Source organism: Halobacillus sp. Cin3, assembly GCF_947311855.1.
Taxonomy (GTDB): Bacteria; Bacillota; Bacilli; order Bacillales; family Halobacillaceae; genus Halobacillus; species Halobacillus kuroshimensis.
Genome location: NZ_CAMZMV010000006.1, coordinates 1 through 113394 on the forward strand (window position 1 = coordinate 1; position 113394 = coordinate 113394).

The 113394-nt window shown below is 48.4% G+C and carries 120 protein-coding genes, 12 tRNA genes, 1 rRNA gene, 1 pseudogene and 2 riboswitches (1 of these 136 only partly in view); of the genes and pseudogenes, 46 read left to right on the plus strand and 88 right to left on the minus strand.

Annotated features, from left to right (window positions below):
• From QMA39_RS16595 to QMA39_RS16660, 14 genes are all read right to left on the minus strand, one after another.
• A 16S ribosomal RNA gene (locus tag QMA39_RS16595) occupies positions 1 to 58 on the minus strand; the annotation flags it as partial.
• A 114-nt stretch (positions 59 to 172) separates the two neighbouring features.
• Positions 173 to 249: transfer RNA gene (locus QMA39_RS16600), tRNA-Ile, on the minus strand.
• Positions 250 to 266: 17 nt separating this feature from the next.
• Positions 267 to 340 (minus strand) — tRNA-Gly (locus QMA39_RS16605).
• 23 nt (positions 341 to 363) lie between these two features.
• Positions 364 to 440 (minus strand) — tRNA-Pro (locus QMA39_RS16610).
• A gap of 6 nt (positions 441 to 446) precedes the next feature.
• A tRNA-Arg gene (locus tag QMA39_RS16615) sits at positions 447 to 523 on the minus strand.
• Positions 524 to 611: 88 nt separating this feature from the next.
• Positions 612 to 699 (minus strand) — tRNA-Leu (locus QMA39_RS16620).
• Between the two features lie 39 nt (positions 700 to 738).
• Positions 739 to 820, minus strand: a tRNA-Leu gene (locus tag QMA39_RS16625).
• A 7-nt stretch (positions 821 to 827) separates the two neighbouring features.
• Positions 828 to 903: transfer RNA gene (locus QMA39_RS16630), tRNA-Lys, on the minus strand.
• A gap of 107 nt (positions 904 to 1010) precedes the next feature.
• Positions 1011 to 1085, minus strand: a tRNA-Gln gene (locus QMA39_RS16635).
• A 7-nt stretch (positions 1086 to 1092) separates the two neighbouring features.
• A tRNA-Asp gene (locus QMA39_RS16640) sits at positions 1093 to 1169 on the minus strand.
• 20 nt (positions 1170 to 1189) lie between these two features.
• A tRNA-Glu gene (locus QMA39_RS16645) sits at positions 1190 to 1261 on the minus strand.
• Between the two features lie 10 nt (positions 1262 to 1271).
• Positions 1272 to 1362 (minus strand) — tRNA-Ser (locus QMA39_RS16650).
• A 4-nt stretch (positions 1363 to 1366) separates the two neighbouring features.
• Positions 1367 to 1441: transfer RNA gene (locus tag QMA39_RS16655), tRNA-Asn, on the minus strand.
• Positions 1442 to 1615: 174 nt separating this feature from the next.
• The gene (locus QMA39_RS16660; RefSeq protein ID WP_244877783.1) at positions 1616 to 2068 is read right to left on the minus strand and encodes a SprT family protein; all 453 of its coding nucleotides are present in this window, start codon (positions 2066 to 2068) and stop codon (positions 1616 to 1618) included.
• Between the two features lie 74 nt (positions 2069 to 2142).
• Between QMA39_RS16660 and cmpA the strand changes: the two genes are divergently transcribed.
• Positions 2143 to 2253, plus strand: coding sequence for a cortex morphogenetic protein CmpA (cmpA, locus tag QMA39_RS16665; protein WP_156896544.1), 111 nt, complete (start codon positions 2143 to 2145; stop codon positions 2251 to 2253).
• 34 nt (positions 2254 to 2287) lie between these two features.
• On the opposite strand, the gene QMA39_RS16670 is transcribed toward cmpA, so the two are convergent.
• From QMA39_RS16670 to acpS, 15 genes are all read right to left on the minus strand, one after another.
• A complete protein-coding gene (locus QMA39_RS16670) occupies positions 2288 to 4408 on the minus strand; it encodes a Tex family protein (RefSeq protein ID WP_051254796.1) in 2121 nt (706 codons plus the stop codon).
• Between the two features lie 180 nt (positions 4409 to 4588).
• The gene (locus tag QMA39_RS16675) at positions 4589 to 5164 is read right to left on the minus strand and encodes a SpoIIE family protein phosphatase (protein ID WP_244877784.1); all 576 of its coding nucleotides are present in this window, start codon (positions 5162 to 5164) and stop codon (positions 4589 to 4591) included.
• Between the two features lie 20 nt (positions 5165 to 5184).
• A complete protein-coding gene (sigB, locus tag QMA39_RS16680) occupies positions 5185 to 5964 on the minus strand; it encodes an RNA polymerase sigma factor SigB (RefSeq protein WP_027956778.1) in 780 nt (259 codons plus the stop codon).
• On the minus strand, positions 5936 to 6412 hold the full coding sequence (gene rsbW / locus QMA39_RS16685) for an anti-sigma B factor RsbW (protein ID WP_027956779.1): 477 nt from the start codon (positions 6410 to 6412) through the stop codon (positions 5936 to 5938). The genes sigB and rsbW overlap by 29 nt, the downstream gene beginning before the upstream one ends.
• A gap of 2 nt (positions 6413 to 6414) precedes the next feature.
• The gene (locus QMA39_RS16690) at positions 6415 to 6741 is read right to left on the minus strand and encodes an STAS domain-containing protein (protein WP_027956780.1); all 327 of its coding nucleotides are present in this window, start codon (positions 6739 to 6741) and stop codon (positions 6415 to 6417) included.
• 62 nt (positions 6742 to 6803) lie between these two features.
• Positions 6804 to 7814, minus strand: coding sequence for a PP2C family protein-serine/threonine phosphatase (locus QMA39_RS16695; protein WP_027956781.1), 1011 nt, complete (start codon positions 7812 to 7814; stop codon positions 6804 to 6806).
• A 14-nt stretch (positions 7815 to 7828) separates the two neighbouring features.
• Positions 7829 to 8230, minus strand: coding sequence for an anti-sigma regulatory factor (locus QMA39_RS16700; RefSeq protein ID WP_027956782.1), 402 nt, complete (start codon positions 8228 to 8230; stop codon positions 7829 to 7831).
• 2 nt (positions 8231 to 8232) lie between these two features.
• Complete coding sequence (locus QMA39_RS16705) at positions 8233 to 8589, minus strand: STAS domain-containing protein (protein WP_281659366.1); 357 nt, start codon at positions 8587 to 8589, stop codon at positions 8233 to 8235.
• Between the two features lie 5 nt (positions 8590 to 8594).
• Positions 8595 to 9464, minus strand: coding sequence for an RsbT co-antagonist protein RsbRA (locus tag QMA39_RS16710; RefSeq protein ID WP_027956784.1), 870 nt, complete (start codon positions 9462 to 9464; stop codon positions 8595 to 8597).
• A 226-nt stretch (positions 9465 to 9690) separates the two neighbouring features.
• Positions 9691 to 10041, minus strand: a complete 351-nt coding sequence (locus QMA39_RS16715; protein WP_027956785.1) for a type II toxin-antitoxin system PemK/MazF family toxin — start codon at positions 10039 to 10041, stop codon at positions 9691 to 9693.
• Positions 10042 to 10046: 5 nt separating this feature from the next.
• The gene (locus tag QMA39_RS16720) at positions 10047 to 10328 is read right to left on the minus strand and encodes a hypothetical protein (RefSeq protein ID WP_027956786.1); all 282 of its coding nucleotides are present in this window, start codon (positions 10326 to 10328) and stop codon (positions 10047 to 10049) included.
• 160 nt (positions 10329 to 10488) lie between these two features.
• Positions 10489 to 11646 carry an alanine racemase gene (gene alr / locus QMA39_RS16725; protein WP_206935806.1) on the minus strand — a complete coding sequence of 386 codons (1158 nt, stop codon included), beginning with the start codon at positions 11644 to 11646 and terminating at the stop codon, positions 10489 to 10491.
• Between the two features lie 162 nt (positions 11647 to 11808).
• A complete protein-coding gene (locus QMA39_RS16730) occupies positions 11809 to 12837 on the minus strand; it encodes an outer membrane lipoprotein carrier protein LolA (RefSeq protein ID WP_027956788.1) in 1029 nt (342 codons plus the stop codon).
• 42 nt (positions 12838 to 12879) lie between these two features.
• On the minus strand, positions 12880 to 14373 hold the full coding sequence (locus tag QMA39_RS16735; protein WP_281659367.1) for an NAD(P)H-hydrate dehydratase: 1494 nt from the start codon (positions 14371 to 14373) through the stop codon (positions 12880 to 12882).
• Positions 14374 to 14435: 62 nt separating this feature from the next.
• On the minus strand, positions 14436 to 14801 hold the full coding sequence (acpS, locus tag QMA39_RS16740; protein WP_281659368.1) for a holo-ACP synthase: 366 nt from the start codon (positions 14799 to 14801) through the stop codon (positions 14436 to 14438).
• A 130-nt stretch (positions 14802 to 14931) separates the two neighbouring features.
• On the opposite strand from acpS, the gene QMA39_RS16745 reads away from it, so the two are divergent.
• Positions 14932 to 15702: a rhomboid family intramembrane serine protease gene (locus QMA39_RS16745; RefSeq protein WP_281659369.1), complete on the plus strand. Its 771-nt coding sequence runs from the start codon at positions 14932 to 14934 to the stop codon at positions 15700 to 15702.
• Positions 15703 to 15778: 76 nt separating this feature from the next.
• On the opposite strand, the gene QMA39_RS16750 is transcribed toward QMA39_RS16745, so the two are convergent.
• Complete coding sequence (locus QMA39_RS16750; RefSeq protein WP_027956792.1) at positions 15779 to 17251, minus strand: DEAD/DEAH box helicase; 1473 nt, start codon at positions 17249 to 17251, stop codon at positions 15779 to 15781.
• A gap of 217 nt (positions 17252 to 17468) precedes the next feature.
• Here QMA39_RS16750 and QMA39_RS16755 point away from each other — a divergent pair, with 217 nt between their 5' ends.
• Both QMA39_RS16755 and QMA39_RS16760 read left to right on the plus strand, forming a co-directional pair.
• Positions 17469 to 18386 (plus strand): EamA family transporter, encoded by a 918-nt coding sequence (locus tag QMA39_RS16755; protein WP_206935795.1) that lies wholly within the window; start codon positions 17469 to 17471, stop codon positions 18384 to 18386.
• Between the two features lie 49 nt (positions 18387 to 18435).
• A complete protein-coding gene (locus QMA39_RS16760) occupies positions 18436 to 19290 on the plus strand; it encodes a DegV family protein (RefSeq protein ID WP_281659370.1) in 855 nt (284 codons plus the stop codon).
• 546 nt (positions 19291 to 19836) lie between these two features.
• Here the strand turns inward: QMA39_RS16760 and QMA39_RS16765 are convergent.
• The 4 genes from QMA39_RS16765 to QMA39_RS16780 all read right to left on the minus strand — a co-directional run bounded on the left by QMA39_RS16765 (position 19837) and on the right by QMA39_RS16780 (position 22667).
• Positions 19837 to 21102, minus strand: a complete 1266-nt coding sequence (locus QMA39_RS16765) for an MFS transporter (RefSeq protein ID WP_281659371.1) — start codon at positions 21100 to 21102, stop codon at positions 19837 to 19839.
• The gene (locus QMA39_RS16770; RefSeq protein ID WP_281659372.1) at positions 21099 to 21809 is read right to left on the minus strand and encodes an alpha/beta fold hydrolase; all 711 of its coding nucleotides are present in this window, start codon (positions 21807 to 21809) and stop codon (positions 21099 to 21101) included. The genes QMA39_RS16765 and QMA39_RS16770 overlap by 4 nt, the downstream gene beginning before the upstream one ends.
• A gap of 72 nt (positions 21810 to 21881) precedes the next feature.
• Positions 21882 to 22265, minus strand: a complete 384-nt coding sequence (locus QMA39_RS16775; protein WP_281659373.1) for a YppG family protein — start codon at positions 22263 to 22265, stop codon at positions 21882 to 21884.
• Between the two features lie 123 nt (positions 22266 to 22388).
• Positions 22389 to 22667 carry a glutaredoxin family protein gene (locus QMA39_RS16780; protein WP_027956800.1) on the minus strand — a complete coding sequence of 93 codons (279 nt, stop codon included), beginning with the start codon at positions 22665 to 22667 and terminating at the stop codon, positions 22389 to 22391.
• Positions 22668 to 22860: 193 nt separating this feature from the next.
• Between QMA39_RS16780 and QMA39_RS16785 the strand changes: the two genes are divergently transcribed.
• Complete coding sequence (locus tag QMA39_RS16785; RefSeq protein WP_281659374.1) at positions 22861 to 23955, plus strand: SDR family oxidoreductase; 1095 nt, start codon at positions 22861 to 22863, stop codon at positions 23953 to 23955.
• 62 nt (positions 23956 to 24017) lie between these two features.
• Here QMA39_RS16785 and abc-f read toward each other — a convergent pair whose 3' ends face one another.
• The 3 genes from abc-f to QMA39_RS16800 form a co-directional block, all read right to left on the minus strand.
• On the minus strand, positions 24018 to 25853 hold the full coding sequence (abc-f, locus tag QMA39_RS16790) for a ribosomal protection-like ABC-F family protein (protein ID WP_281659375.1): 1836 nt from the start codon (positions 25851 to 25853) through the stop codon (positions 24018 to 24020).
• 274 nt (positions 25854 to 26127) lie between these two features.
• Positions 26128 to 26592, minus strand: a complete 465-nt coding sequence (locus QMA39_RS16795; RefSeq protein WP_027956803.1) for a MarR family transcriptional regulator — start codon at positions 26590 to 26592, stop codon at positions 26128 to 26130.
• A 94-nt stretch (positions 26593 to 26686) separates the two neighbouring features.
• Complete coding sequence (locus tag QMA39_RS16800) at positions 26687 to 27610, minus strand: YegS/Rv2252/BmrU family lipid kinase (RefSeq protein WP_281659376.1); 924 nt, start codon at positions 27608 to 27610, stop codon at positions 26687 to 26689.
• 395 nt (positions 27611 to 28005) lie between these two features.
• Between QMA39_RS16800 and QMA39_RS16805 the strand changes: the two genes are divergently transcribed.
• From QMA39_RS16805 to QMA39_RS16835, 7 genes are all read left to right on the plus strand, one after another.
• Positions 28006 to 28458 (plus strand): MarR family transcriptional regulator, encoded by a 453-nt coding sequence (locus QMA39_RS16805; protein ID WP_035532851.1) that lies wholly within the window; start codon positions 28006 to 28008, stop codon positions 28456 to 28458.
• Positions 28455 to 29831 carry an MATE family efflux transporter gene (locus QMA39_RS16810; protein ID WP_027956806.1) on the plus strand — a complete coding sequence of 459 codons (1377 nt, stop codon included), beginning with the start codon at positions 28455 to 28457 and terminating at the stop codon, positions 29829 to 29831. The genes QMA39_RS16805 and QMA39_RS16810 overlap by 4 nt, the downstream gene beginning before the upstream one ends.
• 176 nt (positions 29832 to 30007) lie before the next feature.
• Positions 30008 to 30679, plus strand: coding sequence for a hypothetical protein (locus tag QMA39_RS16815; protein WP_027956807.1), 672 nt, complete (start codon positions 30008 to 30010; stop codon positions 30677 to 30679).
• A 22-nt stretch (positions 30680 to 30701) separates the two neighbouring features.
• Positions 30702 to 31973: an efflux RND transporter periplasmic adaptor subunit gene (locus QMA39_RS16820; protein WP_281659377.1), complete on the plus strand. Its 1272-nt coding sequence runs from the start codon at positions 30702 to 30704 to the stop codon at positions 31971 to 31973.
• Between the two features lie 257 nt (positions 31974 to 32230).
• On the plus strand, positions 32231 to 33241 hold the full coding sequence (locus QMA39_RS16825; protein WP_027956809.1) for an LLM class flavin-dependent oxidoreductase: 1011 nt from the start codon (positions 32231 to 32233) through the stop codon (positions 33239 to 33241).
• A gap of 140 nt (positions 33242 to 33381) precedes the next feature.
• A complete protein-coding gene (locus QMA39_RS16830; protein ID WP_281659378.1) occupies positions 33382 to 34329 on the plus strand; it encodes a BMP family ABC transporter substrate-binding protein in 948 nt (315 codons plus the stop codon).
• A gap of 17 nt (positions 34330 to 34346) precedes the next feature.
• The gene (locus tag QMA39_RS16835; protein WP_281659379.1) at positions 34347 to 36062 is read left to right on the plus strand and encodes a methyl-accepting chemotaxis protein; all 1716 of its coding nucleotides are present in this window, start codon (positions 34347 to 34349) and stop codon (positions 36060 to 36062) included.
• An 11-nt stretch (positions 36063 to 36073) separates the two neighbouring features.
• On the opposite strand, the gene QMA39_RS16840 is transcribed toward QMA39_RS16835, so the two are convergent.
• The gene (locus QMA39_RS16840) at positions 36074 to 36325 is read right to left on the minus strand and encodes a DUF2164 domain-containing protein (protein ID WP_244877785.1); all 252 of its coding nucleotides are present in this window, start codon (positions 36323 to 36325) and stop codon (positions 36074 to 36076) included.
• A gap of 28 nt (positions 36326 to 36353) precedes the next feature.
• Positions 36354 to 36941 carry a methyltransferase domain-containing protein gene (locus tag QMA39_RS16845; protein ID WP_027956812.1) on the minus strand — a complete coding sequence of 196 codons (588 nt, stop codon included), beginning with the start codon at positions 36939 to 36941 and terminating at the stop codon, positions 36354 to 36356.
• Positions 36942 to 37102: 161 nt separating this feature from the next.
• Here QMA39_RS16845 and QMA39_RS16850 point away from each other — a divergent pair, with 161 nt between their 5' ends.
• The 5 genes from QMA39_RS16850 to QMA39_RS16870 are packed head-to-tail and all read left to right on the plus strand — an operon-like array spanning position 37103 to position 41572.
• Positions 37103 to 38329 (plus strand): ABC transporter substrate-binding protein, encoded by a 1227-nt coding sequence (locus QMA39_RS16850; protein ID WP_027956813.1) that lies wholly within the window; start codon positions 37103 to 37105, stop codon positions 38327 to 38329.
• The gene (locus QMA39_RS16855; protein ID WP_281659380.1) at positions 38310 to 39170 is read left to right on the plus strand and encodes an ABC transporter permease subunit; all 861 of its coding nucleotides are present in this window, start codon (positions 38310 to 38312) and stop codon (positions 39168 to 39170) included. Before QMA39_RS16850 ends, QMA39_RS16855 begins: the two co-directional genes overlap by 20 nt.
• Positions 39167 to 39967 (plus strand): ABC transporter permease subunit, encoded by an 801-nt coding sequence (locus QMA39_RS16860; RefSeq protein WP_281659381.1) that lies wholly within the window; start codon positions 39167 to 39169, stop codon positions 39965 to 39967. Before QMA39_RS16855 ends, QMA39_RS16860 begins: the two co-directional genes overlap by 4 nt.
• Positions 39964 to 40935 (plus strand): ABC transporter ATP-binding protein, encoded by a 972-nt coding sequence (locus QMA39_RS16865; protein WP_281659382.1) that lies wholly within the window; start codon positions 39964 to 39966, stop codon positions 40933 to 40935. The genes QMA39_RS16860 and QMA39_RS16865 overlap by 4 nt, the downstream gene beginning before the upstream one ends.
• The gene (locus QMA39_RS16870; RefSeq protein WP_027956817.1) at positions 40928 to 41572 is read left to right on the plus strand and encodes a VTT domain-containing protein; all 645 of its coding nucleotides are present in this window, start codon (positions 40928 to 40930) and stop codon (positions 41570 to 41572) included. The genes QMA39_RS16865 and QMA39_RS16870 overlap by 8 nt, the downstream gene beginning before the upstream one ends.
• Positions 41573 to 41626: 54 nt before the next feature.
• On the opposite strand, the gene QMA39_RS16875 is transcribed toward QMA39_RS16870, so the two are convergent.
• From QMA39_RS16875 to QMA39_RS16890, 4 genes are all read right to left on the minus strand, one after another.
• Positions 41627 to 42709: an FAD-dependent oxidoreductase gene (locus QMA39_RS16875; RefSeq protein WP_281659383.1), complete on the minus strand. Its 1083-nt coding sequence runs from the start codon at positions 42707 to 42709 to the stop codon at positions 41627 to 41629.
• Positions 42710 to 42767: 58 nt separating this feature from the next.
• Positions 42768 to 43085, minus strand: coding sequence for a thioredoxin family protein (locus QMA39_RS16880; protein WP_027956819.1), 318 nt, complete (start codon positions 43083 to 43085; stop codon positions 42768 to 42770).
• A gap of 81 nt (positions 43086 to 43166) precedes the next feature.
• The gene (locus QMA39_RS16885; protein WP_281659384.1) at positions 43167 to 43985 is read right to left on the minus strand and encodes a DUF368 domain-containing protein; all 819 of its coding nucleotides are present in this window, start codon (positions 43983 to 43985) and stop codon (positions 43167 to 43169) included.
• A gap of 123 nt (positions 43986 to 44108) precedes the next feature.
• The gene (locus tag QMA39_RS16890; RefSeq protein ID WP_281659385.1) at positions 44109 to 45626 is read right to left on the minus strand and encodes a BCCT family transporter; all 1518 of its coding nucleotides are present in this window, start codon (positions 45624 to 45626) and stop codon (positions 44109 to 44111) included.
• Positions 45627 to 45970: 344 nt separating this feature from the next.
• Here QMA39_RS16890 and QMA39_RS16895 point away from each other — a divergent pair, with 344 nt between their 5' ends.
• On the plus strand, positions 45971 to 46522 hold the full coding sequence (locus tag QMA39_RS16895; RefSeq protein WP_027956822.1) for a GNAT family protein: 552 nt from the start codon (positions 45971 to 45973) through the stop codon (positions 46520 to 46522).
• A gap of 103 nt (positions 46523 to 46625) precedes the next feature.
• Positions 46626 to 48158 (plus strand): BCCT family transporter, encoded by a 1533-nt coding sequence (locus QMA39_RS16900; protein ID WP_035532856.1) that lies wholly within the window; start codon positions 46626 to 46628, stop codon positions 48156 to 48158.
• A gap of 44 nt (positions 48159 to 48202) precedes the next feature.
• Here the strand turns inward: QMA39_RS16900 and QMA39_RS16905 are convergent, their stop codons facing one another.
• From QMA39_RS16905 to QMA39_RS16930, 6 genes are all read right to left on the minus strand, one after another.
• Positions 48203 to 48352 carry a hypothetical protein gene (locus tag QMA39_RS16905; RefSeq protein ID WP_206935743.1) on the minus strand — a complete coding sequence of 50 codons (150 nt, stop codon included), beginning with the start codon at positions 48350 to 48352 and terminating at the stop codon, positions 48203 to 48205.
• 12 nt (positions 48353 to 48364) lie between these two features.
• A complete protein-coding gene (locus QMA39_RS16910; protein ID WP_027956823.1) occupies positions 48365 to 49390 on the minus strand; it encodes an AimR family lysis-lysogeny pheromone receptor in 1026 nt (341 codons plus the stop codon).
• 108 nt (positions 49391 to 49498) lie between these two features.
• On the minus strand, positions 49499 to 50110 hold the full coding sequence (locus QMA39_RS16915) for a metal-dependent hydrolase (RefSeq protein WP_027956824.1): 612 nt from the start codon (positions 50108 to 50110) through the stop codon (positions 49499 to 49501).
• Between the two features lie 69 nt (positions 50111 to 50179).
• Entirely contained in the window at positions 50180 to 50464 is a 285-nt protein-coding gene (locus QMA39_RS16920; RefSeq protein ID WP_027956825.1) for a hypothetical protein, read from the minus strand.
• A gap of 117 nt (positions 50465 to 50581) precedes the next feature.
• Positions 50582 to 50998, minus strand: coding sequence for an organic hydroperoxide resistance protein (locus QMA39_RS16925; protein ID WP_027956826.1), 417 nt, complete (start codon positions 50996 to 50998; stop codon positions 50582 to 50584).
• Between the two features lie 71 nt (positions 50999 to 51069).
• Positions 51070 to 51351, minus strand: coding sequence for a DUF1232 domain-containing protein (locus tag QMA39_RS16930; protein ID WP_027956827.1), 282 nt, complete (start codon positions 51349 to 51351; stop codon positions 51070 to 51072).
• 186 nt (positions 51352 to 51537) lie between these two features.
• Here QMA39_RS16930 and QMA39_RS16935 point away from each other — a divergent pair, with 186 nt between their 5' ends.
• Complete coding sequence (locus QMA39_RS16935) at positions 51538 to 52089, plus strand: NADPH-dependent FMN reductase (RefSeq protein ID WP_027956828.1); 552 nt, start codon at positions 51538 to 51540, stop codon at positions 52087 to 52089.
• A gap of 1064 nt (positions 52090 to 53153) precedes the next feature.
• On the opposite strand, the gene QMA39_RS16940 is transcribed toward QMA39_RS16935, so the two are convergent.
• Positions 53154 to 53795 carry a lytic transglycosylase domain-containing protein gene (locus QMA39_RS16940; protein WP_027956829.1) on the minus strand — a complete coding sequence of 214 codons (642 nt, stop codon included), beginning with the start codon at positions 53793 to 53795 and terminating at the stop codon, positions 53154 to 53156.
• Positions 53796 to 54319: 524 nt separating this feature from the next.
• On the opposite strand from QMA39_RS16940, the gene QMA39_RS16945 reads away from it, so the two are divergent.
• Entirely contained in the window at positions 54320 to 54511 is a 192-nt protein-coding gene (locus QMA39_RS16945; protein WP_027956831.1) for a hypothetical protein, read from the plus strand.
• Between the two features lie 29 nt (positions 54512 to 54540).
• Here QMA39_RS16945 and QMA39_RS16950 read toward each other — a convergent pair whose 3' ends face one another.
• The 7 genes from QMA39_RS16950 to QMA39_RS16980 form a co-directional block, all read right to left on the minus strand.
• The gene (locus QMA39_RS16950) at positions 54541 to 54969 is read right to left on the minus strand and encodes a YueI family protein (RefSeq protein ID WP_206935741.1); all 429 of its coding nucleotides are present in this window, start codon (positions 54967 to 54969) and stop codon (positions 54541 to 54543) included.
• 93 nt (positions 54970 to 55062) lie between these two features.
• The gene (locus QMA39_RS16955) at positions 55063 to 55950 is read right to left on the minus strand and encodes a diacylglycerol kinase family protein (protein ID WP_281659386.1); all 888 of its coding nucleotides are present in this window, start codon (positions 55948 to 55950) and stop codon (positions 55063 to 55065) included.
• A 26-nt stretch (positions 55951 to 55976) separates the two neighbouring features.
• Entirely contained in the window at positions 55977 to 56459 is a 483-nt protein-coding gene (locus QMA39_RS16960; RefSeq protein WP_281659415.1) for a GNAT family N-acetyltransferase, read from the minus strand.
• Between the two features lie 20 nt (positions 56460 to 56479).
• On the minus strand, positions 56480 to 56755 hold the full coding sequence (locus tag QMA39_RS16965; RefSeq protein ID WP_281659387.1) for a GNAT family N-acetyltransferase: 276 nt from the start codon (positions 56753 to 56755) through the stop codon (positions 56480 to 56482).
• Between the two features lie 97 nt (positions 56756 to 56852).
• Positions 56853 to 58295 (minus strand): carbon starvation CstA family protein, encoded by a 1443-nt coding sequence (locus tag QMA39_RS16970; RefSeq protein WP_281659388.1) that lies wholly within the window; start codon positions 58293 to 58295, stop codon positions 56853 to 56855.
• A gap of 138 nt (positions 58296 to 58433) precedes the next feature.
• The gene (locus QMA39_RS16975; protein ID WP_281659389.1) at positions 58434 to 59162 is read right to left on the minus strand and encodes a LytTR family DNA-binding domain-containing protein; all 729 of its coding nucleotides are present in this window, start codon (positions 59160 to 59162) and stop codon (positions 58434 to 58436) included.
• Positions 59159 to 60904 carry a sensor histidine kinase gene (locus QMA39_RS16980; protein WP_206935735.1) on the minus strand — a complete coding sequence of 582 codons (1746 nt, stop codon included), beginning with the start codon at positions 60902 to 60904 and terminating at the stop codon, positions 59159 to 59161. Before QMA39_RS16980 ends, QMA39_RS16975 begins: the two co-directional genes overlap by 4 nt.
• Positions 60905 to 61018: 114 nt before the next feature.
• On the opposite strand from QMA39_RS16980, the gene QMA39_RS16985 reads away from it, so the two are divergent.
• Positions 61019 to 61801, plus strand: a complete 783-nt coding sequence (locus QMA39_RS16985) for a carbon-nitrogen family hydrolase (RefSeq protein ID WP_281659390.1) — start codon at positions 61019 to 61021, stop codon at positions 61799 to 61801.
• A gap of 141 nt (positions 61802 to 61942) precedes the next feature.
• Here QMA39_RS16985 and QMA39_RS16990 read toward each other — a convergent pair whose 3' ends face one another.
• Positions 61943 to 63019, minus strand: coding sequence for a nitric oxide synthase oxygenase (locus QMA39_RS16990; RefSeq protein WP_281659391.1), 1077 nt, complete (start codon positions 63017 to 63019; stop codon positions 61943 to 61945).
• A gap of 67 nt (positions 63020 to 63086) precedes the next feature.
• Entirely contained in the window at positions 63087 to 64418 is a 1332-nt protein-coding gene (locus QMA39_RS16995; protein ID WP_281659392.1) for an FAD-dependent oxidoreductase, read from the minus strand.
• A gap of 148 nt (positions 64419 to 64566) precedes the next feature.
• Here QMA39_RS16995 and QMA39_RS17000 point away from each other — a divergent pair, with 148 nt between their 5' ends.
• Positions 64567 to 65739 carry a pyridoxal phosphate-dependent aminotransferase gene (locus QMA39_RS17000; protein ID WP_027956842.1) on the plus strand — a complete coding sequence of 391 codons (1173 nt, stop codon included), beginning with the start codon at positions 64567 to 64569 and terminating at the stop codon, positions 65737 to 65739.
• A gap of 158 nt (positions 65740 to 65897) precedes the next feature.
• Positions 65898 to 66065, plus strand: coding sequence for a hypothetical protein (locus tag QMA39_RS17005; RefSeq protein WP_206935729.1), 168 nt, complete (start codon positions 65898 to 65900; stop codon positions 66063 to 66065).
• Positions 66066 to 66200: 135 nt separating this feature from the next.
• Here the strand turns inward: QMA39_RS17005 and QMA39_RS17010 are convergent, their stop codons facing one another.
• On the minus strand, positions 66201 to 67655 hold the full coding sequence (locus tag QMA39_RS17010; protein WP_027956843.1) for an aldehyde dehydrogenase family protein: 1455 nt from the start codon (positions 67653 to 67655) through the stop codon (positions 66201 to 66203).
• Between the two features lie 75 nt (positions 67656 to 67730).
• Complete coding sequence (locus QMA39_RS17015) at positions 67731 to 68180, minus strand: GNAT family N-acetyltransferase (protein ID WP_348646631.1); 450 nt, start codon at positions 68178 to 68180, stop codon at positions 67731 to 67733.
• Positions 68181 to 68297: 117 nt separating this feature from the next.
• Between QMA39_RS17015 and QMA39_RS17020 the strand changes: the two genes are divergently transcribed.
• Positions 68298 to 69674: a DUF2254 domain-containing protein gene (locus tag QMA39_RS17020; protein ID WP_281659393.1), complete on the plus strand. Its 1377-nt coding sequence runs from the start codon at positions 68298 to 68300 to the stop codon at positions 69672 to 69674.
• Positions 69675 to 69795: 121 nt separating this feature from the next.
• Positions 69796 to 70680 carry a cation diffusion facilitator family transporter gene (locus tag QMA39_RS17025; RefSeq protein ID WP_281659394.1) on the plus strand — a complete coding sequence of 295 codons (885 nt, stop codon included), beginning with the start codon at positions 69796 to 69798 and terminating at the stop codon, positions 70678 to 70680.
• A gap of 35 nt (positions 70681 to 70715) precedes the next feature.
• Here the strand turns inward: QMA39_RS17025 and QMA39_RS17030 are convergent, their stop codons facing one another.
• Positions 70716 to 71141 carry a pyridoxamine 5'-phosphate oxidase family protein gene (locus tag QMA39_RS17030; protein WP_206935817.1) on the minus strand — a complete coding sequence of 142 codons (426 nt, stop codon included), beginning with the start codon at positions 71139 to 71141 and terminating at the stop codon, positions 70716 to 70718.
• A 209-nt stretch (positions 71142 to 71350) separates the two neighbouring features.
• Between QMA39_RS17030 and QMA39_RS17035 the strand changes: the two genes are divergently transcribed.
• Positions 71351 to 72241, plus strand: a complete 891-nt coding sequence (locus tag QMA39_RS17035) for an alpha/beta hydrolase (protein WP_206935720.1) — start codon at positions 71351 to 71353, stop codon at positions 72239 to 72241.
• A 34-nt stretch (positions 72242 to 72275) separates the two neighbouring features.
• Here QMA39_RS17035 and QMA39_RS17040 read toward each other — a convergent pair whose 3' ends face one another.
• On the minus strand, positions 72276 to 72959 hold the full coding sequence (locus QMA39_RS17040; protein WP_027956848.1) for a class I SAM-dependent methyltransferase: 684 nt from the start codon (positions 72957 to 72959) through the stop codon (positions 72276 to 72278).
• Positions 72960 to 73151: 192 nt separating this feature from the next.
• A riboswitch (cobalamin riboswitch) is annotated at positions 73152 to 73327 on the plus strand.
• Positions 73328 to 73457: 130 nt separating this feature from the next.
• Between QMA39_RS17040 and QMA39_RS17045 the strand changes: the two genes are divergently transcribed.
• The 7 genes from QMA39_RS17045 (at position 73458) to QMA39_RS17075 (ending at position 80509) form a co-directional block, all read left to right on the plus strand.
• On the plus strand, positions 73458 to 75689 hold the full coding sequence (locus QMA39_RS17045) for a ribonucleoside-diphosphate reductase subunit alpha (protein ID WP_281659395.1): 2232 nt from the start codon (positions 73458 to 73460) through the stop codon (positions 75687 to 75689).
• A 16-nt stretch (positions 75690 to 75705) separates the two neighbouring features.
• Entirely contained in the window at positions 75706 to 76743 is a 1038-nt protein-coding gene (locus QMA39_RS17050; protein WP_027956850.1) for a ribonucleotide-diphosphate reductase subunit beta, read from the plus strand.
• A 186-nt stretch (positions 76744 to 76929) separates the two neighbouring features.
• On the plus strand, positions 76930 to 77271 hold the full coding sequence (locus QMA39_RS17055) for a P-II family nitrogen regulator (RefSeq protein ID WP_027956851.1): 342 nt from the start codon (positions 76930 to 76932) through the stop codon (positions 77269 to 77271).
• Positions 77272 to 77295: 24 nt separating this feature from the next.
• On the plus strand, positions 77296 to 78693 hold the full coding sequence (locus QMA39_RS17060) for an ammonium transporter (RefSeq protein WP_281659396.1): 1398 nt from the start codon (positions 77296 to 77298) through the stop codon (positions 78691 to 78693).
• 191 nt (positions 78694 to 78884) lie between these two features.
• A complete protein-coding gene (locus QMA39_RS17065) occupies positions 78885 to 78980 on the plus strand; it encodes a putative holin-like toxin (RefSeq protein ID WP_156896547.1) in 96 nt (31 codons plus the stop codon).
• A gap of 340 nt (positions 78981 to 79320) precedes the next feature.
• Entirely contained in the window at positions 79321 to 79887 is a 567-nt protein-coding gene (locus QMA39_RS17070; RefSeq protein ID WP_281659397.1) for a sigma-70 family RNA polymerase sigma factor, read from the plus strand.
• Positions 79880 to 80509, plus strand: coding sequence for a hypothetical protein (locus tag QMA39_RS17075; RefSeq protein ID WP_281659398.1), 630 nt, complete (start codon positions 79880 to 79882; stop codon positions 80507 to 80509). Before QMA39_RS17070 ends, QMA39_RS17075 begins: the two co-directional genes overlap by 8 nt.
• Positions 80510 to 80677: 168 nt before the next feature.
• Here QMA39_RS17075 and QMA39_RS17080 read toward each other — a convergent pair whose 3' ends face one another.
• Entirely contained in the window at positions 80678 to 81322 is a 645-nt protein-coding gene (locus tag QMA39_RS17080; protein WP_281659399.1) for a uracil-DNA glycosylase, read from the minus strand.
• Positions 81323 to 81455: 133 nt separating this feature from the next.
• Here QMA39_RS17080 and QMA39_RS17085 point away from each other — a divergent pair, with 133 nt between their 5' ends.
• Positions 81456 to 81677 (plus strand): hypothetical protein, encoded by a 222-nt coding sequence (locus QMA39_RS17085; RefSeq protein WP_281659400.1) that lies wholly within the window; start codon positions 81456 to 81458, stop codon positions 81675 to 81677.
• Between the two features lie 18 nt (positions 81678 to 81695).
• Positions 81696 to 82700 (plus strand): DUF3231 family protein, encoded by a 1005-nt coding sequence (locus QMA39_RS17090; protein ID WP_281659401.1) that lies wholly within the window; start codon positions 81696 to 81698, stop codon positions 82698 to 82700.
• Positions 82701 to 82732: 32 nt separating this feature from the next.
• Here QMA39_RS17090 and QMA39_RS17095 read toward each other — a convergent pair whose 3' ends face one another.
• The 3 genes from QMA39_RS17095 to QMA39_RS17105 all read right to left on the minus strand — a co-directional run bounded on the left by QMA39_RS17095 (position 82733) and on the right by QMA39_RS17105 (position 85902).
• Positions 82733 to 83719 (minus strand): sodium:calcium antiporter, encoded by a 987-nt coding sequence (locus QMA39_RS17095; RefSeq protein ID WP_027956857.1) that lies wholly within the window; start codon positions 83717 to 83719, stop codon positions 82733 to 82735.
• Positions 83720 to 83820: 101 nt separating this feature from the next.
• Entirely contained in the window at positions 83821 to 85329 is a 1509-nt protein-coding gene (gene crtI / locus QMA39_RS17100) for a phytoene desaturase family protein (protein WP_281659402.1), read from the minus strand.
• An 18-nt stretch (positions 85330 to 85347) separates the two neighbouring features.
• Positions 85348 to 85902, minus strand: coding sequence for an isoprenylcysteine carboxylmethyltransferase family protein (locus QMA39_RS17105; protein ID WP_206935709.1), 555 nt, complete (start codon positions 85900 to 85902; stop codon positions 85348 to 85350).
• A gap of 127 nt (positions 85903 to 86029) precedes the next feature.
• Here QMA39_RS17105 and QMA39_RS17110 point away from each other — a divergent pair, with 127 nt between their 5' ends.
• Entirely contained in the window at positions 86030 to 86188 is a 159-nt protein-coding gene (locus tag QMA39_RS17110; protein WP_281659403.1) for a hypothetical protein, read from the plus strand.
• Here QMA39_RS17110 and QMA39_RS17115 read toward each other — a convergent pair.
• The 9 genes from QMA39_RS17115 to QMA39_RS17155 all read right to left on the minus strand — a co-directional run bounded on the left by QMA39_RS17115 (position 86185) and on the right by QMA39_RS17155 (position 96476).
• Positions 86185 to 86412, minus strand: a complete 228-nt coding sequence (locus QMA39_RS17115; protein ID WP_206935705.1) for a hypothetical protein — start codon at positions 86410 to 86412, stop codon at positions 86185 to 86187. The genes QMA39_RS17110 and QMA39_RS17115 overlap by 4 nt on opposite strands.
• A 192-nt stretch (positions 86413 to 86604) precedes the next feature.
• The gene (locus QMA39_RS17120) at positions 86605 to 87846 is read right to left on the minus strand and encodes a dicarboxylate/amino acid:cation symporter (RefSeq protein WP_027956861.1); all 1242 of its coding nucleotides are present in this window, start codon (positions 87844 to 87846) and stop codon (positions 86605 to 86607) included.
• Between the two features lie 444 nt (positions 87847 to 88290).
• On the minus strand, positions 88291 to 89979 hold the full coding sequence (gene acsA, locus QMA39_RS17125) for an acetate--CoA ligase (RefSeq protein ID WP_281659404.1): 1689 nt from the start codon (positions 89977 to 89979) through the stop codon (positions 88291 to 88293).
• A 12-nt stretch (positions 89980 to 89991) separates the two neighbouring features.
• On the minus strand, positions 89992 to 90705 hold the full coding sequence (locus tag QMA39_RS17130) for an ABC transporter ATP-binding protein (RefSeq protein ID WP_281659405.1): 714 nt from the start codon (positions 90703 to 90705) through the stop codon (positions 89992 to 89994).
• Between the two features lie 18 nt (positions 90706 to 90723).
• Positions 90724 to 91560, minus strand: a complete 837-nt coding sequence (locus QMA39_RS17135) for an ABC transporter permease (RefSeq protein ID WP_281659406.1) — start codon at positions 91558 to 91560, stop codon at positions 90724 to 90726.
• A gap of 12 nt (positions 91561 to 91572) precedes the next feature.
• A complete protein-coding gene (locus QMA39_RS17140; RefSeq protein ID WP_281659407.1) occupies positions 91573 to 92556 on the minus strand; it encodes an aliphatic sulfonate ABC transporter substrate-binding protein in 984 nt (327 codons plus the stop codon).
• Between the two features lie 20 nt (positions 92557 to 92576).
• Positions 92577 to 94355, minus strand: a complete 1779-nt coding sequence (locus tag QMA39_RS17145; protein WP_027956866.1) for a PLP-dependent aspartate aminotransferase family protein — start codon at positions 94353 to 94355, stop codon at positions 92577 to 92579.
• Positions 94356 to 94487: 132 nt separating this feature from the next.
• A riboswitch (SAM riboswitch) is annotated at positions 94488 to 94596 on the minus strand.
• Positions 94597 to 94672: 76 nt separating this feature from the next.
• A complete protein-coding gene (locus QMA39_RS17150) occupies positions 94673 to 95818 on the minus strand; it encodes a PLP-dependent aspartate aminotransferase family protein (protein ID WP_206935695.1) in 1146 nt (381 codons plus the stop codon).
• A gap of 58 nt (positions 95819 to 95876) precedes the next feature.
• The gene (locus QMA39_RS17155) at positions 95877 to 96476 is read right to left on the minus strand and encodes an NUDIX domain-containing protein (RefSeq protein WP_281659408.1); all 600 of its coding nucleotides are present in this window, start codon (positions 96474 to 96476) and stop codon (positions 95877 to 95879) included.
• 110 nt (positions 96477 to 96586) lie between these two features.
• Here QMA39_RS17155 and QMA39_RS17160 point away from each other — a divergent pair, with 110 nt between their 5' ends.
• Together QMA39_RS17160 and QMA39_RS17165 are read left to right on the plus strand one after the other, a co-directional pair.
• A complete protein-coding gene (locus tag QMA39_RS17160) occupies positions 96587 to 96775 on the plus strand; it encodes a hypothetical protein (protein ID WP_027956869.1) in 189 nt (62 codons plus the stop codon).
• A 101-nt stretch (positions 96776 to 96876) separates the two neighbouring features.
• Positions 96877 to 98316 carry a hypothetical protein gene (locus tag QMA39_RS17165; RefSeq protein ID WP_281659409.1) on the plus strand — a complete coding sequence of 480 codons (1440 nt, stop codon included), beginning with the start codon at positions 96877 to 96879 and terminating at the stop codon, positions 98314 to 98316.
• A gap of 705 nt (positions 98317 to 99021) precedes the next feature.
• On the opposite strand, the gene QMA39_RS17170 is transcribed toward QMA39_RS17165, so the two are convergent.
• Positions 99022 to 99786, minus strand: coding sequence for an alpha/beta hydrolase (locus QMA39_RS17170; RefSeq protein WP_206935686.1), 765 nt, complete (start codon positions 99784 to 99786; stop codon positions 99022 to 99024).
• A gap of 170 nt (positions 99787 to 99956) precedes the next feature.
• Between QMA39_RS17170 and QMA39_RS17175 the strand changes: the two genes are divergently transcribed.
• Positions 99957 to 100538 (plus strand): SCO family protein, encoded by a 582-nt coding sequence (locus QMA39_RS17175; RefSeq protein WP_277988138.1) that lies wholly within the window; start codon positions 99957 to 99959, stop codon positions 100536 to 100538.
• Between the two features lie 223 nt (positions 100539 to 100761).
• On the opposite strand, the pseudogene QMA39_RS17180 reads toward QMA39_RS17175, so the two are convergent.
• Positions 100762 to 100932: pseudogene (locus tag QMA39_RS17180) on the minus strand (transposase); the annotation flags it as partial.
• A 344-nt stretch (positions 100933 to 101276) separates the two neighbouring features.
• On the minus strand, positions 101277 to 102179 hold the full coding sequence (locus QMA39_RS17185; protein ID WP_027956873.1) for a DUF1002 domain-containing protein: 903 nt from the start codon (positions 102177 to 102179) through the stop codon (positions 101277 to 101279).
• A 159-nt stretch (positions 102180 to 102338) separates the two neighbouring features.
• On the opposite strand from QMA39_RS17185, the gene QMA39_RS17190 reads away from it, so the two are divergent.
• On the plus strand, positions 102339 to 102746 hold the full coding sequence (locus QMA39_RS17190) for a hypothetical protein (RefSeq protein WP_035532877.1): 408 nt from the start codon (positions 102339 to 102341) through the stop codon (positions 102744 to 102746).
• 17 nt (positions 102747 to 102763) lie between these two features.
• Entirely contained in the window at positions 102764 to 103288 is a 525-nt protein-coding gene (locus QMA39_RS17195; protein ID WP_027956874.1) for a type 1 glutamine amidotransferase domain-containing protein, read from the plus strand.
• Positions 103289 to 103327: 39 nt separating this feature from the next.
• On the opposite strand, the gene QMA39_RS17200 is transcribed toward QMA39_RS17195, so the two are convergent.
• From QMA39_RS17200 to QMA39_RS17220, 5 genes are all read right to left on the minus strand, one after another.
• Complete coding sequence (locus QMA39_RS17200) at positions 103328 to 104494, minus strand: acyl-CoA dehydrogenase family protein (protein ID WP_281659410.1); 1167 nt, start codon at positions 104492 to 104494, stop codon at positions 103328 to 103330.
• A 172-nt stretch (positions 104495 to 104666) separates the two neighbouring features.
• Positions 104667 to 104966, minus strand: a complete 300-nt coding sequence (locus QMA39_RS17205) for a putative quinol monooxygenase (protein WP_281659411.1) — start codon at positions 104964 to 104966, stop codon at positions 104667 to 104669.
• A 216-nt stretch (positions 104967 to 105182) separates the two neighbouring features.
• On the minus strand, positions 105183 to 105986 hold the full coding sequence (locus QMA39_RS17210) for an STAS domain-containing protein (RefSeq protein WP_051254799.1): 804 nt from the start codon (positions 105984 to 105986) through the stop codon (positions 105183 to 105185).
• A gap of 88 nt (positions 105987 to 106074) precedes the next feature.
• Positions 106075 to 106647, minus strand: a complete 573-nt coding sequence (locus QMA39_RS17215) for a nucleotidyltransferase family protein (RefSeq protein ID WP_035532883.1) — start codon at positions 106645 to 106647, stop codon at positions 106075 to 106077.
• Positions 106577 to 107494, minus strand: coding sequence for a LysR family transcriptional regulator (locus QMA39_RS17220; RefSeq protein WP_242520509.1), 918 nt, complete (start codon positions 107492 to 107494; stop codon positions 106577 to 106579). The genes QMA39_RS17215 and QMA39_RS17220 overlap by 71 nt, the downstream gene beginning before the upstream one ends.
• 111 nt (positions 107495 to 107605) lie before the next feature.
• On the opposite strand from QMA39_RS17220, the gene QMA39_RS17225 reads away from it, so the two are divergent.
• Complete coding sequence (locus tag QMA39_RS17225; protein WP_027956879.1) at positions 107606 to 108814, plus strand: MFS transporter; 1209 nt, start codon at positions 107606 to 107608, stop codon at positions 108812 to 108814.
• Positions 108815 to 109093: 279 nt separating this feature from the next.
• Here the strand turns inward: QMA39_RS17225 and QMA39_RS17230 are convergent, their stop codons facing one another.
• From QMA39_RS17230 to QMA39_RS17240, 3 genes are read right to left on the minus strand one after another with little or no spacing between them, the layout of a single operon-like run.
• On the minus strand, positions 109094 to 109432 hold the full coding sequence (locus QMA39_RS17230; protein WP_281659412.1) for a GNAT family N-acetyltransferase: 339 nt from the start codon (positions 109430 to 109432) through the stop codon (positions 109094 to 109096).
• On the minus strand, positions 109429 to 109560 hold the full coding sequence (locus tag QMA39_RS17235) for a hypothetical protein (RefSeq protein ID WP_281659413.1): 132 nt from the start codon (positions 109558 to 109560) through the stop codon (positions 109429 to 109431). Before QMA39_RS17235 ends, QMA39_RS17230 begins: the two co-directional genes overlap by 4 nt.
• 54 nt (positions 109561 to 109614) lie before the next feature.
• Positions 109615 to 110505, minus strand: coding sequence for a LysR substrate-binding domain-containing protein (locus QMA39_RS17240; RefSeq protein WP_027956880.1), 891 nt, complete (start codon positions 110503 to 110505; stop codon positions 109615 to 109617).
• Positions 110506 to 110613: 108 nt separating this feature from the next.
• On the opposite strand from QMA39_RS17240, the gene QMA39_RS17245 reads away from it, so the two are divergent.
• The 3 genes from QMA39_RS17245 to QMA39_RS17255 all read left to right on the plus strand — a co-directional run bounded on the left by QMA39_RS17245 (position 110614) and on the right by QMA39_RS17255 (position 113247).
• Positions 110614 to 111618, plus strand: coding sequence for a putative sulfate exporter family transporter (locus tag QMA39_RS17245; RefSeq protein WP_027956881.1), 1005 nt, complete (start codon positions 110614 to 110616; stop codon positions 111616 to 111618).
• Between the two features lie 166 nt (positions 111619 to 111784).
• A complete protein-coding gene (locus QMA39_RS17250; RefSeq protein WP_206935677.1) occupies positions 111785 to 112675 on the plus strand; it encodes a DMT family transporter in 891 nt (296 codons plus the stop codon).
• A 14-nt stretch (positions 112676 to 112689) separates the two neighbouring features.
• Positions 112690 to 113247 carry a cysteine dioxygenase family protein gene (locus QMA39_RS17255; protein ID WP_206935675.1) on the plus strand — a complete coding sequence of 186 codons (558 nt, stop codon included), beginning with the start codon at positions 112690 to 112692 and terminating at the stop codon, positions 113245 to 113247.
• Positions 113248 to 113342: 95 nt separating this feature from the next.
• Here the strand turns inward: QMA39_RS17255 and QMA39_RS17260 are convergent, their stop codons facing one another.
• Positions 113343 to 113394: the final stretch of an AI-2E family transporter gene (locus QMA39_RS17260; protein ID WP_206935671.1), read on the minus strand. Its footprint extends 1100 nt past the window's final position; the window shows 52 of its 1152 coding nt (coding positions 1101-1152); its start codon lies beyond the right edge, outside the window; its stop codon occupies positions 113343 to 113345.

The following is a 113394-nucleotide window of genomic DNA, read 5'->3' on the forward strand; positions in this document are numbered from 1 at the left end:
GCATGTATTAGGCACGCCGCCAGCGTTCGTCCTGAGCCAGGATCAAACTCTCCATAAAAGTAGTTTGACTTGCTCATTTGCACACCGAATGTGCTTTGTTTCAAATTCCTTCAATAAAGAAGAAATGTTTTGACGTACTGGTTGGTTCGTTCAGTTTTCAAAGATCAAATAATGGTGGGCCTGAGTGGACTTGAACCACCGACCTCACGCTTATCAGGCGTGCGCTCTAACCAACTGAGCTACAGGCCCCAATGGTGATTGAATAATGGAGCGGGTGAAGGGAATCGAACCCTCATCATCAGCTTGGAAGGCTGAGGTTTTACCACTAAACTACACCCGCATATATCATGTTGTATTTCTCGATGGTCGGGAAGACAGGATTCGAACCTGCGACCCCTTGGTCCCAAACCAAGTGCTCTACCAAGCTGAGCTACTTCCCGTTAAAATGGCGCGCCCGAGAGGAGTCGAACCCCTAACCTTCTGATCCGTAGTCAGACGCTCTATCCAATTGAGCTACGGGCGCATTTTATAATAGCTTTGCGTTGAAAGCGACTTTTCTATCTTAACACGTTTCCGTGTCGATTGCAACAACTTTTTTAAAAGAAATTAGTTGGTGCGGTCGAGAGGACTTGAACCTCCACGGGATTAACTCCCACTAGGCCCTCAACCTAGCGCGTCTGCCGATTCCGCCACGACCGCAGCATCATTATAATGGAATGCTGATCATGGTAATTAAAGTGCGGGTGGAGGGACTTGAACCCCCACGCCGTGAAGCACTAGATCCTAAATCTAGCGTGTCTGCCAATTCCACCACACCCGCAAATAAATGGTGAGCCATGAAGGATTCGAACCTTCGACCCTCTGATTAAAAGTCAGATGCTCTACCAGCTGAGCTAATGGCTCTAAAGAAAGGAATCTATTACACTTGAAAATGATTTGTTCTTTTTAAAAGCACAAGAACCATCATACATCTTATTGATAATGTTGTCAACCCTTTTTCCGAAGAAAAATGGCTGGGCCAGCTGGATTCGAACCAGCGCATGACGGTACCAAAAACCGTTGCCTTACCGCTTGGCTATGGCCCAAAGATAATGGCGGTCCGGACGGGACTCGAACCCGCGACCTCCTGCGTGACAGGCAGGCATTCTAACCAACTGAACTACCGGACCCCTTAAAGGGTGATGCAAAGTGACCCGTACGGGATTCGAACCCGTGATACCGCCGTGAAAGGGCGGTGTCTTAACCACTTGACCAACGGGCCATTAAGAAAATGGCGGAGAAGGAGGGATTTGAACCCTCGCGCCGCTTACGCGACCTACACCCTTAGCAGGGGCGCCTCTTCAGCCACTTGAGTACTTCTCCGTAATGGCTCCAACGGTAGGATTCGAACCTACGACCGATCGGTTAACAGCCGATTGCTCTACCACTGAGCTACGTTGGAATAATGTCTCAATGTGTGCCGCTCGTTTATCGGCGACGTTTAATATCTTATAACATCCTGCCTTTAATGTCAAACCCTTTTTCGTGAAAAAATGTAGTTTCTTACGTTTTTTTGGGTTGTTTTGTTAAGGCTTATTTAATTTAACATGTGTGAAGTGGTTCGTCAACACAATTTTTACTTCTTTTTTAAACGGCCTTTACATTTCCCGCAGTGATACTTTTTCGTATCCACCTTCCTCTTCCGCTGATAAGTCTGACCGCACTGGACACACTCATAATGGTGGAACCCTTTCTTCTTTTCAGAAGGAAGCTGTGCGCAGAATCTCGGAGAGTCTGTCTTATGTAAAAGGTCTTTGAATTCAGGATCACCATGTCCAAAGCCTTTCCCTTCTATATGAAGGTGATAGTGGCACAGTTCATGTTTGATAATCCCTTCTAATTCAGCACCATCCAATTCTACAATATACTTCGGATTGATTTCAATGGTTCTTTTTGAAGGAATGTACCGCCCACCTGTCGTTCGAAGACGAGAGTTGAAGTATACATCATCCACAAACGGTTTGTCAAAATATTTTCGTGATAATTCGTCCGTCCATGCTTCCAGCTGCTGTTGTGTCAAAGACTGCACAAGCACACCTCCTCTGTTCTGTGCATACTGTATCATACGTATTTAAAAAGAGGAAAAGAAAGGAGCTGTCCGTCATGCCTTCCTGGCTGAAAGTACAGATGGAGCGTGCTTTCTTCAATAAAGATAAGTATCAGATCAAGCTGCTTAATCAGTGCTGGTACTATTATCAGCACCTCTATAAATAGAAATACCCGGAAGCCGCAGCCCCCAGGTATCCCTTTACGATTGAGGAATCATGGTCAAAGCAATTCTCTGCTTCTGGACATCCACCTTGTCCACCCATACTGTAACAACATCTCCGACAGAGACCATGTCCATCGGGTGTTTGACGAATTTGTCAGCCAGTTTGGATATATGGACAAGCCCGTCCTGTTTTACTCCGATATCGACGAACGCACCGAAGTCAACCACGTTACGAACGGTTCCTTCCAGTTCCATTCCCTCTTCCAAATCCTCCATAGAAAGGACGTTCGTCTTGAGCAGCGGCTTAGGAAGATCGTCACGTGGGTCACGGCCCGGCTGGATCAATGCCTTTTGAATATCTGTCAGCGTCAGCGTGCCAATGCCGAACTCTTCCGAAGCGGCATTCAAGTCCATCTGCTTCAGTTTTTCACCCAATTGTCCATCCCCGAGGTCCTTACTTGTAAATCCAAGATTCTGAAGCAGCTTCCTTGTCGCCTGATAACTTTCCGGGTGGATCGACGTACGGTCGAGCGGTTCTTCTCCGTCCAGTACTCGAAGAAATCCGATACTCTGTTCGAACGTTTTCGCCCCGAGCCTTGGAATGTCCTTCAATTCTCTGCGTTTCGTAAACTTCCCGAGTTCCTCCCGCTTCTTCACGATGTTATTAGCAACTGTTTTACTCAAGCCGGATACATATTGAAGCAGGGAAGCAGAGGCTGTATTCACGTTTACTCCGACTTGGTTGACGGCCGTTTCTACAACAAACGTCAGGGACTCGTTCAATTTCTTCTGGGTAACATCGTGCTGATACTGCCCGACGCCGATGGATTTAGGATCGATTTTCACCAGTTCCGCGAGTGGATCCTGGATTCGGCGGGCAATCGATACCGCGCTTCTTTCTTCGACCTGAAAATCCGGGAACTCTTCCCTGGCCAGCTTGGATGCTGAATACACACTGGCTCCCGCTTCGTTCACGATCATATAGGAAGCTTTCCAGCTGTGCTTCTGGATCATATCACTAATGAACTGCTCTGTTTCTCGAGAGGCGGTTCCATTTCCAATGGCGATAAGCTCCATGTTGTACTGTTCCATGAATGACAGGAGCTTCTTTTCTGCGCCTTTGGTGTCTTTTTTAGGTGCGGTTGGATAAATGACTCCGATATCGAGCACTTTTCCCGTTTCATCAATAACCGCAAGCTTACAGCCCGTACGGTATGCCGGATCAACTCCAAGGACGACTTTCCCTTTAAGCGGAGGCTGAAGCAGAAGGCTTCGCAAGTTGCTCGAAAACACATCAATCGCCTGTTCCTCAGCCACTTCAGAAAGAGAATTGCGGATCTCCCTTTCCACAGAAGGCTGAATGAGTCGTTTGTAGCTGTCCTGGATCGCGTCAGTCAGGATTCCCCTGAGTTCTCCGCCCGTTCCCCGCTTCACGACTTCTTTTTCAAGGTACTGCGTAATACTGTCCTCAGGCGGCTGAACGGAAACCTTGATAATCCCTTCCTTCTCCCCACGGTTCATGGCCAGCACACGGTGGGAGGCAATAGAACGGACGGGCTCCTGGTAATCGTAGTACATCTCAAAGACACCTTTTTCATCCTTGGCCTTATCCTTCTCTGAAGAAGCAATTGTGCCTTTCTCGTGCGTCTGCTTACGAATCCTTTCCCTGAACGCTGCGTCCTCTGATATCCATTCGGCCAGAATGTCATTCACACCTGCACGCACGTCTTCAACAGCCGGCAGCTCCTGTTCTTCGGAAATGTACGTCTGCGCTTCTGCTTCAAAGCCGAAAGATTCCTGTGCCCATACTTTAAGGGCCAGTGGTTCAAGCCCCTTCTCTTTCGCCACTGTGGCACGAGTCCTCCTTTTCTGCTTGTAAGGACGGTAAAGATCCTCCACCTTCTGGAGTTTTTCTGCTTTTTCTATGTCGGCTTTCAATTCATCCGTTAGTTTCCCCTGCTCATCGATCAAGCGAACGACTTCCTCTTTACGCTCAGCAAGGTTGACGGCATAATTCCACTGATCTTCAATGGTTTTAATTTGAACTTCATCAAGACCACCGGTCATCTCCTTACGATAACGGGCGATGAACGGGACGGTGTTCCCTTCGTTCAGCAGTTGAATCACCTGCTGGATTATTCCTTCTTTCAGCTTCATCTGTCCGGCTACTGACTGAATCAATTCCGGACTGTTTTTCCAATCACTCAAAAAAAGACCTCCTTCAATGACGTCCCTCTTATTGTAACAAATCAACGAAGGGTTTACCTCGTTGTTCGAGGCCGGTTCAACGAATTAAAAAATCCTTATTCCCGGATTCACACCGAAGAATAAGGATTTTTAATGGTAAACCATGGCTATAAGCGTTGTATCATCATCGCGGTTCTGCCCGTACAGATTTTTGTACAAGGACGTAATCTCTTCCGCGTTTCGTACATGTGTGATCTTAGAAGACAGGCGGCGGTCATTCACTCCATCAGAGAACATCAGAAAAATCATCCCTTTCTGGATATTTCCGTGAGTAACCCGCAGTGACTTCGAATACCCCGATAAATAACCCGCCAGCGGGATATTCCGGTGGCGTGTACCGTCAGGGTCTACAGTAATGACTCCAATATTCCCGATGGAGGAATACGAATAACTCATCGCACGGTAATCGATTTTCAAAATACCGAGCACAACCCCGCGTTTGCCGACCAGCACTTCATTGCATTTTTTTACAAGCGCCTCTACAGAAAGAGAAGGGTGATCTTCTATGATTTCCATCACAGCTTTCGAAGACTCCCTGGCCATCTCTCCACTGCCGAGGCCGTCAGCCAGTGCACAAAGGAACGCATCATCTGTTTCACGGTAAAAATAACTGTCGCCACAGTAGTAATTCCCTTTTTTAGCTTTCTGGAAGACAGATAACTCCACCCGTTCGTTCCCCTTTTCCACTAGAACACCTCAACCGATTCCGACTGGAGAGCTTCCCTCAATTTACGCAGCGCCCGCCTCTGCAGCCGGGATACGTGCATCTGGGAAATGCCAAGCCGCTCACCTGTATCTTTCTGACTCATGTTTTCAAAATACGTACATTGAAGAATCTCCTGTTCACGCTCACTCAAAATCGGGAGGACCTTTTCGAGCAGCATCCGCTGATCGATATTGGAGTATCCTTCATCCTGATTCCCGATAAGATCGAGGATGGTTACAGTACTTCCATCTGAATCCGCTTCGATTTTACGGTCCACGGAAAGAGCTTTGTAGCTTTTACCCATTTCCATCGTTTCCAGTACATCCTCTTCAGAGACTTCCAGGTATTCAGCAATCTCGAGGACGGATGGGGAACGCTGCTGGATATTCGTCAGTTCTTCGGCCGCTTTCTTTATCTTCGGCCCAAGTTCCTTGATCCGGCGTGGTACGTGCACACTCCACGTCTTATCGCGGATGAAGCGTTTAATCTCACCGATAATGGTCGGGATGGCGAACGATTCGAATGATTTTCCGAAATCCTTATCATACCTGCGGATCGCTGCCAGCAGGCCGAGCATTCCGACCTGAACGAGATCTTCGTGGATCGTACTGTTCTTCGAATATTTACGGGCAATGGACTCTACAAGGTCCTTATAAACAAGGACCACTTTCTCCTGTACAGCCTCATCTTTTGGATTCTCCTGTAAATAGGCAATCCATTCGTAAATTTCCTCATTGTGGTGTTGTGATCTGGTCGCCATTTTGACCCACCCCGGTTTCATGGAGGTATTTCGTCATTAATACGATTACTCCATATTTACTGTTGATTTCGACTTTATCCATTAAGGCATCAATCAAAAACAGGCCAAATCCGCCCTCGCGGAGCTCTTCAATATCACCGTCCTGTTTATAAGGTCCGATGTCTTCTTTCACTTCACCAAGATTGAAGCTTCCGCCGTGATCGGCCACCATCACCTCAAGCCTGTCCTGATACACGCCGAAACCGATGGTGATTTCTCCTTCACCCGTTTCTTTGTATGCATGTTTGACAGCGTTGGTAATCGCTTCTGAAATCGCCACTTTCAAATCTTCAATATCTTCATAGGAAAAGCCCATGCGGTTGGCAATCCCGGACGTGCTGAGACGCACGACTCCGATATATTCCGCTTTCGCAGGCACCTTCACTTCAACAAAATCAAATGGTTCCATCATTACATTCCACCTTGCACTGTAGAATCGATGTTCATAATTTCAGTCAGGCCGGTAATCTTGAACAGACGGTAGACACGGTCCTGCATATGAATCAGACGGAGCGTGCTGTCATGTTCTTTCGTAGCTTTCAAGGCACTGATAAAGACACCCAGTCCTGTGGAATCCATATAATTCACGTCTTGAAGGTTCACTTCAACGACATCCTGTTCCTTCGTCAGTGGAAGAAGCGTTTCTTTAAGCTGAGGTGCCGTGAATGCATCGACTTCACCGCCGAGCATCACGTTCGCCACGCCGTCATTTTTTGTCACATCTATCGATAAATTCATAAATATCCCTCCCGTGTTGCTGAAAAGTAACCTAAATACCCAATACCCGGATCAATAAAACGTTAAACATTCCTTCTGAGAATGATCAACGTGAAATCATCACGCAGGTGGAAGTCCTGCAGGCGTTCAAAGTGTTTGTACACCTGGTCGACGATGCCCTGTGCCGGCAGATGGGAATACTGCTTGATGACGTGCAGCACCTCTTCCTGCTCGATGAAACGGTCGCCTGTCCGGCATTCTGTCACACCGTCGGTCAAGAGGACGATCATATCGCCTTTTTCCACTTGTTTCTCATACTGGGTGTAGGTGATTTCAGGAGATACACCGAGTACAAGGCCCGGAGCATCGATTTCTTCAAATTCGTCCTTATCCTTATGGTAATAAAAGCCCGGCTCATGACCGGCAGAAGCATAAGTAAACGTATGATTGTTGTTGTTATATAAGCCGTAGAACATCGTAATGAACATGCTGGCATCCACATTGCGTTCCACGACCCGGTTCAAGCTGCCCAGAATGACACTTGGATCGGTCTGCATCTCAGAGAAGCTGTCCATGGAATATTTGATCATGGACATGCATAAGGCGGCGGGCACGCCTTTTCCGATGACGTCAGCCACCGCAATACCCAGGCCGCCTTTGTTGTCATGGACAAAGTGGTGGTAGTCACCATTCATCTGTTTCGCCGGTACACTGAGTGCCCCGACGTCCAGCTCGTCAATGTCAGGCTTCACCGTAGACAGCAGTGTTTTCTGCATATTGGCCGCAACCGATATTTCGGATTTCAATTCCAGCTGCTTTTCACGCAGCGTCTGATATTCCTGATAGGCGAGACCATAGGAAATCATGGTTTCTAAAAGGAAATTCATGGATGTTTGTATATATTCCGGCATATCCGGGTATATTTCCTGTAATGATTGTATATGCACGTTAATAATTTCTTCTGGTGATATATTCTGCTGCATCGAGTGTTTACTGAACTGCTCTGCCTGATACAGAGCCTGCTCATCTTTCGTAGTTATATACTCCTGCAGCAGCTCTTTGTAATTCTCCAAGTCGAGTTTCAATGTACTCATCGTTTATACCTCCTCTAACGGAGCCATTTCACAACCTTGATTTCCGTACCTTCTCCTACATGGGAGATAATATCGAACTCGTCCATCAGCCGCTTTACGCCGGGAAGTCCTGCGCCAAGTCCCCCGGAAGTCGTAAAGCCGTCCTCCATGACCTGGCTGATATCCTGAATCCCAGGTCCCTCGTCCATGGCAACGATCCGGATGCCTTTTTTGTTCATATCCTCAAGCGTTTCAAAACAGACTTTTCCGGTCCCTGCATATAAATAAATGTTTCTCGCTAATTCCGAGATGGCAGTGGCGATCCTTGCCTGGTCAACGGTGCCGAAACCGATTTTTCTAGAGATGTCACGGCCCAGCTGCCTTGCTCCGACAATGTCCCACTCCTTTTGTATGTTCACACAGGATTGAAAATCCATACTCACTCCTCCAATTCCTGGCGAAGTTTAATCAATCCTTGTTCTAGATCTAATGCTGTAGAAACATCCTGCATATGAATGCCCAAATCAATCAACGTCATGGCTACCGCAGGCTGAATTCCCGTCAGCACTACTTTTGCCCCCATCAAATCTGACATCGTCACGACATCGCCGAGTACTTTAGCAATAAACGAATCAATAATGTCGACAGAGGTCAGGTCAATGACGACACCTGTAGCTCCACTTTCATGGATTTTCTTCAACAGGTCTTCCTGGAACTGGATAGCCGTTTGATCATCAAGATCGATTTGGATGGAAATAAGCAGGTAATTATGAAGCTTTAATATAGGTATCCTCATTTGTTTCACTCCCCATCTAGCGAATCAATCAGTTTTTCAATATCCTGGTCATTGGAACGCGTGTCCTCAATCCGGCGGTTCGTCAGCTCAAGTGCCGATTGGAAGCCTTTACGAAGGGAACTCTTCGTCGGGAACTTCCCAAGGTCGATACCGAGGTTGACGATCGTCTGCGCAATTTCCGGTCGGATACCAACAAGAATACAGCGTGAACCGATCAGACGGACTGCTTCTGCCGCCTGGATGATATGATGCGCCACCATCGTATCGACAACCGGCACACCCGTGATATCAATCAACACGACCTCAGCATTATGTTTGATCACTCCATCAAGCAGGTTCTCCATGATCAGCTTGGCCCTTTCCGTATCAATCGTACCGATCAAAGGCATGATTGTTATGTTATCCATCACTGGAATCAGCGGTGCTGACAATTCCTGCAGAGCGACCCGCTGCAGGGAAACGATGTGCTCCCAGCTTCCGGAATACTCATTGACGAGGCGGTTGATGATCGGATCGACCCATCCATCCACCTCCCGCAGGATTTCAGAAAAATGATCAGAATTGACCTTTTCTGACTGCTTGAGTATAAAATCGGTTACAACGCGGCGGAATACCTGCATGCCGTCCGTCAGGTAGCTCAAAGGCCAGCCTAGATTAATGAGGCGTTCAGAGAAATCATCCAGATCCGAGGACAACCCCTGTTTTTCAATGCTTGAAAAAATGACATTTACGAACTCACGGTTCGTATTCTCAAACATTTCCTCAGAAATCGTTGATGTATAATCATTCTTTTTATGAGCGTCAACTTCCTTCAACCACATATTGACAATATCGTCGCTGTGTTCCAGCACTACGTTTTTTAATCGTTCATCCATTATCGAACCCTCCGCCATTGATACCATTTCATATTTTCCAACTGCTGCTTTTGCTATTTGGGTATAATGTTAACAAAAAAGGCCGGGTAGTTACACCAATCCGTTTGTAAAAAAACATGCCAACAACAATACCCTTTGTATTTCTATTATAAACTACATTCGACAAAAAAAATAAAGCCGCCTGCATACGAGGCAACTTTATTTTAACAAAAAGAAAAAAGATAAGTTAGAAGTCGATCAAACCGAGGCTGACCTGCAGGGATTTATTCACCTGCTGCATCATCGGTTCGTCCAATTGGGTGATCTTGTCGGTCAAACGCTGCTTGTCAATCGTTCTGATTTGCTCCAATAGGATCACAGAATTTCGCTCGAACCCATATTTTTCTGCATTGATTTCAACGTGAGTAGGAAGTTTGGCTTTTTGTATTTGCGCTGTAATCGCAGCAATAATTACGGTCGGGCTGAAGCGATTACCAATGTCATTCTGAAGGATGAGTACAGGACGAACGCCGCCTTGTTCGGACCCCACAACCGGGGACAAATCAGCGAAATAAACGTCACCTCGTTTGACTATCACAGGCTTCACACCCCGCTCACTAATTGCTCCAGGGTGTGTTCGGCCTCCTCTTCAGCTTGAAACGCTTCTGAAGCGATGTTTAAATTAATTTTCGCCATTTCCATGTAACCTCTTCGCATCGATTCCCGAATATGACGTTGTTTTTTCTCACGCAAATACATTTTAGTAGCTTGACACATGAAATCGCTCCGATCACTGTTATCGAGTTGAATGAAGCCATCCACTTCATTGAGTAGGTTATCCGGAATCCGGATGACAATCTCCTGCATGCTGTCGGACAAAACCATACACCTCCACCATCTTCTCTCAAAAGAAACCAGTCAAATAGTCCACTCTAATCTTATCAAACGGGAGTGTCCATTGCAAAGGCGTGTTGGAATTTTTTTGTGTTTTGTGCAGCTTTCTATCCTTACATCGGGAGATTTGTCCGAAACCTCTTCCTTCCTGTCACAACGTATTTCTTACTTCGATGGTCTTCCCGTCTTTCCGGTATACACGGGGGACCCTGCGGCTGATGATGCAGGGAATTTCGTAATTGATGGTATCCAGGTAGTCAGCCACCTCATCTGTCGTTACTTCGTCATTCCCCTGTTTACCAATTAAGGTAACCTTTGTCCCTATAGGATATTCCTGATCCAGCCGAATCATGAATTGATCCATGCAGATTCTTCCGACAATCGGATGACGTTTTCCGTCGACAAGGACTTCCATGCCCTGCAGCCGGCGGATCCAGCCATCGGCATAACCCAACGGAACGGTTCCGATCCATTCCTCTTTTTCTGTCGTATACGTCGCTCCGTAGCTGATCGATTCCCCAGGTCCTACCTGCTTCACGTGAACCAGACAGCTGGTCAGGGAAAAGGCAGGCGTCAATTCTATCGGGCGTTCCTGTTTTACATCTGCGGATGGATAAAGTCCGTACATGCTGATACCGAAACGGACAAAATGGTCCATCCGCTCTGGAAAACGCATGCTTGTCGCACTGTTACTCGTATGTATTTCGACATCTTCCGGCCAAACCCTCTTAAAATGGTCCATTAATCGTTGAAATTCGTCCGCCTGCCGCTGATAATAGCTGGTATCCTCATCATCTGCCGTGGCAAAATGGGTGAAGATGCCTTTCAGCTGAAACGTTCCTTCTGCTTTAACAGCTTCAAGTACAGCGTCCATTTCTTCCGTGTCACGGATTCCGATTCTTCCCATTCCTGTGTCCAGCTTCAAATGAATCGACAGCGGCTTCGAGCACGCGTCCGTCTGCACTTGGTGCAGCCATTCCTTCTGGAAAACAGTGACGGTAATATCGTTCGCTGCCGCCAGCGGAGCGTCTTCCGGGCGCGTCCACCCCATTACAAGAAGGGGAGCCTCAATGCCTGCGTCCCGAAGTTTGAGTGCTTCATCCATTATCGCAACCGCCAGTCCGCCTGCTCCCGCCCGCAGGGCCTCGGCAGCGACCTGTACGTCGCCGTGTCCGTAAGCATCCGCTTTGACGACCGCGTAGATCCCCGATTCAGGGTGAAGCCTCTGTCTCAACTGCTGAATGTTTGCTTCAATGGCGGATAAATCAATTTCTGCTATCGAATCTCTGTAATATCTGTCCTGCTGCACCTTGCCCGCTCCTCTCCTTTAACTATCCTATTATTATTGAGCGGAACATTCCTCCCTGTCAAATGTACATCTCCCTTCCCATACAAAACATCCGCAGAGCGCTTTCTGCGGATGTGTAAGAAAGAAAATAAAAGCAGACGATGACGCCTGCTCCACCTTCACTTATTTCACCATAGCCCCATGGTTGATAGAACTGGCAACGGAAACCATTTCTTCCTGGGTCAGCTCATTACTTGCGAGCTGGTAGGTCGTTCCGTTATGACTCCATTCCAGACGGTTGTGCTCAAGCGCAGCAATGACACCGTCATCCAGCTGCACCGGATCCCCGTTCACGTGGACAGAGTACCCGGCACTTGCCGGCTGCACTTCCGCCTTTTCCTGAACGAGTGTGAAGTTTTTCTCTCCGGCATACGTCATGATCATGCGTTTGCCGTCCTCTGTCTTCACTTCGCGTTCTTCCGCAAGCTCTGCACCGAAGGTTTCCTGCGGATACAGCACTTCCTCAAGCTCTTCCTCCGCCCCTTCCATGTTCGCTACTGGAGCCTCGGCCGGCGACATCGCCATATTCTTGTCTACATCGAAATCCTCTTTTTTCAGCGAGTCATCTTTTGTGAAGTTCGCAAAAGAGACCTCGACGAGTGCATTCATATCCTGATCGAAAACTTTGACCATAACCGGCTGGTAGGATTTTTTATCGAAATAAATTTCCTGATAAGGGAGTGTTTTGTTGTTTTGATAGTTGGTTTTCGTCTTGAATTTAAAATAGTTTTCGGTTGCGGTGAATTCTGCTTCCGGGTCGGCCTTGATATCGTTTAAAAGAGAAGCGAATAAATAGGGCTGACTTGTATTCTGCGGCCAGTCACTCTGGAATTTGAAGCTCTTATTCAGAGCCGGAGTGAGGACATAGACACCGGTATCGTTTTTCAGAATGACCTGACTTCCCTTTTCGTCCTGATCATTCTGAAGTTTCACGCGGTAGTAATCATCTTTCTTGTGCCATACTTGAATATGGTACTTCTGCTCTTCCTTGCCTGTGCGCATCTTCATGTTTGCTTCCGTTTTATAACCCGCCATCTCTTCTGTCTGCTTCTCAAGCTTCTTGATTACGTCCTCTTTTGACTGGGAGCCGCACGCGGTCAGAGCCCCCAGGATGAACAGGCTGAATAAAAGGATCAGAAAACGTCTTTGCATCAGACTCCACTCCTTTGTCTCTACTTATGGACAAAGGGAACGTTAAGTTATGGATGAAGAGAGTGTACGAAAGGTTCCGGGCAGGCCTTCTATCACATCGGTGGCCAGCAGATCCACTTTGGACCGCCCCTGCTGCACGACCCGATCGGCTGTATGGCCGTGCAGGACACATCCGCTGCTGAGTCCGTCCAACATGGATTCCGACTGCATCAGCATCGTCAGCAGGATTCCCGCCAGCGCATCTCCACTGCCACCCTTGGCAAGCCCCGAATTTCCGGTGACATCCACGCGCTGCTCTCCGTCCGGCGCCGTAATGATCGTGGACGGACCTTTCAGGACGAGGTAAACCCCATACCTGCGGGCAAACGCTTCTGCCAGGGAAAACGGAGAAAGCAGCACGTCCTTGATCGATCGCCCGGTCAGATGCGCAAACTCTCCCGGGTGCGGAGTGAGGATGGTCGGTTCCTCCCTCTTTTCCAACTCCCCAAGAAAGTCTTTCAGCACATACAACCCGTCCGCATCAATCAGCAGCGCCCCTTTAGTATGAGTGACCACATGATGGACCAACGCACGGGCATCTGCTCCCCTGCCGATGCCCATGCCGGCCGCTACACCATCATAGGCGGACAGTTCCATTGTCTCCCTTTCCACAAAAGTAGCCTCCTGGACATAAGGAGATATGGATGGAACCGCTCCTTCCTCTGTGGCTATGGCGATCAGTCCAGCCCCACTTCTAAGGGCCGCCCGCGACGTCATCGCTGCAGACCCAGGCATCAACAGAGACCCTCCGATGACCAGACCTTTGCCATGGGAACCTTTATGCGAATGATCATCACGGGAAGGGAGCGTCCGTTTTACATCCTCCACCGTCCACATACTTCGGCGCACGGCAGGAGATACCTGTGACGGAATACCGATTTCAACGACGGACCACTGCCCGTACCAGGGCTGTGTATGCTGGAGAAACGCACTCAGTTTCGGAGCTTCAATCACCGAGGTGTAATCGGCTTTGTATGCTGTGAATTCCTCTACTCCTTCATCCGCAGGAACGCCGGTTGGGAGGTCGACGGCAAGACGAAGTAGAGAAGCTTCGTTACAGTGCTGGACGATTTGTTTATAAGGTTCACGCAGATCTCCCTGGACGCCGATGCCGAGCATGGCATCAATGGAAACATCCGCACGCAGCAGGTATCCTTCCGCGTCTTCCACATCCGTCCATTTTTTCACTGTGTGACCGGAAGCTTGGAAGATCTGCTTGTGCACGGCGGCGTCTCCCTTGATTTTTTCGTCCGGAACGACCTGCACAGCCTCTGCCGTGTACCCAAGGTTCAAAAGGGTACGCGCAATCACGAATCCGTCTCCGCCATTGCTTCCGGCACCGATCCATACGATGATGCGGTCCGATTTCTGAATGTGTTTAACCAAATCATAGGCGGCTGCACGTCCGGCATTCTCCATGAGCATGGTTCCTGCCAGTCCGGCCTCCGCTGCAGCCTGATCCCGTTCGTACATCTCTTGTGCGGTTACAATATCCAACTCGTTCCCTCCTACCCGCATTACATGTTATGAGACAAGCGGTTCAATTATGTCTTGCCTGTCTATTCCCGGCCGCTCTCTTCCAAAACCACCTGGGCGACCGCATGAGTCCGGCTGTGGGTGATCGACACCCAGATGCGGCAGGATTCAAAGCCCTTGGCGGTCATCTGCGGGGCGCCGTTTTCCGTTGGCAGGATTTCCATATCCTGAAAACCGAGGGCTCCGATGCCGGTCCCAGCCGCCTTTGAGAAGGCTTCTTTGGCAGCGAAGCGCCCGGCGGCAAACTCCACCTGACGCTGTTCCTTAAGATTGTGACAGCGCTGATATTCATTTTCCGTTAATATTCTTTGAACAAAGCGCGGCTGACGCTTTATACTTTGTTTAATACGATCGATTTCAACCATATCGATCCCGATTCCTCTGATCACACAGCATCTTCCTTTTCCATATCAATCTACCACCAGTATACCCGAACGTACCTTTGTTAAAAAAAGAATACGCAGACGGTGGTGGGACTACACTTTTAGATAACAAGACATCACAAAGGAGACGAATGTCATGTTTTTACGAACAGAAAGCTTCAAAGAGTTTCTGAGATTTTATCCAGTGGTTTCCGCGCTTGTCGGAATTCATTTTGCGTTATGGCTGCTTGCGGATTTCCTTCAGCTTGGTTTTGCTGTCGACTTGAAGCAGTGGGGCATCGGTGTGAACGTACTCGTATTAAATGGAGAGTACTGGAGACTGATCACTCCCATCTTCCTGCATGCCGGCTTCATGCACGCCGTATTCAATTCCTTCTCCCTCGTCCTGTTCGGACCTGCGCTTGAACAGATGCTCGGCCGCGCCCGGTTTATCGTCATGTACCTGGCCGCCGGTATTGCCGGCAACATCGGGACATTCATCGTAAACCCCGAGGCTTACTATGCGCACCTCGGTGCATCCGGAGCCATCTTCGGGATTTTCGGTGTGTATCTGTTTATGGTGCTGTTTCGGAAGCATTTAATCGATCAGACCAATGCACAGATCATCATCGTCATCTTCGCTCTCGGGCTTTTCATGACGTTCACCCGTCCGAACATCAACGTGCTCGGCCACTTGTTCGGTTTGATCGGCGGTTTCGCCATCGCCCCTGCCATCTTAAAAAACGCCCGCCCCTTTTCCCTGTGGCAGGTCCGCACCCGTCATTCCAACCGGGACAGCGATGAGATCTCCTTCAATCCCAACCGCTGGAAAAAACGGCGGTTCGGCCGTGGAGGAATCGGAAAATATGTATTGTGGGGCATCATCATTTTCCTCGCCCTGTTCGCGCTTGTGAACCGGTCACTTTAATTCGTGCGCCGGACCGCTCCCTTGAAACAAAAAAAGATCCGCTTCCTGACAGATAGGAAGCGGATCTTTTTATATATTAGCTGCGGCCTTTGTTCTGGTAGCTGCCGCGCTTACCGCCTTTACCGCTGAAGTTGCGGTTGCGGGATTTGTTTTTGTTGTTGAAGTTACGGCCGCCTCCGCCTTTGCGGTAGCCGCCTTTTTTCTTGCCTTTGTCACGCTGGGCGTTTTTCACGCTGATTGGTGCAACGTAGGACAAATTGACAGGAACTTCACTGCGCTCTTTGGTCATCAACTTCAGAGCTGCTGCGATAAGGTCAGAAGGCTCATAGCGCTCAAGCAGTTCTTCCGCTGCATTTTTGTAGTTGTTCAAGTCATTGTTGTTCACAGTTTCAGCAATCTTTTCGACAGCCACTTTCTGCTGACCGCGTGCAGCTTCTTCAGAAGAAGGCACTTTCAGACGATCCACTTTTTTCTTCGTCAGCTTTTCAATCAAGTTAAGCTGATCTTTTTCACGTGGTGTAACGAAGGAGATAGACTCTCCTTTACGTCCGGCACGACCAGTACGGCCGATACGGTGTACATAGCTTTCCGGGTCCTGTGGAATATCGAAGTTGTACACGTGGGACACTTCAGAGATATCCAGTCCGCGGGCAGCTACGTCTGTAGCGACAAGGATTTCAATACGGCCACGCTTGAACTTGTTCAACGTAGACATACGCTTTCCTTGAGTCAGGTCTCCGTGAATCCCTTCCGCGCTGAATCCGCGGGCTTGAAGACCGTCAGCCACTTCGTCTACACGACGCTTCGTACGACCGAAGACGATCGCCAAGGCTGGATCATGAATATCAAGCAGGCGTGTCAGTGTATCGAACTTGTGTTTTTCCGGAACTTCTACGAAGAACTGCTCGATGTTTTCCACCGTCATTTCCTTCGCTTTCACTTTAACTTCTTCCGGATTGTTCATAAGAGTTGTTGCGATGTCGCGGATCTCTTTTGGCATTGTCGCAGAGAACAAGAGTGTCTGACGTTCTTCTGGAAGAGCCTTCAGGATGTCGCGGATATCATCGATGAAGCCCATGTTCAGCATTTCGTCCGCTTCATCAAGGACAGCTGTATGCACATTCTCCAATTTGATCGTTTTACGACGAATGTGGTCAAGTAAACGTCCAGGTGTCGCTACCACGATATGGTTGTTTTTCAACGCACGGATCTGGCGCTCCATATTGGATCCACCGTAAATCGGAAGGACGCGTGCGCCTTTCCCTTTACCAAGGCGGTTCATTTCTTCAGCTACCTGAATAGCCAGTTCTCTTGTCGGGGCGATGACAAGACCTTGAACGCCTTTCACCTGTTTGTTGATTTTTTCAAGCATCGGAATACCGAATGCCGCCGTCTTACCCGTACCTGTCTGAGCCTGCCCAATCACGTCTTTCCCTTCTAGTCCTAGAGGGATGGTCTGTTCTTGAATTGGTGTGGTTTCTTCAAAGCCCATTACGTCTAATGATTTTAGAATCGGCTTTGATAATCCTAGTGATTCGAATGTTGTCACTTAATTCCTACTCCTTTATGTTTAAATCTTCTACCTATATCCATGTAAAAAAAGCCTTCTGCCACAGGAAACGGGAGAGGCTTCTCTGGTATCTGCCTGATAGATTTATTCATCATAACATATTTAACACATTATATTCTACACATTTCCGCTATGCTTTTCAAACCCAATAATGATAAAATGAGTAAAAACCGACCTATACCAGAGGAGGGCTAGATTGGAAAAGCCTCCGGTGCATCCTTATTTCATCCTGTTTATCGGAGTGGTTTCCATATCCACCTCGGCCATTTTCGTCAAGCTTGCGGGCGGCGCCCCTGCTTCGATGACGGCGTTCTACCGGCTGCTGCTTGCCGCCGGACTGATGGCCCCTTATGTATTATGGAAACATTCCGGTGAATTCAAACACATTCATAAAAAAGATTGGCTCCTTGCCACGATTTCAGGAATTTTTCTCGCCTTCCACTTTATCTTCTGGTTTCAATCCTTAAAATATACATCCGTGGCAAGCTCTGTTCTTCTCGTTTCCCTCCAGCCCGTCTTTGCCTTTACGGGCGCCTATCTGTTTTTTCGGGAACGATTTACCGTCGGAGCCATTCTCAGCCTTTTCATTACGTTAATCGGAAGTATCATCATTGGATGGGGAGATCTTCAGCTGAGTGGAACAGCCCTGGCCGGTGATATTCTTGCGCTCCTCGGAGCGGTTACCGTCACTGGGTACTTTCTACTGGGACAGAGTCTCCGCCAGCGGCTGTCGCTTCTTACCTATACACTGATTGCCTATGGAATGGCAGCTGTCACCCTCGGCCTCTACAACCTGGCCGTCGGGACTGCCTTCACAGGCTACTCCGGAGAGCAGTGGTTCATCTTTCTGGCCCTTGCCGTGATTCCTACCTTCTTCGGACATTCACTGTTCAACTGGACACTGCGCTGGCTGAGCGCAGCCTCCATATCGATGGCGGCCCTCCTGGAGCCTATTGGAGCCTCTCTATTAGCTTACTGGATCCTTAAGGAATCCATCACATGGGTGCAGTGGCTTGGTGGATCCATCGTTTTATTCGGCTTGATGATGTTTATTTTGAGCACCACGAAAAAAGTCGAGCCGAAACTGACCCACGAATTGAAAAAAGATCACTGAAACGAGTCTGGTATACTGGAAAGACGATATTTTGAGAGCAGGTGAACGAATGACTACACAACTAATCATCGACGGCGGCGGAGATGTCGCGCCGGGAATGATGGAGAAGCATAACATCCTCTCCGTCCCGTTAAATATCCATTTCGGAAACGAACATTATAAAACGGAAGAAACCATTGATCTGGATACCTTCTATACGAAGATGAGGCAATCAGAAGAACTTCCCGGCTCCTCTTCTCCGAGCCCGAATGATTTTTATGAAATGTACAAACGCGTGGACCCGTCTAAGAATATCCTCGTCCTAGCCATCAGTCACGGGTTGAGCAGCACCTACGAAAGTGCTGAAATCGGCAAAAACATGCTGCTTGAAGAAGAGCCTGACCGCCGGATTGCAGTTATGAACACCAAAACGGCCTCCTGCGGTATCGCTCTTCTTGTCGATGAAGCAGGAAAGAAAATCGACGAAGGCGTCTCCTTTGAGGAACTTGTCGCCCATATGGAAGATCGTATCGAAAACACGACGACGCTGTTCATTTTGAAAACATTGGAGAACGTCATCAAAGGTGGACGGCTGGATAAAGTGAAAGGCGCTCTCGCGAAGACGTTGAACATCAAGCTCCTTATGAAGGCCAGTGACGTCGGCGCTGTAGAAGTAACGGAAAAGGTGCGGGGAAACAAAAAGTCCATCCGCCGCTTTGTCGATCAAATCGGGGAATACGCACATTCCTTCGAAGACCGCGTCATTGCTCTGTCCCATTCCAATGATGAGGAACGCGGCAGTCAGGTACTTGAAATGATCAAAGACCGCTATCCATTTAAGGAAAGCCTGTTTATGGATATGGGTCCTTTGATTGCTACCTATGCAGGTGAAGGCGGCCTCGTCATCGCCTTTTTCAAAGATTAAAACGGAAAACTCCTTAGGCCTCAGCCTAAGGAGTTTTCAGCTTGTAGAGAAACCCCTGTTTCTTTACAAGCTTTTTTCTTCCTTACCGCCAGGAGCGAAAGCCCCTTGGGATTTCTTTAACATCGACAAAGACTCTCCTTCACCCAGCTCATCCTTGCTGGATGGAGGAAAGTCTTTTTCATATTCCGGCTGACAGCTGTCATCAGCGCCTGTTCTTTCTATTTTTCTTTTCCACGAAAGCGGCAATAGCGCAGCCCATGCCGTTCTTTTGAATCTGCGAACCTGCTTAGTGCATAATTTCTTTCCTCTATATTCTAACGTCGGCACGAGGAGCGTTCGGTGGGGATGCCTGCGGGAACAGCACGGGCCGAAGATCCACTTGGGCAGGCGACCTTCCTGACCAAGTCAGCTGAGGGCGTGCCCGCGGCATTCATCCACCAACAAGCGAAAAGTGACCCTTCACACGACAAATCAACAACTCTAACTGATAAACACAGGCTTTTTCTACAGCCAACAAACTCCTTAGGCCTAGCCTAAGGAGTTTGTTTATCCATGATAGTCTGCGTAATCAGGCTGCGGGGAAAGCAGTGCCAGAACTGTCGCGGTGACTGGAAACAAAACGGTAAGCACAATGATTTCCTGATAGCCCCCGAGCCAGTCATAAAAAATACCGAAAGGCAGCGGCCCGAGAGCAGATCCAATGACCATCACCGTCTGGGCAAGCCCCTTAATGCTCCCGAGGTGGGCACGCCCGAAATAATTCGGCCATACGATGTTCAATACAATCCGCTCAAATCCATTCACCACTCCCCATAAACAGCCAAAACCGACAGCGGCAGCCCAGGAATCCGTCACAAGCAGCAGCAGCAGCGTCAATATATGACCGAAAAATGTAACAGCCAGAATGTAATGCACTCGGAAGCGGTCGACAAGCCAGCCACTAATAAAAGTGACCGGAAATCCGACAACGGCCATAAGCGTCAACACCATTGCTGCTACTCCAGCGTCAAGGCTGCGCAGTTCCATAATGGAAACCATATGAAACGTGATCGCTGTGTTGACGAGAGCGGGAACCGTCACACAAAACAAAATGAACCAGAAAGCTCTCGTAGCCATTGCTTCTTTTAATGTCCAGCTCTTTTCATTCACTTCGACATTCGGATTCTTGATCTCCTGCCCGTCTGCCGGTTTACGGCTCCCATCAGGCACTTCCCCTATATCTTCCGGACGATTTCTCACAAGGTAAAAAGCAAGCGGCACGAAAATCACCAGCAGAGCGGTTCCCCAGATTCCCCAGGTCATTCGCCAGCCGAACGCTTCAATCAGCCACGTATTCAAAGGCGGCAGTAAAGCAGAGCTCGCGAAACCTCCAATGGCCATCACACTGAGCGCCCGCCCCCTTTTCCGGATGAACCACTGTGGGACAAGTGTATTCGGAATCAGTGTCATCGATCCCTGTCCAAAGAGCCGGATCAGGAAAAAACCGATGAACATCATGACAGGACCAGCTAAAAAAGCATTCCAGAACAGCGCAAGGGCGAGGCACATTCCGACGGCGACCATCATCGCCCGCTGTCCGAAACGGTCAATCAGCCGCCCCATCATAAACAATATGAATCCAGCTGCAAGCGTAGCACCAGAATAAATGCCAGAGACAAGCGAGCGGGTATAATCGAAATCATCTATGTAATAATCAATGAAAATGGAAATGGAATACGTCTGGCCCGGACCGGAGAAAAACACACTCAGACCGGCAATAAAAACGATCACCCATCCATAATAAAAGGGTGATCCGTCTGTTCGGCTATTCAAGTTACCCCCTCCTGCTGAGCGCTGCCGATGAATTCGAGCACTCTGTTAAACAGTTCGTCTTTATCATCTCCGTGGCAGATGAGATGCTTCGACTGCTTCAAAAAGACCACTTCTTTTTCTGTTGACGGAATTTCCTCCTCCAAATAAACCGCTGCGGCTTTGGGAACCATGCCGTCCAGCTCCCCCTGGATAATCAACACAGGGCAGGTCACTTCTCTTAAATAGGGGCGGGTAAATTGTACACATTTCATAAATTCAATGGTGGAAAATACATACGTATCACGCATTTTTTTCTGATAGCGCCGGAACAGATCATTGTCGGCCAGCACACCATTCCACGCATCTCCAGCCATCTCCAGAACATCCTTCGCCATCTGCGGAAGGCTCACATACTTGCCGGCGGCTGAGAGAAGCACAAGCCGGTCAATCCGGTATTTGGCCGTCAAATAGGCCGCAATCATGCCACCCATGGAGAATCCGACAATATACACTTCATCGTGACGTTTCATCAAATCCAACAGCGCAAGTTCAGCTGCTGCAATCCACTCCTGATAATAATGCCCTTCAAGGTCCAGATCCTCCCCATGGCCGGGCAGGGTCGGGTTGGCGATTTCCCATTCGGTTCTCGCTTCCAGAAAATCCACGAGTGGCTGCACTTCCTTCGGGCTTCCTGTATATCCGTGAATGCACAAACATCCAATACTCATAACCTTTTTCCTCCGCATCCTGCAGTTTTTCCAATATGGAAGAAAGAAAACGCGCTGACATCGGCAGCGCGTCTATTTGATCCCTTTCACAAAAGTACCGATACCTTTGACAATCGGACTGACTTGTTGAACGGTCTTCATCACCTGACCGGTGGTATTCATCATTTTATCAAAGTCAAATTGACCTTCCTCATTTTGAAAATAGCCGATCACGCTCTTCCCTGCTGCTGCGGGTTGGAAAGAGGTGGAGCCGCCTTCATTCCCGGTTTCAGTATAACCGGAGTAAGGGTTACTATTCACCTGGTAGTAAGGAAAGCCGTAGGGTGCACCTCCCTGATATGGGTAGAAGGCGTTCCCCTGATAATAGGTCTGCGGGTAGGTATCCTGGCTGTACACAGGAGGAGCCGGATACCGGTACCAGTTTTCGTAATAAGGGTAGGAATAATATGGGTACATGACTGTGCCACCTTTAACGTATTTACTTCAGCCTATGACAGAGGCAGTAAAAAAGTGAGACACAATCATCCAGTACCCGACACGATAAAAAAACAAGTGACTCTCATCACTTGTTTCCTTTATTTATGAAAAGTTGAATGAGTCCGTTTGAGCATATAGGTCTTCCCTCAACCCCAGCACCTGCTGGAGCTTGCGCTTCTGAAAACCTAAAACACGGTGATCATCGACAAAGGTGGCCGGGGTCCCGTAGACACCCTTCCCCTGAAGCTCCTTAAAATAGGTGCGGTTTTCCGATACGTTCCGTTCCTCAAAATCTACATTCCACTCATCTAATAAATCCATGACCTGGTTACAAGAGGCACAATCGCGACTGGTGTACACAACAACATTCTGGTTTCCCATGACTCCCCTCCTCATGCCGGTTCAATAAACGTTCCTACAGATTTTTACCCTGATCATTTACGTTTAAACGTCTATTCCTCACCTATGTTTACCACGTATTCCCACTTATTAATCCCCCTTTTTTCATAGGAAAAAAGGAATTTACCTCCGCCATCCCGAATGGAGGTAAAAACAAGATGGAGGAGGCCGTTTTATGGCTTTTACGTATGTATGTACTGGTTTCCCCGGGTTTCTGGCGGCTGAGCTTCTGAAAGACCTGTTCCGCACACAGAAAGTGGAGCATGTCTATCTTCTTCACCTTCCTCATATGGAAAAGGAAGCACGGACGCGGCTTCATGACTGCCTGGAGGACCCTGCCGTGGATGGCTGCCGTATTACACTGATAACCGGAGACATTACAAAGAAAGATCTCGGGATCGACGTTTCGACAGCTGAGGAGCTGAAACAGAACCTCACTCACTTTTATCATCTGGCTGCCTTATATGATCTGGCCGTTCCGCTGGCGCCTGCCCTTCAAGTAAACGTTCAGGGAACACGCGAAGTGCTCCGTTTTCTGCAAGGCTGCCTGCGATTGAACCGCTGTCTTTATTTCAGCACGGCTTATGTATCCGGAAAAAGGCAGGGAACCGTCTACGAGCATGAGCTGAAGCATAGTCACGGCTTTAAAAACCATTACGAATTTACGAAATACGAAGCAGAAAAGCTGGTACAGGAATATCAGCACCGTCTGCCCCTCACCATTGTCCGGCCGGGCATCGTCGTCGGTCATACGCGGACAGGATCGACAGCGAAATTCGACGGCCCTTACTTTATCTTGAACCTCCTGCATTCGCTGAAGTCCCTCCCTGTTGTCCCTTATTTCGGGAAAGGCCGGGCCCGGGTGAACCTCGTCCCTCATGATTATGTAGTCCAGGCGGCCAATGTTCTCACCCACCTGCCTGACGCAGAAGGTAAAACCTATCATCTGACAGATCCTCACCCCTATACAGCCAGGGACATCTATTATCATTTCGCGTATCTGTATGCCGATAAGCAGCCTCATCTGACGGTGCCGCTCGCGGCTGCCCGTCCACCGTTAAAACTGAAACAAGTCCGTAGAAAGCTGGGCATTCAAAAAGAGGCGCTCGACTACTTTGAAATCGCCGCCGATTATGATTCAGCCCAGGCAGAAAACGATTTGGCATCTTCCGGCCTCTACTGTCCGGACCTCTTCTACTATACACAGCCGCTCGTTCATTATTATGAAGAGCATAAAGACAATCCAGCTAAGCATGTCCCTATTCTTTAAGTGTGTTTCGATGGAAACTTCTACAAAAAGAAACGGGAGGGCCTGTCTGCCCTCCCGTTTTCTCATTCTCCCGCTTCGTCCAGCCAGCTCTCATACAATGCTTCCAGTCTTTCATCAAGCTCTTGTTTTTCCCGTTCCAGCCTGCCGGACTCTAAAAGCGAAGCCACCGCCCATTCTTCTTCCAAACGAGCGGCCTCTTTTTCGAGATCCGAAATCCGGTCTTCCAGAGATGCGGGTTCTTCCACAGGTTCAGGTGCCGCCTTCTTGTCCGCTTCCTCTTTTATTTCCTCCGGCCAGTGGTGCTTCGTATCTTCATACGATCCTGAATATCGATATCCTTTTCCACCTGCCAGATACATGGTTTCCGGAAAGCACCGGTTCAGAAAATGGCGGTCATGGGAAACACCGATTACCGTTCCAGTGAAGCGGTCCAGCGCTTCCTCCAGAACCTCCTGGGATTCAATATCCAAGTGATTAGTCGGCTCATCCAGGAGCAGCACTTGTAAGTCCTGCTGCATGAAGATGGCGAGTTTCAGGCGCATTTGTTCCCCGCCGCTCAAATGGCGGATTTTCCGAAAGACATCATAGCCGTAAAATAGAAATCCTGCCAGTTGACGCCGAGCCTCTCCTTCGGTTACACGAATAGATGCGCGGTAATAATCAATCAACCTCTGCTCTTGATCGGCCTCCTGCAGCGGATGTTGAGGAAGATACCCCACCTTCATCCCAGGTGCACGTTTTATAGTACCCTCATCCAGCTGCTCTTCCTCCAGAAGCAGACGAAGAAGTGTCGACTTGCCACTCCCATTCGTCCCGACGAGAGCCAGACGGTCCTGATAACGGACGTGCAGGTTGAAGCCCTGAAGAATCAGGGATTTCCCATAGGACTTCCCACCGTTTTCCACGATGAAGACATCCTTCCCTGTCCGGTCTTCTGAATCAAGGGAAAGCTTCATCCGTTTTGGATCCATGACAGGTTTATCGATTTTCTCCATCCGTTCCAGCGCCCGCTCCATGCTTTTCGCTTTTTTAAATAACTTCTCACTGGGAGGAGAGGCCTCGTTGGCCCACTGCCTCAACCGGCGGATGGCATCCCTCATTTTCTTGATCTTCTTCTGCTGTTCTTCATAATGATGAAACTCGACCAGCAGCTTTTCTTCCTTTTTCTTTTCAAAGGTTGTGTAATTTCCTTTATAGGCTTCTATATCACCAGAATCAAGATCATAAATATCCGTAACGACCCGGTCGAGGAAAAAGCGGTCGTGAGAAATGATGCAGAGTGTGCCGGGATATTGCTGGAGAAACTCTTCCAGCCACTCGACCACTTTGACATCCAGGTGGTTGGTCGGTTCATCCAGCAGCAGCACATCCGGCTTTTCCAACAGCAGCTTCGCCAGACCGAGCTTCGTCTTTTCCCCACCGCTCAACGTGGTAAAGGACTGATCAAGAAGGTGATGGACCTTTAATCCGTGTGCGACCTGACGGATGGATGACTCCATTTCGTAGCCCCCTCGATCTGCAAACCGCTCCTGCAGGAAGCCGTATCGTTCTACAGCTTCCTCCATATGTTCCGGAATCCTCATCTTCTGTTCCAGCTCTTTCATCTCTGCTTCCATTTCCTGAAGCTCTTGGAAGGCCGAGCGTAAATACTCCCGGCCGGTTCCCATCCAATTGAATGGCATCTGGGTCAAATATCCGATGGTTTTTCTTTTCTGGATAAACACATCGCCCCCATCAATCGGCTCTTCCTTTGTTAAGATCCGGAACAATGTTGACTTCCCGCTTCCGTTTCTCCCGACAAGACCGACACGCTGATGTTCTTTGATTTCCATATTCAAGTTTTCGAATAACACTTCGCCGCCCATGATTTTGTATATATGTTTAAAGGTTATAATCATTTCCGTTCCTCCTAAAGACGTTTTAAGCGCACAAAAAAGCCAGAGGTCCCGTTACCTCTGACTTTTTCCGTGCGTATTCTATCAGGTATGAGACGTTACAGCATTCCTATTCAGATGTCATTTTGGACATACGTGTCCCGTTGACAGCTGAAATGTGAATAATGGCACGGCGCAGATAGTTCAATTGATAATCAAGCGCATGCATCTGTAACATCTTTATACCCCCTTTTGTCTTTAGTCTTACGTCCATCATAACGGATAATCTGAAAATTGGCTACTCTTTTTGGTGACCGGCATTTTTTCCGAGTTTCTTCAGCAGGTCAATCGCCGTTGTTTTCTCCTCATCTGTCAGGCCGCTCATAATAGATTCAATCTGCTGCCAGTGATCCGGAAAGATGCCGTGAAGCAGTTCCTTGCCCTCTTCCGTAATCGACGCATACGTAATCCGGCGGTCAGTCGGACATGGGACACGCTTCAAAAACCCTTTCTTTTCAAGCTTGTCTACCACATACGTAATGCTGCCACTGGCAAGAAGGATCTTCTCGCCGATTTTCTGCAGCGGCTGATCCCCCTGATGGTATAGAAGCTCAAGTACACCGAATTCCGTCGGGTTTAATTCATAACGCTGAATATCGTCCTTCACTAAATCACCGATGGCCCGCTGCGCCTTAGATAAGACGACAAACAGCTTCAATGATGGATCTTGTTTCTTTTTCAAGTATAATTCATGTTCGTTCATCCGGTTCGCCCATCCTTTTTAAAAGATAAAGATAGTATAAGTTTAACAAATTCGCACTGTCAATCAGGACACGGACGGATAAGCTTGAAGGCCTTTATAGATCAGTTGTCGTTCGAAGGGCGTTCGGACCGCCTCCTAAAAAAGTGAAATGGCCCGGGAGCACCCCGATTTGTGCAGGCGTCTCTGTCTTAATTTCGCCGTCCATATCCACTTCTTCATCCGTCTCCGTTTCAATGGTAATATGCTGTCCCTGACGATAGCTGAGGTCCTGGAATTTCTGATCGACAGAGCGTTCTCTTCCCATGGCCAGCCACTCTCTGAATACAGCAAGGCTGGAATTTTTGACGATCAACACATCCAGCTTCCCGTCCTGCAGGTCGAGCGATGACATCGGAACTTTCCGGGTACCGATGAACTGCCCATTCATAACAAGGATCATCACCGCTTCCCCCTCCAGTTTTTCTCCATCGACAGTCAATGAAAAACGAAAAGGTTCGGATCGGTTCACTGTTTTCAATGCACTGATGAAATAACTGAGCACACCTAGACGGTTTTTCTGGTTTTCATCGATGTTGAACGATGTCTGGGCGACGAGGCCGATGCCCCAGAAGTTGATGAAATACGTATCTTCTGTTTTTCCGGCATCCACCTTTACAGCCTCCCCCTTCATAATGGAAGCAGCTGCCTGATCCAGACGCTGCGGAATATCAAGGACACGGCTGAAATCATTGCATGTTCCGGCGGGAAGCACACCGATCACCGGTCGCTTTTCCAGTTCCGCCATGCTGTTGATGCATTCGTGGATCGTCCCGTCTCCCCCAAGGATTAGGAATACATCGGTTTCCGGACCGTACGTCCTGCAAACGTCACGAAGTTCTTCCAGCGAGGCCGTCTGTATCACACGCAGATCCTTGACCTCTTTACTAACTTCAGGAAGAACCTGTCTGAGTGCAGGTGTGATTTCATTTTCTTCTTTATTTCCGTTATATAGAAGTATCCCGGTTTCAAATCGCGGCATATTATCCCTTCCTTCCTCCTTACATAATTGACGAAAAGCGCACCTTTGAAACGATTTCCTCTATTTTCATTCCACTCCCTCCCAAGCAAATCCTTTCGGCGTCTAAGTAAATAAACAGGACGTTCTCTCTTTGTAAAAACCGTTGGGTTCCTCTTTTGGACAGGGATCATCAAAATGATGACGCTGACTTTTTCCATAGAGGATCTCAGGAGAACATCACCGGAAACTACGCTGTATTTCTCACTATTTATCCATATCATCCATTGTACACCACTTCTTTCCTCCACCTGTCGGCTTGTCTGTCAGAACAAGCCGCACCCATCCACCAAAGCAGAAGGGTTTACGAATAGTCTTCTTTGTTTTATACTATATTTTGTTTAGGGGGCTAAGTAATTATGAAAAAGCAGATGGATGAATCACTGGGATATCAGATTCATATGGTTTCCCATTTTCTAAGAAACGTATATAACGAACGGCTCGGGGAGTATGGATTGACCCATGCACAGGGCAAGGTCATCCACATTTTAGCCAGAGAAGGCGAGCAGCCACAGGTGGAACTCCAGAAGCGGCTGCATATCAAGCCTTCCTCTATGAACGGCGTTGTGGAGTCTCTCCTTAAATATGAAAGAATATCAAAACGGCCGAGTGAAGAGGATAAGCGCACGAAACTGATCACTCTGACAGAAGCCGGCATGGAACTCCACGAAATGATAGTCACAACCATTAAGGAAATTGAAACAGAAGCTTTCGCTGACCTCTCTCAAGAGGAACAGCAGATCATGACATCCTGGTTGAAAAAAACCCAGGAACGCATAAAGTCACAAACAGCAGGGAGAGAAAACGAATGAAAGAACAAAGCCAGCGTTTAGGCACCCAGCCTATACCAAAGCTGTTGGCCAATTTGTCCATTCCAGCGATGATCGGAATGTTCGTTATGGCGCTTTACAACGTCATTGATACATTATTCATCGCACGCGGTGTCGGAATTCTCGGAGTATCAGGTGTGAGCATCGGCTTCCCGGTTATGATGATCATCATGGCCATTGCCGCAGCCGTCGGTATTGGTGGTGCTTCCGTTATTTCACGGAGGCTTGGAGCAGATAAAAAGGACGAAGCTGATCTTGTTTTCGGAAATGTCCTGATCATGATTGTTCTCATAAGCAGTGTCGGCTTCATCGGCGCATTCACCTTTTTAGAGCCGCTCCTTACCATTTTCGGAGCTACAGAGAACATCATGCCGTATGCGAAGGATTATTTATTCCCGATCATGGTCGGTTCGCTGTTCTTCTCCTTCGCCTTTGCGACAAACAACATCATCCGTTCAGAGGGGAATTCCAGGTTTGCCATGATCACGATGATCATTCCTGCGGTTCTGAACATCATTCTTGACCCCATCTTCATCTTCGGACTCGACATGGGCGTACAGGGGGCTTCCATAGCGACGGTCATTTCCCAGGCGACTGTATCGATTGTCGTTCTGAACTATTTCCTTAAAGGAAAATCCTCTCTAACAGTCAGAAGAGCCGCCTTGAAGCTTCAGACGAAGATCATCAAAGAGATCATCACCATCGGTATGCCGGCGTTTATCCGTCAGGTGGCTGGAAGCGCGATGATGATTGCTATCAACTTGATGCTTATCAAGTTCGGCGGCGAATTCGAAGTCGGTGTCTTCGGAATCGTCCAGAAGCTGGCCATGTTCACCATTATGCCGATGATCGGCGTCCTCCAAGGTATGCAGCCTATTATCGGCTACAACTACGGGGCACAGAATTATGAACGTCTAAAGGAAACCGTCAAGCTCGGAATGAAAGTCGTCACCATCATTTCTGGCGGTATTTTCGTTCTCATGATGGCTTTCCCGAATGTATTGATGATGATTTTCACAGGAGATCAGGCGACAATCGAAACCGGGGCTCACGCCATCCGGATTATGTTTGCCTTTGCCGTCCTGATTGGCGCTCAAGTCGTGAGCGGTGGTCTTTACCAGGCTCTCGGCATGGCCAAACCGGCGATGATCCTGTCTATGGCCCGACAGGTGCTGTTCCTGATTCCGCTGGTACTGATCCTCCCGAATTTCTTCGGTGTTACAGGTGTATGGCTTGCCTTCCCGGCGGCCGATCTTCTGGCGTTTATTTTATCCATGATCTTTCTTTACAGAGACCGATCCCTTTTCTTCAAACCGAAACGCGGGGCATCCAATTACGAAACGGCCCCGTCTTGATCAACAGCCCGGCGGCTTGACGCCGGGTTTTTTATTTTTCTGCAGAAGAACCTGAATGAGGACCGCATGGTTCTCCATCTTTTCCCAAAGATTCTCAGCAATGGATAGCAACCCATGACATTTTCCGTTAAAATGATACAGAGAATGCTATTTTTCACTGGTAAAGGATGAAGTGTATGACTTACTCGGTCCACTTGATCAAACTGTTCATCCGCCGTGATGATCATTTGTTCAAGCTGAATGAAGCAGAAAAATTGAAAAACGTCTGGAATCTATTATTCTTTTTACTCGCTCTCACTTTACTCACCTTTGTCTGGACAGCCTGGCTCGGCCTGGGTACCGATGCGATTTCCGCAAATATGACAGAATTGACCCGGACTGATTATGAACTGAGAAAAGCATGGTTCCTGATCGGCAGAGCTGCATACGGGCTGCTGTTTTTTTTATTCCTTTTATTTATCTCTTCGTTTTTTTACTGGTTATTCAATCATGTATCCTACAAAAAGCTGATCATTCTACAAATGAACGTCCTGCTCGTTATGCTTCTTGAGCGTGTAACCTGGGTGCCGTTGATGGTCTATGCAGGAATCGACTGGTATGTATCACCTCTTTCCTTTGGTGTTGCAGCCTCCTACTTCACTTCTCTGGAGTGGGTCATTTATTTTTTCGGTTCCATATCCCTTTTCCAGCTGTTTATCATCTGGTATCAGGTCAAATGCCTTTCCCGGCTATCCAGAACAAAAATCGGCTGGATCTGGACCGGCGTCATTTTCTGGCATTTATTGCTGTGGGCTGGAACCTCCGCCCTTGCCTATTACGATTTGTATCTTCTTTATTTAATAAGGTAGGAAAGCCGCAGGTGGACATATTATGAAGAAAATTAACATTAAAGGAAGAATGACCGGGTTGTTGATCATCGCTTTTATTACGACGAATGCCCTGTTGATTTATTTGGACGAAGACGACAGAGTGGACCGCAAATCCTATCTCCATACATGGTCGCAGGCGGTTACATATGACCTCTTTGAAAGAGTGGAAACCAAAGGCGTCTTCACATCGCAGGAATCTGTCCCGGTTTACTTTGACGGCGCAGATGGTTCCTTCCAGCAGTTTCTCGTAAGCGAGGGGGACAAGGTGCAGGAAGGCGATGACCTTTATACCTATCAGGTGGAAGACTACGCTGCAGAGGAATCCCGTCTCCAAGGAGAAGTGCAGCGTATCCAGGAAGAAATAACAGCCGTCGAGGACTATATGGATAAACTGGAGGCCTATGATATCCCTGATCCCTCATCTACAACAGACCGGTCCACTTCTTCCTTTTTCGGAGAAGACAGGAATCCTGCCGAGGAAGAAAGCTCTTCTTCCCCGGATTCCTCTATAGAAGCGGAGTATCTCAAAGAGGAGGAACTTGCCAGACAGCAGGCCGAACTTTCCAAACAGCAGGGACTGCTTGAAATGGCGCAAGACCAGCTGGACCAGCTCCAGGAAACGGGAGAACAGATTACAGTCACCAGCCAGTTTTCAGGAACCGTAACCGATATCGATGAAGAACTCAACGCTCCCATCCTTACGATGAAGTCTGCCAATCTCGTATTGGAAAGCGAAATCCGGGAAGAAGACCGGACACAGGTGAAAGAAAACTTAACCGTTGATATCTTTGTACCGGAGCTTGAACTGGAAACGACCGGCACGGTAACGCGGGTGGACGAATTCCCGGAACAGACAGACCTTGGCGGGAAGAGCCGGTATCCATTCATCGTGACACTGGAAGAAGCTGATGAACAGCTTCTCCCCGGCTACCATGCGGAGATGCAGGTGATCACAGCGGAAGCGCCGCAAGCCGTCGCTGCCTTGGACGATGCCTTGACAACGGAAGAAAATCTGTACGCCTGGATCATGAATGAAGAGGGCATCCTGGAACGCCGGGAAGTGACAACCGGCATGGAGGAGGACGGACTTGTCCAAGTCGTATCCGGCCTCGAGGACGGGGAGTGGATGGCCGTTGCACCGAAGGACGAATTCCGTAACGCCTCTGTCTTTCTGACCTCTATGCAGGTGAAGGACCTTCCTATCAAAGACCTGATTAAACTGGATCAGTCAACGATGCTCAATTACGGACTTCTCGGACTTTTATCGAGGTAGTCTCACAAAGAAGACGGCCCCCTGAGGCCGTCTTCTGCATGTAGAAAAACCCCCGTGTTTTGTACTGCTTTAAGGAACCGGTCAAGACGCTCTTCCAACCTAAAAAGACAGGCGGCAGATCCTTCCATTACAGCCGGAAGACAGAAGCAGGCATCGGGTCATTATCACACACATTCCAAGCCATATGTATTGCATCTTTTACGTGTCCATGGGACGATAAAAGATAAATAAACCGTTTACTTCAAAGGGGGCCCACAATGAAATTAAGTGTATTGGATCAGTCCCCTGTTTTAGCTGGGACAGACCCACAGGAAGCATTAAGACAAACAACCGAATTAGCAGAATGGACCGACCGGCTTGGGTATCACCGATTCTGGGTATCCGAACACCACAGCACCGGCAGCCTTGCGGGATCTTCACCGGAAATTCTCGCCGCTCACCTGGCTGCTCATACAGACACCATACGAATTGGCAGCGGAGGCGTGCTTCTGCCGCATTACAGTCCGTTTAAAGTAGCTGAATCCTTCCGTGTTCTTGAGACTCTTCATCCGGACCGGATTGATCTGGGGGTCGGCCGGGCACCCGGAGGCCTGCCGAACATCAATCTTGCCTTGAATAAAGGGAACGTTCCGAATGTGGAAGGCTACCCTGCACAGGTTGAAGAACTGATTGCTTACCTGCATGGGCACGACCCGCACGGAATGGGGATACAGGCGACACCGACAGGCGATACTGCACCACCCGTATGGATGCTCGGTTCCAGCGGGACGAGTGCGCGGGTGGCCGGGGAGCTGGGAGCTTCATATTCCTTTGCCCACTTCATTAATGGCCGGGGCGGCACAAGAGCCATGGAGCGTTATTTCAACCATTTCACCCCTTCGCTGCAGCAGACCGAACCGGACGCCAATGTTTCTGTTTTCGTCGTATGTGCAGAAACGGATCAGCGCGCCGAGTATTTAGCATCAAGCCTGGATCTTGCCCTGCTTCAAATTGAAAAGGGCGGAAGACGCACCCACTTCCCTACACCGGAAGAAGCTCTTTCCCACTCCTACACTGTCTTTGAAGAGGAGCGCATCGCGGATAACCGCAAAAGGATGATTGTCGGTTCGATCGAGCGGGTGAAGGAAGAAATTGAGGAACTGGCTTCCCTTTACCAGGTAGATGAAATCATCGTCAATACGATTGTCACTCCATTTGAGGAGCGGCTGAAATCCTACGAACTGCTGGCCGGCGCTTTTGAACTGTCCACGTCCACCACTATGACCTGAGGTCGTAGTGGTTTTTTTTATGCTTTTCTCCACTTCCTATTGATTTCCACTCCGCATATGCCGATGTATATAGTTGTCAGACATCTCTTTCATAGCGAAGGAAATGATGTCAGCGGATTTTATACAGAGGAGTGAAATAGTTGAAGCGTTCGACCTTTTTTATTGTCCTATTTCTGTTTAGTTTTCTTATATCCGGCTGCAGCAGCGGCTCTGCTGAAGGAACGGAGGAGTCTGGAATCAGTGCAGGTCTGCTTGTCACTGAAAGCGGTCTCGGAGATGATTCTTTCAGTGACTCCGCTTTTCAGGGCCTTGAGCAGGCCCGCGATGAGTTGAATATAACGTTTGATTACCGTGAACCTTTTGACCAGAATTATGAAGCTCATGCCCGCGATCTTATTGATCAGGGGCACGATGTCATTATCGGTCTCGGGTATAACTCACAGCCGGCTGTCGATCAGCTGGCCGCCGAATTCCCTGACCAGGATTTCGTTTTGATTGATGCCGTTTCCGACCAGCCCAATGTATCATCCATCACCTTTAAGGAAGATGAAGGAAGCTATCTGATCGGGTTAATTGCCGGTATGAAATCCAAAAGTGGTGTCGTAGGATTCATTGGAGGGGAAAACATTCCTGTCGTAAACCGGTTTGAAGAGGGATTCACAAAAGGAGTTCTGGAAGCCTCTCCCGACGCCGAAATATTGGTCAGCTATGCGGATACCTTTGATGATGACCAAAAAGGCGCTTCTCTTACGGCGGAGATGATCGATCAGAACGCCGATTATATTTTTCCAGCTGCCGGCTTTACAGGCATTGGTGTCCTGAAGGAAGCCGAAAAACAAGACATCTACGCTTTCGGAGTGGATAGTGATCAATTTTACACGGCGGAAGAATCCGTTGTGACGTCCATGCTGAAAAACGTCAATGTCGCTTTATATGGAGTGATGGAACAGTTGTCTGAAGGAGAAAGCCTGGACGGCAGTGCCCGTACACTCGGGCTTGAGGAAAACGGTGTGGGCCTTGCCCCCATCCGCCTTATCGATTTAAACGATCAGGAAGAGAAAACGCTCCAAAAAGCTATGGGGCAGTAAAACGAGGAGGAAAACAAATGAGTATCAGCCGCAGACTATTTGTCATGACTTTGCTGCCTCTGGTGTTGTGTATCATTTTAATCGGTGTGATTGTGTTTCAAATGATTGGATTGCAGCGCTCTACGAATGAAGATATCCAGGTGCTCCTGGATGGTAAGGAACTTCACGGGCAGCTCGTCCGTGTAGAACAAGCCTTGACGACGTATGGATACAACCCTTCCGAAGCTTCCAAACAGGAAGCCTTCACCCAGGTGGAGCAGACGAAGCAACTGTTTCAGGCTGTGGAGCCGCTCATTGTCACCGATACACAGCGGCAGTGGTTTGATCAGGCCCAGGCGAAATTCAACGATTGGGAAGGCCTTGCCACGGAAGCTTTGAATACTGATGACACGAATGAGATTCAGCGGCAGGCCTCAAGGACAGCCGGGTTAATCAATGATGTGTACATGCTTCAGCGGGAATCACAGGCATGGTATGAAAACAAAATGGAGGCACAGCAACAGACGATCGGTCAGTTGATTCTGTTCACTATCATTGCGGCCGTTGTCTTAATTATCGGCACCTTGTACTCCACCTTCCGCCTGACCGCACATATCGCCCGCCCCGTCCGGCAGCTGGCCGCCCAGGCTGCTGATGTGGCCAAAGGGAACTTGACAGTGAACATCGAGGACGATCCAAAGAAAAACGATGAAATCGGCCAACTGACCCAATCCTTCCGTGTCATGGTGGAGAACCTTCAGGAGACGGTTCAGTCCGTAGACGAAATCGGACAGAGCGTCAAAACATTCAGTTCCAGATTGAATCAGGAAATGAACGGCCTTTCGGAAATATCCAGCCAGGTGGCTCATTCAACGGATGAACTGGCCCAGGGGAGCCAGTCGATCTCCAACGACGTTCAGGATGCCGCTGTATTGATGGAGGATCTGGACGGCCGCTTTGCGAAGAACCGTAATGACGGACAGGAATCAAGGGAAATCAGCACACAGGCCCTTCATTCTGTCGAGGAAGGGCAGAACAGTCTGATGAATCAGCGGACATTGATGGACCAAAATACGGCCTCTTTAGCAAAAGTCGAAACATCGGTGCACCAATTCATCCAATACACCGATCAAATTGAATCGACTGTACACCTTGTGAACGATATCGCCAGCCAGACCAACCTGCTTGCCTTGAATGCAGCCATTGAAGCTGCACGTGCGGGAGAGCATGGAAAAGGATTTGCCGTTGTAGCTGAGGAAGTTCGCAAATTAGCCGACCAATCCACCGCTGCGACAGCAGACATCTCCGATATGGTGTCACAAATCCGGAGCGGCGTGGATACGATCCGCCTGGAAATGACGGAAACTGTTCAGGTGACAGAACAGCAGAACACGTCTGTTTCTGCATCAAAAGCCGCCTTTGACCAGATCAGTACGTATGTTCATACAATCGACCAACACCTGGAAGCCCTTGTACAGGGGCTCGATCAGTCCCGTCACCAGAGCACAGATGTTCATGCGGCCTTTGAAAACGTAAGCAGTGTCATCCAGCAGACCGCAGCAGGAACCGAGGAAATCTCAGCTTCTACTGTGGAGCAGCAGTCCGCCTTCCAGCAGCTGCTTTTGGAAAGCGAACAGCTGGAAACGATGATCGGCCAATTGAATGAACAGATCCAGCAGTTCCAATGGCAGAAAGAACCGGAAACGACTCCCCCACCTGCCGATGAGGAAATCATCACCGCTTCAGCTTCCTGAAGCGGTGTTTTTTACCGCCGCTTCGGGCGCCCGGCAGGACGCTCAAGGGAGCGCAGGTCCTCATCTACATTCATGACCTTCTGTTCCACCATCCGTCGGGCATCCTCCACTCCTTTGTTATAAAAGAAAGGCCCCATTTCCTCGGCCATCTGATGAACCCATTGATCGGCCGCCAAATCACCAATGACCTCTCCACGCTCAAGCTCAAACCACTCTTTGATCCGTTCAGCCATGTATTCCTGTTGTTCTTTTTTCAACTTCATAACCATCTCCCCTTTTCCCTCTATCCTATCACACCATCCCTGTGACACAGACCGCTTTATTCGGCTTTTCAGGACGGATATGGATGCAGACATCCCGGAACCCTGCTTGCACCAGCATCGCCTTCATCTGGCCCCCCAGGATATGTGTCGTATCATCTCCCGCCCCCTCTTCGTGAGGACGGAGCGTTAAGGCTATTCTTCCGTTTTGATTCATGTTTGTATACAAATGGGCCAGTATCTCTTCCGGGTCTTCCCAGAAGGTGACATTGTTAACGGCATAGACTTTATCCATCGGACGGTGGAACTGGACCAGGTCTTCAGCCCGTCCGTGAATGACGCCCACCTGCGCAGCATTATTGAAGCTCCGCCATTTATGCAGAACCGTTTCGACCATCACCTCGGATGGATCCAAAGCGTAAAGACGGAGTCCCTGAATACTGGATGCCTGCTCTAACGCTTTTCCTGCTCCACATCCGATTTCAAGAACTTCCTCTCCTTTTTGCAGATCCAGAAACGATAGTGTCCACGCATTCAGCTTTTCATTTTCTTTTTCCATAAAATGTCCGGCAAGCTTCCCCATCCAGCCGGAAGGCCTTGCGAAATGTTGATACAGCATCGGTTCCCTCTCCTTTCTTTCCCGCTTCTTGTACCCGTCTTTAAGAACAGGTATGCCTATTGGTGAAAAGGGTTTAGTTTCCTTCCCGGGCGTTTGTTTGTATGATAGATGACAGAGACTTGTACTTATTTTTTTATAAAATGATCCTAAGGGGGAAAATCATGAAAAAGTGGAGCATTCTTATGCTGCTGTTCACACTATTACTGGCCGCCTGCAGCGGCGGCGGTTCCCAGAAAGAAGCATGGAAGGATATGTCCTGGGAAACCATTGAAGAAGAGGCCGACGGCACGGAGGTGCGTCTCTATATGTGGGGCGGCGATGAAGGGATCAACCGCTACATTGATGAATGGGCGGCTCCCCGCCTGAAAGAAGCACACAACATAACCCTGGAGCGTGTTCCTATGGATGCGGCGGAAATACTCCAAAAACTCCAGACAGAGAAACAAGCCGGGAAACAGGACGGCCCGATCGATGTGATCTGGATCAATGGGGAGAACTTTAAAAATGCGAAAGAAAACGAACTGCTGGCAGGATCGTTTACAGACAAGCTGCCTGCTTTCAATGAATATTACGACACAGAAGATCCAGCTTTCCAGACCGATTTCGGAACATCTGTAGAAGGGATGGAAGCTCCGTGGGGCAAAGTCCAGTTCGTCTTTCACTATGACGCCGACCGGATCAGTGAGCCTCCTTCCTCTTTTGAGGAACTGCAGAACTGGATTCATGACAACCCAGGAATGTTCACTTATCCGAGAGCGGAGGACTTTTCCGGGAATGCTTTCTTACGCCACGTCTTATATGCCCAGGCGGAAGAACCATCAGATATTTATGAGAATCCCTTGAATGAAGCTGATATCCAGCCGGCAGCGGATCGCACATGGGCTTACCTCAAGGATATTCAGCCGGATTTATGGCGTTCCGGAAATCACTATCCGAATGACTTAACAGAGCTGGATCGCTTATATAGTCAGGGAGAAGTCTTGATGACGATGGGCTACAATGAGTCCCGGGCGGAATCCTTGGTCGCTGATGGAGTGTTCCCGGAATCCACCCGTTCGTTTGTCCTGGAGCCAGGTTCTATTGGAAATACACACTTTTTGAGCATCCCCTTCAATAGTTCCAATCCTCCTGGAGCGCTGGCCGCCATTAACTTCCTGCTTTCACCGGAAGCCCAGCTGGCCAAGTTCAAGCCGGATTACTGGGGCGAAAACACTACGATCAGCTTAGATCAACTACCCGAAGATATGAAACAGAAATTTGAAGCGGTGGATAGAGGGGACAGCGTTCTTTCCACAGAAAAGCTGGAGGAAAGCTTCCTTCCTGAATCAGAAGCCGCTTATGTCGAATGGATGAAAGAGCAGTGGTTTGATGAAGTCGTTCAACCTTAAACATTCTCTCCTTTTCCTGCCGGCTGTCCTGTTTATGCTCCTTCCTCTTTACGGGCTTCTGACAGCTGTCTTGAACAGCTTCGGCCGGCACAGAGGATGGACACTGGACTATTACCGGCAGATCTTTGAATCCAACCGGTTTGTTACGTCTCTTGTTTTCAGCCTGCAGACAGCCTTGATCGCCACCCTGTTGTCTATTCTTATCGGGATCGCTTTCACACGCAGTTTTTATCCCATCCTGGAAAAAATGGCACCAAGGGTGAGTGTATGGATACCGATGCTGTTCCCGCACTTTGTCTGGGGCTATATGGTCATTCTCCTTCTTTCGGAAACCGGAGTGGCCGCTCAGCTGTTAACGGCTGCCGGCTGGATAGCTGACCCGCAGCAATTTCCGATACTCACGAGGGACCCTGACGGAATCGGCATCATCGTGACCTATGTATGGAAAGAGGTTCCCCTTGTCATCTTGATGCTGCTGCCAGTGTATGCTTCAATCCGGCCGGAATACTATGCACTCGTCGATACACTTGGAGGGTCCGCTTGGAACAGAATCACTGCGGTTGAACTGCCTCACCTGCTTCCGGTTCTGATGGAAACAAGCCTGATCATTTTCTCTTTCACCTTGTCGGCTTATGAAGTGCCCGCTCTGTTGGGAACCACGTTTCCGGAGATGGTCTCCGTACTCAGCTATGACTGGTTTTACGGAAGCTCCTGGCAGAAACGTCCACTGGCGTTTGCTGCTATGGTCAGCATCAGCCTCGTCCTGCTGGTTCTATCCTTTATCGGATACGGATACTTAAATAAAGCCAGATGGAGAGCTATGAGAGGAAGTCGTTCATGAAGCAGAACTCACGTATATTTTTAGTGCTCACTCTCCTGTTTTTCCTTATACCGCTTCTCGTACTGGTCGCTCAGAGCTTCAGTGCGCCGTGGCGGTTTCAGACAGGCGCTGGACTGGACTGGGAGCTTGGCAGCTATGAACAGCTGCTGCAGAACCCGATGCTCTGGAAAGCCACATTCACGTCGATATGGATCGGCTTTGTCGTCCTGCTCCTGAATGTGCTGCTTGGTGTGTTCACTGGCAAAGCGCTCACCACCGTCCCATTTAAAGGAAAACCCTGGGTGGAGGCTTTACTGCTGTCACCGATTCTTATCCCCGTCCTTGCGATCGCCATGGGTCTTCACATCTTTATGATCCGTGCCGGACTGGCGGATACAGCACTTGGTGTCATCATCATCCACCTTGTACCGACCGTCCCTTACAGCATTAAAGTATTTCACAACAGTTACCAGCAGATTGGACGGGCGATGCTTGAGCAGCCTCACATTCTCGGATCCGGATTTTTCAGGCAGCTGTTTACGGTGGAGCTGCCTCTCTTGAAACCGGCGCTTCGAAGTGTCACTTTTTTAACCATTGTCATCAGTCTGAGCCAGTACGCGATTACAGCTGTGATTGGCGGAGGACGTGTGCTGACGCTGCCTCTCGTATTCTTTCCATTTCTGGAAAATGCGGATGCTTCCGTCATGTCTGCGTTTTCCCTCTGGTTTGCTGTCATACCCGTATGGATGTATATCCTGGTGGAAGCTGCCATCCTTCTGCTTCCCTACTCTCGCCTGCCTTGGAGGAATAAAAGATGAGCCCGACTACATTAGAAGTGAAGCAATTGAAAAAAAGCTTTCAAGAAGACCTGATTCTGAACGGCCTTTCCTTTCAATTAAAGAAAGGGGAAATTCTCAGCGTTGTCGGTCCTTCTGGAAGTGGGAAAACGACGCTGCTCCGCGTCCTTGCCGGCCTCGAAACCCCGACACACGGGTCCCTCTGGATGAACGGAAAGGACATTACAGCTACAAAAGCCAACCGGCGGGATATCAGTCTCGTTTTCCAGCAGCCGCTTCTGTTCCCTCATATGACAGTAGAAGAGAATATTGTCTATGGAGCGAAAGTATCTAAGAAATATAACAAACAGAAAGTAGAAAGACTGCTTGAAGCGATTGGAATGAGCCGGTATAGAAACCATTTCCCTGCGGAAATCTCCGGCGGTCAGCAGCAGCGGACAGCGCTTGCCCGCGCCATGGCGACTGAACCGGAAGTGATTCTTTTTGATGAACCGTTCAGCAGCCTGGATCCATCGCTTAGGCAGGACCTGCGCTACTGGGTCAGAGATTTCCTCGTTGAACAGAAAACGACAGCCTTGTTTGTTACACATGATATGGAAGAAGCTATGATCATGGGAGACCAGATTGCCGTCTTTCAGGACGGAGCGTTTCAGCAGATTGGAGAAGCATCCGTCCTCCATCACCATCCTGCCAATCAAAAAGTCGCTTCCTTCATGGGCGGGCACCTGATCCTGAATGAAAACGAATTTGTCCCACTGGGGGACATACAGCTTTCCCCGGGCCATGGTGACGGCAAGGTACGCACTTTCCAAGGGCGGATGGAGCACCTGACGTACCAGCACGGACATCCTGTCGCTCATATCAACGTTCCCGCCCTGGGCTCCAGAGTGGCGTTACCCGTTCAACAGGTTACAACGGATACAGAAGAAGTCACTCTGCACATCCCGACTTCCCGCATTCAACGATTTGAGGTGAACCAACATGAATAAAAAAACTCTGCTCCGTTCGCTTTTGTTCCTGACGATTTTTATTGCGGCGGCCTGGTTTGCCCGGAGCCGGTTTAACGTCGATCCACAAAACATCCGTGCCTACATCCTGTCGTTCGGCAGTATCGGCCCGCTCATTTTTATGGGACTGTATGCCATCGGTCCCATTGTCGTCTTCCCAACCTCCGTGCTTTCCTTGGCAGCAGCCTTTGCCTATGGCCTGTGGCCGGGTATGCTGTACATCGTCATCGGAGCGACAGGGGCAGGAATCACCGGATGGGTGATGGGGCGCTTCTTCGGGGATTCCGTGTTGAAGTTCCATCAGTCCAAATGGGCTTCTTCCATCTATGAGCGTATGAAAGGACAGGGATTTTTATATGTATTTGTCCTCAGACTCATCCCGCTTGTCGGATTTGATATCCTCAGCTATTTATCAGGGATGACGCGAGTGAAACTGCCACCCTTTATCCTGGCCACGGTCCTCGGCATGCTGCCCGGCACATTCGCCTACAGCCTTGTCGGTACCAGTCTTGCCAGTGGGGACAGGACGTTGATTTTCGCCGCCCTGAGCGTTTTTGCCCTTATTCTTGTAACGACTTACCTTTTCCGGAATAAAGTACGGGCCTGGTTGAAGATTTAATCATAAGAAAAGCCTTTGAACCATCCCTCTTCGGCATACGGTTCAAAGGCTTTTTTATTTGTATTTCGCCATAAATTCACGATCGATCTTATGCTTCAACTGCCATGCTTTGTGATTGTGTGTATGCACAGGTCCGTAAATCAAAAAACCTTTCCGATCTCCAGTCGAAAGAATATACAAAACGTTCTTTTGAGGAACGAAGGTTTCCAGCGGCTGATGATGGAAGAAATTCTTTACGTTTTCCCATAAAACCGGGCCCTGACGAACGGCATAAACGCCGCTTTTCGGGAGATCAGGGTCGGTTTCCAGCGTGACACAATCTCCCGCTCCGAACAAATAGTCATAGTTTTTGAACTGCAGCGTTCGCGACACAAAAGCAAAACCACGATCATCCACATCCAGCCCTGCCCGCGTAAATATGGCATCCCCGACAGCTCCGCCCAGCCAGAGGACACCGGTGTGTCGGATTTTATTTCCTCTGCTGGTCTCAATGCTGGAATCCGTGACGGCTTTCACCTCTTCATCTTCCCACACCCGGACACCTTTTTTCTTCAGGATATGCTTCATCCGCGCCCGGACCCATTTAGGAGTATCCGGCAAAAGAGGTCCTGAAGTAACGAGACGTACCTGCCCCGGTCGCTGGTGCATATTTTTATAAGCCTGTATGGAAAGGGCCAGTTCCGTTCCGGCCGCTCCCCCTCCGACAATCAATGGCTGTGGGGTTTCTCGTAGATCCTTCATACGTTTAGTGAAAAGGTAGTTCGGTTTAATGGACTGAGCGGCCGTATGCTCAACGGACTCCGGCAGGCTGCGTGAGCCGATATCAAAACTGGCGGCATCAAAAGGGTAAACGCTACCATCATGGCAGATGATCTTCTTCTGTTCCGGCCTGATCGTCACAGCTGTCTTCTGAATCAGCTGCACACGGGCTCTTTTCGTGAGTGGACGAAGATCGACTCTCGTGTCTTCTTCTGTGTAGATCCCTTCGGTAAAACCGGAAAACATACCGGAATAATATTGATAGGGGGATGGTGTAATGAGGCACACATCCACATCAGGCAGACCGTGTTCAGTCATCTGCTTGAGCACTTCCAAATGCGCATGACCGGCGCCGACAAGCAGCAATCGTTTGGACATCCTTCCACCTCCTTATAAAAAACGCCCACATGGAACCAGCCATGTGGACGCTCACCCATTATAGGCTTGCCTGTAGGAATTCCTGCACTTCTTCCGGCGTTTTAGCATCCGCACTGTGCAGATGAGCGGTCTTTTGACCGTTTTGGAAAACCAACAGACTAGGAATGCCCATAACTTCATACTTTTCAGCCAGTTCAGGAAGCTGGTCACGGTTCACATCGTACCAGTGGTAACCATTATATTCCTCGATAATCGGACCGATAAACATGTCCATGCGGCGGCAGTCCGGACACCAGTCCGCCTGGAATTTCACGATGACCGGCTGTTCACTGGCAATCGTTTCGTTAAATTGATCCACGCTTTGAATAGATTCCATTCCTATCAATCTCCTTTAAGCAAGCTCTACCCTCATGATAATCAAATCACGCTCATTTGTCTTACTTTCCGCTCACGGATGCTAGTCCTTGTATTCCACACGGCCGAGCAGCCAGGCAGCAAGCAGTCCTGCAAGGAAAGTGACGATACTGACGATGAGAAGTCCTGTCGATTCAGGAACGCCGGGAAAGATGACAAACACGGAACCGATCACCAGCCCGATAATGACAGCAAAGGTTCCAGACGTGTAATTTTCCAGGAAAAACTTCACGATTTTACTCATAGAAACCAAACCAAGCAGAATACCTAATCCGACCACGGCGATGATATCAATGCGGAAATCCGAAATGCCTGAAGTCACGGTTGTGTACACACCGATGATCAGAAGGATGAACGATCCGCTGATGCCGGGAAGAATCATGGCACTGCTGGCAATCCATCCGGAAAAGAACAGCAGCAGGTATCCGAACAGTGTGATTTCCTCCATTGCCGTCGTTTCCGATGTCTGGAAGATGGCCATAGAAGCCACGACAGCAGCACCAATCAACAGCAGAATATAATGCTTCGCTTGAAATTTATTTTTCATGTCTGCTTTATGGGTCAAATAGGGAAGCACCCCGATAATCAATCCAAGAAAGAAAAACTGCGTCGGACCCGGGTAATGTTCAAACAGCCATTCAATGACGCTGGCCAGCAGCGCGATGGATGTGACAATCCCAATACCGAGCGGCAGCAGAAACTTCAAATGTTTTTTCCATTCCTTACTGAAAAATCCGTTGATGGCCTCAATCAAACGATCATAAATCCCCAGAACTACAGCAATGGTGCCTCCACTGACGCCGGGAACGACATCGCTGGCTCCCATGAGAAGACCACGGTAAATATTTCTCCATTCCCACATGTTTCTTTACTCCTTTTTCACAGGCAGATATTTTTTAGTCATTCTTTAAGCTTCCATCATACCTTGTCTTGAAGAAAAATACAAAAAGCAAAAGGCCCGGTTACCCGGACCTTTTTTCATGCATCAGGCAGATGTTTTTTCCTTTTCCTCCTTCCCTTTTTCAAGAGCGGCCTTATCAGCGCGCAGCGCCTTGTAAAGGGAAACAACCATGAGAATCATGATGAAGGAAAACGGGAATGCGGCAGAAATCAGAGCATTTTGGAGCGCCTGCAGTCCTCCGGAATACAACAGCACAGCCGCCATGGAAGACTGCACGATCCCCCATGCGAACTTGACCATCGTCGGCGGGGTGAGCGACCCGTTCGTCGTCTGCATGCCCAAGACGAAGGTTGCAGAGTCTGCAGATGTAATAAAGAACGTTCCAATCAGTGTCATAGCAATAATAGAAAGAATCAAACCTAATGGATAGTTATCAAACATTCCAAACATCGCCTGTTCTGTAGCCAGTCCGGCCAAGTCGGCATCGCCTGACTGCTGCACTTTAATCGCCGAGGAACCGAAGGTGGAGAACCAAAGGAATCCGACAACAGACGGGACCAGAAGGACACCGGACAAGAATTCCCGGATGGTACGCCCTTTGGAAACACGGGCAATAAAGATTCCGACAAACGGAGACCAGGCGATCCACCAGGCCCAGTAGAAGACCGTCCAGTTGTTGATCCATGCACGGTTTTCCTCATTATTTGGAGCCAGACGGAAACTCATCGTCGGCAGATTCTGCAAGTACGCCCCAATCGTATCCGTAAACATGTTCATTATGAAGAGCGTCGGCCCGACAATCAGCATAATGACAAGAAGAGCCAGCGCAAGGAACATGTTCGTATTACTTAAGTATTTAATCCCTTTGCTCAATCCTGTATAGGCTGACATCATGAACAGAACGGTAACAATCCCGATAATGATCAGCTGCACTCCAAAGGAATCCTCAATAGAAGTCAGGTAGGTCAGACCCCCATTAATCTGTGCGGCACCGAAACCAAGTGTTGTCGCTACACCCACAATCGTGGCGAAAACGGCAATGATGTCGACCAGCTTGCCGAGCGGTCCATTCATTTTATCTCCGAATATCGGCTCGAGTGTGGAGCTGATCAAAGCGGGAGCTCCGCGTCTGAATTTAAAATACGCAAGGACGAGGGCAACGATCGCGTAAATGCCCCACGCATGCACGCCCCAGTGGAAATAGACAAAGCGCATGGATTCATTCAACGCCGCTGCTGTACCGGTCTCCGCTGTGGGCGCATTATTTGCGTAGAAAAAAATCGGTTCCGCAGCCCCCCAGAAAACAAGACCGATCCCCATGCCTGCACTGAAAAGCATGGCAAACCAAGTGGCATAATTATAATCCGGGGTATCGCTTTCCTTCCCGAGCTTCATTTTACCGTACGGGCTGAATATCATATAAAGACAAAAAACGACGAAGCCTGTAACGATTAATAAATAATACCACCCAAAGTGAACAGAGATGTAAGACTGGATTTTACCTGTAATGGACTCCAGACTTCCCGGGGCCCATGCCCCCCAGATGACGGAAAATAATGCGATAGCCAGTGTAACCCAGAATACCGAGGTAACTTTTTGCATGATTTGCTCCTTTCTTCCTAAATAATGGTCATAGAGGATATGAAATGCGGGGAAAAAGTTGGGTCCTGCATAATTATCGAATACCCAAACCTAGAAAAATTAAACAATTGTCGTCATTTCCTGCATAAAAAAACAGCCCTTAAGATGGATAAGGACTCCTCGGATCAAAGTGTACCAAATTTTCCCGTAAACTCAAAAAAACGTCAAAAGCCGACAGATCCATACTGTCCAGGTCATCCTTCAAAGTTGGATTATTGAAGAACTATGCACATGTGAGCCCTTATGACTACCCTTATTTTTCCATAAATCATCTGCTACAATGAACAAAAATAAGGAGGTGGATGATGTTAAAAGGACAGTTAGTCGAACTGCGTCCAGTCGGAAGACATGACTTGGACCATTTATACAGATGGGCGAACGACGAACAGCTGGCCGATCTGGGTCACGGCAGCTCTTCCGCCTATCAAAACAACAACCCGAAGGAAGATATCGAAGCGTTTTACGAAAAAAACCTGACCCATCAGGCGTTATGGGAAAAAGGCCGTGTCTTTATTGTGTACACTATCGGCACAAACGTTCCGATTGGAAAATGCGATTACAGAGCACTAAACCCTGTCACGCGTGCAGCGGAAGTCGGTATCAGCATCGGAGAACGTGCCTACTGGGGGCAGGGCTATGGACAGGATGTCTTATCCACCCTTTTAAAACACCTGTTCTATACGTTGAACCTTGAGCGTGTGCAGATGGATACGTGGAGCGGCAACACCCAGGCCCTGCGTCTTTATGAGAAAGCAGGCTTTGTCGAAGAAGGACGTTTGAGGAAGAATGAGTTCGTCCAGGGCTCTTATTATGATACGGTCCTTCTCGGTATGCTTAGAAATGAATTTGAAGCATAAAGAGAGACAAAGGTTTCTCAAGGAAAATGTAGGGAATTATATACACAACACTCCAGAACCCACCCCTTTTTTTCTCACGTCATTCTTATGAAAGGAGACGACGATGAAAGATCACCTGAAAAACCCTGTATTCCTCATTTCCGCTTCTGTGATTCTCGTACTTGTCGTAATTGGAGCGGTCAACCCGGAAGGTTTTGGTGCTGTAGCCGGAACCTTATTCGAATTCACCACCATCAATTTCGGCTGGTTTTACTTAATTTCTGTGTTCGGCTTCGTCATTTTCCTTGTTGGACTTGGCTTAAGCAAATACGGAAAAATTAAAATCGGCCCGCCGGATTCCAAGCCGGAATTCCCGTTCTTCACTTGGATCGGCATGCTTTTTTCCGCCGGTTTCGGTGTGGGCCTCGTTTTCTGGGGCGTTGCTGAACCGATGAGCCATTTCTTTGAAACACCGTTTTCTGAAATGGAAGCTCAGACAGAGGAAGCGGCGCGTGTCGCAATGGGCTACTCCTTCTTTCACTGGGGGGTTAACCAATGGTCCGTATTTACTATCGTCGGCCTGCTGATTGCTTTCCTGCAGTTCCGTAAAGAAAAAGACGGTTTGGTATCTACAGCCCTTGAACCAGTTCTCGGGAAGTCAAAGCCTGTCAAATACACCATCGACTCCCTTGCCGTGATTGCTACAGTCATGGGCATCGCCACTTCCCTCGGACTCGGCATCCTGCAGATGAATGGAGGATTGAATGCCGTCTTCGGTGTACCTAATAACACCACGATACAGCTTGTCATCACAGGCGTGCTTTTAATTTTATACTTAACTTCCTCCAGTACAGGGCTTGATAAAGGAATCAAGTGGCTCAGTAATTTGAATCTCGGCCTCTGTCTACTGCTGCTTTTGTTCGTTTTCATTGCCGGTCCTACAGTTTTCATCTTAAACAGCTTCACCCTTGGACTGGGAGATTATATTACGAACTTTGTGACCTACAGCCTTCGTCTCACCCCTTATGAGGGAGGAACATGGCTGAGAGAGTGGACGATCTTCTACTGGGCTTGGGTCATTGCCTGGTCCCCCTTCGTAGGTGCCTTTGTGGCCCGTGTTTCGCGGGGGAGAACGATCCGCGAATTCATCTTCGGTGTTCTCGTTGTCCCTCCACTTATTGCCTGCTTATGGATTGCAACATTCGGAGGAACAGCTTTGAACAGCGATCTGAATAATGGAACACAAATTGCGCAGGCCGTCAGCAATGACGTCACCGTAGCTCTTTTTGAAACCTATGAGTTTCTTCCGCTGACCGGAATCCTGTCGCTGCTGTCCATTTTCCTGATTGCTACGTTTCTAATAACATCTGCAGACTCAGCAACCTACATCCTTGCCAGTATGACGACGAACGGCAGTCTCACTCCTGCCCTTTTCATTAAGATTGTCTGGGGAGTACTGATGGCGGCCATCGCCGGTGTTCTATTGGTAGCTGGAGGTCTCGATGCGCTGCAGACAGCCTCTCTCGTATCGGCCCTGCCGTTCACGGTGATTATTATTCTCTTTATCTACGCCTTCCTGAAGATCATACGAAAGGAACCGCTCCCGCAGCGGAAGTATGATTCCAGCGAAGACAACAGTCATAAAAAGAATGCATAGATCAAAAAAACAGCTGTCCTGCAAAGGACAGCTGTTTTTCTTATTCAACCGATTCCTGGATCACCGGGATCATACATCACTTCTGTGTTTCCAGCTCTGCTGTCCTGAATTTCACTCATAAAGGCGGACGATGATAAAAAAAGAGAAAACATGAGAACGAAACCAACCACTGACGTTTGAAATGCTTTTTTCATTTTCAAAGCCTCCTAACAGGTTTTTAAACGTTTCATATATTCCAACGGAACACGGGCGAAAAAGTGATCGCCCCTTTCTTTAATAAAGCGCGTATAGGAACGGTAAAGCATGTCCATATCCTGGTTGACGTAACCGAGGTAGCTTTCCTGAAAAGGTGTAGGGGTTGGAAGGGATTCCAATGCCTGACGCGCTTTTTCAAAGCGGCCGTCCGCCAGATCCAGATGAGCCTGTTCCACGACATCCGTCGTAGATACGCCGGCTGTACGGTGATGAAAGGCGGAAATGAACGGGATGGTATGAACACGGATCATATCCGCAAAAGAAGATAATTCGTACTGATCAGCAATCGCCAGCGCTTTCGTCAGCGGATCCATAGCTGAATCATAGCCGTTGAACAGCTGACAAAGGGCAAGAATGAAATACATACGGCTTTTCCGACGCGGCGAAAGCTCCGTATTGATCATTTTGTAGGCGTGCCGGCTGGCTAGAATCGGGTTGTCTGTTTTCCAATAATGATGAAATAAAAGCTCCTGGTACCGCTGATTGAGATAGTAGTACATCAATGGCTCATCCACGTTGGCCAACGCACGGTCACAATCGTCAATGTATTTATCCAGGGCTGTAAAAACTTTCAGGTCATAATAAGCATAAATCATGAGAAAGAGATGAAGGCAGTGCAGGGAAGGATGACTGCATTGATACTGCTGCAGCAGGGTCAACTGCTCCTTTGACACGGGGGTTCTCACGCGTTGGAGCAGAAGGTTGTAAAGCGGAAGGACTTCCTGATGTATGTAAGGAGAATGGAGCACGACAGCTAAGTCCTCGAAGAAATCATTCATATAAAAGAATTCAAGGCAGGCCAGCTGATCATCGATGTGAGTCGGAAAATCCCCAAGAATAACATCCCTTGTACGAAGCAGCGCTTCTTTTTGAGAGTGGATTTTAAGATTTTCCAGGTAAGTCATGTACAACGAGGATGTATGCCGCATATGCAGGCTGGCCAACGGTCTCGGCTCTATTAATTGGTGATCCTTCATCAGTCCAAGGACTCCTCTCCTATATCTATTACCATTTTATTGAAAATTCTACCATTTGTCTATATAAAGTTGAAGCACTGTTCAATCTTTAATCACCGATGAGGCAGATTAAAAGATGGTTGAGGTAAGGAACCAGACGTTCCATAGAACAAGACTGTAGACAATCATTTTCTCACTGGGCGATCCAGTACGGAATGTAATGAGGAACTGCTGGTGCTTTTTCGAGAACGGATAAAAAAGCGGGATGCCTTTTTTCGTCAAGTAATCACCGAACAAATGAGAAATGACTCCGACCACCAGCCCGGCAGCAAGAACACGTGGAACTTGGAAGGCTTGTTCAAGAATCGCACTGTAAACAATTAACAGGCCTACAAACAACAAGGAGTGAGTCATTTTTCTGTGCCCCCGGATCATAATAAGAACCGGAAGCAGCATCATAACAAATATCTTCAGTTCATCCCGGTATGTATTCAAATAAGATGGGAAAAACAAATAACACAAAAATGCGAGCGTAAAGATGGTCAGTAAGCCGCGCCAGAATTTCTGTCCGAATGTAGAGGTCGGTGTATCAATATCCGGCAGCAGCGAACCGATTAAAACAAACACTAAAAATAAGACCATTTGAAACGGCCGCTCGGAAACAACTTCAAAAGCAGGAATCAACGTCAGCGCGCCTACCCCGAAGGTGAAGCCGACAACCTGGTGTCCTGGTGCCATCATGGAGTATGCCGCTCCCCTTTCTTCTTTTTCAAGCTAAAAAAATAAACCCACACTAAAGTGGGCTTTCGGTTAACAGTCTTTCTCAGGAAGACCGGTCATTTGAAACTTCGGCCCTTCCATCGTCTGTTTTCCTTCTATAGTCAACGGTTCAATTAAATGAGCAATTCTCTGGTCAACAGCGACAGGAATCGAATTGATATAATGCAGTTCGTCATCGGCTTCAGGTTCGCCGAGTGTCATACCGATATCAGGCTCTCCGCATCCATATCCGGCAAAAAACAGCCGGAGGCCCGGTGCCTCTTCCTCTTCTAATATCTGCTGCAGTAAGTCACGCGCTTCATCGGTGATTTGCACAGCTCTTCACCCCTTCCATTATAAAATACCACACGCCTGATGGAAATAGAAATCATCCGCCTAAACACCCATAAAAAAAATCCCGGGGAAAGTCCCGGGATTTTTCCTTCTTATCAATTATACCGCCTGAGCATTGATCTCTACATCAATGTTGCCGCGTGTAGCTTTGGAATAAGGGCATACTTTATGAGCTTCTTCTGCAAGCTCTTCTGCTTCTTCCTGGGATACACCTTTAATTTTCACATTAAGGACAACACCGACTTTAAAGCCATTGTCTGCTTCATCTTTCATGAGGCTTACATCAGCAGTGATTTCAGAATCGATATCCTTCTTCTGATTGCTTGCCACAAGGTTCAGAGCACCATCATAGCAGGCAGAATATCCTGCAGCAAACAGCTGTTCAGGGTTTGAACCTTTTTCTGAACCTTCACCCGGCATAGTCAGGTTCAGATCAATAAGACCGTCATCAGATTTTACGTGTCCATTACGTCCACCTTGGGCTGTTGCGTGCGCTGTAAACATAACTTTACTCATCATTATCACTCCTTGGCTAGTATAGAGACTCCATCCATTACATACCTCATCTTCCCTAATGGTAAACCTTTCTATTCCTTGTACACCCGAAATTCCTCCTGCAGCGATTCCGGTGCCATTTTCACCATCCACTGAAGAATGTACGTGAACACAGCCAGATCATCGACAATCCCAAAGAAGATGAGCACATCCGGAATCAAGTCCCACGGAAATGCAAGGTAGGCTGTAAGAAGAAGAACGGACAACCATTTCTTTTTCATACTTACCTGCCTGGACTGAAAAAAGCGTACGATAAACGGCACAGACTTCCGCACATTAAAAAGAAACTTGATTCTTCTCCAGAAACGTATCATTCCTCATCCCTCCCCTTCTATTCATTCCCTGTTTGAGCGCTGTTACAGCCACTGCTTTCCATTGCTTTCACTGTGCGTATACTTTACCATAAAAAGGAGAACAACCCGGGATTACAGAGAGAGAATAGCCCAGACAACATCATTGGCATATACTATAAACAAAGACCAAAAGGGGAGAAGGATGTCATGAAGATCTTGCTGCTCAACGGAACAATTGTCGGAAAAAAAACACGGACACTGCTAAATGAAATAGATAAATACATTCAACTGCTGCCAGATGATCACGAAACGAAAATCATCGACCTGGAAAATTACGAACTTCAATTCGTCGACGGGCGTCCGGCCGAGGAATACAATCAGGATATGCAGCGCCTGATACAGGAAATTGAGGAGGCCGACGCCTACGTGATCGCAACCCCTATTTTCCAGGGCTCCATTCCAGGAACGTTAAAAAACGTATTTGATGCCGTATCACCACTGGCTATGCGCTACAAACCCGTCACCATCATCGCCAACGGAGGGACGCTTCAGCACCACCTGGTTATCGAAAATCAACTGAAACCAATCCTGAATTACTTCCGCTGCATGGTCACACCGAACTACGTCTATACCCATACCAATCATTTCTCCACCGACGGCGAGCTCATCGACGAAGACGTCCGCAGCCGCCTCAAAGAAATGACCATCGTCTTCAACCAATACCTGCAAATGAGCCGCCATTTAGAACCCGATAAGTAATCAAGAAATGCGGAGGCGCCCTGATCAGACCCGACAAGCTTAAGCAGATCTTTTTCCGGCGGGTTGTGCCGGTAAAAAGATCTGCTTAAGACCTCGAGGGGCTGGGCGCTGGAGCTGGACATGATCAGGGTGTGGAGAGGAGCGGGGAGGCCTGACACGTATAAGCCGGGCATTGCAGTGAAGGGAACTTTCTTCACGGAAATGAACGGCTTATATCGCGAAGGACTGCTCCTCGGAACCGGATTACAAAAAAGAAATGCGGAGGCGTCCTGATCAGCCCCGACAAGCTTAAGCAGATCTTTTTCCGGCGGGTTGTGCCGGTAAAAAGATCTGCTTAAGACCTCGAGGGGCTGGGCGCTGGAGCTGGACATGATCAGGGTGTGGAGAGGAGCGGGGAGGCCTGACACGTATAAGCCGGGCATTGCAGTGAAGGGAACTTTCTTCACGGAAATGAACGGCTTATATCGCGAAGGACTGCTCCTCGGAACCGGATTACAAAAAAGAAATGCGGAGGCGTCCTGATCAGCCCCGACAAGCTTAAGCAGATCTTTTTCCGGCGGGTTGTGCCGGTAAAAAGATCTGCTTAAGACCTCGAGGGGCTGGGCGCTGGAGCTGGACATGATCAGGGTGGAGAGGAGCGGGGAGGCCTGACACGTAAAAGCCGGGCATTACAGTGAAGGGAACTTTCTTCACGGAAATGAACGGCTTATACCGCGAAGGACTGCTCCTCGGAACCGGATTAAAAAAAGAAATGCGGAGGCGCCCTGATCAGACCAAACCATCTGCAGCTGGACAGTACTTGATCTGGAATATATCTGGATGGAAAATCACGGTTCTTCTTGAGAAGTCGATATAAATGAAAAACCCCTGACATTCCCTGTCAGGGGTTTTTCGTGAGAATGTGTATCCCTCTTTTATGATTTAAAAATACGAAGAAGGGGTTCTTCTCTTCTGCTCACTATCCGGCTGTCATGAAAAACTTATCCATGGTACCGCCTGTAGATACATCAATCAATAAGCAGAACATAAGCGCCACTCGACATACACCGGGTGACAACTGGTCTTTATACTCGCCCAAGGACCTTGCTTACGTAGTTCTCGGTTTCTCGAAAAGGAGGAATACCTCCGTACTTATCAACATTTCCCGGCCCGGCATTATACGCGGCAAGAGCCAGGGACGGATCATCATTGTAGCGGTCAAGCATTTGTTTTAGATACTTGGTCCCTCCCATAATGTTCTGTTCCGGATCAAAAGGATTCTCCACCCCCAGGCCCCTTGCTGTGGCGGGCATCAACTGCATAAGCCCCTGGGCCCCGGCATGACTGACAACATCTGCATCAAAATTGGATTCGGTCTGAATGACAGAACGAATCAGACTTTCATCCACCCCATATTGGGAAGATGCCTTCGATATCCAATGATCCAGGCTTTCTGATCCTTTTGTTTGTTCAGCAGGAGCCGGCTGCTGCTTCGGTGCTGTTGTCACCGGAGAAGCTAGAGGTCGATCCGTCCCGTTCAAATAAAGGGACTCTGTATTCATCGACACGGGGGCCACCCCTGCCGCAAACGCCTGACTGACTGCCGCTTGAAACAAATCCTGAAAGGACAACCCCTGCAGATCCTGTCCCCCATTTCCCTGCTGAGTGCCGCCCAAAAAAGAAAAGCTCTGCATCTGCATCATCCATTGAAGCTTGTTGACATCCATTGCTTCCACCTCGTCTCATTGATATGTAAAGTGTACAGGATGCGTCACATTCCGACAATCACTTGTTGGATCATTTTTACAAGTTTCCAGACTTAGACAAAACTTGAGAAAAAACTTTCCTGAATCACTCATTTAAGTATCGTTTTCCACTCTCTTTTTCCCAAAGCAGAACCCACCGGAGCAGTGGTACAATAAAAGAAGCAAAAGAGTTTCCTCATCACCGTAAGTGAGATGGCGTGCAGGTTGTCCACGCCTTCAGCGATTGTCACATCGTAACTGTTCTTACATAGGTACACTCTTTTGTCTCTTACGTCGAATGACCCTATTATTTTTTCCCGCCAGGAAAAATAACCTGTAGATTTCATGGTACGTCTTCCCTCATCGAAAGACGAGCACCATCTCCCTTTTGTTTTCAAAAGGGAGTTTTTTTATGTTTTTCATGAAGGACAAAATATTTTCCAAAAGATAAATATTGCCTGCCTGCTGCTCATATATTGAAAGTACAAAGGAGGTGGGAAACCATCATGGAATTCAACAACAATGCGTTTTACTTCCTGGCTGCTCTGCTCGCTGGTTATGCCCTGTTCAGCTTAGGTGATACGGGTGGAAATTTCTTTGATCAATTCTTGTACTATGCAGGCTACATTGCGATGATTCTGTTCTCATTTGTACTTATATTTACTGGCTTAGCCCGGTTCCTCAAACAATATCAATAATAAAAAAGGACTGCTCCCGGCAGTCCTTTTCATATTCCGAACAATCGTTTCAAGAAACTTTTACGCTCGGGGGCTTCTTCTTTTGGAGACGGAGGATGATAATGAATTTCTTCTTTTTCCACAGCGTAATCGAGCGTTAACACTGCCCCGTACTCCGTTTCTGTATCCTGATTGGAGATCGTAGTATGATGAATGTTATGCTTTTCCGCTATATCTTTTAATGGCGATAAAAAGCGGTAGCTGATCTCCCCGTTCAATAACAGTGTCGCCTCGGGGTTGCGGCTCATTTCCTTCTCCAGCTCCCCAAAACCTTCCTCCTGCATCACTTGCCCGTTCGTCAGCGCAAGGAGAATCCGTTCCCGCAGCGTACCTAAAAATTGTCTGCGTTCACCCGGGTTGGTTTCTCTGCTTCCATATATCCCTTCCTGCAGGTAATCCTCCAGATCCGGTTTTTTCATCTTTCCATCACCTCACTCTTCTATTATGAACGTTCAAACAACGGACATCCATTCAAAAAGCCCAGCAAAAAGGACGGGTCCTGCGACACCGCCCTAAGGTACAGAAATCACTTCTATATGAGAAGGAAGAACATCTAGGACGACAGGGAGAGGATCGCCCTCTTCCCCATCCACATTGGTTTTCACCGTTTCCCGGGACGAGATCTCCACCCGCCGGGCTTTGAAATACTCAACCGAGGAATCTTCCTGTAATTCTCCTCTTAAAATGGAGGTAACGATGGAGGCAAGGCGCATCATGTTCATACGTGGAAGAATGAAACAGTGCAGCAGACCGTCATCTACTTCTGCGTCGGGCGCCAGCCGCTCAAACCCACCTGTCGAGTTCGTTAGAGCGGCCAGAAAAAGGAACGCGTCCCCTTCCCACGTTTTATGATCATCGAACTGAATGGTCAGCGGACTGGTTCCATCTGAAGAAAGGGTTTTGATTCCTTCCATCACATAGGCAAGTGGACCCAAACGCGTCTTCTGCTCCGGACTGACTTCATACGTCGCTTCAGCGAGAGCTCCGACAGCTGTAATATTTACAAAATACCGTTCGTTCACTTTACCTATGTCCACTTTCCGGGAATGGTCATTACGCAGCAGCTGGACCGCTTCATCCGGATGAAGCGGTATATTCAAAGCTCTGGCGAAATCATTGACGGTCCCCAGTGGGATCACAGCCAGAAGGGGCCGGTGTTCCTGATCGACCATGCCGTTAATGGTTTCATGAAGCGTTCCATCCCCTCCAAGAGAAACGACCAGATCATACGCTTCTTTACAGGCATCCCGGCAGTATTTGGTAGCATCCAATTCTTTTTCCGTCTGTACTTCTTTCACAGCATATCCTTTATCTTCAAGTATCTCCTGAATTTCAGCCACATACGTAACGGCTTCCTCTTTACCTGAAGAAGGATTGACGATCAGCATTACGCTTTTCATGATTCAGCCTCCCTGAAGCCGGGATCTTATTCTTCCGGACCCCTGCCGAGTAAATGTTCAGGATATTGATACACCGTCCGCACAGGAATGAAACCGAACGATTGGAAGAACTCCTGCCCTCCATGTCCGGCTCCCTCCCATTCCACTTGGATGTGCTCGATGCCCTGTCCTGTCATCCAATCCAGTAAGGAGCGGCACATCTGTGTACCGATGCCTTCCCTGCGGTAAAATTCATCGACATACAGTTCTTCGATCCGCCCCTTTCTTTCCTCAACGGAAACCGGATCGATCACAGCAAGGCCGTAGCCGATCAGCCGGCCTTCCACCTCGGCGGCAATCAGTTTCTGTTCCGGCGCGACATTCGTAAACTGATCAGCGGCCCAGAATTTCCGCTCCCGCAGAACATCTCCTGAGAGTTGTCCTTCCTGTTCATCTTTCACGGCATGAAGATAATCCACGGCATATCTTGTAAAGTGCATTAAATCCCTGTCCTCTACTTCCCTGATCACTGCCAAATCAAACGCCTCCTCTACTTCTTGCGAACCACCTGATATTCCGGGGTTTCTTCTATTACATTATGCGCAAAAGAGCACACAGGGTCGATCATTAATTTATGTTTTCTCGCATAATTCACAGCTTCATCTACGAGCTCCCTGCCAAGCCCTTGTTCACGCTCGGCCGGATCCACATGAGTGCTCAGAATGATCATTGTATCATCTTCCACATCAAAAACCAGTTCGGCGGCTGGATCCTGTTTTTCTCCCATATAAAGTCTTCCTTTATCTTCATGAATCATTCGTTCCATGTTCAACTCCCCTTTCATATAAAAAGCATTCCCTCCTGCCTATAAGAAAAACATCCATGGAAGGCCCATGGATGTTAGGAGAATAAGGGAAGATGCTTCAGGCTGTCGTCTTCAAATCCTCTTCCAGCGGGATGTTCCGCTGCAGGCCGCGTTTGGCAGCTATGAAGAAAGCTGTTACAACCCCCACTGTAATGAACGCGGCCAGTCCATAAGCTACGTTCAACGGAAGGCCGAATCCGATGGGCGCATTGATGATGTACGTAAATGTAGCCATCGTCATGAATGCGGCCGGAACAGCGGCGATCCAATAGTTTTTTCGAGCGAGGAACAAGTACATCGCTCCCACCCACAGCGCAATGACAGCCGTGGATTGGTTGGCCCAGGAGAAGTATCTCCAAAGCAGAGTGAAGTCAATGCGTGTCAAAGCAAAAGAAATGACAAACAGCGGAAGTGCTATCCAGATACGGCTGGCCAGCTTTTTCTGGGAGATGTTCAAGTAGTCGGCGATAATCATACGGGCACTGCGGAAAGCTGTATCCCCCGAAGTGATCGGCAGAATAATGACACCAAGGACAGCAAGCGTCCCGCCAAACGCTCCAAGCATAGCAATCGATACTTCACTGACGACCGCCGCAGGACCGCCACTGGCAAGGACTTCATTCAAGCCTCCGGATCCGCCGAACAGGCTCATCGCAGCAGCTGCCCAGATCATGGCAATAATTCCTTCCGCAATCATCATGCCGTAAAAAATGCGGCGTCCCTGTTTTTCCTTCTGAGTCGTTCTTGAAATGATCGGCGTCTGGGTGGCATGAAAGCCGGACAACGCTCCACAGGATATCGTTAAAAATAACAGCGGGAAGATCGGTGCGTTGTCAGGGTGCATGTTCGTCAGGGACAACTCTGGAATCGGTGCGCCTGTAGCCACAAGTGATACTCCGACTCCAATGGCACTGATTAATAACAACGCTCCGAAGACCGGATAGAAACGTCCGATAATTTTATCAATTGGAAGCATCGTAGCAAGTAGATAGTAAACAAATATTGCTGCCAGAATAACAGGAAGGGACAGCCAGCTGTTCGTCATATTGTGCAGAAGATCGGCTGGAGCTGTTACAAACACAGTTCCGACCAGAACGAGAAGCAGAATAGCGAAGGCGTTCACGACGTGCTTCATCACTTTCCCGAGAAATTTCCCAGCCAGTTCAGGCAGGTGGGCGCCGCGGTTCCTGATGGATATCATGCCTGTTAAATAATCATGGACAGCCCCGGCGAAGATGCAGCCAAACACAATCCATAAAAAAGCGACCGGCCCATACAGCGCCCCCAGAATAGGACCGAAAATCGGACCGACCCCGGCAATATTCAACAGCTGAATCAACGAGTTCCGCTTTTCGCCCATTGGCAGATAATCCACACCGTCCCCATGCGTATACGCAGGAGTCTCGCGTCCTGTTTGAACACCAAACTGTTTTTCTACGTATTTTCCATAAGTAAAGTATCCGGCAATTAAGAGTGCAATACTGACTAGAAATGTAATCATCCGTTGTTCTCCCCTCATCTTTGTAATCGGTTGCAAACAGCGTATCATGATAACGCTTACAAAAGATGAGGTTCTGTTTATTATGTCGTTGAACGCGTTCAACGTGTAGAAAAGACGCATCGAAAAAGAATGCGCCTTTTACAACTCCATCATTCTCCTTAAATCCTTCACGTAATTCCTGCTGACGGACAGCTTTTCCTCCGCTCCCCGCAGCTCAAGCTGCCAGGCTCCATTAAACCAGGGTGTGAGACGGTGAATATAATCAATGTTAACGAGATAGCTTTTATGAATCCTGAAAAAAGAAAACGGCTGCAGGCGCTCTTCCACATCCTTCAAAGCATCGTTGGTTTCGTAAACAGAAGCCCGGCCGACAATTTTCGTTGCTCTGCCCTCTCTGTACACGTACATGATATCTGAAGGATTGAGGTATTCAATGGTTTCGTCCACCTCCACCGCAAACTTAGAAGGAACCGGACCCTGCTTTTGATTTTCCTCCGGCAGCAGCTTCTTTTCCATCCGGTTCACCGCCTCAGCTAATTGGTCCTCATCAAACGGCTTCAGCAGATAATCGAGCGCCTGATGACGGAACGCTTCCACGGCAAAATCGGGATAAGCTGTTGCAAACACGATTTCAGGCACCTTTTTCAAATCCTTTATGGCAGCAGCTACAGCCAGTCCATCCATCTTCGGCATCTCGACATCAAGAAACATGACGTCCGGCTGGTACTTCAAAGCAGCCACAATCGCTTCATCGCCGGAGGCCGCTTCCCCGACCACTTTAATCCGTTCGAAGGGTTGAAGCAGATAGGCTAATTCTTCCCGGCTGAAGCGTTCATCATCAACGATCAGCACGCGTATATCCGTCATGCCGTTTCCTCCTTTTCCTCCAGAGGAAGAGTGAAGCTGATCATCGTCCCCTGCCCGGGCTTGCTTTCGATGTGCAGCTTCGCGCCTTCCCCATGCATATATTCCAACCGTTTGTTTACATTATACAGACCAAATCCAGCCCCTTTATCTGAATCTACGACTTCGTCCCCAAGTTGTTGAAGACGCTCCGTATCAATCCCTCTGCCATTATCAGCGATGGATACGCGGACACAGGCGTCTTCCCTGTGAATGGTTAGAGTGATCCGGGCTTCTTCATTTTGATCCTTCACGCCATGCTTCATGCTGTTCTCCACTAAAGGCTGGAGCGTAAGCGGAGCGATCTTTGCAGATAGGGCAGATTCATCGATGTCATAATCAATCTTCAATCGGTCTACAAAGCGTGTTTCTTCTATTAATAGATAGGCACGCACGTGCTTCAACTCTTCGGCGAGACTGACCCGCGTTTTCGTTGTCGCCCCCAGATTCTGACGGAAAAATTTAGAGAGTGCGATGAGCAGGGAACGGGCTTTATCCGGCTCCGTCCGCGTCAAAGAAACGATAACGTTCAGCGAATTGAACAAAAAGTGTGGGTTCACCTGAGCCTGCAGCGCCTTCACTTCAGCTTTTCTTGCCATCTCCTCTGCCTGGTCAGCATCTGCCAGTTCAAGCTGCTGGCTGAGGAGGGCGCTCAGACCCTGAATCAGTTCCAGAAGAACCGTTGAAATTTCTTTCTCTGTTCTTACATAAAATTTCAATGTTCCCACCACTTCATCCCGTTTTTTCAGAGGTACGATGACAGCCGCTCCCAAAGGACAGTCCTTGTTCCGACACTGAATATCCTCATGTCCGGCAATGACACGCCGCCCGGAATAAATCACTTCTCTCGTTGCATCGGTTTGAATGGATTCCCCGTAATGATGGTGATCATCAGCCAGGCCGACATGGGCAAGAATCGTCTGTTTATCTGTCATAGATATAGCGCTTACATCAACTTCGTCATAAATGATCCGGCAAGCTCTTGCTGCCGATTCTTTCGTCAAGCCTTTACGCAGGTGGGCAACCGTCAATTCAGCCAGTTTCAGGGCCTTCTGCGCTTGAACAGCACCTGCTTTCTCCTCCTCATTTAACACATTACGGATAATGAGCAGAAAAAGGGCTGACCCGACACCATTGGCAGCAATCATGGGAAGACCGATTTCCTGGACCAGCTCCCACGCTCTTGTAAACGGCTGGGCCATCAGGAGAATGATCCCCATTTGGATCGTCTCTGCCAGAGCACCGACGAACAACGCCGTTTTCAGCTTCAAGGGCTTCCCTTTTTTATGAAAAAATCCGGCAATCAAACCAGCAACGACAGCGGAAACACCACAGGCCAGACCTGTAAATCCCCCGAGGAAATACCGGTGAAACCCTGCAATCAACCCTGCCCCAAGGCCGATCCGCCAACCACCGAACAGACCAGCGGCCACGATACCGATGACCCTGGAGTTCGCCAGTGCCTCTGTATCCACCAGCTGATACGCCCAACGACCGAATTCCAGGGAACTCGTATCATACGTAATGCCTGTATAGGTGCCGATCATTCCGAACAGGCCAAAAAATCCGATCGCAGTCATCTGCTGCTTCCCTGTTAACATCTTCTGGTCGGCCAGTTCACGGAAAAAATGGAACCGGGTGAATATAAAGGCTGCCGTGACGATGATTCCAAGCCGTTCCAGCATAGGAAGAAAAAGTTCAAACATCGCACATTCCTCTTTCTATCTTTTTTTCTATTGTAGCACGCTTCCTAAAAAGACACGGAATGCAGGAAAACGTCAGAATTATTTGATACACTAGGAAAAAATGAGGTGATGATAATGAAAACGAAGATCGCTATGATTCAAATGGATATTGCCTTCGGTGATCCGTCTGCCAATCGGAATGCGGCGGAGGCCAAAATAAAGGAAGCGGCCGACCAGGGAAGTACTTTGATTCTGCTTCCAGAGCTTTGGACAACCGGGTATGACCTGACACGCCTGGGAGAAATCGCTGAAGACCTGGAAGGACCGACCCACCAGCTGTTGAAGAAGCTTGCCCGCGACAACAGGGTAACCATTGCAGGTTCCATCGCTGAACGGGACAAGGAGTACTTTTATAACACGATGGTCGCTTACAATGAACACGGGGAACGTGTGCTGAACTATCGTAAAGTCCACTTATTCCGTCTGATGGACGAAGAAAAATATCTCGAGTCCGGAGACACGCAGGGAAACTTCCACTTACATAACATACCGCTGGCGGGAGCCATCTGCTACGACATCCGCTTCCCTGAATGGATGCGTACAGAAATGCTCGACGGAGCCCGCGGCCTGTTGGTTGTCGCAGAATGGCCGAAGCCTCGCGTCGATCACTGGCGCAGTCTGTTAATCAGCCGTGCTATTGAAAATCAATGCTTCGTCATGGCCTGCAACCGCTCCGGTTCCGACCCGAATAATACATTCGGCGGGCACTCGCTCATCATTGATCCGTGGGGGACGATTGTAGCCGAAGGAGGGCTGGACGAAGAAATCGTATACGGAAATGTCGATTTTTCCGAGGTGGAGGCGATCCGGAAGCAGATCCCGATTTTCCAGGACCGCCGTCCTGACCTGTATCAGTGATTTCGTTGATGTCTATGAAAAAAATGGATATCTGCTTAAAATAATAGATATACGGAAGATAAAATCGATATTTCTGCCAATAAATCGATAGCCACTTTATCATTAAAAAACCGCCGGCCCTTCACAGGTCCGACGGTTTTCTTATTCATAGGCTGGCGCCTGATAGAAATAATTCGGTGAATCCATCCGGTTTTCGTAAGAAGAATGGAAAATGTGCGTCGCGGCGGGCGATACAGGTGGAATCAACCAAGTCCAATCGCCTGTTGCCTGACGTCCACATTTATTTTCTTTCTGTTCAAACCGCTGAAACTGCTTGGCTGCCGTATGATGATCGACGATGTTCACTCCATCCGTCTGGTAGGAATGCAGAACGGCCTGATTCAATTCGATCAAAGCCCGGTCCTTCCATAACGATGCATTGCGGCGGGTATCCAGCCCCATCGCTTCAGCGACTGCCGGAAGCAGATCATAACGGAATTCATCAGCCAGGTTACGTGCACCAATTTCCGTTTCCATGTACCACCCGTTGAACGGCGCCGCTGTATAATTCAACCCGCCGATTTCAAGACGCATATCGGAAATAATCGGCACAGCATACCATTTCAACTTCAAATCCTTAAACCAGTCAAAATCCGGATGCCTCAGCGGGACTTCCAAAATTTTTTCCTGGGGGATTTCAAACCACTGTGGCTGCTCATGATCCGCTTCAATGACCAAAGGCAGGATATCATAGGCCGTTCCTTCCCCCTGCCACCCAAGCTGTTGACAGCGTTTAGTGAATGCCACGGAAGCCGGATCCCCGGTCACCGTCCCATTTTCTTCATAGCCGGCGTACCGGATCAGCTGGTGATTCCAAAGCCGGACCTGGTGCTCTTCCGTTTCCGGTTTGAAAATGGTGATCGTTGAACGGATCCGTCCTCCATTCGTAGCGTAATCGATGTGGTCATACAAGGCATCGCGCATAGCTTCGGGTGTATCAAGATGGCGGGCATCAAAGACGCGCAGCGTATCCCAGAACAGACGGCCGATACAACGGTTGCTGTTCCGCCATGCCACCTTGGCACCGAATTCCAATTCCGTAGAGGTATGGGTATAGGTGCCTTCCTCGTCGATGGACTGCCGGATTTCATCCAGTCGGTCTTCCACTCCGGAAAGCTGTTGCTCATAGTAGAACAGGCGGATGAATTCCTCCGCCTTTGTATATAGATCTGTATTCACAGCATGACATCCTCCTGTAGGTTGCTCATCCCCCATCCTACCATATTCCCATAGAATCCCCTATCGATCAGTCTGCTTTACGTGCCGCCTGCTGGATTGGATCCCATACGCTGTTATAAGGAGGCGCATAGCTGAGATCCAGATCCTGCAGATCATCCACCTTCATTTTGTGGAACAAGGCGGTGGCAAGGACGTCGATCCGTTTGTCCACCCCGTCCTTTCCTATGATCTGACCACCCAGAAGCTGGCGGGTTTCCGCATCGTAAATCACTTTTACAGTCATCGGGTTATCCTTGGAGTAGTAACCCGCTTCATGTGTGGATTGGACAGTCATCGTCTTCACAGGAAATTTCTCCTGTTCCGCTTCCCGTACGGACAGGCCGGTGCGCCCTAGCGTCAAATCGAAGAATTTCAAAATGGATGTGCCTGTAATTCCACGGAAAGGTGTACGGACACCTGCCATATTCAACCCTGCGATCTGCCCCTGTTTGTTGGCATGGGTTCCCAGCGGGATGTAATCCATTTTTTCCTTGACCCGGTGATATTGAACAGCACAATCACCCGCGGCATAAATGTCCAGAATGCTGGTTTCCATAAAAGCATTCACGGCTACAGCGTCTTTGATCCCTTTGTATATGCCTGTCCCTTCAAGAAATGATGTATTGGGGGTCACACCAGCAGCCACAAGAACGAGATCCGTTGCATACGTCCCTTTGTCCGTGACAACAGTTTCCACCTGTCCATCCCCCCTGAATCCTTCGACAGATTCATTGAGGTGGAGTTCCAAACCATTTGTGCGGGCCTCCTCATGCACCAGTTCACCCATGTCTTCATCAAAAATTTTCGCAAGCTGAGCACCACGGTCAATGATTCTCACCTGTTTTCCAAGTGCGCGGTAGCTTTCCGCCATTTCGAGGCCGATATACCCTCCACCGATAATCGTTACATGTTCCGTATCTTCCGTCGTTCCTGCTATGATTTCCTCAATATCAGGAATGGTCTTCAACGTGTAAATACCATCCAGATGCCGCCCCTTCCAGGGAGGGACGATGGGAGAAGCTCCGGAAGCAATCAACAGCTTATCGTACGTGATTTCCACCTGTTCGTCACCGTCAAGGTTTCTGGCGTAAATTTTCTTCCGGTCACAATCCACCTGTTCCACTTCATGACGGATGCGTACATCAATGCCGTATTTCTCACGGAAGGTTTCCGGTTTTCTTGCAATGAGGTCTTCCGTTGAATCCACCACACCTTTCAGTACATAGGGCAGACCGCACTGGCCGTAGGAAGTAATCTCCCCTTTCTCCAGTACTGTAATGGTACCGCCTTCTGTGTTACGGACGATCTGCATCGCCGCACTCATACCGGCCGCATCGCCGCCAATGATCACATAATCCATTCTTTCCACTCCTTTTCCATTTGCAGACGTTCCTTCTATCTTTACTTCTTTACCATTAATGTTCCCACTCAAACTTCCGTCATGTTACACTGTCTATATTATCTTTTTGTTCGACTTTTCCAAAAACATATGTCTGAGGTGACCATCCATGAAAGAATTCCAAACATCCAAAGCCATTCAGCGTCTGCCGGATCAATTTTTCGCAACGCTGATTGATAAATTAAATGCCTATGAAAATAAAGGCTGGGACACCATTAATCTGGGTCAGGGGAACCCGGATCAGCCGACTCCTGATCACATTGTTGAATCCCTTAAGGAAGCTGCCGACAACCCTGAATTTCATCAGTACCCTCCTTTCCACGGATATCCGTTCTTTAAGGAAGCGATCGCTGAGTTTTACAAGCGCGAGTATGATGTAGACCTGGACCCCGAAACAGAGATCGCCATCATGCCCGGCAGTAAAACCGGTCTGGTGGAGTTAAGCCAGTGCTTCCTTGATCCTGGAGATGTGGCGCTCGTGCCTGATCCCGGATACCCGGATTATTGGTCAGGAATCGAAATGGTCGGCGCGGAAATGAAGCCGATGCCGCTGCTGGCTGAAAACCAATTCCTCCCTGACTATGAAGCTATTGATGCCGAAAGCTGGGAAAAAGCCAGGCTTATGTTCCTCAATTATCCGAACAATCCTACCGGTGCAACAGCGGACAAGGCTTTTTACGAAGAAACGATCAAAGAAGCCGAAAAGCATGATGTCTGTGTGATTCATGATTTCGCCTATGGAGCCATCGGTTTTGACGGCGTCAAACCGCTCAGTTTCATGCAGGTGGAAGGTGCCAAAAATGTCGGTGTAGAAGTCTACACGATGTCCAAAACCTTTAACATGGCCGGCTGGCGCGTGGCCTTCGCCGTTGGGAACCCCAGCGTTATTAAAGCCATCGAAACCATCCAGGACCACTATTTCTGCAGTATTTTCGGCGGCCTCCAGAAAGCGTCTGCTACAGCTCTCCTAAGTTCCCAGGCTGGTGTAGAGGAACTGGCGGCTACGTATGAGCATCGCCGCGACCTTCTTTTATCCGGGTTGGAAGAGGCTGGATACCATGTAGAACCATGCAAAGGTTCATTCTTCGCCTGGCTGCGCGTGCCGGAAGGCTATACCTCCCAGTCCTTTGCAGATGCTCTGCTTGAGGAAACAGGATTGTTTGTGGCGCCCGGCATCGGGTTTGGAGCGAGTGGAGAAGGATATGTACGGATTGGCTTGAATAATTCAGAAGAAACACTGCAGGATGCTGTTGTACGCTTCAAAAAATTCGCAGAAAAATAGACATCAAAAACACCTGTTCTACAAGGAACAGGCGTTTTTTGTTGAAATTCTTCTTAATCATTTCGATTTTATCGTAAAATAAAAGTTGCACTTTTATTGTAAATCGATTTAAATATATATTATACAAAGATCACACATATCTTATAGGAGGGGTTTGAATGTACGCGCTTGTACGAAAAGACAGCAGTGTAATTGAAATCCTCAGGGATCCCATCGACCGGAGAGAACGGATATTCACTCGCGAAGAAGATGCAAAGGAATATGCCGATAAACTCAACGTGTTAATTGCCCATGGACCTAAATGGGAAATAGAGAAGTATTTGTAACATCACTCCTCCCTTTCCACTACTATTTATCCTTATGCAGCCTTCCTGACGGCAGAAGAGTTCTGGAGAACCCACAACGATATAATACCAAAAAAACCCGGACCTTTTTAGAAAAGGTCCGGGTTTTTCATTTGATTAAAATGGGTATTCACGATAGCCATTCATGACTCCGATCCATTTTACGGTTGTAAATTTGTCGAGGGCCCACTCGCCACCGAAACGACCGAGGCCTGACTCTTTTTCTCCTCCGAAAGCGACATGCGCTTCATCGTTCACAGACTGATCATTGATGTGAATCATACCCGTTTCCACACGCTTCGCTACTTCGACTCCGCGGTGGACATCACGGGTGAAAACAGACCCACTTAAACCGTAAGGAGAACCATTCGCAACTGTAATCGCTTCTTCCTCAGAAGACACTTTGATGACAGAAGCTACAGGGCCGAACACTTCATTATTGGCAATCGGCATATCGTTGGTGACACCGGTCAGCACCGTCGGCTGCAGAACATTTCCGTCTGCTTCTCCACCCGTAAGCACTTCTGCCCCTTGGTCAAGGGTCTTTTGCAGGTCTTCCTGGATGCGCTCGACAGCTTCGCGGTTGATCAATGGTCCGACCGCCGTATCTTTTTCAGAAGGGTCCCCGACTTTCAGGCTTTCCACTTTCTGTTTGAACTGCTCGACGAACGTATCATGAACACTTTCATGAACGATGATTCTGTTCAGAGACATGCAGATCTGGCCCTGGTGCAGGAATTTACCGAAAGCAGCGGCCTGCACGGCTTTTTCCACATCTGCATCATCAAGGACGATCATGGCGTTGTTCCCGCCAAGTTCAAGCGCTGTGTCTTTAATGTGTTTACCGGCCAGCTCTCCGATATGGCTGCCCACTTCTGTTGAACCGGTAAAGGAGATCAGCTTCGCGGCCGGGTGAGTAACAAAAGCGTCGCCAATTTCAGATCCTCGACCGACAACAACGTTGATCACACCTTCCGGGAAGCCGGCTTCTTCAAATAAATCAGCAATGAGCAGGCCGGACGTTACCGGTGCATCAGAAGCTGGTTTAACGACGACCGTATTTCCTGTCGCAACAGCCGGCGCAATGGATCTCAAAGCAAGGTGGAATGGGAAGTTCCACGGGCCGATAATGCCGATTACCCCTTTAGGAGAGCGGTAGACCCGGTTTTCCTTACCCGGCGTGTTGGACGGAAGAATTGTGCCGGACATTCTCGTCGGGAAGCTGGCCGATTCACGGATGATGGACACAGCCGCCTGATATTCTACTTCAGCTTTGACAATCGTACTTCCGGATTCCTTCACAAGCCAGTCGACGATTTCTTCTTTTCGCTCCTGCACGACGTGAAGCAGCTTATCAAAATACGTCTGCTTCTCGGCAGGCAGCGTTGTCATCCAGCCTTCCTGCGCCTGGACAGCCGCGTCATATGCCTCATTCAAATCGTCTTGGTTGGCGGACGGGATCGATGCGATGGACTGTTCTGTATATGGATTGACATTCTCTACAAATTTCTCACTGGAGCCGTTTTTCCATTGGCCATTGATATATTGTTTCGTAAATGTTTGTGGACTCATTTCTGTATTACCTCCATTCAGGAACTTTACAGGGCTATCATTCCCGCCTGGATACCTTTCAAACATTTGGGCACTTTACAAATTTTTCTTCATATCGACGTGGGGAATACCGTCTTCCAAATAGACTCCGGTCATTTCCTCAAAGCCGAAGGAAGCGTAAAACCCTCTTAAATGCTCCTGTCCTGAAAGCAGGATGTGATCGGTATTATAGTTCGTTTCGACAGCTTGAATCGCTTTATCCATTAACTTTCGTGCCGTTCCTTTTCCCCGGTAATCCTTATGTACAATGACACGGCCGATGCTGTAGGAGTTATGATCCTCTACAGGGGGGACAATCCGGCAGTAGGCAGCTACTCTTCCTGCATCCTCCAGCCAGATGTGCAGACATTTGGGGTCTCGTCCGTCAATCTCTGGATAAGGGCATGCCTGTTCCACGACAAATACTTCGACGCGTAATTTTAAAATGCTGTACAGTTCCTCTTTTGTCAGCTGCTCATACGTTTTTTCCTTCCAGTTCAAGTCCATTCCTGATCACTCTCCCTCTATTTTCCTACAATTATGACGGTTTTAACAAAAGAAGGGAAGGGAATTATAAGGAAGGCTCTTTCATAACAATCCCACCCAAAAAAGGAGGGAACACCAATGCTTTTAAAGATACTGCCGGTATCTTTACGTAAATATTTTGAAATGTCGAAGCGTCAGCGGAAACACGAGATCCAAATGACCATTTGGTATATGCCGCTCATTTATATTGCCGCTTCGATTGTTTTCGTCATAGCCACCCTGTATCTGGACCTGTCTTTTCAGCTGGAACAATATACACATGAGTTCTTCCGGATTAATGCAGATATCACACGAATGCTCGTCAGTACGCTGATCGGCGGAATTCTTACATTGAGTGCCTTTACATTGAACTCCCTGCTTGTTGTGCTTACAACTTTCAGCGGACAATTCTCTCCACGGATGCTTATTAACTTTGTTTCTGATAAACGGACCCAGCACGCTCTGGGTATTTTTAATGGGAACTTTGTTTACGTGCTTCTTGTATTCCTTTTCATCGGGAATGCAGAATATGAGTATTTTGTGGCTGTCCCCACCATTACGATTCTAATGGCCTTCACTTCATCCGTTACGTTTATTTACTTCATCAACCATGCGACAACATGGATGCAGGTACATAACATCACGGACTCCATGAAGCAGTCATCGGAGAAAATCATCAACCAGACACTCCGAAAAGACCTTGAGGCTTACCGCTGTGAAAACCCGGGCAATCTGCTGGAGGATCATCAGGAAAAGACGTTCCATATCGGTGCTGTTCAATCCGGATATGTCCAGCTTGTCGATTACCACACGATGATTGAAGAAGCTCGTAAAGATAACATCATCGTTCAATTCAAAGCACAGGTCGGCGATTATATCCTGCGGGGAAATGAACTGATCAGCTACTGGGGGCCTGGAGCTGATCATATCGAAAAGGAGAAATACGGCCGGATGATCAGCATCGGCTATAAGGAGACGGAGCTGCAGGACCTGCAGATGGGGATGCATAAGCTTGCCGAAATTGCGATAAAATCCATCAGCAATGATGATCCTAAAACAGCTTCCAATGCCATTTACCGCATGTCAGAACTGATGCTCACCGTCGAGGATTATATTACCTTCACCCCTTACTTGATGGATAAGGACGGGCAGGTTCGAGTCATCCTTCTTTCCGAATCCTTTGAGTACTACATCTACCGGGGGTTCGGCTATATCCGGCATTATGCCCGGGACAACCACCTGGTTATTACCGACCTTGTCGGTTCAATCGCATCCATTGCTGAATCCATTGATGAATCCAAACACGAAATGCTTTGGGACTTTGCCTGCAATACGATTGATCATATTGAAGAAAAAGTCATCTATGAACTCGACAAAACCTTCCTGCTTCAGGAGATGGAGAGGCTCGCGATGACGACGGGGCATAAGCTTGACTATTACCATATTTACCGACGATTTTATCCAGTGGATGGCTGAAAGAAATGGCAGGAGAAGAGGAGCCCCTCTCAGGGGGGAAACGATGAAAAACCGTTTGACAACCTCTTCTTCTTTGCTTATTTTTAATATATGAACATATACTCATATAAGGGGGTTAAGGATGAGTCATCACCATCATCATCACGTAGATTCAACAACCGGAAAAATCAAAACCGCTTTCTTTCTGAATTTCGCTTTTACCATTATTGAAATCATCGGCGGATTGTTAACGAATAGTATGGCGATATTATCCGATGCACTGCACGACCTCGGCGACTCGCTCTCTCTCGGTCTTGCATGGTTTTTACAGAAGTTCTCAAAAAAAGGAACTTCCGAAAGTTTTTCTTTCGGCTACCGGCGTTTCTCCCTTCTGGCCGCTCTTATTAATAGTATCGTCCTGATTGTAGGATCCATTTTCATATTCATCGAAGCCGTTCCCCGGCTTTTCGATCCTCCTGAGCCCCATGCCGGGGGGATGCTGGCCGTGGCCATTCTCGGCATCGTCATTAACGGAGCTGCAGTTTTCCGCCTGCGCGGCGGAGATTCCATGAACCAGAAAGTCCTGACATGGCACCTTCTCGAGGATGTCCTCGGGTGGATCGCTGTTCTTATCGCCAGTGTCATCATGATGTTCTTTGACGTGCCGATCCTTGACCCGGTGGCTTCCATTGGAATCACTCTGTTTATTCTATATAATGTCGTCAAAAATCTTGTCCAAACGATGAAGCTGTTTCTGGAAGCTGTCCCTTCGGATGTGGATCTTAAACGGATCATTGAAAAAATCAATGACCTTCCAGGGGTGTTATCCAGCCACCATACCCACCTGTGGTCTCTCGACGGGGAAAACCATGCTTTTTCCACCCATGTAGTCGTAGCAGGAAATGCGGGGAAACAGGAGATCTGTACCATTAAGGAAGGCGTAAAACACACACTGGAATCCATCCAGCTGGAGCACGTAACGATTGAAGTTGAATACGAAGACGATCCATGTGGGCTGGAAACTTAAAAACAGCAGGCTGTCCAGCCTGCTGTTTGTTGTCCTTATAATTCAAGGGTTTCCGGTGTCTTGGAACCTTTGTTCATGTAACGGATCGTTTCCGGGAGGATTTCAAGAACGACAAATTCCGGATCATCCTTGCCATCGAACCATCGTGTCATCTCATCATTCCAAATCCACTCTTTAATCTCCTGATCACTGCGGATTTTCGCCTGCCCCTGTACTTCCAGGTAGGTATCACCGTAGCCTTCTCCTTCATATCCCAGAAGGATATGAACGTGTGGATTTCCCTCGATTTCCTCTGCTTTATGTGTTTCCTTGCTCGTCGGTGTGAAAAACGTGAAATTCTCATCGTTGAAAAAAGTCATGTAACGGGTGTGCGGTTTGCTGTCCTTTACCGTAGCGAGTGTTCCAACTTTATGATTATCCATCAGTTGATGGATCCGCTGCTTCAATTCTTCCTGATTCAATGTCATGCTCCTTTCCACTTTTCATTTCTTTGATTTCACAGTCAGTTTTCCCCGAAATAATGGAAGTAAACCAAAAAGTATGCCGGGATAAATCATTGACATGAAGTTCACACCACCTGGGTATAGTACATCTATGCGCAGCGCCCAACCGGGTCTGTGCTAAAATAAAAAGAAACGATCATCTAACAGAAGGAACAGGAGGAAGCGTGTTGAATCGGCAGCTGTTTACAAAAAAATGGAGCCTCATTTTCATAGGCTCGATTTTTATCGGTCTTCTCATATTTTTCATAAGCGCAAAATCAAGCAGCTCTGAACCTGTGGAACGCTCTGAGCTGACACCCACATTGTTTGTACATGGATATAAAGGCGGCCCGCGCAGCTTTCAGTCGATGATGGACCGGATGGAAAACCTTCAATGGGGGAAAAAACATATGACCATCTATGTTTCTGCATCCGGTATGGTATCGATTCAAGGAAACTTCTCCAATACACCACGCCCATTTGTCCAGGTACTTTTCGAAAACAACCGGGCAAGCATTCAGGACCAGACGTACTGGCTACAGCAGGTGATGAAGAAGCTGCGGACGGAACATAAGATCCAGCAGGTGAATCTAGTCGGTCATTCGATGGGCGGCCTGGCTTCTGCCGGGTATCTCATGTCAGAGTCCGACCTGCCGGCGCCTAAGGTTGAAAAACTGGCCGTCATTGCAAGTCCGTTCAATGGGATTAAAAAGGAAGGCTACTTTGCCTCCAACTACGGGGAGGCGACCACAGATCTCCAGCCCGGCTCAGAAGCTCTCCGACAGATGGAAGAAAACAAGGAAAACTTCCCACCCGAAATTGAAGTTCTTGCCATTGCGGGCGTCATCAACGGAACGGAACCGGAGGAAGACCATTGGGATGGACTCGTCCACTCCTCCAGCGTCAGCAGACTGGAGAAGATTGTTCCCTTCGGTCAGTACAAAGAGGAACTGATTTTCAACAATCTGGCCACACATTCCGGTCTGCATGAGCTTGCAGAAGTGGACCGGATGCTTGCCGTTTTCCTTTGGGATGAAACGGACGAAGATAACCTTAACTCTTTTGACGAGCATTTATAGTCCACATTCCCGGCACCTTTTCAGAGGTGCCGGTTTATTTTTTCTCCAAAATGAACAGCCACATAAATGTCAGCGCCTGCTTCAAATCCTCATCAAGATCGGCAATAAGGTGAGGTTCCACTCCTCTTTTATAAACGCCTTCTCCATCTATCACTTCCCAGCCATTTTCAACAGCCAGCTGCTGTAATTCCCATGGCATCATCGTATTGCAGATCACCTCTTCCCCATAAAGCCTCCGATAGCTGTTCACTCTCGGCATTGCTGTGGGACCGAGAAGCCCGATACAGAGGCGTCCACCCGGCTTCAGCACCCGCTTCATTTCCTCCAGACCCGCTGCAGGCACTTCTGTCCATTCCAGTGAGTTAACAGCCATTCCACCATCAAACTGTTCATCTTCAAAAGGCAGATCCGCCAAATCGCCCTGCACAAACCTCAGCTGCGAATGATCGTTCACCCGTTGATTGGCCTTGTTGACCATATCTTTGGAGAGGTCCACGCCTGTCACGTCATACCCTTCCTTGGATAACAAATAGGAACCATATCCATCTCCACAGCCAAGGTCCGCGATTGTCCCAGCCGGCATATATTTTTTCACAAAAGGGACAATGCTCTTCCTGCTTCCCTCTTCCCACATGGTGCGGCTCTTTTCTCCCCACATATCCGAACGGCTGTCCCATTGGCGTTCTGCTTCCTTATGCCAGTTAAACGTTTCACTCATTTTGAACCCTCCCGAAAAAATTTTCTCCAACTTTTATTATAGTATATAAAACCGCGCCACTCACTGGTTTCCCTTGTCGGAAAAAGGGGAATCCTACCATCAACCCAAAAGAAAAGAGTTGCATGATTCATCCACCCACGTTATGATGAAAACACAAGATAAGCTATTTAATATTAACAAAAACACCATATATAGTATGAACGAATCGAAGATGCCACAAGGCTTAATAGGGAATCCGGTGTAAAACCGGAGCTGCCCCCGCAACTGTCAGCACTCGCGAAACGGTAAAACCACTGTGCCACGCACGGGAAGGACCGGAGTAAGAACGAGTGTCAGCCAGGAGACCTGTCTTCATTCGTCGCAGTTTCAACTTCTTCGGGGATTGAGAAGATGAAGCGATGAAATGAAAGAGCCTTGTCTCTTCCTTTTTTTCGTTTCATGGTTTCATCCGCTCACCCCAAAGAGCGGTTTTTTTTATGAAAAAAAAGGAGTGACACTATGGCTGCCACATTAACGACGACAAGCTGGACGGACAAAATCAAACAATGGAGGGACGATTTCCCTCAGCTTCCTCTGGACGGTTTTTTGGAACAGCAGTCTTCACAGATCGCAGACAAACCCTATGATGAACAGGCAGATGCTCTTATCCTCAAGTGCCTTGCCGAAATAGATGAAGCGGCACCGGACTGGACTTATGCAGCCAGCCGGATTCAGCTTACCCGTATGTACGAAGCCTCTGCCGGGAACCGCGGCACAACGAAGGCCTATCAAAATTTTCATGGCTTGATTGAGACGCTGATCGAGAAACAGATTTACACACACAAGCTGCTCACCTATTACAAAAAAGAAGAACTGGACGAACTGGAACAGGTTATCACACCGGAACGCGATCACTTATTTACGTATATCGGTCTGAAAACGCTGTCGGACCGTTATTTGGCAAAAAGTAAGTCCGGGGAGATTTTTGAGCTCCCTCAAGAGCGTTTTATGATTATTGCCATGGTTTTAATGGCCCAGGAAAATGAAAGCAAGCGCCTCTCTCTTGTGAAAGAAGCGTACTGGGCCCTCAGTCACCTGTATATGACCGTTGCTACGCCGACCCTTTCCAACGCCGGAAAAAGATATGGACAGTTAAGCTCCTGTTTCATTGACACCATCGATGATTCCCTCCAGTCCATCTATGACAGCAACACTGACATCGCCAATTTGAGCAAGCATGGCGGGGGCATCGGTGTGTACTTAGGAAAAATCCGCAGCCGAGGCAGCGACATACGTGGATTCAAAGGAGTCTCCTCAGGGGTCCTTCCATGGATGAAACAGCTGAACAACACCGCGGTCAGCGTGGACCAGCTCGGCCAGCGTCAGGGAGCGGTCGCCGTCTATCTGGACGTATGGCATAAGGATATCTTTCCGTTTCTGGACAGCCGGCTGAACAATGGGGATGAACGTCAGCGCACCCACGATTTATTTACAGGGGTATCCATCCCCGACTTATTTATGGAAGCCGTGGAAAACCGGGAGGACTGGTATTTATTCGATCCTCATGAGGTGCGTACGGTTATGGGCTTTTCTCTGGAAGACCACTTTGATGAACATAAAGGAGACGGCTCTTTCCGGGAAAAATACCAGGCCTGTATCGAAAACCCTGATTTGTCCAGGGAAAAAGTGCCCGCCATTGAAATCATGAAGCGGATCATGATCGGTCAGCTGGAAACCGGGACCCCTTACATGTTCTACCGGGATGAAGTAAACCGTATGAACCCCAACAGCCATCAGGGCATGGTTTACTGCAGTAACCTCTGTACAGAAATTGCCCAGAATCAAAAAGCGACCGTGCAGGAGGAACAGTATGTCGAAGACGGAAAAATCATTTCGGTAAAAACCCCGGGAGATTTTGTCGTCTGTAATCTGTCCAGTGTCAACTTAGGCCGTGCCGTTCCTGCCGGCGTGATGAAGCGCCTCGTAAGCATCCAGGTTCGTATGCTGGATAATGTCATTGAACAAAATACGATTCCAGTCCTTCAAGCGCAGTTAACGAACCATTCCTACCGCGGAGTCGGTCTCGGTACCTTCGGCTGGGCGCACCTTCTCGCCAAGAAGCAGCTGGACTGGGAATCAGATGAGGCTCTCGAGTATACATCCGAAGTGTACGAAGCGCTAGCCTATCATGCCATTGAAGCAAGCAGTGATCTGGCCGCTGAAAAGGGAAGCTATCCATATTTTGAGGGATCCGACTGGGAAACCGGAGAATTTTTTGTTAAACGGTCGTTTGACCAGGAAGGTACGTGGAACTGGAAAGCCCTGCAGGAGACAGTCTCCCGGCAAGGCATGAGAAACGGATATTTGATGGCTGTGGCGCCGAACTCCAGTACCTCCTTAATTGCCGGCAGTACAGCAAGTATTGATCCGGTATTCAAAAAATTCTATTCCGAGGAAAAGAAAAATTATAAAATTCCAGTGACAGCTCCCGAACTGAACCATGAAACCTACGGGTACTATCCATCCGCTTATGATGTGGATCAGCACGCAAGCATCCGCCAGAACGGCATCCGCCAGAAATATATTGATCAGTCCATTTCCTTCAACCTGTATGTCAGAAATACCATTCAGGCCAAGGAACTGCTGGCGCTGCATATGGATGCATGGAAAAACGGTCTGAAAACCACTTACTATACCCGCTCCACTTCAAGTTCCGGAGACTTTGATGCATGCGAAAGCTGCTCATCGTAAAAGGAGGCCAAGACTTATGGAAACATTAAACAAACGAAAGTTAGTCGACCACGAAGCACCTAATGCGTCAACCGGAATCGTCAACGGACGCAGCTCCAATATATTGAACTGGGATGACACCCGCTATCCGTGGGCCTACCCGATGTATAAAACGATGCTCGCCAACTTCTGGATTCCGAGTGAAATCAACATGAGCAACGACCTGAAGCAGTGGCCGGAGCTGAGCGCTCAGGAGCAGGAATCGTTCAAGAAGATTATCGGCCTGCTCGCTTTTCTGGATTCGGTCCAGACTGATTACTCAGGAAAAATCGCGGATTATCTAACCGATTCCAGTTTGTCCGCTCTCATGCAGGTGCTGGCATTCCAGGAAGTTGTCCATAACCAGTCCTACTCTTATGTCCTGTCCTCCCTGGTAGACCAGCAGGAACAGGAAAAGATTTTTGAATACTGGAAGCACGATGATGTCCTGATGGAGCGCAATCAGTTCATTACCGACGGTTATCAGGATTTCATTGATGCCCCCTCCCTGGATTCCTTTTTGAAATCCATCGTCTATGACGTCGTCCTGGAAGGACTGTTTTTCTATGCCGGGTTCGCCTTTTTCTATAACCTTGCCCGTAACCAGAAAATGGTCTCCACCAGTACAATGATCAACTACATTAATCGTGATGAGCAGATTCACGTGAGCTTGTTTACACGGATATTCAATGAGACGTTGAATGAAAATCCTCAGCTTGATGCCGATGCTTACCGTGAATTCGCGAAAGAAACGTTCCAAACCGCGACAGAGCTGGAGATCAAATGGGGACGCCACCTTATCGGAGATCAGTTCCCGGGCATACCGATGGACGATCTTGAAGATTATATCCGCTATATCGCAAACAAACGGTGCCGGATGCTCGGCACGGATAAGCCCTACCCTGAACAGGATACAAATCCATTCAAGTGGATCCGTGCCTATCAGGACGTGGATGAAGGAAAGTCGGATTTCTTCGAACAAAAATCCAGACAATATACAAAAGTATCCGATACGAACGGATTTGATGACTTATAAGCCTATCGAAAAGCCTGCCGGGACCCTTGTGTTCCAGCAGGCTTTTTTCTCCACTCATGAACATGTCAACTTTCCTGACATATTTACAATAAAGGTATTGATTTTTCAGAATATTTCACTTATAGTAAATAACAACTACTGCGCATGTCATATTTCCTGACATGAATATGAGGAGGAAATGAGCCTATGAAAAAGGTCGAAGCCATCATCCGTCCCGAAGCATTCCAGGAGCTCCGGCAGCAGCTGGACACCCTCGGAGTCAAGGGGCTTACCGTTTCAGAAGTAGCGGGCTGCGGTCAACAGAAAGGTCAGGAAGGAATCTTCCGCGGGAACCGCTTTGAAATCAAGTTGTACCCGAAGGTCAAGGTTGAAATGGTCATTGAGAACCACGAGCTCGGCTCTGTCGTAGATGTCATCCTGGAAGCCTGCGCTACTGATGAAGTCGGGGATGGGAAAATATTCGTATCCACCATCGATGAAGTCTTCCGGATCCGGACAGGGGAAACAGGCAAACAGGCACTTATTTAATTTATAGGAGAGGACGATTCATTTATGAAGAAAGTTATTCCTTTATCACTGTTGGCGCTTTTCAGCTTTCCTGCCGCCGCCAGTGCTCAGACGACCGTAACCGCTGAATCTGTGCTTCAATCCGTTGATATGGCCTGGGTAATGATTGCCGCCTTTTTAGTATTCTTTATGCACGCAGGCTTCGCAATGGTCGAATCCGGATTCACCCGCTCGAAGAACGCCTTGAATATCCTCATGAAAAATTTCATGACGATGTCGATCGCCGCTGTTCTCTATTTCATTGTTGGTTACGGCATCATGTTCGGATCGTCCGGAGGCGGCCTCATCGGTCTAGACGGCTTCCTATTATCCGGACAGGAAGATCAAATCGGATTCTTCGTCTTCCAGGCTGTCTTTGCCGCTACCTGTGCAACAATTATTTCAGGTGCTGTAGCGGAACGTATTAAACTGGGATCCTACCTTTTACTTACGATTGTGATGACTGGTTTCATATATCCTGTTGTCGGCCACTGGGTATGGGGTGGAGGCTGGCTCGCTGAACTTGGGTTCGTAGACTTTGCCGGGTCCACCGTCGTCCACCTCACGGGTGCCCTGGGTGCCGTCACGGCCGTTCTATTCCTCGGACCGCGTATCGGAAAGTACAGTGGAAAAACCGTGAATGTCATTCCTGGACATAACATTCCTCTCGGCGCCCTCGGTGTTTTCATCCTATGGTTCGGCTGGTTCGGGTTCAACGGCGGAAGCACACTGGCTGCCGATCCATCCCTCGTCCCTTCTGTCATTGCAACTACACTGCTGTCCGCTTCTGCCGGTGTACTCGGGTCAGGTTTTTACTCGTATGCGAAGTTCAAACGTATCGACGCCTCCTTGACATTAAACGGCGCCCTTGCCGGCCTTGTCGGGATCACAGCCGGTACAGCAAACGTATCCCTGGCCGGCGCCATTGTTATCGGATTGATTGCCGGTGTCATTCTTGTGGAGGCCGTACAGTTCCTTGACCGCGTCGTACGTATCGATGACCCTGTAGGCGCCATCGCAGTGCACGGCATCTGTGGAATCTGGGGTACATTGGCTGTCGGATTGTTCGCTGTCGAAGGTGGTTTACTATACGGAGGCGGAGCATCCCTGCTTGGCATTCAGGCCGTCGGCATACTTGCTGTCATTGCCTGGACAATGGTAACGACTGCAGCTACAGTGGCTGTCATTAAAGCAACTGTCGGCATCCGTGTTTCCCGTCAGGAAGAAATTTCCGGGCTGGACTTCGCCGAACATGGTTCTCAGGCGTATGAAAGCTCCAGAGGAATCTTCAACGAAAATCTTGATTACGGTTCTAAAGATTTCGGAGTCGGATTGCTGCACCGTTTAAACGACCTGCAGTCTGAACAGGTCCCGGAAAAACCAAAGGAAAAAACCGCACAATAAGTGAAAAAGCAATACCCTGCCCCTGCCAAAAGGGATAGATTCACTCCACCGTGAATCTATCCCTTTTTAGTTCCTTTCGTCTATTTTACGAACACACGTTCTTATTTTTCGAAAATTATGGTATCCTTGTAGATAGATACCGTTCCCTATCATAAACAGAACTTTGTACTAGAAAGGGTGTGAGGCCTGATATGAGCACATATGAAGCCCTCATGATCATGTTTGCGTTCGGAACATTCATCATTACACTCCTTGCGCTCATCATAAAAATGAACAATAAAAAATAGACCTTCACGAACGTGAAGGTCTATCCTGTCTTCCTGTGCGAACGGTATCGCGGCGGCAGCTGCATCTGCCGCCGATTCTCTTATATTATAGCATAAATAGGAGAGAACATAAGAAAAAAGTTTACCGCTCACACGCCGTTATTCCTCCATCAGCTTCTTTATTTCTACACGCTCTGCCCTATCATTCCTTATCATCCGCCAGGTTTCACGTGGAACAGCTTTTATGATCCCGCAAAGCAGACAAGGATAATCCGATCATTACGACGAATATAAAAGGAAAAGACAACGGATGAAAACTTTTTTCCAGGGAGTGTCGTCTAAACAGATGAGGTGGGACAAATTGATACGCAGACAGCGGCCGCAGCCTACTTATGAACCCGATGAACTGGATGAACAACGGATTGAAGAATGGATACGCCAATACGGCCATGACCTCAAGTGGCTCGCTTATTCTTATGTGAAAGATTATGCAGCAGCCGAGGACATTACCCAGGAAACCTTCATCAAAGCCTACCAAAGCTACCACTCCTTCAAACAAGAATCTTCTATTAAAACATGGCTGTACAAAATTAACGTCAACTTATGTAAAGACCACTTGAAAAGCTCCTATATGAAGCGTGTCGTTAAAAAAGGAACCGAACTGTTCAGATCGATTCCTTCTCCAAGAGAAAACCCGGAGGAATTGGTGCTGCGCCAGGATGAAGACGAAGCACTTCTTGCCCACGTATTAGCTTTAGAGGATAAATACCGGGAAATCATCATCTTCTACTACTTCGAAGATTTTGATATCAAAAGCATGGCAGACGTCTTGAATACCAGTCCGAACACGGTTAAGACAAGGTTGAGACGGGCCCGCCAGCTGCTTCAGGAACGGATGACAACGGAAGGGAGTTCACAGAGTGAATGATTTGACGGACAGAAAATTAAAGAAAATGAACCACCGCGTCAAGTACGACCATGTTCCATTTGATGAACGCTATATGAAGAAAAACGTGATTCACACGATGAATCACGGAAAGACCCGGCACAAGTCCAGCTTCTTGATGAAAAAAAAGCTGTGGGTCCCGGCTTTCGTTACAGCAGCCGCTTTTACAGTCACGTGGAATACAAACGGCCCCTCTACAGAAGAAGCTGGTTCAATGGCCTACCAATCCACCCCAAGCCATGTGAAAGTACCCGCTCCTGCAGCAGGTGCCGATATTGCTCATACCTCTTCAACGATGGTTCGTGAAACGTATATCATTTATGAGGATGAGGAATTTCATCAGACTAACACTCTTGTTTCCAAAGAACAGCTCGGTGAAGTCGTCGGCGTTATCGGCCACCAGTCTCCCGGCGAAGAAGCCGAACCTTTGACCCAAGTGAACAACTTCCAGCCTGAAGCGAAGATTTATACAATCAAAGGAGAAAATCAAACAGACAAAGTGGCCGTCCAAAGCTGGCGCAACACAGGAATCGGATCGCCTACTGTCAGCACACAAGGGTATTTCGTATTTGAAAAACTTCCTTCAAGCAGTTCCGACAGCTGAATAAATGAATAACACAGAATTGAAGACCTCTCCCGGAACAGGTGGCTTCGTTATACGGCGGTCAGGGTTCCCCCTGAAGGGCCTCCGAGATCCTTCCCACATACGAAGAACACAGCCACCTTTTAAATAGAACCCCCACCCTGACCTGAATCTTCCACAAAAGGACAGTCATTCTTTCCGGCGGCTGTTCTTTTCTATTTCGCTCTTCAGATGATCCAAAGACTCCCAAATGGTATCTTTAATCCTCGGATTATAAAAAACCGCAGCGGGATGATACAACGGGATGATTGTATATGTTTTTTCGGTCAGCTCATAGCCAGTATCCCTTTTTTTCTGAACAGGAACCTGAAAGGATTGCCCAATCACGTCTGTCATCTTATCTTTCTTCCCGGTCAACCGTTGATAAGCGACACCTCCGAGGGCAATAATGATTTTTGGATCCATTTCGGCAATCTGGTAGTCCAGCAGGTGGGCGTGAGCATCGATTTCTTTTTGATTGGGCTTCCGGTTCGCCTTCCGCCTCCCTCCACTCCCTTTTTTATTTGTATCCACCCACTTATAAGGACGACTCCTTACAACGCTTGTAATATAAACCTCTTCCCTTGATAGGCCTGCATAATCCAGGTGCTTGTTCAGCTCGTCTCCGGCACGGCCGATGAACGGCCGGCCTTTAACCGCTTCATTCTCCCCCGGCGCCTCTCCGACAATCATAATGTCCGCTTTCTCATCCCCGGACCCGAGAACAAATCCTTCCACATCGTAGGGTTCCATATTCTTTTCCGCCTCATTAACCAGCTCTTCGGGCCATTTCACAGCCATCTCCCCCTTACTTTTTTATTTATGTTCCACCAGGACCCGGCTGTTACACGCGGACCTCCGGATTTCCCTCTTCTGTCGTATAATCCGGCAGTAGGATGACACGCTATAAGAAAAGGAGGCGGTATTTGTGACAGAGCAGGATATGGCTGACATTTTCAGCGATTACGGGTATAGCAGCGTCTACCATCGATTTAAAACACCCCTGTATGTAACAGGACTGCTGGATGACATGGAACCAGAGCTCTTGGAAGACTTTTTCGAGCACATGGAGCTCTCTCCTCAGTTGTTCTTTGATGAATTCCGCTTTTGGATTCAGTATTATGCAGCCTCTCAGAATAATCATTCATAAAACAGGAAGGTGTTTCATATGAGCCAGGATGGACGTATTGTTTCATTAACTTCAGGCGAAATCGGGGTGCTGTGGTCCGGATATCTAGGAGAAACACTGATCAACTGCGTGATGGACAGCTTCCTCCAAAACGTCAAAGACAGAGATGCCCATAGACTTCTGGATTTTAATGCCTCTTTAGTTAAGAAGCGGATCAAGCACTATCGACAGGTTTTCGATCAGGAAGGCATGAAAACACCGGAGGGATTCGGTGAGCAGGATGTGTTCCTCGATGCTCCACGCATGTTTTCGGATAAGTTTTATATTTTCTATCTAAAAGAAATGAGCCGTTCATCGATTCTGAATTATTCCAACGCGATGTTCGCCTCTCACCGCCGTGATATTCGGATGTTTTTCCTTAAAAGTCTACAGGAGTATGCCGACATTTTTAATGCAGCCATCGAAGCTCTCCTTGAGAAGGGGATCGTTATCCGCACACCCGCCATTCCTATACCTACCGACGTCAAAATGGTGGAGGACCGGTCGTTTCTGGGACACATAAAAGGGTCACAGCGGGCCATTTCTGCTTTGGAAATCAAAGAGTTGTACATCAATCTTGATACGAATATGCTTGGGAAGTCATTGATGATCGCCTTCAGTCAATCCGCTGATTCTGATGAATTGCGTAAGTATATGGTGAAGGGACGAAAAACTGCCCATAAGCATATCCATTACTTCATCAATCAATTGATGGAGGAAGACCTGCCCGCTCCCCAGCTGTGGGACCCTGAAGTGACGGAATCTGATGTTCCTTTGTTTTCTGACAAACTGATGTTTTACCACGCAGGACTTGCTGCATCGAACGGCATGGCCAACTACGGAACGGCCCTGGCTCAAACAGCACGCAAAGATCTGTCTCTCGCCACCGCCCGGCTTCTGTTTGAAAGCGCCCGCTTCTCCGCAGAAGGCTTTCATATCGGAATTAAAAAAGGTTGGATGGAGCAGCCTCCACTTGCGCCGGACCGCCCACGCCTGTCTGAATAACAAAAAGCAGGAGGAAGCTTCCCCCTGCTTTATTATTTGATCTGAAAAACGAGATACGTCGTCACAAAATAACTGATGATAATTAAAACGGAAGGCAGCAGGTAGCTCCAAGGCTGCACCTTTCTCCTGGTTATGCTGTAAATAATCAGCAGGATAAACAAAATCGAAGCCGCTCCTGTAAAAAGGTTCGCAGGAGAGGACTGCTGAAGCAGATTTCCTTTGATGTAAATCAAATCGGTAATCGCCAGGATCATTAAATTGAAGGCGTTACTGCCCAGCAGCGAACTGATGCCGAGGTTGAAATTCCTTAACTTTAAAGCCGTCCCTACACTGACGGCATCAGGAAGCGAAGTGCTGATCGCTACTAGGAAGGCTCCGATAAACGAGGCCCCAATACCAGTAATCACAGATATCCGTTCGGCTGTAATCGTCAGGACACTCCCAATGACCATGATTAAAAAAGCATACATGATAAACCTGAACAACACCTGCTTGTACGTAAAGTCCTTATACCGCTCGTTCTGCTTCTTAACTTTCCTCCCCTGATAGGACGTCCGGTCATTGATGAATTTAGACCCGATGAAATACAGCACTATCACTGCGATGGAAGTATAACTGATATGGAAAATATGGGTCGGCAGCGTCAGACTCAATCCAGCTATGACGATGATTGTCATATAAATAACCAGCCAGCCGTACATCTTGCTTTCCGCCGTGGCATGGGTAAGGATTTGATACCTTCGATAAACGATATCAAAAATAGCCAGCCCCATAATATTAAATAAGTTACTTCCAATTAAATTACCAACAGCCAGATCAGGACTGTCAATAATGATTGCTGTAACACTTGATGTCAGCTCCGGCAGGGATATGGCAATTCCGATGATTGCTCCCATAAATGCAGAGGACGCTTTCGTTTTTTCCTTTACCGCATCTCCATATATCGATAATCGGGAAGCTACAAAAAATGTGCTCACCCCTGATAATATAAAAAGCGTAAAAATGATCCAGCTGCTCATATAATCACTCCAGACTCAATTCTCGCAACTCCTACCCCATACCCCCGGGAATCTGCGTATAAACGAAAAGACCAGCGTTTTCCGCTGGTCTTTTCTGGATATCAGGATTGAGGAACTGGTTCGCTTTCATACTCTTTGATCAAATCAGCGGTCAGCTGGCCGGAAAGTGTCACCATAGGGACACCGCCTCCCGGGTGGGTTGACCCGCCAACAAAGTACAAGCCTTCAAACACCTGACTCTTGGAAGGAATTTTAAATCCACCATTGGATTTCTTATCCGCTGCAATACCGTATATGGAGCCCCCGTTCGGACCGTATAGAGCCTCCAGATCTTCCGGAGTAAAACGGTATTCAAACTCAATCGAATCACGCAGACCTTCAATTCCCATACGTTCCAGCTTATCCAGAACTACTTCCCTGTAGGCATCCCAGTCGACAGGCTTCTGCTTTTTGCCCTTCATCGGCGGAACGTGTGTCAACACAAACAAGTTGTCCTTGCCTTCCGGCGCCTGGGTTTCGTCGGAACGAGCAGAAATGCCGATATAGATGGTTGGGTCGTCCGCAGGCTTTCCTTCTTCAAAAATCTGCTTGAACTCTTTTTCAGGATCTTCAGAGAACAGGAAGTTATGGTGCTTCAAGTGATCGAACTTGCGGTCTGTACCAAGAAGCAGAACTAGACCGGAAACCGTTGGATCGAATTTCTTCTCCAAGGATTTCGTTTCCTTCTTCACTTTCGATGTCTTCGGTGCCAGCTTTCTGTAAGCCGGGATCGCTTCGAGGTTGGAAACGACAATATCAGCTTCGTGCAGGGTGCCATCTTCCGTTTCTACACCTGTCACGCGGTCATTTTCGACGACAAGGCGCTGCACAGGTGTATTCAGATGAACATCGACGCGGAGTTCATCCATCAACCGGCCCATCCCCTCTGCAATCTTATACATGCCGCCTTTGACATAGTGAATGCCAAGACCCAGCTGCACATAAACGAGCTGATTCAATATGGCAGGGGCTGAATATGGGTTGGAGCCCACGTACATGACGAAATAGTTGAACAGCTGCTCTAAATAAGGATTGTTGAATTGTTTATGCGTGGACTTCGCAACCGTACTCAACGGATCCATCTGCATCAATTCGTTCAGCTTGTGATGTTTCTTCAAGTCTTTCAAGTCCTGGATGCTGTACTTATAAAAGCTCTTCATGCACAGTTCATACATATCCTGGCTGTAGGAAAGGAAATCCGTCAGCTTCCGGTTCGGGCGGTTCGTCACTTTGGACATTTCCTCCAACATGTTCGGAAGGTCACTCGTTACATCCACCTGTGTACCGTCTTCAAAGAAGGTGCGCCACTGCGGCTCCACCCGCTCCACTGTAATATAGTCTTCCAGACGTCGGTGAACACTGGCGAAGAGCTGCTCCAGCACCCACGGCATCGTCAATATGGATGGGCCTGTATCAAATGTAAAGCCTTTACCTTCGCGGCGGTTCAACTTTCCGCCTATGTTGCTGTTCTTTTCAATGACCTTTACATCATATCCATCTGCGGACAACCGGATCGCAGCGGACATCCCGCCCAGTCCTGCACCTACAACAATCGCTGTTTTCTTATTCAAACCCATCCACCTCCAAATTTAATAAACAAAAGGAATGAAGCGGTACCTTTTTCCACACCATTCCCTGTACATCTCGCCGTGTTCTTTCGTCAACATCGCTTCTTCGAGCCGGATTCTATGTAGTAAAGCGATCGTTATCAGTATGCCAAATAGAACAGCGGGATAGACATTGCCGGTTCCGAGACAGAAGCCGACAACAATGAAAAACAACCCTGTATACAAAGGATGACGCAGCAGCCGATAAGGTCCTGAACTCACGAGTCTGTCCCCTTTCCGTACCGCCACATTCCTTGTAAACTGCTCCTTCAAATGGAGAATCCCCCAATACCGGAGAGCCGTCCCAGAAGCATACAAGATCAGTCCTGTCCACCATACCCAGCGGGCAGTGGTGATTCCCACCGCGCCTTCCCTTAATCCAAGGGAAGAACCGACGGTCAGTACAACAATGATAAAGATCAGCGGAAAGGAGCGGCGCTCCTGGTCACCACCGTCAGATCTGTCGTTTCGGAAAATAAAAAACTCCGCAAGCCAGAAGATGGTCACCAGTATAAAAATCAGTTCAAAGACAGACAAGGCAGCCCCTCCTTTCCACATGCATAGCTGCTACTAATCTCCTTTTCCCCTGTTCTTTCATCCGTAAACAGGTCTTGCCCATCCCACAGAAGGGCTTTAGTATATAAAGAAAGAAAGGAGCATCAAGATGGAAGTATTTTATTGGATCTTCATCCTCTCCGCTGTAACCGCTACTTTTTTCGTGATTTTCAAAAAGTTATCAAGAGGAACCTACTGGACAATCGCAATTCTCGCTCTCCTCTATCTGATCGTCCTTTCCTACAGCCTGCTTACCGGCACTCGTTAAGCCCGGTCTTCTCTGCGCTGTTTATTGATAGCCTCCCTGATGTGATAGAGCTCTGCATACATAGCCGTTACATAAACCAGCAGAATACTCAGAAACATGGAAAGGATAAAGGATGTTCCACCGAGATCGAACCCGAGGACAGCGGAAAAGCCGACAACTGCCCCGATAATCACCCCGATGGCGGTTAAGTAGATAATTTTTTGGAACGTTACAGAATAAAACATGGGAACACTCACCTCTTCCTACTTTTATATCTATCTTCTACTATACCCCTGCAGGACTTTCCTTACACGTCGAGATGCGGATGTTCCCCGGCGCTCCCTCCCCCCTTTCGAAGCAGAATGAAGCCCGGCACAGCGGACTTTTAGAAAATAAAAAAAGTGCAACCAAAAGGTTGCACTTTTTCAGTGTTCCGTTTATGCTTGCATACGTTGTGTTTCTTCATCCAATCCACCGTGCTTTTTCTCGGATTCAGCGACAACAACTGCACACGCAGCATCTCCAGTAATGTTAAGAGCTGTTCTTGTCATATCTAGAAGACGGTCGATACCAATAATCAACGCAATACCTTCGACCGGCAGGGACACCTGATTCAGTACCATGGCAAGCATGATCAGACCGACACCCGGGACCCCGGCCGTACCGATACTCGCAAGTACGGCAGTCAACACGACCATAATTAATGAAGTGAAAGATAAATCAGATCCATAAACCTGGGCGATGAAAATCGTCGCCACACCCTGCATGATTGCTGTCCCGTCCATGTTGATGGTCGCCCCGAGAGGCTGAACGAAACTACTTACAGGTTTAGGGACATTTAAGTTTTCCTGCGCCGTTTTCATAGATATCGGCAGCGTGGAACTTGAACTGGATGTACTGAATCCAACCGTCATAGCAGGGAAAAACCCTTTGAAGAACGTAATCGGATTCATCTTACCCAGGAAGGATACAGCAGAACCATACGTTACGATCGCATGGATGAACAGTCCCAGAAGGACGACAAACATATACATACCCATCGCACGCATACCGTCAATACCCATCGTTCCGATAGCGGAAGCAAGAAGACCAAAGGCACCATACGGCGCAAAACGCATAATCAGATTAACAAGGAACATCATAATTTCGTTCCCCTGCTCCACCAGTTTGTAGATCCCTTCTGTTTTCTTGCCGAGCATAGCAAGAGCAAAACCGATAAAGATCGCAAAGGCAATGATTTGCAGCATGTTTCCATCCGTCATAGACTGGATCGGGTTGGTCGGAATAATGTTCGTAAAGGTTTCTACAACACCAGGAGCCTCCTGAGCTTCATACTCCGCATTAGCCGTACTGATATCAATATTGCCCGGCTGGAAGAGGTAGGCAAGCCCGATCGCAATGGAAATGGCAATCGTTGTTGTAGCTAGAAAGAAGCCGATGGTTTTCCCGCCGATTCTTCCCAGTTTCTTCGGATCACCCAGGGAAGCCGTTCCCAAAGTGATGGAGAAGAATACAATCGGGACGACGAGCATCTTAATAAGATTTAAAAAGACGGTCCCCAATGGACTGAAAATATAGGCATCCAAAGTTGTAAATAGATCGGGTGCAGCTAAATGAAGACCCAGACCTACCGCAGCACCAAGGATTAAACCAATAAAAATCTTGGTTGTTAACTTCATGACGTAACCTCCTGAAAACAAATATGATAGCGCTTTCTTATTATTTCCTTTGAGCGTAGTTTCTTAAAAAAAGTAAAAAAAACATTCTTGAACCATTAAAAAAAGACGTACGCAGTGGGGCGTTTGTACCTCTTTGGGTATGAGTGTGTAGGCGTAGTTTCGGACATTAACTTTTGGCTGCAACCAAGTGGATGGATCGTGCTTTATAGATTATAGCACAGAATGACTAAATTTTGAATAGAATTTGCTGGCAGTTTTTTATGCATCAGCATACTGGAGAGATTGCCTGCGATTCACCGGCCGGAAGAACCGCTATAGGACAGTCTTTACAGGATTATGAGAAATTTTAGAATATATTACAATTTTATAAAAATATAAAAGTCGTTGTATATTATATACAATCCATGCATAAAAAAACAGCCGCCTCTCAAGCGGCTGTTCTTATTAAAGAACCCCTTCGCTTTCCCAATTCTTAAGTTCTCTACGCAGAACCTTACCACTAATCTGTGTTTTAGGAAGCTCTTCTATAAATGCTATTTCCCTTGGGGCAGCGTGTGCCGCGAGCCCGCTTTTCACGAAGCTCCGGATTTCTTGCGCTAACTCCTCCACCCTTTCATACCCTTCATTTAAAACGATATAGGCCTTGACGATTTCTCCGCGTACATCATCCGGTTTTCCGATGACTCCGGACTCTTTTACAGCAGGATGCTCCATCAGCTTGCTTTCAATTTCAAAAGGCCCGATCCTCTCTCCGGAAGAGTTGATCATATCATCACTCCGTCCTTGAAAGAAAATATAGCCGTCTTCATCCATATACGCAAGGTCACCAGCGAGATACCAGTCTCCTCCGAACGGGAAATACGTCTGATACTTTTCTGGATTTTTCCAAACTTCCTTCATCATGGACGGCCAGGATGCCTGTATGGCAAGATGGCCTGTTTTTTTGGAGGGAAGCTCCTTTCCGTCATCATCCAGCACCGCTGCCTTTATTCCCGGTATCGGCCGGCCCATGGATCCAGGTTTGATGGTTCTCGTCGGCAGATTGGCTACAAGCTGGGCGCCTGTTTCCGTCATCCACCAAGTATCGTGGATTCTCAGGCTCCACGTTTCGTAAGCCCAGTGAATAACTTCCGGGTTCAAGGGCTCTCCGACACTCAGCACATGCCGTAGTTTTGATAAGTCATAGTCTTTATGCAGACGTTCCGGCTGAGATTTCAGCATACGGAAAGCGGTCGGTGCGCTGTACCAGACGGTTACACCCGCGCGTTCCAGCACCCCATACCAGGTCTCAGCAGAAAAACGCCCACCGTGAATGACTGTGGTCACCCCGTTCAACAGAGGAGCAAACACGCCATATACCGTACCTGTCACCCAGCCAGGATGGGCGGTACACCAATAAATATCCGATTCATGGAGATCCAGTACCCAGCGTCCTGTCTGGTACTGCTGTATCATATTACGGTGGGCGTGGATGATGCCTTTCGGCTTCCCGGTAGAGCCGCTTGTGTAATGAATGTTTAAACCGTCTTCGAGATCGACCCATACCGTTTCAAGCTCTGGATTTTCCTTCTCCGCTTCTTTTGTAATGGAAATGTAGTCCCCGCCCTGCTTGTCGGTAACAAAAATATTTTTCAGGCTTGGAATGTCCTCCCGAATGACACGATCCAGAAAAGAGTGGTCGGTTATTAAATATTCCCCTTCACAATCGTTGATTCTATCCTTTACGGCTTCTTCCATAAAGGCTTCAAACAAAGGTCCGACGACAGCTCCCAGCTTGATGGCAGCCAGCATGGCGATATGGCAGGAAGGGTGCTTGGGGAGGAAAACAAAAACAAACCCCCCCTTCTTCACACCATGCCTTTGAAGCACACGCGCCCAGCGGTTCACTTCACGCTGAAGCTCAGCATACGTATAGGTGATTTCTTCTTCATCCGACAAATAATGCAGCGCTGTTTTGTTCCCTTTTCCTTCCGCCACGTGCCGGTCGACACACTCATAGGCCATATTCACCTTCCCGGTCTTGTGCCAGGTAAAGTTGGAATGAATATCCTTCCAATCAAATGGAGCACCCTCCCTCCATTCGCGTCCGACTTGGTAGTCTCCCTTCTCCGGGGGGATTGTCGCGTTTGTCATAGATGTACCTCCTTATCGTTTCGTAAAGTCCAGTTCCTTGAGGATCTGCTCTTTCAATTCACCTAGAACGGCATCGCCACGTTTTCTCGGCTTTGGTCTCTGGATGAACAGTTCCGACTCGATCTGACCCGGCTGCCCTCTCATGATGACAATGCGGTCACACAGATAAAGGGCTTCATCAATATCGTGCGTCACGAGGAGGGTTGTCGTATGGTGCTTCTCCCATATAGAAAGCAGAAGATCCTGCAGCTGCATTTTCGTAAAAGCGTCCAGGGCACTGAAGGGTTCATCAAGGAGAAGGATGTCCGGCTGACTGAGCAGCGACCTTGCAATAGCGGCCCGCTGTGCCATTCCACCAGATAAGTCCTTTGGATAATGATGCTCAAACCCTTTTAATCCGACAGTTTCTATCAGTTCCAAGGCGGCCTCCTTTTTGGACGGCTTGGAAAAACCGAACGTGACGTTGTCAAGGACATCCAGCCACGGCATCAGACGCGGTTCTTGAAACATCATTCCGAAAGCATTCCCGCGGTTTTCAGATTTTGTCTGGATGCTCCCTTCGTACTCCGGATCCAGCCCGGAAAGAACACGTAGGAGCGTGCTTTTCCCACACCCGCTCGTGCCTAGCACTCCGACAACCTCTCCTCTTTTCACTTGTAAATCTATATTTTCAAATCCTGTCGCTCCCGATTGGAACGTTCGTGACACTTGTTTGACTGCCAGCACGTAGATCGTTCCTTTCTATTAGGCATTTTCTAAATTATCCTGCCACTTCAATGCTCTCGTCTGGATCCTCTTCAATACCTCATCTGTAATCTTGCCGAAAACAGCAAAAAGAAGGATGCTTCCTATAACAATGGCGGGGGCAGACGTATTCTGCCCGTACACCATCAAATAACCAAGTCCCTGGCTGGCACCAAGCAGCTCGGCCGCCACTACGAACATCCAGCCGAGGCTGAGGCCGCTCCTGAGACCAACGATAAAAGATGGAAGCGCGGCAGGAAGGATGATTTTCTTAATCTGCTGCAGGCTCGTAAAATGATAGATACGTCCGACTTCGATCAATTTCCGATCGACCCCTTGAATGCCCGACGTTAAATTTAAATACACAGGGAAAAACACCCCTACAGCGACAAGCGTAATTTTCGACGCTTCACCGATGCCGATCCACAGGACGAACAAAGGTACCCAGGCAAGCGATGGGATCGCTCTAAGGGCCTGGAGCATCGGATCAAGCAGCTGACGGGCGATCCGGCTGTACCCTGTAGCCGCTCCCAGTACAACAGCCGCGGCCAGACCAGCAAAAAATCCTGCAAAAACACGGTAAAGGGTGATGCTGATGTGCCCCCATAACTCTCCTTCCTGTGCCATGCCGCTCATTTCTTCAACGACGGCTGTTGGAGAAGGAAGCAGGTAAGGAGCCACCCATCCCGCACGGGAAGCTGCTTCCCAGAGAATAAGAATGAGCACCGGGAGGACCAGTCCTAACAAAGCCCCTCCCCACTTCCTTTTAGGAGCCGGTTTTATTTTCGTTCGCTGCACAGCTGGTGATGAAACAGCAGCTTCTGTACGACTGGACATCGTTGGACCTCCTTATTCAATCACTTCTTCTGCAAATTCCGGCCGGACAAGATCTTCCGTCAACTGATCGATATCCACATCCGGTTTGATCACTTCTTCTTTCTGAAGGACCGTGCCGGCTCCTTGAATCGTTTCTTTTAAAGCATCTCCCGGAACAGGATCCGACAGGTCGTTGCGATCAAGGCTTTTCTTCGCTACCTCAAGATCGAGGTTGGCTTCCTCGGCCAGGATTTCAGCGGCTTCATCCGGGTGTTCTACTGTCCACTCCCGCGCTTTTTCGTAGGCTTTAATCACATCTTTGACGACGTCAGGATGGTCATCCGCAAACGCAGAACGGACGTTCAACGTTCCGTACGTATTGAATTCAGGCTTACGGTAAAACAACTCTGCCCCTGCTTCCAGTTCATTACGTGCCATGTGGGGGTCAAGCCCTGCCCATGCATCGACATTGCCGGAGTTCAAGGCAGAAGCCCCTTCGGGATGCTGCAGATTGACAAGCTCAATATCATCCACACTCAGTCCGTGGTCCTTCAAAGCACGGACAAGGAAAATATAAGGGTCGGTTCCAAGCGTGGCGGCAACTTTCTTCCCTTTCAAATCCTCTACAGAAGAAATACCAGAATCCGGATTCGTCACTAAAGCCGTCCATTCCGGCTTGGAATAGAGATAGACGGATTCTACAGGAGCATTATTCGCTTTAGCCATCAACGCAGCCGCTCCGGCTGTAGAACCAAAATCAACGCTGCTTGAATTCAAAAACTCAAGCGCCTTGTTGCTTCCCTGGCTGAGCACCCATTCCACTTCGATGCCCTGTTCTTCAAACGCTTCCTCAGCCCATCCCTTTTCTTTAAGGACCAGACTGGTTGGAGAGTAGTAGGCATAATCAAGGGTCACCCTATCCGGCTGTTCCCCCTGCCCCTCGGCATTACTTGAACATCCGGCAAGCCCGACGGCCGCTGCTGCACTGAGGACAGCTATGGCTTTTTTCCAATTCATCTTTTTACCCCTTCCCTTGTTTAAATTTCGCATGCGTACGTATCTATGCTTCCGCGCAGCCGCTGTGCTTCTTTGTAGGTACAACGGTTATGGACAACTTCCAGACCTGCTTCACTGGCGATTTCCGCTGCTTTTGGAGAAATGACACCTTCCTGGAGCCAGAACACACCGGGCTGAATGTCCGCTGCCTCCCGGGCAATCTCAATGGCGGCCTCAGGGCTCCGGAACACTTGGACGACGTCGATGCTGAATGGGATCGATCTCAAATCCGGGTAAGCTTTCTCGCCAAGCACCTCTTCCTCCCGAGGGTTCACCGGGACGATCTGATACCCGAGCCGCTGCATTTTTCTTGCGAGACGGTGACTCGGACGGGAAGGCTTTCCACTGAGGCCGACGACAGCCAGTCGTTTCGGGCGTGTTTCTCCTTCTTCGGTGATCTTCGCAGAGCTGAGTGCCCATTTAATGACACCTTCATCATTCTCAGTAATTGCCCGCTTTCCGGAATCATTGCCTGTTGCCTTGGCAATGGCCCGATCAAGGTCATTGATTAAATCCTTACTGGATTCGAGTCCGATGGAAAGACGAATCAGCTCTTCCGTCACCCCACTCGCCGCAAGCTCTTCGACGGAAAGCTGCTGGTGGGTCGTGGACGCCGGGTGGATGATCAGAGATTTCGCATCGCCGACATTGGCGACATGGGACCACAACGAGATGTTGTTGATCACCTGACTCCCAGCCTCTCTGCCTCCTTTGATTCCAAATACGACAATGGAACCGTAGCCGCCCTCTAAATATTGATTGGCCAGTTCATGGGCCGGATGGTTTCTCAAGCCTGGATAGGAAACCCATTCCACATCAGGGTGCTCCGCCAAGTATTCAGCCACTTCCCGGGCATTATCTGAATGACGTTCAACACGAAGGTGAAGAGTTTCAAGTCCCTGCAGCAGAAGGAAAGCGTTCTGCGGGCTGAGGCAGGAGCCAAAGTCACGAAGCAGCTGGACTCTGAGTTTTGTAATGTAGGCGAGCGTGCCGAAATCGGCTGTATAAACAATGCCGTTGTAGCTCGGATCCGGCTCTGTAAAAACAGGGAATTTCCCATTCCCCCAGTCAAACTGCCCGCCGTCTACGACTACACCTCCGATAGCTGTTCCATGCCCCCCAATCCATTTCGTAGCCGAGTGGACGACAATGTCAGCTCCGTGTTCAATCGGACGGCACGTGTAAGGTGTGGCAAACGTGTTATCGACGATCAATGGAATCTGATGCTCATGGGCAATGGCGGACACCTTCTCAAAATCAAGCACGTGAAGACTCGGATTACCGATGGTCTCAGCGAAGACGGCCTTCGTATTCTCATTGATGGCCTGTCTGAAATTTTCCGGATCGACCGGGTCAACAAAATGAACGTTAATGCCATATCGCGGTAAAGTGTTGGCGAATAAATTATAAGTTCCGCCGTATAAATTGGATGCTGCCACGACTTCATCCCCCGCACCAGCTACATTCAAAATGGCCAGGGCAATGGCGGACATGCCTGAAGCCGTCGCTACCGAGGCTACTCCGCCTTCCAGAAGAGCCATACGTTTTTCAAATACGTCCACCGTCGGATTACCGAGTCGGGAGTAAATATTCCCCGGTTCATCGAGGGCAAATAGACTCTGGGCGTGATCGGTATCATGAAACACATAGGATGTGGTCTGGTAAATCGGAACGGCCCGTGAACCTGTCGTAGGATCCGGTGACTGTCCTCCGTGCAGAGAGATGGTATCAATATCGTATCCTTCAAAAGAGTTGGTCATTGTATGTCCTCCTAAAGTTTATTATTCACATCATTTTAATCAGTTTTAAAATCAAGTAGTCCTTTGAGCATCTTTATTCATGCAAAAAGCCCTCTTCCATATAAGAAGAGGGCTGAACGTGCTGATATCCTCCTCTTATCTACCAGATCCATGATCTGTAGGACTTGGCACCTTTTCAAACCGATGTTTGAAGGTTGCCGGGCTTCACAGGGCCTATTCCCTCAGCCGCTCTTAATAAGAGTACTAGTTATTTAATTTTGATTATGATGAGAATTATAGCTGACCGTCTGCATTAATGTCAATAACATTCTGAATTTTTATTTTATTGAAGTGTCGATAGTGCTTTTCAGCTGATGAATGATATCTTCACCGCTCTCAATTCCGATAGATAAGCGGATGACGTAATCGTTCACTCCGATTTTTTCGCGTTCTGATTCTGACAGAGCCCTGTGTGACGTACGGACAGGGTACGACACGGTCGTCTGGACACCAGCGAGTGTCGGCGCAATTTTGATCCATCCAAGAGATTTGAAAAAGGCTTCCACATCCACGCTCTCATTGAGCTCGATGGTAACAATCGCTCCATGGCCACGTTCAGATACGTATTCAGGATAAAACACCTTTTTGACCCCATTATGCTCCCGAAGAGCCTCTGCGACACTCTTTGCATTCGCAGACTGCTGTTTCATCCGGAGGGCAAGTGTTTTGGCCCCTCTCTGGGTCAACCATGCTTCAAATGGACTTAAATTCGCACCGAGGGTCACGATTTTCTGGGATGCTTTGGAAATCAGTGCTTCCGAACCGACCAGAACACCGCACGTGACATCACTATGACCACCTATGTATTTCGTAGCACTGTGCACAACAAGGTCCACTCCATACTCATAGGGCTGGACAAGATAGGGGGTGGCGAAAGTGTTATCCACCATCGTCTTTAAGCCGTGTTTTTGAGCGAGACTGCTTAGACCCTTCAAGTCTTCCACGCGTAGGAACGGGTTGGAAATCGATTCTGTATAAAGCAGATGTGTATGAGGCTGGATGAATTTCTCCACCTCGTCCAAATCGTTAAAGGATACCATGGTGACGTCGATTCCGAAGGAGGGCAGTTCTTTAGTCAGGAGTTTGTGCGTACCTCCATACACATCTTCTGCAGCTACAATATGGCCTCCGGGTTCAACAGCCGCCAGAATTCCTGCAAGGATGGCTGACATTCCCGAGGAGGAAGCGACTCCAGATGGGGCACCTTCGAGCTCAGCAACCGTTCCCGCAAGTTCATCGGTATTCGGATTTTTTTCTCTTGTATATAAGTATGGACTCTCCCCTTCATAGTAACTTTCCAGATGGTCGAGGTCCTTGAACGTAAAGGCGGATGTCTGATAAATCGGTGTCGTCTTGCTGTTATGCACCTGTGATTGATCCTGTTTATGGTGGACAATTTTTGTTTCAAAGCTTGGATGTGTCATTCGTCGACTCCTTTCTGATCACTTAATCAAAAATTATATCGATGGAGAGGTGTTATTGTCAAAGTTTTTCGACATATTCAGACAAAGCCTTCAGCAAGTGACTTTGATAGGCAGGGGTATGAGGAACAAATGATTCCACCTTCATCCTTTCTTTTTCTCCGGTGCAAATCGAAACACCTACAGCCATTTCCCTGTCTCCGGTCATCAAGGAGGACAACTGGTCCAGAGGGATGGCAAGTACGTCAGCCACTTCAACTCCGACCGGTAGATCCCCACCAGGCCAATGATAGAAAAACAACCGGCAGATTTCCCGGTCCACCTTGTCTTTCCCAATCAATTCCTCCTTTACATATCCGGCTGGTGTTAAAGCAGAACGTTCCAGGGACAGCCCCAATTCTTCCTGGATTTCGCGCAGTCCTCCCTCGATCAATCCCTCTCCTGCTTCGAGGTGTCCGGCTGCCGTTATATCATACAATCCGGGATAATCTTCTTTATCAAAGGCTCTTTTTTGAAGCAGGACATGCCATTTTGAATCGATTTTCTTTACAAACCAGCAGTGAAACGTTTCGTGCCAGTCTCCATCTCTATGAACGTCCCCTCGTGCCTTGACACCCGTTTTTTCTTCCTTTTCATTAAAAATATCCAGCAATTCCTCCATCTTTGAATCCCCTCTCCCTATGTACGGATTTCCCTGTAATTACTATCTATGATATCCAGAAGTTTAATTTTACAGCAAGGAGGAAATCTTAAACAAAAGGAGGTGGGACGATGAGTGAAAATGAAAAGAAAACCCGACGCGGGCGTGTCGAACAATCGAATGAGGCAGCAGAAGCCTTCAACCGTTCAGCAAAATTTAATCAGGCATTTTCCCATGAACCCCCGGAAGCTTTACAGGAAGACCACAACCATTCGGAAGGAGATTCCCTTCTCCACCATTATTCCGATGAAGAGAAATAACCTGCGTTGATCCGCGGGTTTTTTTTGATCTCTCAAAAATATAGAAAATTCTGTTAGTATGGAAGGGAGCGTGACACGTAGGAGGAAAGGATGAAACCATCATGCGGGAAAACACAAAAAAATGGATCATCATTGGTGCTGTTCTGATCCTCTTTGCCGGAGGGACATACGTCTATACTGACTCCCAGGACTCCGTCAAATTGGTTCACAAAGAAGACAGCTCCTTACATAGGAAAGCAAAACCGGTCGATATGGAGAACGTGCCAGGCAGCTGGAACGAAGTCGAGTCCGAGGAGCTTCTGAATGAGTTCTTTGAGGGGCGCATCCCCGGCCTGGCCCTTGCACGGGAAGAAGGGCTGACCACAACAACTGAAACTTCGGCTTCGCTGCCGGGTCGTGACGGCAGAGCTCAGATTTACGAAGTATGGCATGGGGAACAATTCATCCACTTCTTGTACCGTATCGATTTATCTGCCCTCGTTTCTGAGACGGAGGAAACGGAGGGGATCGGGAATATGCCGTCGCTGCATTCCATCCATATAGAAGCAACAGAGGATAATGGTGCCCAGACATTGGACCTCAGGCAGGAAGGGGTCGGTAACCAGGAAGCTGTGATCTACGAAAACCGCCTGTATGGGGCAGTCTCCACCCCTCCGGTCAATGACCCTTGGGAACTCAATGATTTTGAGACGAAAGTTGAAGAGGTTAACCGGACTGTTCCGACATCCCTGACGTTTCAAATTGACGGGGAGACCTATGAAACAGAAGCCGCACCTGTTTCTTATGTAAACAATGAGGAAGCGAATATCTTGAAAACATTCACCACCACCGGGACCTACGAAAAAGATGGTCTTGCCATTGAACCCGAAGAAGTCCAGATCCGAGCATCCTATGGAAAAGTGAGAATGGCCATTGAAGATGAAGATGATGTGTTCAATCATACGATGAATTCCTATTTTAAGATGGACACAGGCGAGAAGATCCCGGTATTTCTCGGTTATGATCAGGAAGAGAACGCCGGCACTTATGAAGGGCGGTTTCAACCATTAGAAGAGATTCCTGAAGAGCTTACGCTTGTTGTAGAAGATATCCACCTTAAGGAAGATGCCTCTTATTCGTTTACTGTAGATATAGACCGTATGGACTTGAACGCGTCTACTTCTACACGGATCAGCGAAAAAATCGGAGAAGCGCGCCAAACGGATATTTACCTGGACAGCGTGGAAACAACAAGTGACCAGCACATGAGCTTGGAATTGAGCTACAGCCCGCACGACTACCACCAAAACGAAAAGCTGGTCGGAGAATCATTTCATCCCCTTCCTGCATCAGGAAAAGGGCAGGAAGAACCTTCTTCTTCCGTTTCTGTTCTGGGAGATAACGGCCAGGAAGTCCAGGCCGATTATGCAGGCACAGATGGGATGGCCACAATATCTTTCCCAACCCACAACTTCCAGGAAGCCTCGACGCTCACTGTTACCGTCAACCAGATGGTGTATGGAAAAGAAGTCGACACGACCTTTGATTTAAAACCCCAATAAGAAAGCAGAGGCACAGCTTTACCTTCGGGTTTTTATATGTATCCAGGAACTCTGAACATTCTCTTTGCGCACAAACGTCCATAGGAGAACGTACTTTGTTCCCATGATTGACATTATGAAAGAGGTCGCGTGGAGCGTTCGGTGGTGACGCCTGCGGGAACAGCGCGAGCCGAAGATCCACTTGGTCAAATGGTTTTTTTGACCAAGTCAGCTGAGGCCGTGCCCGCGGCAAGCACCCACCGATAAGCGGAACGTGACCACCTACACGCTACAGGAGCATGACCCCGGGATGAAAAAATATCTTTCAGCTTGTAGAGAAACCTTTTTCTAGTGACTCCAAAGGAGTGGTCATCAATACTTGGTCATGGATAGGATTTTTCCCACACAGGCGGCAGAAACGCAGCTTGTACTGTTCTTTTGAAACCGCGAAGGAGCTATGCTCAACGTTCTCTTTTATCATAGGATAAAGCTGTCTTTCCACAGGCATCGGCACGAGGAGCGTTCGGTGGTGACGCCTGCGGGAACAGCGCGAGCCGAAGATCCACTTGGTCAAATGGTTTTTTTTGACCAAGTTAGCTGAGGCCGTGCCCGCGGCAAGCACCCACCGATAAGCGGAACGTGACCACCTACACGCTACAGGAGCATGACCACGAGATGAAAAAATATCTTTCCAGCAAGCTGAAAGCAGAGGCACAGCCTCTGCTTTTATAATGCGTCTATGAATTGAGATGCGGCTTCATTGAAGCGGTCATAGTGAGTCGCAGGTGTCTGATGATAGGCGTCCTCGATGACGACCATCTTCGCCTGCGGACACGCCTGATAAAAATGACTGTGTTCACTGATCCAGAACTCCTTGCTTCCATAAACGAGAAGCAGCGGCTGGCGTAAGTTCTCCAGCCGGTGGCTGCAGTCATAATGAAGTGCCCGGTCATAAAAGGCATGCCATGCTTCCGGATCCGACTTCGCCATATGTTCATTCAGCTCCCGCTTCAGTTTTTCATCCTTGAAATGAGAATGACTTAACAACTTAGCGAGGGTTTCAGGACTTTTCTCCACCCAGTACATCCCCCCGTGGAACTCAAAACGAAGCCCGCCGGTTTCAACTTTTGGAAATCCTCCTGCAAGAATGACTGCTCTGGCTCGCTCAGGGTAGGTTAAAGCCGTCTCCTGAGCCACCATTCCTCCACATGAATAACCGGCGATGACCGCAGATTCCAGCTGGAGATGATCCAGCAGACTGATCACCTCCCGGGCATACCAGGTAATGTCAGGGGAGTGTGTCACCACATCAGAATCTCCGTTCCCACTCAAATCCGGTAGAAGGATGCGGTACTTTGCTGCCAGCTCGTGCTGCATTTTAAACACCATCCGTCCCATTCCCGGCGGATGGATGAAAACAACCGGCTGCCCTTCCCCTAAATCCTCATAAAACAATGCTTTTCCGGAATGGTTGTCCGTGTAATAAGGCATACCCTGTCACTCCCTGATCGATTATCATGGACCCTTAGGATTCCCGGGACTGAAAGGGTTATACAACCAGGTATATTTGTCCAATTTAAGAACAGTCCCTCAGCCGATTGACACGTTGTTTAAGGCGGTCGTAAACTAGAAGAGACTTTATAACCTGGAAGGAGAAACCTATGAAGCGCTTGTTACTGTTAGGCGGATTGCTCAGCCTCGCCCTTATACTTGCGGCCTGTGGATCCAGCGAACTTGAAGATACATTGGATTGGGAGACCCAGTCATTCGAAGGGACCACCCAGAATGGGGAATCCTTTTCCACAGATGAACTGGAAGGCGAAGTATGGCTGGCGGACTTCATTTTCACCAACTGCAACACGGTCTGCCCGCCTATGACAAGAAACATGGTGAAAGTGAAAGAAATGTTGAAAGAAGAAGGCATCGATGTACATAGTGTCTCATTCAGTGTAGACCCGACCGTCGACACACCAGATAAGCTGAAGGAGTTCGGAAGCAAATACGGCGTGGATGAATCCAACTGGACATTTTTGACGGAATATACCCAGGAAGAGATTCAAGACTTTGCACGGGAAAGCTTCAAAGCCTCTGTTTTAAAAACGGAGGGCAATGACCAGGTCACCCACGGCACATCCTTTTATTTAGTAGGAGAAGACGGGAAAGTCCTGAAAAAATATAAAGGGGACACCGACGTTCCTTTCGAACAGATTGTCGAAGATACTAAAACTGCCGTGGATTCATAAACAAGAAGCCGCCCTCCTCATAGGGAGAGCGGCTTCAGCTTGTAGAGAAATCTCTGTTTCTTTACAAGCTTTTTTCTTTCTTACCGCTTTACCGCCAGGAGCGAAAGCCCCCTTCCCTTTCCGCGGACGAGCGCCCGAGCTTCCTCGCAAAACCCACGCTCGGCGATCTCGGACCACTCGTTCTTCCGCAGGAGTGGAAGGGGCACCGCTCATTGGGAGTTCTTTAACATCGAAAAAGACTCTCCTCCACCCCGCTCACCCTTGCTGGATGGAGGACAATCTTTTTCATATTCCGGCAGGCAGCCGTCATCAGCGCCTGTTCTTTCTCTTTTTCTTTTCCACGCAAGCGGCAATAGCGAAGCCCATGCCGTTCTTTTGAATCTGCGAACCTGCGTAGTGCGCAGTCTCTCTCCTCTATATTCTAACTCCGGCCCGAGGAGCGTTCGGTGGTGATGCCTGCGGGAACAGCACGGGCCGAACATCCACTTGGGCAGGCGACCTTCCTGTCCAAGTTAGCTGAGGGCGTGCCCGCGGCATTCACCCACCAATAAGCGGCATGTGACCATTTACACGACTAATGGACAACTCTAACTGGTTAACACAGTCTTTTTCTACAGCCAAAAGCCGCTCTCCTCATAGGGAGAGCGGCTTTTCTTTCGGCAGGCGTCCTTCCTGACCAAGTCAGTTGATTACCTGCCCACGGCAGACATCCACCGATATAAAAGCCGGAGAACCGGCTTAATTGAACAAGGAGCTTATGAAGTTCTTCAAAGACTGGAAGAAGCTTTGAACGGCACTGCGGAAGCTGCTCCAGAACCCATCATCATTAATGATATCCTGGATGCTTCCCGTCAGATCATCCAGTTGGTTTTTCACTTGATCGAAATTGATATTCAAATTTCTCATTTGATCAAACAAATCCGTCAATCGCTGGCGGTCTTCTTCACTCAGTTCGATGTTCAGCGTCTGCAGCTGCTCCTGAACAATCTGCTCGACCTCTTCCTTCGTTGCTGGATCCTGCTCAGCAATGGCTTTCTTGATTTCCGTCAGCAGTTCGCTGACTTTATCCTGATCGATCCCCTCTTCTTCTGCAATATCTGTTGCAATATCCAGTTCATCGCTCGCGACTTTCATACGGCTCTCATCCAGTTTCACTCCTTTGGCATCATACGCTTTGTAGATCCCTGTAAGAGCGGAATGTCCACTCACTTTCACAGAGGAAGCCACCAGCACTTCAGCGTTTTCGACGCCGGCAGTGAGGAGAGCATTCGTATACATTTCTTTTGTCACCTGTGTTATGTTATCTTGTGTAACGATTTCAATGGACAATCCTTCTCCGTTGTCCTTATGAAGGATTTTCACAGAAGAATACATATTCGAATTTGGATTACCACCGATGTACTCATTCAGATCCTGTCCGTTGACCGAAAACTCGTCGACCTGTTCATGCTGGTCCACCTTGAGTAAGTCCGCCACCTCAGATTTCTGCGCTTCTGACAGGGCTTCACCGTAGACAACGATCGGCAGTCCCAGCTTTTCATTGATGCCTTGGTCACCTGTAGAGGCGTAACTTTCCAGAGGCACCGCCCAAACAGAAAAGAGAAGCAGAGCCATCATCCAGATACTTGTCAGTTTTTTCATAACGTCGACCCCTTAATCATGGTTGATTCCTTCTCATACAACGAGGCGGAATCACCTTACTAGTATACCCGCATTCTCAAACGGGTCTTTTACATAGACGTCCGAGAGGGAAAAAAGGTTTCAAAACCACTGATATTTTTAAAGGAGCGTGACCATGCCATGATACGAAAAATCGGCCTTTATATTTTTGCTGCCGCTTTGTTCTACGCAGGAATCACTCATTTCATCTACGACCACGGATTTGCCAGAATGCTTCCGCAATGGGTGCCGCTGAAGCTTGAAATTGTTTACATGTCCGGCATCACCGAATGGCTGCTGTCGCTGCTCTTGGTTTTCCCGCAGACGAGAAAAGCCGCCGGTCTCGCTACAGCCGTCTTCTTAATTGCTGTGCTCCCTGCCAATATCTACGCAGCCATCTATTCAATACCGGCTCCATGGTCGGAGGAAGCAAGTCCGGCCGCTCTCTGGATCCGCCCGCTTTTTCAGCCTGTGCTCATTTGGTGGGTACTGGCCTGTTCGCAGGATTCGAAACCAGCGCAGCGGTTTGATAAAATGAAGAGGAATTAAATCGGAGGAGGTAGTCTATGCGTTTAGCAGATAAGAAAATCATCGCTCTTGTAAGCAAGGATTTTGAAGACTTGGAATTATGGTACCCGCTTCTCCGTCTGCAGGAGGAAGGAGCTGAGGTTCATCTTGTCGGTGAAAAAGCCGGCGAGGAGTACCCAGGGAAATACGGTGTTCCTGCCGTATCTGATTTCGCTTTTGATGAAATCGACCCTTCTGATTATGACGGAATTCTCGTCCCCGGCGGCTGGTCTCCCGACAAGCTCCGCAGATATGACAAAGTTCTCGATATGGTCCGGCATATGGATGAACATGAAAAGCCGATCGGTCAGATCTGCCACGCCGGCTGGGTACTGATTTCTGCAGGTATTCTGGAAGGACGAACGGTAACGAGTACACCCGGCATTAAAGATGACATGACAAATGCAGGAGCCACCTGGGTGGACGAAGCGGTCGTCCAGGACGCCCACATCGTGTCCGCAAGACGTCCGCCGGATCTTCCTCCTTATGCGAAAGCTTTCGCCGACCTGCTCGCTGAACAATAATAAAAAAATCCCAAAGCGGAGAACCGCTTTGGGATTTTTTTATTGATCATCAGAAACGGCGTGCTTGGCGAGCATAGACACAACCGCATCATCCATCGGCGGATTATGCAGCCCGGCACGTACATCACGGTAATATTTCTCAAACGGATAAGTCTTGGACAGCCCGCGGCCGCCCGCAATCCGCATGGCGAGATCCGCCACTTCATTTGCTGTGTTGGTAACCGCAAGCTTCACAGCGCCCAAGTCAGGACCCATGTGTTTTCTCTTTTCCGGTTCTTCATCCCACTTACGCGCCACACTGTACAGGTAGGCATGTGCCTGCATCAGCTTCCATTCCATCTCCCCGATTTTATCCTGGATGTGAGGAACTTCGGCGATTGGTTTATCGAGACTGTTCGGCTGAAACTCCTTCGCAAAAGCCACGGCATCATTGCGTGCAGCTACAGCAATGCCTAAGTAACAAGCAGGAATATGAAGCAGCCACCCTTTTGGAGACGGCTTACCCTCCTGTTTTAATTCGACGAGGTCATCTTCATTCAACTCCACTTTGTTCATGACCAAATCATGACTGGCTGTCCCTCTCATACCGAGTGTATCCCACGTCTGTTCCACTGAAAGGCCGGGCTGGTGGCGGTCGATCATAAACCATCCGACACTGTCTTTGTCTTCCACATAGGCGGATACAATGTAATAATCCAGATGCTCAGCCATTGACGTAAAGGACTTTCGTCCGCTGAGGACATAGCGGCCGTCCCTTTTCACTGCGGTCGTCTCAGGGATTCCTCCGCGCGTCGGGCTCCCGGTTGCCGGTTCTGTAGCTGCCCGGTTGACGACTTTCTGACTGGAGACGACTTCCTGGACAAGTCTGTTGTAAGAGGCGGGCTCCCATAACTCCTCCTGCGATAGCTCCATCATCGTTCCCATGTGCCAGCCAATGGACAAAGCGACGGAACCATCGCCTTCTGCAATTTTTTCCTGAAGCAGCAGCAGCTCATACAGGGAAAGACCTTCTCCGCCATCTTGAGGGGGGAGAGCGAGGGACGGGTACCCCTCTTCCTTTATTACCTGCAGCGTTTGCGGAGAAAAGGCTGCCTGCTGATCGGTTTCCTGGATGTGTTTTTTTGCTTCATCGGCAATCGCTGCGGCTTTTTGAAAAAGACGTTCCTGACGTTCGTTTTTAATCCACGTTTCAATCATACCTGTCATTCCAATCCACTCCCGGTTCGTAATCTATAATTAAATCATACCTGACAACTCGGAATGAAGCCAACGCGGCGCTTCTTTTGATTCTCTTTTCAACATACCCCGCCTCTTCATAAATCATTCCCGTCTCCTCTTTGTATGTAAAAAACCCGGCTGTCTTCAGCCGGGCTTTTGTTTATCCTTGGTTTACTTCTTCACCTTCATATATCTTAATGGACAGAGGAGCAGCTAAAAATTCAGAAGCTTTTCCGACAAACGCCTGGAAATGCTCACTTTGATTATGCTTCTCTACGGCTTCCCCATTCTGCCACACTTCCACCATTTTGTAGGTGTATTCTTTCTCCATATCCTTCACCAGATCATAAGAGACATTTCCCTCTTCTTCTCTGGATGCCTGAATCAGTGGGCGGATTTCCTCCAGAAAGCCATGTTCCTTATCAGGAGCCACTTCAAATACAGCATGAATAATATACATACCATCTTCCCTCTCTTCTTATCGCATTTGTGAATTCGTACTCCAATAGAGTCAACCAGAATCGTGCTCTTTATGAGCAGACATCCAGGTTCCATGAGCCGAATTCTCCTCTACATCGTAATGGATAGACCGGAGGACAGGAAATGATTCGCTCACCAAGCACTCTCCCTCCACATAAAAAAAGCACCGTCTGAATGCATCAGATCGGTGCTTTGATCATTTCCTTCTGGGAATTTGTTTCAACGCCTGTTTCACAGAGGCATAGGTCTGCAGCGACAGTTCACTGAAGTCCGCATAGGGAGCACTTTGGATCGCAAAGGTCGGCTTAATGCCTGTGATGACCAGCGTCGTCCCCATCAAGTCCAGCAGCTGATTCATTTGGTAAATCCCCATATGTATCGCTTCATTATAGGAATGAACCGCTGACATATCCATGATGAGATAATCTTCCTTTGTTTCTTTCACGTGATGACTGACCGCTTCCAACATCTGCTGCAGCCGTTCATCATCCACCGTTCCAACGAGCGGAAGAACAGAAATGTTGTCTTCCACAGGCACAATCGGTGTGGACAGACGCTTCACTTCAGAAAGATAGTGACCAATCAATTCCTCCTGCTCCCTGCGCTGGGTCACGTCTTTCTGAACCCCTACAAAATAAGTCTGATCCATCTGAGAAATGTACACCGGGAAAATTTGCAGCTCGTTCCAGAACGGTTTCCCGTCCTTCCGGTAGTTTTTAATCTCCAGGAGGATCGGCTCTTTGCTGTCCAGCCCTTCTCTGATGCGTTCAACCTGACTTTCGCTCGTGTCTTCTCCCTGAAGAAAACGGCAGTTGCGTCCGAGAATTTCCTCAGCTTTATATCCAGTCAGTTCTTCAAATCCTTTATTACAGTAAATCATCGGATTATCTTCCTGCTCCGGATCCGAAATCACGACACCCGCACCCACGCGGTCGATCGCAGCTTTTATGAATTCATTTTGTTGGATTTCTTCTAATCTAGCAAACGAAAGTTCATTCACGGTCATCCAGCTCCCTTTAAAATGGAATGAATACTATTATAATAAAATGAATGACAAACCCCTTGCAAGTTAATCTGTTCACTTCCACCTATTCCCAAGGTAAAATAGTAAGTTTCGGCCAGCGCTTTTTCCATTTCGCTGCCTTTTTCAAATAGACTTCCTCCGGGATCAGCCGCTTGTTCGGCCGGACAATTAAGCTGAATAAATCCTCCAGACCAAAAGGGGCATAAATATCGAAGGTTCCTGGTGCTCTTCTTTGGACAGCGAGTGAGGACGCTGTCGTCGGCCATGTGTCCACGGCTGCTTCGAGGGACGGATAGGGATCAATGGGAATATCGAATTTATCTTCATACCATAAATGAACGAGCGCCTCGTTCGTTACGTCCATTTCAAAAGGGTGACGGGAAAGCTGCTTTCGCATGTCCCTTTCCAACTGCCGCTCCTCTTCCAATGTTCCTTCTGGATCAAAATAGATCAAATCCGCGTCTCCAATCCCATACGCTGGGTCGAATCCGTGCTTTTCATTCCATACACTCTGCACAAGTGCTCCCGCTCCTATGTAATAACATGAAAAATAATGATCGGCTTGATCAAAGATCGGAAGAAGGTGAGGGGTTTTCTCCTGAATGATTTCGATCAGCTCGCTTTCCAGAGAATTCATGATTTCCACTCCTTTTTTTTAGGTGTTGAAGAAAGGCATCCACCTGTGGAAGTGAACGGACATCCGGCTTCACGCATGCCCATGTCTCCCTGATGACAGCATTCCCCTCTTGATTTACAAGAGGCAGACAGGCATACTCTTCCTTTTCCTCGTGCGCAATACTACCTGGAAGGACCGTCATTCCGAGCCCATGTTTCATCATTTGTTTAGCGGTTTCAAAATGATCGACCTTCATCGTCGGCCTGTAGATGAGTTCCTTTTGATTTTCCCGCCACTCCTCAAGAAGACGTGTAAAGTCCGAGTCTGTTTTGAACTCGATAAACGGCCGTTCCGTTACAGGGGGGAGAGGGAAAAGATCGAATAAATAAAGCGGGTCATTCAATAAATGGATCGAGTCGAATCCGGAAATCGGCTCCCCCCTCACGATGGATAGATGATTGTCGAACGCCGACGAACGGACTTCACTGCTGATCCCAGTGATCAGATCAATCGTTACCTCAGGATACATCTTTGTAAACGACTGGAGTATTTCCGGAAGAAAATACTGGCTGTAGAGCGACGACGCCCCTATGGAAAGAGTGCCGGACACTCTCCCTTCTGCCATCGCCAGTTTATCTTTGAGCTCCTTTTCCTTTTGCAGGATCTCTCTGGCTGAATCAAGCGCCAGCTCACCGAAAGGAGTGATCCACAGTTTTTTCGAGGTGCGGACGAAAATGGCTCCTCCCAGTTCTTCTTCTATGTATTTCAATCGCTGAGTGATCGCCGGCTGGGAAAGAAGAATTTTTTTTGCTGTCGAACGGATGGTACCACATTCATGAAGCTGGATTAACAAATCATAATCTTCCATTCTCACCGAATGTTCCCCCTATCCATTTTTCTTATCACCTTTTATTATAATTAAATATTATTCAAATCTCTATCCTTCGAGTAAGATAAAAGGGAAAAAAGGAGGGATCACATGCTTCATATGAAAACCGGCCGTCTGCTCGGAAGTTATTTTCTATACGAATGCGGGCGGGCCATGTATTTTGTGCTGACAACCTGGATCTTGTTCCAATGGACGAACGACCCTTTGTACACAGGGTTATTTGTCAGCTTCGGCTTTCTGCCCGGGATGGTCTCCAACCTTTTCTTTGGAGTACTTGTAGATCGGTACAGCCGGAAGAAACTCGCTGTAGCTGCCGGGGCATCCAGTGTGCTCATCCTCTTATTTCTATGGACGACATTTGCCATGGGTACAGAATCCCCCTGGCTGATTATTCTTGTCCATATGCTCCTTCAGACAGCCGGCTCCTTATTCCGTCCTGCCCTGCAGGCTCTGACAGCCGCGATTTTTCCGAAAGACGCGCTCCCGAAAATCTTCTCCTGGTCCAATTCCTCGACAATCACAGGCAGCCTGATCGGTGCAGGCGGAGGCGGGGTTCTGGCAGGGACTCTTCCTGCGGAGATTTCCTTAGGAGTCGTCCTTCTCTTGTTTACGGCGTCCACCCTCTCCGTGATGCAGCTGGGTGAAGCTCCCTTTAGAAAAGAACAGCGGAAACACCTTTCATTTTTTCTGGATATGAAGGAAGGCTTCCGTTATGTCCATCACCACCCGCTGTTTTACGGTTTGTTCTTTCTCTTAATGATCGGTCAGCTGACCTTTCATACTTCTCTTGGCTTTTTAAGCGTTTATACCAGTGCCCACCTGCTGCAGGGGGCTTTCCTCTACGGACTGCTTGATGCGGTGTTTTCGATTGGAGGTATGGCTGCCGGGCTGCTGGGGACGTGGTGGTGGAAACTATTCAAAAACAGCTTAGCGGTCTGGGCCTTTGCCGTTACTTCATGTGGTCTGCTCTTCGTCAGCCTGACTAACAACGTATGGCCCGCTTTTATAGGTTTTTTCCTTATCGGTTTCGGCACATCATGCATTCGTGCTTTACTTCAATCGGTTCAGCAGATGGCGTCGGATCCGGCTTTCCACGGAAGACTCTCCAGTCTGCGTATGCTCGCCAACCAGTCTTCTGTTGTCCTCAGTGGGCCGTTATTCGGAGCCATTGCTTCCACTTCCGGTGTTTCCTTTGTGTTCCTATGGCTGCTTCTTCCGGCTGGTGCCGGTATTTTGTGGGCACATATCCAGTCCCGTCATCCAGATTTTCAAGCGGTTACAAACCAGAGGACGGCCTGATCATAAAAAAAGGTATGCTTGATTAAAAGCATACCTTTGTCATGTATAAGTTAAGTACGGTTATCTTGTCTCTTCCTTCGGTGTACGGTACACTTTTTCAACCTCGATCCCCAGTGTCTTCAAATAATCGACGATCTGGTCCAGTCTCTGCATGTTTTCACCTCAGTATGAAATAAGATTTGGCAGGAAATCTGACGACAATCTACTTATTGCTTTATATACGTCTCCCATCGCAAAACGTTTCACTTGACTTACAATGAACCATACCCTTGTCTTAAATCAGATATGCACCTTTTTACACATTCGAACATTTTTTATAACCGTTCCGTTCAGTGTCTTCTCTTGATGGCGGACCTTCTCATAACCGTGCTTCATGAAGAAAGGAACGGCAGCAAAACTGGCTTCTGTATGGAGGCGCACCGCCCCCATGGATTCAGCCTCTCTTTCCAACTGTTCCAAAAGGATGGATGCTGTTCCTGTCCGCTGGTCATCCGGCCTGACATATAGGAAATCAATACATTCCCCACCGGCTAAGGAAGCCATTGCAATGACCTGACCCTCTTCCAAGGCAAGCAGGGTGAACCCGTTCAGCAGCCTTCCAGACAAGCTTTCATTCAATGAAACGGCCCCGGCCCATGCTTTTTTTGTTCATCCGTATACACGTCCTGCGGAATGTCCATAATCGCATCAACCATCAAGCGGATGACTTCTTCTGTATCGTTGTTCCCCATCTTTCTTATCTGCACCAAATCTCTCTCCCTTCCATCATAACAAAATGGTCATGCTGTGACGTTAAGGTTTTATGACAATTGAAATAACTCCCTCACCTTTCCGATAAACGCCTGCACCTGTTCCGTGATTTCCTCTTCACTCATCGGAGTGACGACTGAAAAATAACGGGTGGTCGGCTGAATATAAGGAAGGGGCATAATCAGGTGCTCGGCAGCTGTATGGGTCACGACCGTCTCTGAAATAAAGGAAAGCCCCAGCCCTTCCTTTACCCCCTGAACGACTCCATGATTGCTCCCGATTGTAATCGTCTTTCGCGGACGGATATTGTACGACTCCAGCATCGATTCCATCATCGCCCTTGTACCGGATCCCTCTTCCCGGATAATCCACGTGTGATCCTGCAGGTCCTCGAACGCCAGCGTTTCACATCTGCGAATCGGGTGCTCATCCGGCACGATGACGACCATCTTATCCTTCATAAAAGGGAAAGAAGACAATCCCTGATCAGCCACGCGCCCTTCAACAAGCCCTATGTCCAGGGAATGAAGCTGAACTTCTCTGTTGATTCTCTCAGAATTGGCAATGGTCACCTGAAGGTCCACTTCAGGAAACTCCTGGTCATACGCCCGGAGAAGGGAAGGAAGAATGTATTCCCCTACAGTATAACTCGCTCCTATTTTCACCGTCCCTTTCATCTGTTCATGATACTGCAGCACTTCTTTTCTGGCTTTATCCATTACCCCGAGAACCTGTCTGGCTCTCTTATACACCATCTCGCCTGTCGGTGTGACATCAAAACGTTTCGGTGACCGGTCAATCAGCACGGTATTGAATTCTTCTTCCAGATGCCGGATGTGGGAGCTTACTGTGGGCTGTGAAAGCCGGAGCAGTTGAGAAGCTTTTGTAAAGCTTTTCTCATCGATCACCGTGATGAGCGTTTTCAATGATTCAAAATCCATGATGACCCTCCTATTATTATTAAATCCTATTGTTAACATTATAAAGTTTTATTTTACTAATAATCAACAGCCACTTATGATAAGGAAGGAATAGAAAGGAGCATCATCATGAACATGATTACATCAACGATATATAAACAGCCACTTCTTTCTGGCATTGCATTCACAGCCTTATTATCAGCGGCCGGTTTTCTGGCTGCCCAGCTTCCTGGAGTCAGTCAGATCGGACCTTTAGCTGCCGCCATTCTGCTGGCTGTCCTCTACCGGCATTATTTTGGTTATCCCGAACAAATGAAAAGCGGTATTCAATTCGCAGCGAAAAAACTGCTTCGGCTGGCCATCATCTTATTCGGCCTCCGTCTGAATATGAACATGATCGTCAATGAAGGACTTCCCCTCTTATGGAAGAGTGTCCTCGTCATCATTTTTGCAGTAGGATTCATGGTCCTTGCAGCTAAAATGTTTAAAGCCGACCTTTCGCTTATGACCCTGCTCGGAATCGGCACCGGCATCTGCGGGGCCTCAGCAATCGCAGCCGTGTCGCCGATCATTCATGCTAAGGAAGAGGATACAGCCGTAAGTGCCGGAATTATATCGATTGTCGGTACGCTCTTTGCGATCGGCTTCACCATTATCCGGCCGATCCTTCCTCTGGATGCAGACGCCTATGGCATGTGGGCCGGTCTCAGCCTGCACGAAATCGCCAATGTTGCCCTGGCCGGTGAACCGGCAGGAGCGGATGGGCTGGGCATGGCCTTTCTCGCAAAGCTGGCACGCGTGTTTCTCCTTGTCCCTGTGAGTCTTCTGCTTCTCTGGGTCATGAAGCTCCGGAGCAAAGGAGAAAACCAAGGATCCATCACGTTCCCCTGGTTTCTGCTGGGATTTATCGTCATGAGTCTGTTCGGAAGTTATGTCGAAGGTACGTATATCACCATTCCCGACCCTGTCATGAACAACCTGCTCACCCTCACATCCTTCCTGCTGACGATGTCGATGGTCGGCTTAGGGCTGAGTGTCAGTCTCAGAGATGTTCGGGACAGAGCATTAAAACCGACGGTGATATTGATTTTCGTCTCCATCCTGCTGGCTTTTTTCACATACTGGATCTTTTAACTCCTCTCTCACGAGGAGTTTTTTTGTCTCTTTCCTGCACTCTTTGTCGAAGGACTTAAGCTCACCAAGTCTTTTGGTAAAATAAAGGAGGATCAGGGTGTCTGACATGCCTGTCCTTTCTATGCATATAGTAAAAGCAGCGGACTTATAGAAAGGATTCAGGTATATGAATGCTCCAGCTAAAATGAGTGCATCCCTGTATGCCCTGTTGTCCATCACTTTCTGGGGAATTTCTTTTGTTTCGACCAAGGCGGTGCTCGAAAAAATAGACCCGTACTCCCTGCTTGTTCTACGCTTTGGAATTGGAGCTCTATTTTTATTTTGTATGATTGTCGTCTTCCGCTACCCCTTAAAAGTACGCATAACTCATCTGCCCCATCTCCTCGTTCTCGGCATTCTAGGGGTTTACGTCCATCAGGTGATTCAGGCGACCGCCCTTTTATCCATCCAGGCCTCCGATGCCGGATGGCTCATTTCTTTTTCACCCATTTTCACGATTGCTTTATCATTCATCTTTCTACACGAACCTCTAAGTCTGAAAAAAACAACAGGAATCATTACAGCTGTTCTCGGTGTGCTTCTTATCACCTCCGGAGGGGAAGGATCTTTTATCAAGATTTCTTTGAGCATGGGGTATCTGCTTATGATTTTAAGCACTCTGAACTGGGCGGTCTATTCGGTACTTTTGAAGAAGCTGGCTGTCCCTCTCCCTTCCATCGTCCTAACCTTTTATATGAGCATCATCGGCTGTCTGCTGACCCTGCCTATTTTCATCAGAAACCAAGGGTTGACTCAGCTGGCTGCCTTGGAATTGAGCCATTGGGCCCACCTGTTGTTTCTGGGTATTTTCGTTTCCGCTGTGGCCTACTGGTACTGGGCGAAAGCACATGAAATTCTGCCCGCCTCCCAAGTGTCTGTGTTTATGTATTTGGAACCCCTGGCCACATTGTCCGCCGCCATGCTTCTCCTTCATGAAAAGCTGGCAGCCACATCAGTCATTGGTGGTCTATTCATTTTAACAGGGGTTCTGCTGGCCCAACATCAAAAAAGAAAATAAAGGAGGAAACCGTGATGCACATGGAAGAACGGGTGCAAAACGCTTTTCGTACGCTGACAGATCACTCTCCGGCATCATTGAAAAAAAGACTGCTTGAATGTGACATTACACTTGAGGAGCTGGATCCCTACCTAAAGGATCCTGACGGTAAACCGTACTACCGCCAGATGATCTATGAGGATGAACATGTGGAGATGATTGTGATGAATTGGGCAGACATCGAATGTGCCCCTCACGATCATGGAGAATCATCCGGCTGGATACTCGTTATGAACGGGGAAACGAAACAAACCATCTATAAAGGAGGAAGTGAAAAGCTCCCTGAACCCCTTTTTACAGAATACAAGGAAAAAGGACGGACAATGTTCGCTCCAAAAAAGGGGATTCATAAAATGGGACGCAGCGGAGAAAATGATCTTGTCACCCTTCATTTATACTCCCCACCGATTCGGGGCATGAAAGTATATGACCTGGACACCTGCGCTGCTTGTGTCGTTTCCGCAGACTGTGGTGCCTGGTGGCCGGAGGAACAGCGTCAGCGGCTTAGGGAAATACAATTGGAGAAGAGTTGAGCGAGTGACGCAGAAAGAAACCGGGAACTCCTGGAGGCACCGGAAGACAACGGAATATCAGCAAAAAAAGAGGAAGCGGGGCCCCGCTTCCTCTTTTAATCCATTTCGTATTGATCTTTTTCTTCAGCAAAGCGGTTATACCGGCGC

What these genes read in the sequence shown, in the direction of transcription:
- cmpA (WP_156896544.1), top strand. Translation starts at nt 2,143, where the DNA reads ATGCCTTCCTGGCTGAAAGTACAGATGGAGCGTGCTTTCTTCAATAAA.
- QMA39_RS16670 (WP_051254796.1), bottom strand. Translation starts at nt 4,408, where the DNA reads ATGAAGCTGAAAGAAGGAATAATCCAGCAGGTGATTCAACTGCTGAAC.
- sigB (WP_027956778.1), bottom strand. Translation starts at nt 5,964, where the DNA reads ATGGCGACCAGATCACAACACCACAATGAGGAAATTTACGAATGGATT.
- rsbW (WP_027956779.1), bottom strand. Translation starts at nt 6,412, where the DNA reads ATGGAACCATTTGATTTTGTTGAAGTGAAGGTGCCTGCGAAAGCGGAA.
- QMA39_RS16690 (WP_027956780.1), bottom strand. Translation starts at nt 6,741, where the DNA reads ATGAATTTATCGATAGATGTGACAAAAAATGACGGCGTGGCGAACGTG.
- QMA39_RS16695 (WP_027956781.1), bottom strand. Translation starts at nt 7,814, where the DNA reads ATGAGTACATTGAAACTCGACTTGGAGAATTACAAAGAGCTGCTGCAG.
- QMA39_RS16700 (WP_027956782.1), bottom strand. Translation starts at nt 8,230, where the DNA reads ATGGATTTTCAATCCTGTGTGAACATACAAAAGGAGTGGGACATTGTC.
- QMA39_RS16705 (WP_281659366.1), bottom strand. Translation starts at nt 8,589, where the DNA reads ATGAGGATACCTATATTAAAGCTTCATAATTACCTGCTTATTTCCATC.
- QMA39_RS16710 (WP_027956784.1), bottom strand. Translation starts at nt 9,464, where the DNA reads ATGGATGAACGATTAAAAAACGTAGTGCTGGAACACAGCGACGATATT.
- QMA39_RS16720 (WP_027956786.1), bottom strand. Translation starts at nt 10,328, where the DNA reads ATGGTTTTGTCCGACAGCATGCAGGAGATTGTCATCCGGATTCCGGAT.
- QMA39_RS16730 (WP_027956788.1), bottom strand. Translation starts at nt 12,837, where the DNA reads ATGCAAAGACGTTTTCTGATCCTTTTATTCAGCCTGTTCATCCTGGGG.
- QMA39_RS16745 (WP_281659369.1), top strand. Translation starts at nt 14,932, where the DNA reads ATGTTTTTACGAACAGAAAGCTTCAAAGAGTTTCTGAGATTTTATCCA.
- QMA39_RS16760 (WP_281659370.1), top strand. Translation starts at nt 18,436, where the DNA reads ATGACTACACAACTAATCATCGACGGCGGCGGAGATGTCGCGCCGGGA.
- QMA39_RS16770 (WP_281659372.1), bottom strand. Translation starts at nt 21,809, where the DNA reads ATGAGTATTGGATGTTTGTGCATTCACGGATATACAGGAAGCCCGAAG.
- QMA39_RS16775 (WP_281659373.1), bottom strand. Translation starts at nt 22,265, where the DNA reads ATGTACCCATATTATTCCTACCCTTATTACGAAAACTGGTACCGGTAT.
- QMA39_RS16780 (WP_027956800.1), bottom strand. Translation starts at nt 22,667, where the DNA reads ATGGGAAACCAGAATGTTGTTGTGTACACCAGTCGCGATTGTGCCTCT.
- QMA39_RS16785 (WP_281659374.1), top strand. Translation starts at nt 22,861, where the DNA reads ATGGCTTTTACGTATGTATGTACTGGTTTCCCCGGGTTTCTGGCGGCT.
- abc-f (WP_281659375.1), bottom strand. Translation starts at nt 25,853, where the DNA reads ATGATTATAACCTTTAAACATATATACAAAATCATGGGCGGCGAAGTG.
- QMA39_RS16795 (WP_027956803.1), bottom strand. Translation starts at nt 26,592, where the DNA reads ATGAACGAACATGAATTATACTTGAAAAAGAAACAAGATCCATCATTG.
- QMA39_RS16800 (WP_281659376.1), bottom strand. Translation starts at nt 27,610, where the DNA reads ATGCCGCGATTTGAAACCGGGATACTTCTATATAACGGAAATAAAGAA.
- QMA39_RS16805 (WP_035532851.1), top strand. Translation starts at nt 28,006, where the DNA reads ATGAAAAAGCAGATGGATGAATCACTGGGATATCAGATTCATATGGTT.
- QMA39_RS16810 (WP_027956806.1), top strand. Translation starts at nt 28,455, where the DNA reads ATGAAAGAACAAAGCCAGCGTTTAGGCACCCAGCCTATACCAAAGCTG.
- QMA39_RS16815 (WP_027956807.1), top strand. Translation starts at nt 30,008, where the DNA reads ATGACTTACTCGGTCCACTTGATCAAACTGTTCATCCGCCGTGATGAT.
- QMA39_RS16820 (WP_281659377.1), top strand. Translation starts at nt 30,702, where the DNA reads ATGAAGAAAATTAACATTAAAGGAAGAATGACCGGGTTGTTGATCATC.
- QMA39_RS16825 (WP_027956809.1), top strand. Translation starts at nt 32,231, where the DNA reads ATGAAATTAAGTGTATTGGATCAGTCCCCTGTTTTAGCTGGGACAGAC.
- QMA39_RS16835 (WP_281659379.1), top strand. Translation starts at nt 34,347, where the DNA reads ATGAGTATCAGCCGCAGACTATTTGTCATGACTTTGCTGCCTCTGGTG.
- QMA39_RS16840 (WP_244877785.1), bottom strand. Translation starts at nt 36,325, where the DNA reads ATGAAGTTGAAAAAAGAACAACAGGAATACATGGCTGAACGGATCAAA.
- QMA39_RS16845 (WP_027956812.1), bottom strand. Translation starts at nt 36,941, where the DNA reads ATGCTGTATCAACATTTCGCAAGGCCTTCCGGCTGGATGGGGAAGCTT.
- QMA39_RS16850 (WP_027956813.1), top strand. Translation starts at nt 37,103, where the DNA reads ATGAAAAAGTGGAGCATTCTTATGCTGCTGTTCACACTATTACTGGCC.
- QMA39_RS16855 (WP_281659380.1), top strand. Translation starts at nt 38,310, where the DNA reads ATGAAGTCGTTCAACCTTAAACATTCTCTCCTTTTCCTGCCGGCTGTC.
- QMA39_RS16860 (WP_281659381.1), top strand. Translation starts at nt 39,167, where the DNA reads ATGAAGCAGAACTCACGTATATTTTTAGTGCTCACTCTCCTGTTTTTC.
- QMA39_RS16865 (WP_281659382.1), top strand. Translation starts at nt 39,964, where the DNA reads ATGAGCCCGACTACATTAGAAGTGAAGCAATTGAAAAAAAGCTTTCAA.
- QMA39_RS16870 (WP_027956817.1), top strand. Translation starts at nt 40,928, where the DNA reads ATGAATAAAAAAACTCTGCTCCGTTCGCTTTTGTTCCTGACGATTTTT.
- QMA39_RS16875 (WP_281659383.1), bottom strand. Translation starts at nt 42,709, where the DNA reads ATGTCCAAACGATTGCTGCTTGTCGGCGCCGGTCATGCGCATTTGGAA.
- QMA39_RS16880 (WP_027956819.1), bottom strand. Translation starts at nt 43,085, where the DNA reads ATGGAATCTATTCAAAGCGTGGATCAATTTAACGAAACGATTGCCAGT.
- QMA39_RS16885 (WP_281659384.1), bottom strand. Translation starts at nt 43,985, where the DNA reads ATGTGGGAATGGAGAAATATTTACCGTGGTCTTCTCATGGGAGCCAGC.
- QMA39_RS16890 (WP_281659385.1), bottom strand. Translation starts at nt 45,626, where the DNA reads ATGCAAAAAGTTACCTCGGTATTCTGGGTTACACTGGCTATCGCATTA.
- QMA39_RS16895 (WP_027956822.1), top strand. Translation starts at nt 45,971, where the DNA reads ATGTTAAAAGGACAGTTAGTCGAACTGCGTCCAGTCGGAAGACATGAC.
- QMA39_RS16900 (WP_035532856.1), top strand. Translation starts at nt 46,626, where the DNA reads ATGAAAGATCACCTGAAAAACCCTGTATTCCTCATTTCCGCTTCTGTG.
- QMA39_RS16905 (WP_206935743.1), bottom strand. Translation starts at nt 48,352, where the DNA reads ATGAAAAAAGCATTTCAAACGTCAGTGGTTGGTTTCGTTCTCATGTTT.
- QMA39_RS16910 (WP_027956823.1), bottom strand. Translation starts at nt 49,390, where the DNA reads ATGAAGGATCACCAATTAATAGAGCCGAGACCGTTGGCCAGCCTGCAT.
- QMA39_RS16915 (WP_027956824.1), bottom strand. Translation starts at nt 50,110, where the DNA reads ATGATGGCACCAGGACACCAGGTTGTCGGCTTCACCTTCGGGGTAGGC.
- QMA39_RS16925 (WP_027956826.1), bottom strand. Translation starts at nt 50,998, where the DNA reads ATGAGTAAAGTTATGTTTACAGCGCACGCAACAGCCCAAGGTGGACGT.
- QMA39_RS16930 (WP_027956827.1), bottom strand. Translation starts at nt 51,351, where the DNA reads ATGATACGTTTCTGGAGAAGAATCAAGTTTCTTTTTAATGTGCGGAAG.
- QMA39_RS16935 (WP_027956828.1), top strand. Translation starts at nt 51,538, where the DNA reads ATGAAGATCTTGCTGCTCAACGGAACAATTGTCGGAAAAAAAACACGG.
- QMA39_RS16940 (WP_027956829.1), bottom strand. Translation starts at nt 53,795, where the DNA reads ATGGATGTCAACAAGCTTCAATGGATGATGCAGATGCAGAGCTTTTCT.
- QMA39_RS16945 (WP_027956831.1), top strand. Translation starts at nt 54,320, where the DNA reads ATGGAATTCAACAACAATGCGTTTTACTTCCTGGCTGCTCTGCTCGCT.
- QMA39_RS16950 (WP_206935741.1), bottom strand. Translation starts at nt 54,969, where the DNA reads ATGAAAAAACCGGATCTGGAGGATTACCTGCAGGAAGGGATATATGGA.
- QMA39_RS16955 (WP_281659386.1), bottom strand. Translation starts at nt 55,950, where the DNA reads ATGAAAAGCGTAATGCTGATCGTCAATCCTTCTTCAGGTAAAGAGGAA.
- QMA39_RS16965 (WP_281659387.1), bottom strand. Translation starts at nt 56,755, where the DNA reads ATGGAACGAATGATTCATGAAGATAAAGGAAGACTTTATATGGGAGAA.
- QMA39_RS16970 (WP_281659388.1), bottom strand. Translation starts at nt 58,295, where the DNA reads ATGATTACATTTCTAGTCAGTATTGCACTCTTAATTGCCGGATACTTT.
- QMA39_RS16975 (WP_281659389.1), bottom strand. Translation starts at nt 59,162, where the DNA reads ATGACGGATATACGCGTGCTGATCGTTGATGATGAACGCTTCAGCCGG.
- QMA39_RS16980 (WP_206935735.1), bottom strand. Translation starts at nt 60,904, where the DNA reads ATGTTTGAACTTTTTCTTCCTATGCTGGAACGGCTTGGAATCATCGTC.
- QMA39_RS16985 (WP_281659390.1), top strand. Translation starts at nt 61,019, where the DNA reads ATGAAAACGAAGATCGCTATGATTCAAATGGATATTGCCTTCGGTGAT.
- QMA39_RS16995 (WP_281659392.1), bottom strand. Translation starts at nt 64,418, where the DNA reads ATGGATTATGTGATCATTGGCGGCGATGCGGCCGGTATGAGTGCGGCG.
- QMA39_RS17000 (WP_027956842.1), top strand. Translation starts at nt 64,567, where the DNA reads ATGAAAGAATTCCAAACATCCAAAGCCATTCAGCGTCTGCCGGATCAA.
- QMA39_RS17005 (WP_206935729.1), top strand. Translation starts at nt 65,898, where the DNA reads ATGTACGCGCTTGTACGAAAAGACAGCAGTGTAATTGAAATCCTCAGG.
- QMA39_RS17010 (WP_027956843.1), bottom strand. Translation starts at nt 67,655, where the DNA reads ATGAGTCCACAAACATTTACGAAACAATATATCAATGGCCAATGGAAA.
- QMA39_RS17015 (WP_348646631.1), bottom strand. Translation starts at nt 68,180, where the DNA reads ATGGACTTGAACTGGAAGGAAAAAACGTATGAGCAGCTGACAAAAGAG.
- QMA39_RS17020 (WP_281659393.1), top strand. Translation starts at nt 68,298, where the DNA reads ATGCTTTTAAAGATACTGCCGGTATCTTTACGTAAATATTTTGAAATG.
- QMA39_RS17025 (WP_281659394.1), top strand. Translation starts at nt 69,796, where the DNA reads ATGAGTCATCACCATCATCATCACGTAGATTCAACAACCGGAAAAATC.
- QMA39_RS17040 (WP_027956848.1), bottom strand. Translation starts at nt 72,959, where the DNA reads ATGAGTGAAACGTTTAACTGGCATAAGGAAGCAGAACGCCAATGGGAC.
- QMA39_RS17045 (WP_281659395.1), top strand. Translation starts at nt 73,458, where the DNA reads ATGGCTGCCACATTAACGACGACAAGCTGGACGGACAAAATCAAACAA.
- QMA39_RS17050 (WP_027956850.1), top strand. Translation starts at nt 75,706, where the DNA reads ATGGAAACATTAAACAAACGAAAGTTAGTCGACCACGAAGCACCTAAT.
- QMA39_RS17055 (WP_027956851.1), top strand. Translation starts at nt 76,930, where the DNA reads ATGAAAAAGGTCGAAGCCATCATCCGTCCCGAAGCATTCCAGGAGCTC.
- QMA39_RS17060 (WP_281659396.1), top strand. Translation starts at nt 77,296, where the DNA reads ATGAAGAAAGTTATTCCTTTATCACTGTTGGCGCTTTTCAGCTTTCCT.
- QMA39_RS17065 (WP_156896547.1), top strand. Translation starts at nt 78,885, where the DNA reads ATGAGCACATATGAAGCCCTCATGATCATGTTTGCGTTCGGAACATTC.
- QMA39_RS17090 (WP_281659401.1), top strand. Translation starts at nt 81,696, where the DNA reads ATGAGCCAGGATGGACGTATTGTTTCATTAACTTCAGGCGAAATCGGG.
- QMA39_RS17095 (WP_027956857.1), bottom strand. Translation starts at nt 83,719, where the DNA reads ATGAGCAGCTGGATCATTTTTACGCTTTTTATATTATCAGGGGTGAGC.
- QMA39_RS17110 (WP_281659403.1), top strand. Translation starts at nt 86,030, where the DNA reads ATGGAAGTATTTTATTGGATCTTCATCCTCTCCGCTGTAACCGCTACT.
- QMA39_RS17115 (WP_206935705.1), bottom strand. Translation starts at nt 86,412, where the DNA reads ATGTTTTATTCTGTAACGTTCCAAAAAATTATCTACTTAACCGCCATC.
- QMA39_RS17120 (WP_027956861.1), bottom strand. Translation starts at nt 87,846, where the DNA reads ATGAAGTTAACAACCAAGATTTTTATTGGTTTAATCCTTGGTGCTGCG.
- acsA (WP_281659404.1), bottom strand. Translation starts at nt 89,979, where the DNA reads ATGACAAACGCGACAATCCCCCCGGAGAAGGGAGACTACCAAGTCGGA.
- QMA39_RS17135 (WP_281659406.1), bottom strand. Translation starts at nt 91,560, where the DNA reads ATGTCCAGTCGTACAGAAGCTGCTGTTTCATCACCAGCTGTGCAGCGA.
- QMA39_RS17140 (WP_281659407.1), bottom strand. Translation starts at nt 92,556, where the DNA reads ATGAATTGGAAAAAAGCCATAGCTGTCCTCAGTGCAGCAGCGGCCGTC.
- QMA39_RS17145 (WP_027956866.1), bottom strand. Translation starts at nt 94,355, where the DNA reads ATGACCAACTCTTTTGAAGGATACGATATTGATACCATCTCTCTGCAC.
- QMA39_RS17150 (WP_206935695.1), bottom strand. Translation starts at nt 95,818, where the DNA reads ATGACACATCCAAGCTTTGAAACAAAAATTGTCCACCATAAACAGGAT.
- QMA39_RS17155 (WP_281659408.1), bottom strand. Translation starts at nt 96,476, where the DNA reads ATGGAGGAATTGCTGGATATTTTTAATGAAAAGGAAGAAAAAACGGGT.
- QMA39_RS17160 (WP_027956869.1), top strand. Translation starts at nt 96,587, where the DNA reads ATGAGTGAAAATGAAAAGAAAACCCGACGCGGGCGTGTCGAACAATCG.
- QMA39_RS17165 (WP_281659409.1), top strand. Translation starts at nt 96,877, where the DNA reads ATGCGGGAAAACACAAAAAAATGGATCATCATTGGTGCTGTTCTGATC.
- QMA39_RS17170 (WP_206935686.1), bottom strand. Translation starts at nt 99,786, where the DNA reads ATGCCTTATTACACGGACAACCATTCCGGAAAAGCATTGTTTTATGAG.
- QMA39_RS17175 (WP_277988138.1), top strand. Translation starts at nt 99,957, where the DNA reads ATGAAGCGCTTGTTACTGTTAGGCGGATTGCTCAGCCTCGCCCTTATA.
- QMA39_RS17185 (WP_027956873.1), bottom strand. Translation starts at nt 102,179, where the DNA reads ATGAAAAAACTGACAAGTATCTGGATGATGGCTCTGCTTCTCTTTTCT.
- QMA39_RS17190 (WP_035532877.1), top strand. Translation starts at nt 102,339, where the DNA reads ATGATACGAAAAATCGGCCTTTATATTTTTGCTGCCGCTTTGTTCTAC.
- QMA39_RS17195 (WP_027956874.1), top strand. Translation starts at nt 102,764, where the DNA reads ATGCGTTTAGCAGATAAGAAAATCATCGCTCTTGTAAGCAAGGATTTT.
- QMA39_RS17200 (WP_281659410.1), bottom strand. Translation starts at nt 104,494, where the DNA reads ATGACAGGTATGATTGAAACGTGGATTAAAAACGAACGTCAGGAACGT.
- QMA39_RS17205 (WP_281659411.1), bottom strand. Translation starts at nt 104,966, where the DNA reads ATGTATATTATTCATGCTGTATTTGAAGTGGCTCCTGATAAGGAACAT.
- QMA39_RS17215 (WP_035532883.1), bottom strand. Translation starts at nt 106,647, where the DNA reads ATGAATTCTCTGGAAAGCGAGCTGATCGAAATCATTCAGGAGAAAACC.
- QMA39_RS17220 (WP_242520509.1), bottom strand. Translation starts at nt 107,494, where the DNA reads ATGGAAGATTATGATTTGTTAATCCAGCTTCATGAATGTGGTACCATC.
- QMA39_RS17225 (WP_027956879.1), top strand. Translation starts at nt 107,606, where the DNA reads ATGCTTCATATGAAAACCGGCCGTCTGCTCGGAAGTTATTTTCTATAC.
- QMA39_RS17240 (WP_027956880.1), bottom strand. Translation starts at nt 110,505, where the DNA reads ATGGATTTTGAATCATTGAAAACGCTCATCACGGTGATCGATGAGAAA.
- QMA39_RS17245 (WP_027956881.1), top strand. Translation starts at nt 110,614, where the DNA reads ATGAACATGATTACATCAACGATATATAAACAGCCACTTCTTTCTGGC.
- QMA39_RS17250 (WP_206935677.1), top strand. Translation starts at nt 111,785, where the DNA reads ATGAATGCTCCAGCTAAAATGAGTGCATCCCTGTATGCCCTGTTGTCC.
- QMA39_RS17255 (WP_206935675.1), top strand. Translation starts at nt 112,690, where the DNA reads ATGCACATGGAAGAACGGGTGCAAAACGCTTTTCGTACGCTGACAGAT.